This window comes from Erwinia sp. OLFS4, from assembly GCF_002752165.1.
Lineage (GTDB): Bacteria > Pseudomonadota > Gammaproteobacteria > Enterobacterales > Enterobacteriaceae > Izhakiella.
This window is the reverse complement of record NZ_MOMB01000047.1, coordinates 115,343-203,772: the sequence shown is the minus strand read 5'-3', so window position 1 is coordinate 203,772 and position 88,430 is coordinate 115,343. Positions and strand designations below refer to the sequence as shown.

At 52.2% G+C, this 88,430-nt stretch carries 104 protein-coding genes, 1 tRNA gene and 4 pseudogenes (1 of these 109 cut by a window edge); 73 read left to right on the top strand and 36 right to left on the bottom strand.

Annotated features, from left to right (window positions below):
- From BL249_RS09675 to BL249_RS09645, 7 genes are all read left to right on the top strand, one after another.
- A partial coding sequence (locus tag BL249_RS09675) for a PglL family O-oligosaccharyltransferase (protein WP_206746963.1) occupies window positions 1-1,824 on the top strand: 1,824 nt, incomplete at its 5' end.
- A gap of 337 nt (window positions 1,825-2,161) precedes the next feature.
- Window positions 2,162-2,872, top strand: a complete 711-nt coding sequence (locus BL249_RS09670; protein WP_158233109.1) for an FKBP-type peptidyl-prolyl cis-trans isomerase — start codon at window positions 2,162-2,164, stop codon at window positions 2,870-2,872.
- A gap of 36 nt (window positions 2,873-2,908) precedes the next feature.
- Complete coding sequence (locus BL249_RS09665) at window positions 2,909-3,154, top strand: hypothetical protein (RefSeq protein ID WP_099707136.1); 246 nt, start codon at window positions 2,909-2,911, stop codon at window positions 3,152-3,154.
- 226 nt (window positions 3,155-3,380) lie between these two features.
- On the top strand, window positions 3,381-4,154 hold the full coding sequence (locus BL249_RS09660; protein WP_143354810.1) for a fimbria/pilus periplasmic chaperone: 774 nt from the start codon (window positions 3,381-3,383) through the stop codon (window positions 4,152-4,154).
- A 44-nt stretch (window positions 4,155-4,198) separates the two neighbouring features.
- Window positions 4,199-6,718 carry a fimbria/pilus outer membrane usher protein gene (locus BL249_RS09655; protein WP_143354811.1) on the top strand — a complete coding sequence of 840 codons (2,520 nt, stop codon included), beginning with the start codon at window positions 4,199-4,201 and terminating at the stop codon, window positions 6,716-6,718.
- 156 nt (window positions 6,719-6,874) lie between these two features.
- Window positions 6,875-7,651, top strand: coding sequence for an AfaD family invasin (afaD, locus tag BL249_RS09650; RefSeq protein ID WP_158233110.1), 777 nt, complete (start codon window positions 6,875-6,877; stop codon window positions 7,649-7,651).
- A 242-nt stretch (window positions 7,652-7,893) separates the two neighbouring features.
- Window positions 7,894-8,412: a hypothetical protein gene (locus BL249_RS09645; RefSeq protein ID WP_143354812.1), complete on the top strand. Its 519-nt coding sequence runs from the start codon at window positions 7,894-7,896 to the stop codon at window positions 8,410-8,412.
- Window positions 8,413-8,963: 551 nt separating this feature from the next.
- Here the strand turns inward: BL249_RS09645 and BL249_RS09640 are convergent.
- Window positions 8,964-9,039: transfer RNA gene (locus BL249_RS09640), tRNA-Phe, on the bottom strand.
- 279 nt (window positions 9,040-9,318) lie between these two features.
- Here BL249_RS09640 and BL249_RS09635 point away from each other — a divergent pair.
- The 5 genes from BL249_RS09635 to BL249_RS09610 all read left to right on the top strand — a co-directional run bounded on the left by BL249_RS09635 (window position 9,319) and on the right by BL249_RS09610 (window position 14,908).
- The gene (locus BL249_RS09635) at window positions 9,319-10,551 is read left to right on the top strand and encodes a SpoIIE family protein phosphatase (RefSeq protein ID WP_099707139.1); all 1,233 of its coding nucleotides are present in this window, start codon (window positions 9,319-9,321) and stop codon (window positions 10,549-10,551) included.
- 14 nt (window positions 10,552-10,565) lie between these two features.
- Window positions 10,566-11,120: a SiaB family protein kinase gene (locus BL249_RS09630; RefSeq protein ID WP_206746964.1), complete on the top strand. Its 555-nt coding sequence runs from the start codon at window positions 10,566-10,568 to the stop codon at window positions 11,118-11,120.
- A 1-nt stretch (window position 11,121) separates the two neighbouring features.
- Window positions 11,122-11,532 carry a DUF1987 domain-containing protein gene (locus tag BL249_RS09625; RefSeq protein ID WP_099707140.1) on the top strand — a complete coding sequence of 137 codons (411 nt, stop codon included), beginning with the start codon at window positions 11,122-11,124 and terminating at the stop codon, window positions 11,530-11,532.
- A 1-nt stretch (window position 11,533) separates the two neighbouring features.
- Entirely contained in the window at window positions 11,534-12,241 is a 708-nt protein-coding gene (locus BL249_RS09620; RefSeq protein ID WP_099707141.1) for a GGDEF domain-containing protein, read from the top strand.
- A 522-nt stretch (window positions 12,242-12,763) separates the two neighbouring features.
- The gene (locus tag BL249_RS09610; RefSeq protein WP_099707143.1) at window positions 12,764-14,908 is read left to right on the top strand and encodes an ornithine decarboxylase; all 2,145 of its coding nucleotides are present in this window, start codon (window positions 12,764-12,766) and stop codon (window positions 14,906-14,908) included.
- 26 nt (window positions 14,909-14,934) lie between these two features.
- Here BL249_RS09610 and BL249_RS09605 read toward each other — a convergent pair whose 3' ends face one another.
- Window positions 14,935-15,624: a TetR/AcrR family transcriptional regulator gene (locus tag BL249_RS09605; RefSeq protein ID WP_099707144.1), complete on the bottom strand. Its 690-nt coding sequence runs from the start codon at window positions 15,622-15,624 to the stop codon at window positions 14,935-14,937.
- Between the two features lie 174 nt (window positions 15,625-15,798).
- Between BL249_RS09605 and BL249_RS09600 the strand changes: the two genes are divergently transcribed.
- Window positions 15,799-17,019, top strand: a complete 1,221-nt coding sequence (locus tag BL249_RS09600) for a Tm-1-like ATP-binding domain-containing protein (protein ID WP_099707145.1) — start codon at window positions 15,799-15,801, stop codon at window positions 17,017-17,019.
- Between the two features lie 3 nt (window positions 17,020-17,022).
- A complete protein-coding gene (locus tag BL249_RS09595) occupies window positions 17,023-17,853 on the top strand; it encodes a phosphoenolpyruvate hydrolase family protein (protein ID WP_099707146.1) in 831 nt (276 codons plus the stop codon).
- 47 nt (window positions 17,854-17,900) lie between these two features.
- On the opposite strand, the gene mltC is transcribed toward BL249_RS09595, so the two are convergent.
- The 3 genes from mltC to mutY are packed head-to-tail and all read right to left on the bottom strand — an operon-like array spanning window position 17,901 to window position 20,393.
- On the bottom strand, window positions 17,901-18,983 hold the full coding sequence (gene mltC, locus BL249_RS09590) for a membrane-bound lytic murein transglycosylase MltC (protein WP_099707147.1): 1,083 nt from the start codon (window positions 18,981-18,983) through the stop codon (window positions 17,901-17,903).
- Between the two features lie 49 nt (window positions 18,984-19,032).
- Window positions 19,033-19,305 carry an oxidative damage protection protein gene (locus tag BL249_RS09585; protein WP_099707148.1) on the bottom strand — a complete coding sequence of 91 codons (273 nt, stop codon included), beginning with the start codon at window positions 19,303-19,305 and terminating at the stop codon, window positions 19,033-19,035.
- Window positions 19,302-20,393 carry an A/G-specific adenine glycosylase gene (gene mutY / locus BL249_RS09580; RefSeq protein ID WP_099707149.1) on the bottom strand — a complete coding sequence of 364 codons (1,092 nt, stop codon included), beginning with the start codon at window positions 20,391-20,393 and terminating at the stop codon, window positions 19,302-19,304. The genes BL249_RS09585 and mutY overlap by 4 nt, the downstream gene beginning before the upstream one ends.
- Window positions 20,394-20,634: 241 nt before the next feature.
- On the opposite strand from mutY, the gene trmB reads away from it, so the two are divergent.
- From trmB to BL249_RS09565, 3 genes are all read left to right on the top strand, one after another.
- The gene (gene trmB, locus BL249_RS09575; protein WP_099707150.1) at window positions 20,635-21,354 is read left to right on the top strand and encodes a tRNA (guanosine(46)-N7)-methyltransferase TrmB; all 720 of its coding nucleotides are present in this window, start codon (window positions 20,635-20,637) and stop codon (window positions 21,352-21,354) included.
- Window positions 21,354-21,680, top strand: coding sequence for a YggL family protein (locus BL249_RS09570; RefSeq protein ID WP_099707151.1), 327 nt, complete (start codon window positions 21,354-21,356; stop codon window positions 21,678-21,680). The genes trmB and BL249_RS09570 overlap by 1 nt, the downstream gene beginning before the upstream one ends.
- A 62-nt stretch (window positions 21,681-21,742) precedes the next feature.
- Window positions 21,743-22,459 (top strand): DUF2884 domain-containing protein, encoded by a 717-nt coding sequence (locus BL249_RS09565; RefSeq protein ID WP_099707152.1) that lies wholly within the window; start codon window positions 21,743-21,745, stop codon window positions 22,457-22,459.
- Window positions 22,460-22,499: 40 nt separating this feature from the next.
- Here BL249_RS09565 and hemW read toward each other — a convergent pair whose 3' ends face one another.
- The 4 genes from hemW to BL249_RS09545 are packed head-to-tail and all read right to left on the bottom strand — an operon-like array spanning window position 22,500 to window position 25,519.
- Window positions 22,500-23,639 carry a radical SAM family heme chaperone HemW gene (gene hemW, locus BL249_RS09560; RefSeq protein WP_099707153.1) on the bottom strand — a complete coding sequence of 380 codons (1,140 nt, stop codon included), beginning with the start codon at window positions 23,637-23,639 and terminating at the stop codon, window positions 22,500-22,502.
- Complete coding sequence (gene rdgB / locus BL249_RS09555) at window positions 23,632-24,225, bottom strand: RdgB/HAM1 family non-canonical purine NTP pyrophosphatase (protein WP_099707154.1); 594 nt, start codon at window positions 24,223-24,225, stop codon at window positions 23,632-23,634. The genes hemW and rdgB overlap by 8 nt, the downstream gene beginning before the upstream one ends.
- 27 nt (window positions 24,226-24,252) lie before the next feature.
- The gene (locus BL249_RS09550) at window positions 24,253-24,801 is read right to left on the bottom strand and encodes a YggT family protein (protein ID WP_099707155.1); all 549 of its coding nucleotides are present in this window, start codon (window positions 24,799-24,801) and stop codon (window positions 24,253-24,255) included.
- A 28-nt stretch (window positions 24,802-24,829) separates the two neighbouring features.
- Window positions 24,830-25,519, bottom strand: coding sequence for a YggS family pyridoxal phosphate-dependent enzyme (locus tag BL249_RS09545; RefSeq protein ID WP_099707156.1), 690 nt, complete (start codon window positions 25,517-25,519; stop codon window positions 24,830-24,832).
- Between the two features lie 14 nt (window positions 25,520-25,533).
- Here BL249_RS09545 and BL249_RS09540 point away from each other — a divergent pair, with 14 nt between their 5' ends.
- Window positions 25,534-26,574: a type IV pilus twitching motility protein PilT gene (locus tag BL249_RS09540; protein WP_099707157.1), complete on the top strand. Its 1,041-nt coding sequence runs from the start codon at window positions 25,534-25,536 to the stop codon at window positions 26,572-26,574.
- On the opposite strand, the gene ruvX is transcribed toward BL249_RS09540, so the two are convergent.
- From ruvX to metK, 7 genes are all read right to left on the bottom strand, one after another.
- Complete coding sequence (ruvX, locus tag BL249_RS09535; protein WP_099707158.1) at window positions 26,526-26,939, bottom strand: Holliday junction resolvase RuvX; 414 nt, start codon at window positions 26,937-26,939, stop codon at window positions 26,526-26,528. The genes BL249_RS09540 and ruvX overlap by 49 nt on opposite strands.
- Window positions 26,939-27,502: a YqgE/AlgH family protein gene (locus BL249_RS09530; RefSeq protein ID WP_099707159.1), complete on the bottom strand. Its 564-nt coding sequence runs from the start codon at window positions 27,500-27,502 to the stop codon at window positions 26,939-26,941. The genes ruvX and BL249_RS09530 overlap by 1 nt, the downstream gene beginning before the upstream one ends.
- Window positions 27,503-27,576: 74 nt before the next feature.
- The gene (gene gshB / locus BL249_RS09525; protein ID WP_099707160.1) at window positions 27,577-28,524 is read right to left on the bottom strand and encodes a glutathione synthase; all 948 of its coding nucleotides are present in this window, start codon (window positions 28,522-28,524) and stop codon (window positions 27,577-27,579) included.
- Window positions 28,525-28,579: 55 nt separating this feature from the next.
- Window positions 28,580-29,311 (bottom strand): 16S rRNA (uracil(1498)-N(3))-methyltransferase, encoded by a 732-nt coding sequence (gene rsmE, locus BL249_RS09520; RefSeq protein ID WP_099707161.1) that lies wholly within the window; start codon window positions 29,309-29,311, stop codon window positions 28,580-28,582.
- A gap of 303 nt (window positions 29,312-29,614) precedes the next feature.
- Window positions 29,615-30,127: a SprT family zinc-dependent metalloprotease gene (locus BL249_RS09515; protein WP_099707311.1), complete on the bottom strand. Its 513-nt coding sequence runs from the start codon at window positions 30,125-30,127 to the stop codon at window positions 29,615-29,617.
- Window positions 30,128-30,203: 76 nt separating this feature from the next.
- The gene (locus tag BL249_RS09510) at window positions 30,204-31,598 is read right to left on the bottom strand and encodes a sugar porter family MFS transporter (RefSeq protein WP_099707162.1); all 1,395 of its coding nucleotides are present in this window, start codon (window positions 31,596-31,598) and stop codon (window positions 30,204-30,206) included.
- Window positions 31,599-32,029: 431 nt separating this feature from the next.
- Window positions 32,030-33,181 carry a methionine adenosyltransferase gene (gene metK, locus BL249_RS09505; protein WP_099707163.1) on the bottom strand — a complete coding sequence of 384 codons (1,152 nt, stop codon included), beginning with the start codon at window positions 33,179-33,181 and terminating at the stop codon, window positions 32,030-32,032.
- Window positions 33,182-33,847: 666 nt separating this feature from the next.
- Between metK and BL249_RS09495 the strand changes: the two are divergent.
- Window positions 33,848-34,666, top strand: a pseudogene (locus tag BL249_RS09495) (arginine decarboxylase); the annotation flags it as partial.
- Window positions 34,661-34,816, top strand: a pseudogene (locus BL249_RS19485) (NADP-dependent isocitrate dehydrogenase); the annotation flags it as partial. The pseudogenes BL249_RS09495 and BL249_RS19485, both read left to right, overlap by 6 nt.
- Before the next feature lie 122 nt (window positions 34,817-34,938).
- Here the strand turns inward: BL249_RS19485 and BL249_RS09490 are convergent.
- From BL249_RS09490 to BL249_RS09415, 18 genes are all read right to left on the bottom strand, one after another.
- Entirely contained in the window at window positions 34,939-36,072 is a 1,134-nt protein-coding gene (locus tag BL249_RS09490) for a site-specific integrase (RefSeq protein WP_099707165.1), read from the bottom strand.
- Complete coding sequence (locus tag BL249_RS09485; RefSeq protein ID WP_099707166.1) at window positions 36,047-36,298, bottom strand: excisionase; 252 nt, start codon at window positions 36,296-36,298, stop codon at window positions 36,047-36,049. Before BL249_RS09485 ends, BL249_RS09490 begins: the two co-directional genes overlap by 26 nt.
- Before the next feature lie 66 nt (window positions 36,299-36,364).
- Complete coding sequence (locus tag BL249_RS09480) at window positions 36,365-38,005, bottom strand: DUF4942 domain-containing protein (RefSeq protein ID WP_099707167.1); 1,641 nt, start codon at window positions 38,003-38,005, stop codon at window positions 36,365-36,367.
- Complete coding sequence (locus BL249_RS09475) at window positions 38,002-38,424, bottom strand: hypothetical protein (RefSeq protein ID WP_099707168.1); 423 nt, start codon at window positions 38,422-38,424, stop codon at window positions 38,002-38,004. Before BL249_RS09475 ends, BL249_RS09480 begins: the two co-directional genes overlap by 4 nt.
- A complete protein-coding gene (locus BL249_RS09470; RefSeq protein WP_099707169.1) occupies window positions 38,421-38,666 on the bottom strand; it encodes a hypothetical protein in 246 nt (81 codons plus the stop codon). The genes BL249_RS09475 and BL249_RS09470 overlap by 4 nt, the downstream gene beginning before the upstream one ends.
- Entirely contained in the window at window positions 38,663-38,971 is a 309-nt protein-coding gene (locus BL249_RS09465) for a DNA-binding protein (protein ID WP_168174300.1), read from the bottom strand. The genes BL249_RS09470 and BL249_RS09465 overlap by 4 nt, the downstream gene beginning before the upstream one ends.
- Complete coding sequence (locus BL249_RS09460) at window positions 38,968-39,300, bottom strand: hypothetical protein (RefSeq protein WP_099707170.1); 333 nt, start codon at window positions 39,298-39,300, stop codon at window positions 38,968-38,970. Before BL249_RS09460 ends, BL249_RS09465 begins: the two co-directional genes overlap by 4 nt.
- Window positions 39,297-39,545: a DUF7446 family protein gene (locus BL249_RS09455; protein ID WP_006118873.1), complete on the bottom strand. Its 249-nt coding sequence runs from the start codon at window positions 39,543-39,545 to the stop codon at window positions 39,297-39,299. The genes BL249_RS09460 and BL249_RS09455 overlap by 4 nt, the downstream gene beginning before the upstream one ends.
- Window positions 39,542-39,754: a hypothetical protein gene (locus BL249_RS09450; RefSeq protein WP_099707171.1), complete on the bottom strand. Its 213-nt coding sequence runs from the start codon at window positions 39,752-39,754 to the stop codon at window positions 39,542-39,544. The genes BL249_RS09455 and BL249_RS09450 overlap by 4 nt, the downstream gene beginning before the upstream one ends.
- Window positions 39,751-40,263 (bottom strand): hypothetical protein, encoded by a 513-nt coding sequence (locus tag BL249_RS09445; protein ID WP_099707172.1) that lies wholly within the window; start codon window positions 40,261-40,263, stop codon window positions 39,751-39,753. Before BL249_RS09445 ends, BL249_RS09450 begins: the two co-directional genes overlap by 4 nt.
- Window positions 40,260-40,433, bottom strand: coding sequence for a hypothetical protein (locus tag BL249_RS18970; RefSeq protein ID WP_158233111.1), 174 nt, complete (start codon window positions 40,431-40,433; stop codon window positions 40,260-40,262). The genes BL249_RS09445 and BL249_RS18970 overlap by 4 nt, the downstream gene beginning before the upstream one ends.
- Before the next feature lie 41 nt (window positions 40,434-40,474).
- Window positions 40,475-40,978 carry a siphovirus Gp157 family protein gene (locus tag BL249_RS09440; RefSeq protein ID WP_099707173.1) on the bottom strand — a complete coding sequence of 168 codons (504 nt, stop codon included), beginning with the start codon at window positions 40,976-40,978 and terminating at the stop codon, window positions 40,475-40,477.
- Window positions 40,975-43,242, bottom strand: coding sequence for an exodeoxyribonuclease VIII (locus tag BL249_RS09435; RefSeq protein WP_099707174.1), 2,268 nt, complete (start codon window positions 43,240-43,242; stop codon window positions 40,975-40,977). Before BL249_RS09435 ends, BL249_RS09440 begins: the two co-directional genes overlap by 4 nt.
- Complete coding sequence (locus tag BL249_RS09430) at window positions 43,235-43,498, bottom strand: hypothetical protein (RefSeq protein ID WP_006118878.1); 264 nt, start codon at window positions 43,496-43,498, stop codon at window positions 43,235-43,237. Before BL249_RS09430 ends, BL249_RS09435 begins: the two co-directional genes overlap by 8 nt.
- An 81-nt stretch (window positions 43,499-43,579) precedes the next feature.
- A complete protein-coding gene (locus tag BL249_RS09425) occupies window positions 43,580-43,867 on the bottom strand; it encodes a DNA breaking-rejoining protein (protein ID WP_099707175.1) in 288 nt (95 codons plus the stop codon).
- A 199-nt stretch (window positions 43,868-44,066) separates the two neighbouring features.
- Window positions 44,067-44,258 (bottom strand): DUF1482 family protein, encoded by a 192-nt coding sequence (locus BL249_RS09420; protein WP_168174301.1) that lies wholly within the window; start codon window positions 44,256-44,258, stop codon window positions 44,067-44,069.
- Complete coding sequence (locus BL249_RS19135; protein WP_006118880.1) at window positions 44,255-44,419, bottom strand: hypothetical protein; 165 nt, start codon at window positions 44,417-44,419, stop codon at window positions 44,255-44,257. The genes BL249_RS09420 and BL249_RS19135 overlap by 4 nt, the downstream gene beginning before the upstream one ends.
- 242 nt (window positions 44,420-44,661) lie before the next feature.
- Window positions 44,662-45,066: a helix-turn-helix domain-containing protein gene (locus BL249_RS09415; protein ID WP_016192095.1), complete on the bottom strand. Its 405-nt coding sequence runs from the start codon at window positions 45,064-45,066 to the stop codon at window positions 44,662-44,664.
- Window positions 45,067-45,145: 79 nt separating this feature from the next.
- Between BL249_RS09415 and BL249_RS09410 the strand changes: the two genes are divergently transcribed.
- The 17 genes and pseudogenes from BL249_RS09410 to BL249_RS09330 all read left to right on the top strand — a co-directional run bounded on the left by BL249_RS09410 (window position 45,146) and on the right by BL249_RS09330 (window position 55,335).
- Window positions 45,146-45,376, top strand: coding sequence for a Cro/CI family transcriptional regulator (locus BL249_RS09410; protein WP_044243761.1), 231 nt, complete (start codon window positions 45,146-45,148; stop codon window positions 45,374-45,376).
- A complete protein-coding gene (locus tag BL249_RS09405) occupies window positions 45,354-45,827 on the top strand; it encodes a toxin YdaT family protein (protein ID WP_099707176.1) in 474 nt (157 codons plus the stop codon). Before BL249_RS09410 ends, BL249_RS09405 begins: the two co-directional genes overlap by 23 nt.
- A 41-nt stretch (window positions 45,828-45,868) precedes the next feature.
- Complete coding sequence (locus BL249_RS09400; RefSeq protein WP_099707177.1) at window positions 45,869-46,723, top strand: hypothetical protein; 855 nt, start codon at window positions 45,869-45,871, stop codon at window positions 46,721-46,723.
- Between the two features lie 2 nt (window positions 46,724-46,725).
- Window positions 46,726-47,466 (top strand): ATP-binding protein, encoded by a 741-nt coding sequence (locus tag BL249_RS09395; protein ID WP_099707178.1) that lies wholly within the window; start codon window positions 46,726-46,728, stop codon window positions 47,464-47,466.
- Window positions 47,467-47,485: 19 nt separating this feature from the next.
- Window positions 47,486-48,310, top strand: a complete 825-nt coding sequence (locus BL249_RS09390) for a ParB/RepB/Spo0J family partition protein (RefSeq protein WP_099707179.1) — start codon at window positions 47,486-47,488, stop codon at window positions 48,308-48,310.
- 240 nt (window positions 48,311-48,550) lie between these two features.
- The gene (locus tag BL249_RS09385) at window positions 48,551-48,706 is read left to right on the top strand and encodes a type I toxin-antitoxin system Hok family toxin (RefSeq protein WP_099707180.1); all 156 of its coding nucleotides are present in this window, start codon (window positions 48,551-48,553) and stop codon (window positions 48,704-48,706) included.
- Between the two features lie 342 nt (window positions 48,707-49,048).
- Window positions 49,049-49,246 carry a hypothetical protein gene (locus BL249_RS09380; protein ID WP_016192912.1) on the top strand — a complete coding sequence of 66 codons (198 nt, stop codon included), beginning with the start codon at window positions 49,049-49,051 and terminating at the stop codon, window positions 49,244-49,246.
- A 57-nt stretch (window positions 49,247-49,303) separates the two neighbouring features.
- Entirely contained in the window at window positions 49,304-49,903 is a 600-nt protein-coding gene (locus BL249_RS09375; protein WP_099707181.1) for a DUF1367 family protein, read from the top strand.
- Window positions 49,900-50,553 carry a phage N-6-adenine-methyltransferase gene (locus tag BL249_RS09370; RefSeq protein ID WP_099707182.1) on the top strand — a complete coding sequence of 218 codons (654 nt, stop codon included), beginning with the start codon at window positions 49,900-49,902 and terminating at the stop codon, window positions 50,551-50,553. Before BL249_RS09375 ends, BL249_RS09370 begins: the two co-directional genes overlap by 4 nt.
- A pseudogene (locus tag BL249_RS09365) lies at window positions 50,550-52,010 on the top strand (DNA cytosine methyltransferase); the annotation flags it as partial. The gene BL249_RS09370 and the pseudogene BL249_RS09365, both read left to right, overlap by 4 nt.
- A 2-nt stretch (window positions 52,011-52,012) precedes the next feature.
- The gene (locus BL249_RS09360) at window positions 52,013-52,306 is read left to right on the top strand and encodes a DUF1364 domain-containing protein (RefSeq protein WP_099707184.1); all 294 of its coding nucleotides are present in this window, start codon (window positions 52,013-52,015) and stop codon (window positions 52,304-52,306) included.
- Window positions 52,303-52,686, top strand: coding sequence for a hypothetical protein (locus tag BL249_RS09355; RefSeq protein WP_099707185.1), 384 nt, complete (start codon window positions 52,303-52,305; stop codon window positions 52,684-52,686). The genes BL249_RS09360 and BL249_RS09355 overlap by 4 nt, the downstream gene beginning before the upstream one ends.
- Entirely contained in the window at window positions 52,683-53,381 is a 699-nt protein-coding gene (locus BL249_RS09350; RefSeq protein WP_099707186.1) for a bacteriophage antitermination protein Q, read from the top strand. Before BL249_RS09355 ends, BL249_RS09350 begins: the two co-directional genes overlap by 4 nt.
- Before the next feature lie 134 nt (window positions 53,382-53,515).
- Complete coding sequence (locus BL249_RS09345; protein WP_099707187.1) at window positions 53,516-53,719, top strand: DUF2767 family protein; 204 nt, start codon at window positions 53,516-53,518, stop codon at window positions 53,717-53,719.
- Window positions 53,720-53,876: 157 nt separating this feature from the next.
- Window positions 53,877-54,203 (top strand): phage holin, lambda family, encoded by a 327-nt coding sequence (locus BL249_RS09340; protein ID WP_099707188.1) that lies wholly within the window; start codon window positions 53,877-53,879, stop codon window positions 54,201-54,203.
- The gene (locus tag BL249_RS09335; protein ID WP_099707189.1) at window positions 54,200-54,811 is read left to right on the top strand and encodes a glycoside hydrolase family 19 protein; all 612 of its coding nucleotides are present in this window, start codon (window positions 54,200-54,202) and stop codon (window positions 54,809-54,811) included. Before BL249_RS09340 ends, BL249_RS09335 begins: the two co-directional genes overlap by 4 nt.
- Window positions 54,808-55,335, top strand: coding sequence for a DUF2514 family protein (locus BL249_RS09330; RefSeq protein WP_099707190.1), 528 nt, complete (start codon window positions 54,808-54,810; stop codon window positions 55,333-55,335). The genes BL249_RS09335 and BL249_RS09330 overlap by 4 nt, the downstream gene beginning before the upstream one ends.
- Window positions 55,336-55,373: 38 nt before the next feature.
- Here the strand turns inward: BL249_RS09330 and BL249_RS09325 are convergent, their stop codons facing one another.
- Entirely contained in the window at window positions 55,374-55,667 is a 294-nt protein-coding gene (locus BL249_RS09325; protein WP_099707191.1) for a hypothetical protein, read from the bottom strand.
- Window positions 55,668-55,729: 62 nt separating this feature from the next.
- Between BL249_RS09325 and BL249_RS09320 the strand changes: the two genes are divergently transcribed.
- From BL249_RS09320 to BL249_RS09195, 26 genes are all read left to right on the top strand, one after another.
- On the top strand, window positions 55,730-56,275 hold the full coding sequence (locus BL249_RS09320) for a hypothetical protein (protein WP_099707192.1): 546 nt from the start codon (window positions 55,730-55,732) through the stop codon (window positions 56,273-56,275).
- A complete protein-coding gene (locus BL249_RS09315; RefSeq protein ID WP_099707193.1) occupies window positions 56,268-57,176 on the top strand; it encodes a glycosyltransferase family 9 protein in 909 nt (302 codons plus the stop codon). Before BL249_RS09320 ends, BL249_RS09315 begins: the two co-directional genes overlap by 8 nt.
- The gene (locus tag BL249_RS09310) at window positions 57,173-57,790 is read left to right on the top strand and encodes a methyltransferase domain-containing protein (protein ID WP_099707194.1); all 618 of its coding nucleotides are present in this window, start codon (window positions 57,173-57,175) and stop codon (window positions 57,788-57,790) included. Before BL249_RS09315 ends, BL249_RS09310 begins: the two co-directional genes overlap by 4 nt.
- A 122-nt stretch (window positions 57,791-57,912) precedes the next feature.
- Window positions 57,913-58,545: a ParB/Srx family N-terminal domain-containing protein gene (locus BL249_RS09305; protein WP_099707195.1), complete on the top strand. Its 633-nt coding sequence runs from the start codon at window positions 57,913-57,915 to the stop codon at window positions 58,543-58,545.
- The gene (locus BL249_RS09300; protein ID WP_099707196.1) at window positions 58,535-59,401 is read left to right on the top strand and encodes a GREB1-related protein; all 867 of its coding nucleotides are present in this window, start codon (window positions 58,535-58,537) and stop codon (window positions 59,399-59,401) included. The genes BL249_RS09305 and BL249_RS09300 overlap by 11 nt, the downstream gene beginning before the upstream one ends.
- A gap of 8 nt (window positions 59,402-59,409) precedes the next feature.
- Entirely contained in the window at window positions 59,410-59,667 is a 258-nt protein-coding gene (locus BL249_RS09295) for a hypothetical protein (protein ID WP_006119763.1), read from the top strand.
- A complete protein-coding gene (locus tag BL249_RS09290; protein WP_099707197.1) occupies window positions 59,667-60,692 on the top strand; it encodes a terminase small subunit in 1,026 nt (341 codons plus the stop codon). Before BL249_RS09295 ends, BL249_RS09290 begins: the two co-directional genes overlap by 1 nt.
- Window positions 60,693-60,708: 16 nt before the next feature.
- Window positions 60,709-62,034, top strand: a complete 1,326-nt coding sequence (locus tag BL249_RS09285) for a terminase large subunit domain-containing protein (protein WP_099707198.1) — start codon at window positions 60,709-60,711, stop codon at window positions 62,032-62,034.
- A gap of 15 nt (window positions 62,035-62,049) precedes the next feature.
- The gene (locus BL249_RS09280; RefSeq protein ID WP_099707199.1) at window positions 62,050-63,480 is read left to right on the top strand and encodes an anti-CBASS protein Acb1 family protein; all 1,431 of its coding nucleotides are present in this window, start codon (window positions 62,050-62,052) and stop codon (window positions 63,478-63,480) included.
- Window positions 63,434-64,270 (top strand): hypothetical protein, encoded by an 837-nt coding sequence (locus BL249_RS09275; RefSeq protein WP_006119758.1) that lies wholly within the window; start codon window positions 63,434-63,436, stop codon window positions 64,268-64,270. The genes BL249_RS09280 and BL249_RS09275 overlap by 47 nt, the downstream gene beginning before the upstream one ends.
- A complete protein-coding gene (locus BL249_RS09270) occupies window positions 64,251-65,588 on the top strand; it encodes an NUDIX hydrolase (RefSeq protein ID WP_168174302.1) in 1,338 nt (445 codons plus the stop codon). The genes BL249_RS09275 and BL249_RS09270 overlap by 20 nt, the downstream gene beginning before the upstream one ends.
- The gene (locus BL249_RS09265) at window positions 65,581-66,198 is read left to right on the top strand and encodes a hypothetical protein (RefSeq protein WP_099707200.1); all 618 of its coding nucleotides are present in this window, start codon (window positions 65,581-65,583) and stop codon (window positions 66,196-66,198) included. The genes BL249_RS09270 and BL249_RS09265 overlap by 8 nt, the downstream gene beginning before the upstream one ends.
- A gap of 10 nt (window positions 66,199-66,208) precedes the next feature.
- Complete coding sequence (locus tag BL249_RS09260) at window positions 66,209-67,237, top strand: major capsid family protein (protein WP_006119754.1); 1,029 nt, start codon at window positions 66,209-66,211, stop codon at window positions 67,235-67,237.
- 65 nt (window positions 67,238-67,302) lie between these two features.
- Window positions 67,303-67,773, top strand: a complete 471-nt coding sequence (locus BL249_RS09255; RefSeq protein WP_006119752.1) for a hypothetical protein — start codon at window positions 67,303-67,305, stop codon at window positions 67,771-67,773.
- Window positions 67,773-68,213, top strand: a complete 441-nt coding sequence (locus BL249_RS09250; protein ID WP_006119750.1) for a hypothetical protein — start codon at window positions 67,773-67,775, stop codon at window positions 68,211-68,213. Before BL249_RS09255 ends, BL249_RS09250 begins: the two co-directional genes overlap by 1 nt.
- Window positions 68,210-68,638 (top strand): hypothetical protein, encoded by a 429-nt coding sequence (locus BL249_RS09245; RefSeq protein WP_006119748.1) that lies wholly within the window; start codon window positions 68,210-68,212, stop codon window positions 68,636-68,638. The genes BL249_RS09250 and BL249_RS09245 overlap by 4 nt, the downstream gene beginning before the upstream one ends.
- Entirely contained in the window at window positions 68,625-69,572 is a 948-nt protein-coding gene (locus BL249_RS09240) for a hypothetical protein (protein ID WP_099707201.1), read from the top strand. The genes BL249_RS09245 and BL249_RS09240 overlap by 14 nt, the downstream gene beginning before the upstream one ends.
- Window positions 69,572-70,900, top strand: coding sequence for a hypothetical protein (locus BL249_RS09235; RefSeq protein WP_099707202.1), 1,329 nt, complete (start codon window positions 69,572-69,574; stop codon window positions 70,898-70,900). The genes BL249_RS09240 and BL249_RS09235 overlap by 1 nt, the downstream gene beginning before the upstream one ends.
- A gap of 23 nt (window positions 70,901-70,923) precedes the next feature.
- Window positions 70,924-71,352, top strand: a complete 429-nt coding sequence (locus tag BL249_RS09230; protein WP_099707203.1) for a hypothetical protein — start codon at window positions 70,924-70,926, stop codon at window positions 71,350-71,352.
- Complete coding sequence (locus tag BL249_RS09225) at window positions 71,352-71,969, top strand: hypothetical protein (RefSeq protein ID WP_099707204.1); 618 nt, start codon at window positions 71,352-71,354, stop codon at window positions 71,967-71,969. Before BL249_RS09230 ends, BL249_RS09225 begins: the two co-directional genes overlap by 1 nt.
- A 64-nt stretch (window positions 71,970-72,033) precedes the next feature.
- Window positions 72,034-73,893, top strand: a complete 1,860-nt coding sequence (locus BL249_RS09220; protein WP_099707205.1) for a lytic transglycosylase domain-containing protein — start codon at window positions 72,034-72,036, stop codon at window positions 73,891-73,893.
- Window positions 73,894-73,896: 3 nt separating this feature from the next.
- A complete protein-coding gene (locus BL249_RS09215) occupies window positions 73,897-74,565 on the top strand; it encodes a hypothetical protein (protein WP_099707206.1) in 669 nt (222 codons plus the stop codon).
- Window positions 74,566-74,573: 8 nt separating this feature from the next.
- Complete coding sequence (locus BL249_RS09210) at window positions 74,574-74,840, top strand: hypothetical protein (RefSeq protein WP_099707207.1); 267 nt, start codon at window positions 74,574-74,576, stop codon at window positions 74,838-74,840.
- Window positions 74,840-75,844, top strand: a complete 1,005-nt coding sequence (locus BL249_RS09205) for a hypothetical protein (RefSeq protein WP_099707208.1) — start codon at window positions 74,840-74,842, stop codon at window positions 75,842-75,844. The genes BL249_RS09210 and BL249_RS09205 overlap by 1 nt, the downstream gene beginning before the upstream one ends.
- On the top strand, window positions 75,841-76,557 hold the full coding sequence (locus BL249_RS09200) for a phage baseplate protein (protein ID WP_099707209.1): 717 nt from the start codon (window positions 75,841-75,843) through the stop codon (window positions 76,555-76,557). The genes BL249_RS09205 and BL249_RS09200 overlap by 4 nt, the downstream gene beginning before the upstream one ends.
- Window positions 76,558-76,568: 11 nt before the next feature.
- A complete protein-coding gene (locus BL249_RS09195; RefSeq protein WP_099707210.1) occupies window positions 76,569-76,916 on the top strand; it encodes a hypothetical protein in 348 nt (115 codons plus the stop codon).
- Between the two features lie 21 nt (window positions 76,917-76,937).
- On the opposite strand, the gene BL249_RS09190 is transcribed toward BL249_RS09195, so the two are convergent.
- Window positions 76,938-77,681, bottom strand: coding sequence for a hypothetical protein (locus tag BL249_RS09190; RefSeq protein WP_099707211.1), 744 nt, complete (start codon window positions 77,679-77,681; stop codon window positions 76,938-76,940).
- A 21-nt stretch (window positions 77,682-77,702) separates the two neighbouring features.
- On the opposite strand from BL249_RS09190, the gene BL249_RS18740 reads away from it, so the two are divergent.
- The 10 genes and pseudogenes from BL249_RS18740 to pgk all read left to right on the top strand — a co-directional run.
- The gene (locus tag BL249_RS18740; protein ID WP_143354813.1) at window positions 77,703-78,929 is read left to right on the top strand and encodes a baseplate J/gp47 family protein; all 1,227 of its coding nucleotides are present in this window, start codon (window positions 77,703-77,705) and stop codon (window positions 78,927-78,929) included.
- A complete protein-coding gene (locus BL249_RS09180) occupies window positions 78,913-79,539 on the top strand; it encodes a hypothetical protein (RefSeq protein ID WP_099707212.1) in 627 nt (208 codons plus the stop codon). The genes BL249_RS18740 and BL249_RS09180 overlap by 17 nt, the downstream gene beginning before the upstream one ends.
- On the top strand, window positions 79,536-80,834 hold the full coding sequence (locus BL249_RS09175) for a phage tail protein (protein ID WP_099707213.1): 1,299 nt from the start codon (window positions 79,536-79,538) through the stop codon (window positions 80,832-80,834). The genes BL249_RS09180 and BL249_RS09175 overlap by 4 nt, the downstream gene beginning before the upstream one ends.
- Window positions 80,831-81,694 (top strand): macro domain-containing protein, encoded by an 864-nt coding sequence (locus tag BL249_RS09170; RefSeq protein WP_099707214.1) that lies wholly within the window; start codon window positions 80,831-80,833, stop codon window positions 81,692-81,694. The genes BL249_RS09175 and BL249_RS09170 overlap by 4 nt, the downstream gene beginning before the upstream one ends.
- Window positions 81,691-82,272, top strand: coding sequence for a tail fiber assembly protein (locus BL249_RS09165; protein WP_099707215.1), 582 nt, complete (start codon window positions 81,691-81,693; stop codon window positions 82,270-82,272). The genes BL249_RS09170 and BL249_RS09165 overlap by 4 nt, the downstream gene beginning before the upstream one ends.
- Before the next feature lie 146 nt (window positions 82,273-82,418).
- A pseudogene (gene speA, locus BL249_RS09160) lies at window positions 82,419-83,594 on the top strand (biosynthetic arginine decarboxylase); the annotation flags it as partial.
- 74 nt (window positions 83,595-83,668) lie between these two features.
- The gene (locus BL249_RS09155) at window positions 83,669-84,073 is read left to right on the top strand and encodes a YidB family protein (protein WP_099707216.1); all 405 of its coding nucleotides are present in this window, start codon (window positions 83,669-83,671) and stop codon (window positions 84,071-84,073) included.
- A gap of 419 nt (window positions 84,074-84,492) precedes the next feature.
- Window positions 84,493-86,484, top strand: coding sequence for a transketolase (tkt, locus tag BL249_RS09145; RefSeq protein ID WP_099707218.1), 1,992 nt, complete (start codon window positions 84,493-84,495; stop codon window positions 86,482-86,484).
- A 309-nt stretch (window positions 86,485-86,793) separates the two neighbouring features.
- Window positions 86,794-87,813 carry an erythrose-4-phosphate dehydrogenase gene (gene epd / locus BL249_RS09140; RefSeq protein ID WP_099707219.1) on the top strand — a complete coding sequence of 340 codons (1,020 nt, stop codon included), beginning with the start codon at window positions 86,794-86,796 and terminating at the stop codon, window positions 87,811-87,813.
- Between the two features lie 50 nt (window positions 87,814-87,863).
- Window positions 87,864-88,430, top strand: the beginning of a protein-coding gene (gene pgk, locus BL249_RS09135) for a phosphoglycerate kinase (protein WP_099707220.1). It continues 594 nt past the right edge of the window; the window shows 567 of its 1,161 coding nt (coding positions 1-567); the start codon lies at window positions 87,864-87,866; the stop codon falls past the right edge of the window.

The following is an 88,430-nucleotide window of genomic DNA, read 5'->3' as shown; positions in this document are numbered from 1 at the left end:
ATACGTCACCTCGCGCCCCCTGGCATGTCTCCTGCGGCGGACGGCTCGTCGTCGGCTATGCGGCGGAAGCGGCGGGGCTTGGCACGGGGCATGGGCGGGCTGGGGGCCCTCCTTGCGGCCGCCCTGCTGGTGCCGCCGCTGGGCCTGTGGCCCGGCGAGGGGCGGTTTATCGCCAGCGGCCTCTATTGGGTGCTGGCGGCAGCCTGGCTCGCGGTGGTGTGCCTACGTGCGACATCTCTGCGCCTCAGATGGTATGCGGCCCCTCTCGCTGGGATGGCGCTGTTGAGTCTACCCGCCGTGTGGGGCGACACGCTTAGTCTGCCGGTGGTGTCCCGGGTTACGGCATTGTGGCTGGCCGGCCTGGTGTTGGCGGGCGTGTCAGCCTGTCGCCTGAGTCGGGGCGGGGCTGCCCGCCTCGGAGATGCACTGGTGGCCGCCGGGGTCGCCGCGGCAGTCACGGTCTATGTACAGGTGCTGGCGCCGGACCCCCAGGCAGTGTGGATGCCGGCTGCCGGGGACGGGCGCCCGTCCGGCCTCTTCATGCAGGTCAACTGTATGGCCAGCTTCCTGGCGACTGTCATCGGCGTGGCGACCCTACAGGTCCTCCGGGGGCATCATCGCGGCCCGATGGGTCTTGCCCTGGGGGTGATGGGGCCCGCCCTGGTGTGTTGCCAATCCACCGTCGGTGTGTTGGGCGCCGCCCTGGTTGTGGTTGCGCTGCTCCTTCTGGCGCGCTATTACCGTGTCCTCGTGGTGCTGGTCGCCGTGGCAGGTATCGCCCTCGGCGGCCTGGCCGGCTGGCAGTCAATCAGCCAGCCCGCGCCCACAACTGCGGCCGTCGTGGCGGCACCCGTGGGGGCATCACCTACCTCTAGTCACGCGCCCCCCGTCCCCTATCCCGACCTCGTCACCGGACTGGACCATAGTGATGGCCGGGCCGCCCGTGTCATCCTCTGGCGGGCTGCCTGGCGGCAGTGGCTGACCCACCCGTTCTTCGGCACCAGCATGGGGAGCTTCACGCGGGTGTTTACCGAGGTCTTGCGGGACCCGGAGCTGGGCTATCGCTGGGAGACCACCACCAGGCATCCCCATAATGAACTGCTGTTCCAGGCCGTAGAGGGTGGCCTGGTGGCCGTGAGCGGCCTGCTGCTTATCGTCGGCTGGGGGCTGTGGCGGACCTACCTGGCCTGGCGAGCCATGGCGCCGGTCGGCGGGTTCTGCGCCCCACGGGGGGATGCCGCGGGGTGGCTGGTGTGTTGCCTGCCGATAGCCCTGCACGCGATGGTGGAGCTTCCCCTGTACCAGTCCCCCCTGCACGTACTGGTGCCCGTGCTGCTGGCCGGCATCGGGGTGGCACGGTCAGGGACTGTTGCGGGCGGTCGCGTGTGGACTGCGCCACCGCGGCTTGCGCCGTGGCTGCGGGCCCTCGGCGTGGTCGTGGCCCTGGCTGCGACCGTCCAGTGCATCAACAACGCCCGGGTGGCGGGTGCGGTGTCCGTTGCCGTGCGCTCCGCGGGGGCGGACATTCAGCCGCTGCGTGATGCCCTGCGCTGGAACCCCTGGGTTGACCCCGACGAGGTCGGGCTGGGCGGCCTGGCCCGGTCGGTGTGGCTCTATAACCACCACCATGACGAGGCCTTGCGCGCGTCGGCGCAAGCCTGGTTATCAGACTACCTGACCCGGTACCCCAGCCCGGAGATGTACCGCACCCTGCTGCAACTGGAGCGGGCCGGCGGGGATATGACGGCCTACCGCCAGACCCTGGCGCGGGCGCAGTATCTGTTTCCCTGGTCGTCGCTGATACCGGCGACGCCTGAACCCTAACGTATTGACTGAGGCATACGACATGATGTTACGACAACTTTCTATGCATAGGCCTGTGTGGCGACTCCGCCCCCTTGGCTGTCTACTGGGGGCGTTACTGGGTGGTACCGGTGTATTGCCGGCGCAGACGCCGTCCGCAGGGGTGGAAACTTCGCCAGCGCCCACGTCCGGCTCGCCGGCATCAACCCGTACCGCGCCGCCCACCGCGTCGTTCGGCGGGCAGGTTGTTGCCCAGGCGGCCACCGGTACATCGGGGGCGCCTTCCTCTGTGCCGCCTGCCGCTACGCCGTCTGCCAGCGTGCCGGGGCACCCTGGCGCCGAACCGTCCGCGGAGGGCGTGAGCGGCGCGGCAGCGGCAAACCCGACGCCGGTGCCCGAGCGGGAGGCGTCGCCGCCGGCCCCGGGTGACGAGAACCCCTTGCCGTTGGCTACCGAGGCGCAGCGTCAGGCGTACGCCAGCGGGGTCAACGTCTGGCGCGATATTGAGAACTCGCTGGCCACACAGCGCGGCCTGGGTATCGAGCTGGACCGTCGTTATCTGATGGCGGGTCTGCAGGACATGTATGCCCATCGGTCGCTGCGGATGGGGGCTGCGGATATGGAGGCGGCGATGACCGCCTTGAACGCCCAGTACAGCGGTCAGGCGCAGGCCGTCCGGGAGCATCAGGAGACCGAGGGGCGGGCCTACCGCGTGGCTTTTGGGAAGCGCAAGGGGGCGTTCATCGATGCGGGTGCCTGGTACCTGGTGGTGGAGCAAGGTAAGGGACGTCACCTGCGTACGACGGATAGGGCGATCCTGAGCGTGACCGGCACGTTACCGGACGGCACGGTCTTTGATGCCTCAGGCCAGAACGGGCAAAACAAAACGGTGAAGGTCGGGGCGTTGTTGCCGGCGGTCGCCATCGGGCTGCAGAAGGTCGGCGTAGGCGGGCATGTCATTGTGGTGGTCCCGCCCCAAAAGGGCTATGGCGATGCGGGGTTGCCCCCTGCCATACCCGGCGGTGCCACGTTGATTTTTGACGTCACCGTAAAAGGCGTGGGCGCGTGAGGCGCAGCAATAGGGAGGAGAGGGATGCAGAGAAGGATGGAATGCTGGCTACGCGCCTGGCGACGTGGCGTGGCGGTTTGCCAGCGGCACTGGCGCCTGCTGCGGCGCTATTGGCGTGCGCTGGACAGGGCGCTGCTCAGGGGGGATATCCACGGGGCCACGCGCCGGTCCGTCGCCCGCGATGGCGACAGCGTGGGTTTCATCGTGCTGGTGTGCCTGGGTTTATTGGTGGCGTGGATGTTCTTCTTCCAGCATTACGTGGCCGGCAGTGGTGGTCACTGACTAACAAGCCGGCGGGGTGTCCTCTCGGGGGCTCCCTGCCAGGAGAGATGAGTAATCAACCGGATCTGTTACCCCAGCCGGTGCCGCGCGGCGCGTTTCCCGCAAGGCGCGCCTACGGGACCAGCAGTCGCTGAGGCGCTGGTTTTTGCAAGGGCTTAATGAAGTGGTGTGCCTGTGACACGGCGACATAGACCAAAGCTTATCTGAGATAAAAGGGAAATATACGATGTTTTACCTACAGTCGCCTTTGCCTGGCGTCCTCCTGGCCTTAATGCTTGCTGCTGTTTCTCAAGCTGCAGATGCCACTGAGCAGGCACATAATCGTATTGCAACGAAAGAGCAGCCTTTCACGCTGAAACTGGGGCAGTCCCGGGTCATTTATGATCCCGAATCCGAGGGGGCCACCCTGACCATCATGAACGTGCAGGATTACCCAATGCTGGTGAAATCAGAGGTGCTCAACGAAGACCGAAAGAGCGCGGCCCCTTTCGTTGTGTCACCGCCGCTGTTCCGCCTGGACGGGCAACAACAGAGTCGGGTGCGCATTGTTCGCACCGGCGGTGACTTCGCGAAGGACCGGGAGACGCTGCAATGGCTCTGTGTGTCAGGCATCCCCCCGCAGGCGGATGATGAGTGGGCGAAAAAAAATGGAAAGGCGGTCAAACCGTCACAGGCTACCATCAATGTTCAGGTTAGCGTGAGTTCTTGCATCAAGCTCTTGGTGCGTCCGTCATCAATTAAAGGCTCTCCAACTGATATGGCGTCGTCATTGAAGTGGCAGCGTCAGGGCATCTGGCTGAAGGTGACTAACCCTACGCCGTTTTATATGAACCTGCAGTCAATATCCGTTGGTGGTCAATCTGTCAACGGTCTGGATTATATCCCGCCGCAAGGCGAACGGAAATTCACGTTGCCCAAAGGCGCCTCGGGGAAAGTTGAATGGCACCTGATCACCGACTTCGGGGGGAGCAGTCGGCCTTACACCGGTACATTGCAGTAATCTGACCAGGCCCAATAGCAGGCCCACCATGAGGATCCTTGAGTTTGAATCTAAAGCTGCTTGCCTTGGCTGTTAGCATCGGGGGCATACCCTGTGCGGGCCTGGCGCGAGAATATACCTTTGACCCTTCAATGCTAGGCCTATCGGGAAAAGGCATTTATATGACCTTGATTAATCAGGGGGGGCAGCTGCCCGGGACCTATCCCGTTGATATTTTTCTCAACGGGGAGCGGGTCGATTACCGCGACGTTGTCTTTAAGCGCAGCAATGAGGCAGACGGTTCATCCTTTCTTGCGCCGTGTCTGAGTGTGGACAGCTTGTCGCGTTACGGTGTCCTGGTCGATCACTATTACGATGCGAAAGCCCGAGAGGAACAATGTGCGTTACTGTCGGCCATTCCGGGCGCGAAAGTGAACTATCAGTTTTACAGCCAGCAACTCTTGTTGAGCATTCCGCAGGTTTCTCTCCGGGCACAACTGCGCGGCATTGCGCCGCAGGAATTATGGAGTGACGGTATTCCGGCTTTTTTGCTGGACTACAATGCGAACACAACGCGTACGGAATACCGGGGCGGGTATACAACAAACACCAACTCTTCCTATGTGCAATTAAACCCGGGGGCCAACCTGGGGCCCTGGCGATTGCGCAATCAGACAAACTGGCAGAAACAAGGCGTCGTGAAAGGAAAATGGCAGAGTGTCTACACCTATGCTGACCGTGGCTTGTATGACATGAAGAGCCGGCTCACGTTGGGTGAGCGGTCGACGTCTGGTGATGTGTTTGACAGCGTTCCATTTCGTGGGGTGATGCTGAGCACGGATGACAATATGGTGCCCTGGAACCAGCGCGGGTTCGCTCCGACAGTCCGGGGCATTGCCAGGACACAGGCGCGCGTCGAAGTCAGGCAAAACGGGTATACGATTTACAGCCAGACGGTTGCCCCGGGACCGTTTGCCCTAACAGACTTGAGTTTATCCGGTAGCGGGGGGGATTTGCAGGTGACCGTATGGGAAACAGATGGCAACCCTCAGGTGTTTACCGTGCCGTATCAGACGCCTGCAGTATCGCTGCGAGAAGGTTACGTTAAGTACAACGTCATGGCGGGGCGTTATCGTCCGGCGAGTTCAGGGGCGACAGGCTCAGTGGCCCAGGGCACCGTGATGGTCGGTTTACCCTGGAACCTCACGGTATACGGCGGGGGGCAAACGGCAGCGAACTATCAGGCGGTGTCGCTGGGGCTGGGCCTCTCAATGGGAGCATGGGGAGCGCTATCGTTGGATGGCACAAACAGCCATGCCCGTCGAAGAGGAAGAGATACGGAGAATGGCACTGCTTGGCGTGCGCGTTTCAGCAAAGAGATTGTTGCAACGCAGACAACGCTGGTGATGACCCATCAGTATGTTTCAGAGGGTTATAACACGCTGTCAGACGTGCTGAATATCTGGCAAAAAAGTGGTGAACGGGCGGATTGGGATTATCTGAACAGTCCGTATGACCGCAGAAAGTCGACTACTTCGCTTGTGTTGAGCCAGGCCATGGGGCTGTGGGGATACCTGAACCTCAATGGCAGTCGGAGCAATTACTGGAACCGTGGTGGCCATGATGATTCATACGGGGCGAGTTATGGCTTCGGGGTCGGGGGGGTATCTGTCTCGCTGGGTCTGAACAAAACCAGGCAGTTTGACAACCGCGGTGAGCGGCGAACCGATACGGTGACAAGTTTGTATGTGAGCGTGCCATTAGATCGCTGGTTGAGCTCACACGGTTCATCAGTGAGTGTAACGTACCAACTGACCTCGTCGAGAGATTCTGATACCAACCAGATGGGCCTGAACGGCTATGCCTTCGACCGTCAACTGAACTGGGATGTGCAGCAGCGCCATCAGAGTGGGAATAGTGTTTCTGATCGCGATAACAGTGCATTGCGCATGACATGGACTGGTCGCTACGGGCAACTGTCGGGTAACTACAGTTACAGCCCTCACCAGCGTCAGATGGGGGGGAGTGTGGCGGGAGGCATGATTGTGCATCACAACGGTGTCACGTTTGGTCAATCGCTCGGCGGCACGGTTGCGCTTGTCGAAGCGCCGGGTGCATCTGGCGTATTGGTCAGTGGTTTCCCCGGGGTTAGCACGGACTTCAGGGGGTACACGAGCAAAGCATATCTGACGCCTTATCAGGAGAATACCATCAGTCTGGATCCGACGGCGTTACCGCCGAATGCGGAAATCATGCAGACCGATGTGAAAGTTGTCCCTACGCAGGGCGCAGTGGTGCCAGCGGCGTTCTCTGTCCGTGTGGGGGAGCGTGCACTGATGACCCTAACGCGAACCGGGGGCCAGGTTGTCCCGTTTGGCTCTGTCGTGACACAGGTGTCAGTACAAGGCGCGGGGATTGTCGGCGACAAAGGGGAGGTGTATCTGACAGGTCTTTCTCCTCAAGGTACGTTGGTAGCCAAATGGGGGGGGAACAAGCAATGTCGGGTAAATTATACGCTGCCTGATGAAGGGAGTCATACATTACCAGGCGGTATCGTCAGGACGACAAAGGAAATCTGTCAATAAAGCGTAATCATAATCGGGCGAACGGTATTTTGCTGAACGGTAACTATAAGGGCATTAATGGTGGGCAGAATAAACGCGCGAGCCTATGCGATGGCTGGAATACTGACGTATTACTTGGCGGGTCCGGTTTATGCCCAGGCGAGTGAAGCTCCTCGCTTGAGCATTCAGACCAGCGAGGGGCTGAGCGCGCACTTACGTGATGGTGACATTATCGCCAGGGGGAGTGTCGAAACCCATGATACGCATGCGGGGTTTCAGGTATGGAGCGATGTATCAACGCCCGGCAGTACGCCAGACCGTTATGTTATAACCAGCACTCGAAATGAACGGAACAGATTACACGTCAGGATTGAGAGAGCTGGCGGTCGTCCAGACAGGGGCAGTGGGAAGGGGCTGATTATTGATACAGGTGATGACGTTGCGCCGTTCAGTGTCGTATCGGATGGTGAACAAACGGTTGTTGCCGACAGTTATCAGTTTGTGGTCAGAGCCGCTGTTGTGGATCGCAATGGCCTGGGGACGTCCGTGCAACAACTTGCCACCCTTGATTTTGCTGCCGGGAGAGTGCTTCGGCATGAGCTGAGGGCTGCACAGCCTGTCTTCTTAACCGACCTGGCAGACAACACGCTGCTGGCTATTGGTGTGGTGAGTACACAGGACGCGTCTGAGCAACGCATAGCGGTCCGCTTTGCCCAAGGGGATGGCGAACGAAACGGTGACGTCCGCCATATTATCCTCTCGGGCGAAAATAACGATGGCCATAAACTCAGGGTTAAATTGCAATTCCCTGAGGCGGTGGCTGAGCGGGATAGTTGGGTTGTCAAGGCCATCGCGCATCCCGTTTTTGATTATACCGTCAATGCGGATGGTGCACAGGAGGTGCCAGCGGACACTTATGTCGTGAGGGTTGAAAGTGCTGTTTGGAGTGATTGAAGTCACCCTGACCGGTTGCTTATTCGAGTGTTAAAAGTCCATTACTGTGGTTGGTGTTACCGCCGTCTCTGCCCAGACTGAGAGCATCTTACCATCGGTTTATTTTTTACTAATCATCTTAGGTCAAATTAGCGGCATTCTTTTCGTATACCTGCCGCGTTTGTGGGTGGCGCGGGGTCCCTTTAGGGAAGGGGCGGGGTTCATGCATCCACGGTCTTGATATGTTATTAACAGAGGTCATTATGAAATCTACAATAAATACACTCGCCATGCAGGTGATGTTACTGATGGGTTCGGTCGGTGTGGCGCATGCTACCGGAGTCGATACGGCCACGGCCAAAGAAAAGACGGCCACGCTTAGTTTCGCAGCTCCGATGGTGATTAACAACGATTTAACCGCTGTAGACGGTCTTGAGGCCGGCGACCTGTCGGACGGCGACCCGGTCGCGACAGGAAGTATCACGGCAGCTAATGCGGCGTTGTTTGCGATAAAGTGGACGGCCACGGTAGTGTCGGTGGAGACAGGAGGTTTACAGGCGATGGCAAAAGGCAAGTCCGACCCGAAGCATGAGTTGGAGTTGGTTCTTGACACCTTGAATGCGACCGGGGACTCCACCCACGATAGCCTCGGCGGGGGATGGTACCAGGTGTCCGGACCGGCGTCAAAACAGGCTGCGTACGCGGTTAAATTGATGGGCGATCAGACAGTCGAAGCCGATGATTACACCATCGGCGTCACCGCTGCGGTATACGTCCCATGACTCCCCGTTGCTAGTTCGACCGGAAAAGGGGGGGGTTGCGCCCCATGGGAGTGCACGGGTGTTCAGACGTCTGGGCTTGAGTAAAAACACTGTTGCCGTGTATACCATCCAGGTCCTGACGTGACTGCCTCAGGTCGCGGATTTGCTCGTAAAGCCGGCATTATGGCTGACGGTGATCGTTATAACCCCAGAGTGCAAGGTTCTTGCACTCTGTTTTAAACCACAATCCATCATCCGGTCAATCCCTGGTTGCTTTACCATCGCGGATGCCGGGATAACAACCCGGCGTTAAAGATAGCCGATGACAACCTCAGCGCATGAAAGTTTTTCTCCTGAGTACGGACCGTAGTTACCCGGCCGAATGTTTTCGGTATTGGGATTAATCATCGTTGAGTATAAAGCGGTTTGTTGCTGATTTTTAATGCGTTGCTGTCTCAAATTTAAGGTAGCATTGAGTTGAAGTCAGTGAGTTCGGCGTGTCAGAAAATGACGTATGGCAGTGATTATTCTTGAGTTTTGTGGAGTTTGGGAGATGTACATAGAAGTGAAACTGGTGCCCGGACGCGGAATCGAACCAAGGACACGGGGATTTTCAATCCCCTGCTCTACCGACTGAGCTATCCGGGCAACGCGCCGCATTAAACCTTAATGACCGTAGGGCGTCAAATGCTTTATCGCGGAATGCTGGCCGATTGCGCGCTTTTCCACCATCCCGGCAGGGTTAATGCTCAGCGCTGGTCTTCCTTATTTTTATCGCAAACCGGCCTGCAGATTGTGGCTTCCTGCTGCGGGTTTATCTTACTTTGGTGGAAAATTGTCTTTTTAGGATTATTCCTTACTGCGACATGAGACTATCATATTGTGTCATTACACTGTCATCATTGCTCCAGACCGGTGACCGGGACTATGGAAACTCCTCCTTTTACGCTACATACGCGTGCGTTTTCTTCCCGGCCGGTTACCGCCCGGTCGCTATGTAATGACGTTCCTTATGTCTCACCGGATGCCGATAACGCTGAGGTGATGGCATTGTTCACCAGCCATAAGCTGTTAATCAGCCTGCCGGTGGTGGAGCAACGCCGCCCGTTTGGCATGATCAACCGCCATATCTTTTTGTCCCAGATGTCACGTCCTTTTTTTCGCGAGCTTTATGATCGTAAAAGCTGTATTGCCTTTATGGATAAAAACCCGCTGCTGATTGAGGCTGACAGTCAGCTGGAAAGCGTTGCCCGGCAGATGGTGGCCTCCGGTGATAAATCGGTAACCGATGGTTTTATGATTACTGATAATGGCGAATATCTGGGGATGGGACTGGGGATTGATGTTATCCGTACCGTTTCCGATTTGCAGGCGCGTCAGCATCAGCAGATTATGCAGAGTATCGAGTATGCCAGAGTTATTCAGGAAGCCATGCTTGATAAATCGCAACAAACCATGGCAAATCAGCTGCGTGACTGGTGTCTGATGTGGCAGCCGCGTGACTGTGTTGGCGGTGATTTTTATGCCTTTCACCATTATGGTCATGGCTGGCTGATGGTGATGGCTGATTGCACCGGGCACGGCGTGCCCGGTGCATTTATGACAGTGATTCTCTCCTCTGCGCTGGAAAAAGCGCTGGCGAACTGTGAGCCGGATAGACCGGAACGGTTACTGCAGCATATCAATCTGGCGATTAAGCAAACGTTGGGACAGTTTAATCAGTCGCAACAAACGTCATTATCTAACGATGGCTGTGATGCCATGGCGTTGTTTGTTGATACGCAGCAGCATCGTCTGGTATGGGCTGGCGGGCGTCTCAGCGGCTTTTTGCTCTCTGCTGACAGTGAAAATGCGCTGTTACTGGACAGCGAGCGGGTAGGAATTGGTTATACCGATACGCCGGTGGATTACTGCTGGACGCGTCATGAACTGGCACTGAAAGCTGAGGATATCTTCTTTATCTGGACCGACGGATTAACCGATCAGATTGGTGGCGAGCGGCGGATTATGTTTGGCCGGCGTCGTATCCGCATGTTGCTGGAAGCGCAACGTCATCAACCGATGAAGCAATTGTGTCAGTCTTTACAGGAAACGTGGCTGGCCTGGCAAGGGGATGAGGCTCGCCGTGATGACATGTCGTGGTTTGGCTTCCGTTACTGATGTGGCAGAACATGATGACTAGCGGGACGTTATTAACCAATCTGCTGGCTAACAATGAATGCGATTTGATTGCGCTGCATTACACCGGTTTTTTTTCGCAGCACAACATTACCGCGATGGGGGAAGTGATCCGTTGTTATCTTGAAAACAACGAAGCATCGTTTACTACCCGGCGTAAACTGTTTTCGACCTTTATTGAGATGGTACAGAATATCCTGCGTTACTCTTCAGACACCCGGGCGCTACTAAAGCAGGATGATGAAATGCGCTTTGGGTCGGTCAGTTTTGGTGTGCATGCCGGCAAATATGTTTTTGAAAGCGCGAATCTTGTCGCTGCCCAGGAAATGGCGCGCCTGCGTCACAGCCTGGAGTCGATCCGCCGGATGAGTGCCGAAGAAATTAAGCAGACTTATAAAGCATCACTGCGTGCCGAAACGCCGGTCTGGAGCAAAGGTGCTAATATGGGATTCCTGACGCTGGCGCGCGATGCCAGTGAGCCGCTGCAGTTTGCCATTCATCCGGTTGAGTCCAGCGATCTTTCCGCTTTTTATCTTAAGGCTGTTATTTAATATGGCTGAAACCATCACCGTGAATAATATCGTTTTGCCCGCCACGGCTTGTACGCCGGAAGTGGCTTTTGACTTTACCCATCATCTGCTGCGGCTGACCGGCGAATCTTATCCGGAAAATGCGGCGGCATTTTACCGGCCGTTGATTGGCGCTGTCGAAGCCTATGCCAGGCTGGTGCGATCGCGGCCTGATGTGCAGGTGGCGGTGCATGTCGCCCTGAGCTATTTCAATAGCTCCAGCACCAAAATGTTATTTACGTTGTTTGAGGTGCTGAACAATATGGCGGGTAACGGGACGGCAGTGGTATTGCACTGGTACTACGATCGTGAAGATGATATCTCCGAAGAGTTTGGCCAGGAACTGAATATCGACTTCCCGGCGATGACGTTCTATCTGAAACCGGAAAACTGACATGAATCTCGACGAGTTGTTTACCGAAGAGAATTTCATCCTTGACACCTCCCGCGATATTGCTGAACAGACGCGACTGGATGCAGAAGTTTATCGCCAGGCACTGCTCACCCTTAACGGTCATTACCAGCGTTTAATTCGTGAATCGTACCGCCTGATTGCCCGCAGCGATCGTGCTGAGCGCGAGCTGACCCTGCTGAATGCGCAGTTACAACGATTAGCTGAAAAGCTGGAATATGAAGCCACACACGACGCCCTGACCGGGGTATATAACCGTAATGCCATTATCAGCCGGATCAGCACCACTTTGCAGCAGAGTGATGCCGCGTTAATTCTGCTGGATATTGATCATTTTAAAAATATTAACGATCGTTTTGGTCACCCGCGTGGCGACGCGGTATTGCAGGAATTGATCAAACGGATTGAGTGCACGCTGCCGGGCCTGGCCAGTATTGGCCGTGTTGGCGGTGAAGAATTTACTATTTTGCTGCCGGCAACTTCGCTGGAAGCGGCAGTGATTATTGCCAGCACGATTCACGCGGCGCTGAATGTCGCACCACTGGTTGCGCTACCCGGACAGCTGGTTACCGCCAGTTTTGGCCTTAGCTGGGGGGCTCGTCATAGCTGTTTTGAAGAACTCTATGCACAGGCAGATCGGGCGTTGTACCAGGCCAAACGCGACGGGCGCAATCGCCTTCGCTGGGGATAAGCTTTCCAGCGGAAAGACCGGGCGCGGCTGCTTTGCTGACGGCGCTAAAACTGTGCAAGAAAATGTTAACTGCTGGTGCCGCGGGTCCGCTGATGAGGCAGGTTAACAGACAGAAATCAAACCGCTTTTTCTGTGGCGGTGCGCGGTCGCCTGCCGGCTGACCTGTATCAGAGAATCCGGACCGTTACGCTGTCGGTTCAGTGGGTTGAAGCCTGGGGGAAAAAGTGCCATCATTGCGCAAATTTTGACGTCCTGTCTGATCTTTCCCGCCAACACTGAGGACACATTCATGCAAGCCAGGCTAGCGGCGCTCAGTCTCTTCTCTTCTGTATCTTTGGGATCACCGGCGGTGATAACCGGGCGCAAAGATTATCCTGTATTGTCTGCCTGCGTTATGCGGTGAAGCCAGGCGGGCTGCCGGCGCCGCGCATTATGCTGCCAGGTCAGGTGCTTTTTCGCGGGAATATTTCCCATCTTTGTGGTTCTGCCACTCACTCATCCTTGAGGCCAGGGGATTTGTGTATGACTCCTTTGAAAATTGCTGCCAGCGCTTCTGTGGCCTGGCGACTTCAGACCGCGCGTCAGGTTGTTACCCTCGACGCAACCGATTTTACGGATATTGCCGCAGTAGTGATTTCTGCTGCCGATTGCCACAGCGGCATTCTGGCACTGCTGAACTATACCGGTTTTAATTTACCGGTGTTTATTGCGCTGCAGGCTGGAGAGACGCCGGAAAATCTGCCGCCAGTGACCGGCGTTTTATCCGGCAGCGAAGACGATATTGCCGGGTTGGAGCGTGCGGCGGCGGAATATGAACTGGGATTGTTACCGCCGTTTTTTGACACGCTGACCACCTATGTTTCCATGCGCAACAGTACCTTTGCCTGCCCGGGACATCAGGGGGGCGCTTTTTTCCGTAAGCATCCAGCTGGCCGCCAGTTTTATGATTTTTATGGTGAAAATATTTTTCGTTCAGACATGTGTAATGCGGACGTCAAGCTTGGCGATCTGCTGATCCATGAAGGATCGGCGAAAGATGCGCAAAAGTTTGCTGCGAAGGTTTTCAATGCCGATAAAACCTATTTTGTACTGAACGGCACTTCCAGCGCGAATAAGGTTGTGACCAACGCATTGCTAACCCGCGGTGACCTGGTGTTGTTTGATCGTAACAACCATAAATCTAATCATCACGGTGCGTTAATTCAGGCCGGGGCGACGCCGGTTTATCTTGAAGCGGCGCGCAATCCGTTCGGCTTTATTGGTGGCATTGATGCGCATTGCTTTGATGAAAAGTATCTGCGTCAGTGCATTGCTGAAGTGGCCCCTGAGCGGGCGCGGGATGCCCGTCCTTTCCGGCTGGCAATCATTCAGCTTGGGACTTATGATGGTACGGTTTACAACGCGCGCAAGGTGGTTGATACCCTTGGTCCTCTTTGTGACTATATCCTGTTTGATTCGGCCTGGGTGGGCTATGAGCAGTTTATCCCGGTGCTGGCAGCCGGCTCGCCACTGATGCTTGATCTCACACCCGACGACCCCGGCATTTTTGTTACCCAGTCCGTGCATAAGCAGCTGGCAGGGTTTTCCCAGACGTCGCAAATCCATAAGAAAGATAACCATATTCGTGGTCAGCAGCGTTTTTGTCCGCATAAGCGGCTGAACAATGCTTTTATGCTGCATGCCTCAACCAGCCCGTTTTATCCGCTATTTGCGGCGCTGGATGTGAATGCCCGGATGCATCAGGGGCCGGCCGGGCGTCGGCTGTGGCAGGAGTGTGTACTGCTGGGAATTGAGACCCGCAAAGCAATCCTGAATCAGTGCGACATGATCCGTCCCTTTGTTCCCGACCGGGTGCGGGGCAGGCCGTGGCATGAGGCACCCACGGAGGCGATTGCCGCCGACGTGAGTTATTTCAGTTTTGAACCCGATGCCCGCTGGCATGGTTTTGCCGGTTATGCCAGCGATCAATATCTGGTGGATCCCTGTAAACTGCTGCTGACGACACCCGGTATTGATGCGGCCAGCGGCGCTTATACCTCGTTTGGTATTCCGGCTACTATTCTGGCAAATTACCTGCGTGAAAACGGTATTGTGCCGGAAAAATGCGATCTGAACTCTATCCTGTTCTTGCTGACACCCGCTGAAAGCGAAGAAAAAATGGTGCAGCTGGTCGCCATGTTACGCCAGTTTGAGCAGCATGTCAGAGACGATGCCCCGCTCAGTGAGGTGTTGCCGACGGTGTATCGTAAAAATCAGCGACGTTATGCAGGCTACACGTTGCGCCAGCTATGCCAGGAAATGCATAACCTTTACGTCAGTTACAACGTGAAAGATTTGCAAAAAGCGATGTTCCGTAAAGCCAGTCTGCCCGCAGTGCGGATGAATCCGCAGGATGCGCACACCGCCTATATTCGTGGCCAGGTTGAGCTGGTGCCCCTTGCCAGTGCCGCCGGGCGTATCGCCGCCGAAGGCGCGTTGCCTTATCCTCCTGGTGTGCTCTGCGTGGTACCGGGTGAAGAGTGGGATGGGGCGGTGTTACGATATTTTCTGGCGCTGGAGCAGGGTATTAACCAGCTGCCTGGTTTCTCGCCGGAACTTCAGGGGGTTTATATTGAAAATGACGGCCAGGGAAGCCGCCGGCTGGTTGCCAATATGCTGATTGAATAGGCCAGATTTTTCTGGCCTGTCCGGCGTCAGGATGCCGCAGCCGCGGCATCTTCACGCGCCTGGCGTACAATCGCTTTGGCAATCCATTTGCCAAGCGCCTCTACCCCGGCATTATCACAATGCCAGATATCTTTCATTACCAGGAATATTTCGGAACCGTACACCAGAGACAAAGCCTGAATCACTTTGAGAACTTGCGGCTGCGGCATTTCTTCCAGCAGTGGCCGGGTGACCAGTTGCAGCATTGCTTTACGGTTACCGCGTACCAGTTTATCTTTGCTGCCCACAGTATGCTGTGAGCGGGCGTGCTCCCACTGGGTCAGCGACAGATGGAGTGCCGCACGTAAAGATCCTTCATGTTTTAGCATTAGCGGAAATGCGTAGCTCAGCAGTTCATCAATACGCGCTTCCACTTCAGGCTGCGCCGGTTGCCACTGCTGTATCGGATAAAGCGTTTCGCCCACCACGGCATCCACTAATGCGCTTTGTGACGGGAAATAACGGTAAGCTGTCGCGCGTGACAGCTGTGCGGCCTGGGCTACATCGGTAACAGAGGGAAACGCTCCTTCATCAAACAGCCGGATTGCGGTGTCAACGAGTAATTTGCGTGTGCGCGCGCGGGTATTTGTCAGAGCGGCGCTTCCTGCGGGTTCCTTATGTTCCACGATAACCTCATTGGTATAGGTTTGCTTAGGGGTCACTGATATTGTCAGCATAAGCTTAGTTGATTGTAAATGAGACACACGTATCATTGAATTAATTTATTAATTGCTAAGATGTTATTACCAACGGGATCGCATTTTTTCCGTTGCTTGTTACTGAGATTTATCTTTTTATTTAAATTAAATCAGTTTGTTATTTTTTGTGATAAATCAAAGGAGCGATAGAAAATGAAGGGAAATACCGCATATATCTATGCCGTGGCGACGGCAGATACTAAAGGAAAGGAACTGCTTTATTTGCGTGATTGCATTGCTGCCACCGGGGTCCCGGTGGTAACGGTTGATCTGTCTACCCAGTCAGCGGATGCGTCGTCGGTTGCTGACTTTACGCCGGCAGCAATTGCAGCCTGCCATCCGCAGGGGGCACAGCAGGTATTCTGCGGTGACCGCGGTCGGGCGATTGATGCGATGGCGGTTGCTTTTACCCATTTTCTTGCCGGACGTGACGACCTTGCCGGTATTATTGGTCTTGGCGGCTCCGGTGGCACTGCGCTTATCACGCCGGCGATGCAGAGTCTGGCGGTGGGTATTCCCAAACTGATGGTTTCCACCATGGCTTCCGGCGATATCTCGTCTTATATCGGTGCCAGCGATATTGCGATGCTTTATTCGGTCACCGATGTCGCCGGATTAAATCGCATTTCGCGGCGGGTTCTGGCCAATGCCGCCCATCAGATTGCCGGTGCCGTAAAGTTTTCAATGCCGTCGCAGACTCAGCTTAAACCCGCGCTGGGACTGACCATGTTCGGTGTTACCACACCCTGTATTCAGGCGGTCAGTGCCGCGCTGGAAGCGGAGTACGATTGCCTGGTGTTTCACGCCACCGGCAGCGGGGGCAGGGCGATGGAAAAGCTGGTGGACAGTGGCATGCTCAGCGGTCTGCTGGATCTGACCACCACCGAAGTCTGTGATCTGTTGTTTGATGGCGTGCTGGCCTGCCGGGAGGATCGTTTTGACGCGCTGGCGCGCAGCGGTATTCCCGCCGTTATCTCCTGCGGTGCGCTGGACATGGTTAACTTTGCTCAACCTGACTCAGTGCCGGCACGCTATGCCGGACGGCAGTTTTATCATCACAATGCGCAGGTAACCTTGATGCGCACTACCGCCGCAGAAAATGCAGAACTGGCTCGCTGGATTGCCGGTAAGCTCAATCAGTGTCCGGGGCGGTTAACGTTTTTACTTCCCGAAGGGGGATTTTCCGCGCTGGACGCGCCTGGTCAGCCCTTCTGGTCACCACCGGCATTAGAGGCATTCAGCCGCACATTTGCGGCGGAATTCAGGCAAACCAGCCGTCGCCGGCTGGTCCGGTTACCATATAATATCAACGATCCGGCATTTGCAGCAGCGGCAGTCGCGGCATTGCGTGACGGATTCAGCAGGGAGAACTAAGCAATGTCAGCGATCAGTCGTCAACAGATACTGGAAAAATTTCATGCCATGATAGCCCGTGGCGAGCCCATCATCGGCGGTGGCGCCGGAACCGGTCTTTCGGCTAAGTGTGAAGAAGCCGGCGGAATTGACCTGATTGTGATTTATAATTCAGGGCGCTACCGCATGGCCGGACGCGGTTCGCTGGCTGGCCTGCTGGCCTATGGTAACGCTAACCAGATTGTGCTGGAGATGGCCCTGGAAGTGTTGCCGGTTGTCAGCCATACGCCGGTGCTGGCGGGGGTGAATGGAACCGACCCGTTTTGTTTATTTGATAAGTTTCTTGACGATCTTAAGGCGCTGGGTTTTTCCGGCGTGCAGAACTTTCCCACGGTCGGCCTGATTGACGGTAACTTCCGCGCTAATCTGGAAGAAACCGGCATGGGTTATCAGCTGGAAGTGGATATGATTCAACTGGCGCATCAGAAAGGTATGCTCACCACGCCTTATGTCTTCAGCGCGGCTGACGCAGAAGCCATGACCCGCGCCGGCGCGGATATTATTGTCGCGCACATGGGACTGACTACCGGCGGTAACATTGGTGCCCACACCGCGTTGCAGCTCGCCGACTGTGTGCCGCTGATTAATCAATGGGCGGCGGCGGCGAAGCGGCTGCGTGAGGATGTTATTGTGTTGTGTCACGGTGGACCTATCTCCACTCCGGAGGATGCACGCTATATTATGGCGCAGTGCCCGCAGTGTGATGGTTTTTACGGCGCCAGTTCCATGGAGCGTTTGCCCACTGAGCAGGCGCTGACTGCCACCACCAGCGCGTTCAGGAAGATCGGGCGCTGAACCGCCAGTATCCCCGGCATTCGCTGCTATGCCGGGGGTGAGGGCGGTTAATAACGGTGGTAGCTGCGCTGTGCGGCATCCACTTTGTACAGATAGCGGCGGGATTCCGCTGACGGGTGGTTAGCCAGCAGCGTCTGATATACCTGACCGGGTGACATTCTGTTAATCAGGGTGAAGGCCCGGTTTTTATCGCTGGAGAACACCCGCAGCACGCTGCCGGCCCCACCGTTATAGGCGGTAATCACCGCGTAGCGTCGCGCCGTTGGGTTGGCAATACCCGACAGGTAATTGTCCTGCAGAATCGCCAGGTAGGCGGTACCGGTATCAATATTGTTTTCTGGATCAAACAGGTAACTGCGGCTGGGTTTCCCCCATTTCCCTTTCTGACGGAATACATCAACACCGGCGGTGTGCTGTACAACCTGCATCAGCCCCAGCGCGTCGGCGTTGCTGACCGCATAAGGGTTGAAGCTCGATTCAATTTGCATAATTGCCAGAATTAATGACTGATCAACACCGTATTTTTCTGCGGCTTTACGCACCATCGGCAGATACCGGTGCGCGCGTTTGTCGAGGTGGTTTGGCACCATCGGAATGGTAATCGACCAGATCACATGCAGCCCGGACAAACGTTTTTGCAGTTTATTCTGGATAAGATAATCAGCGAAAGCCCCGGCCCGTCCCTGCCAGCGAATCGGCTGGCCGGTATTATCCAGTACCTGGCCGTACAGCATCGGTTCTTTGCTGATCTGAATGTCATTGGCATCAGAGTAGAGGTCGACGTTACCTGGATTATCACCGATCAGCAGGGTCTGAATGATCGCCTGGCGCAGGCTGGCCATTGGATCAGTCCCTGAAATAGTCTCGATGCTAATGGTACCGGCATCAAAGTTAATATGGCTGCGCGTGTAATACTGATCGCTGTATTTTACGTAGTCCTTCGGGCCGGCGATCAGGACTTCATTAAGTCCCCAGATATTTTCAATATTGTGGGCGAACTGGCCCATCAGAATATCGAAACCATTGGTGTCTTTGACCCATTCCGGATGATAACGATCTTTTTTGTGCGAACCGGAACAGGAGATTAATAACGGTATAATCACAAGCAAACTGAGTAATTTTTTCATCATTCGGTACGTCGCCTGACTGAATGGCCCCAATCTCAGGGCCCAAAAAGAGTTACTTTTCTGGCGGAGTGTAGCCTTCAATATGCACGTCTTTTCCTTCAAACAAAAAATCGACCATTTCGCGTTCCAGCACTTTGCGATCGTCGGGGTTCATCATATTGAGTTTTTTTTCATTAATCAGCATGGTCTGCTTGCTCATCCATTGCTGCCAGGCTTCTTTTGAAATCTCGTTATAGATTCGTTTGCCCAGATCGCCCGGGTAGAGCTGAAAATCCTGTCCTTCGGCTTCGCGTTGCAGAAATGTACAAAAAATAGTCCGGCTCATTGTTGTTCCTCATAGGTTGCACGCGTTGTCAACGCCAGTTGCTGCGGCTGGCGCAGCTGTTGCAGCAGGCGTTCCACCGGCGCGGCTAATCCCACCGCGGGTGGCTGGGCTAAGTTATACCAGAGACCGTTCCCATCATCCATGACAACCGGGCAAACTGACACGCGTAGCCACACTGGAATAATATCAAGATGAAAGTGGCTGAAGGTGTGGCGAAACGACACCAGCTGCTGCGTCTGTTCGACAGACAAACCACGCTGATGCAACCATTCTGCCAGCGCATCGCGGCTGGTGAACTGCGGAAAGCAAAACAGTCCGCCCCACAGGCCAACCGGCGGACGCTGCTCCAGCCAGACGTTATCGTCGTGCTGCATCAGCAGCATCCAGCCATTGCGCTGCGGGAGTGTTTGCTTCGGCTTCTTGCCTGGGTAATCGCCAGGATTGCCCGCGGCGTAGGCCACGCAGCCGTCGTTGAGCGGACAAAGTGTGCATTTCGGACGGGAACGGGTACATACCATGGCACCGAGATCCATCATGGCCTGGTTAAACTGACTGACGCCGTCGGCTGGCGTTAGCGTTTCGCTAAGCTGCCATAATCTTTTTTCAACCTCTTTTTTGCCCGGCCAGCCAGAGACAGCATAACAGCGCGCCAGCACGCGCTTGACGTTACCGTCGAGAATCGGGTAATGCTGCCCCAGTGCCAGCGAAAGAATCGCTCCGGCGGTGGATCGCCCTACGCCGCTCAGTGCGGCGACCTGCTCAAAGCGTTGTGGAAACTGACCGCTATACTGTTCCGCTACGGTTCTGGCCGCCTTGTGCAGATTACGTGCGCGAGCGTAATAGCCAAGACCAGTCCACAAATGCAATACCTCGTCCAGCGGTGCTGCTGCAAGATCGTTGACCGTCGGAAAGCGCTGGATAAAGCGTTCAAAATAGGGAATGACGGTGGCTACCTGCGTTTGTTGCAGCATCACCTCTGACAGCCAGACCTTATAGGGTGTCTTTTCTATCTGCCAGGGCAGCGTTTTACGTCCGCATCGCTGATACCATGCCAGTACCTGCTGCGCGAACTGAGAGGCAACCATCATCAATACTATCCTGTGTAACCGGAAAAGGAGTGAGGGATTCCAGCACAGGCGGATAACGCTGTAAACCGGAACTTGCGCTGACAAAGTATCCGCGCGATTTTTCGAGGGACGTCGCGCAAATGGCAGCCTGATGTTTATTACTCTGGAAGCGCGGCCGCACGGTTTGCAGGGTAGCCTTTATGTTTTGCATTGCGACGGGCATAATGCCCGTTTTTCTTGATCGCTCATCACAGGCCAAACCATGATTGATAATGTCATTTCGCCGGAATTTGACGAAAACGGTCGCCCGCTGCGTAAAGTCCGCAGTTTTGTTCGTCGTCAGGGGCGTCTGACCAAAGGACAGCAACAGGCGCTGGAAACATACTGGCCAGCAATGGGAATTGAATTTACCCCACAGCCGCTGAATCTGGAGCAGGCATTTGGCAATACGCATCCGGTCGTACTGGAAATCGGCTTTGGGATGGGGGCCTCGCTGGTGGCGATGGCACAGAATCATCCACATCAAAATTTCCTTGGTATTGAAGTACACTCGCCCGGCGTCGGTGCCTGCCTCGCTTCGGCGCATGAGGCTGGCGTGAGCAATCTGCGGGTGATGTGTCATGACGCGGTGGAGGTGCTGGAAAAAATGATCCCCGATAACAGCCTGCGTCTGGTTCAGCTGTTTTTCCCCGATCCCTGGCATAAAGCACGTCATAACAAACGGCGTATTGTGCAGATACCATTTGTGGAACTGGTCCTGACTAAGCTTAAGCTGGGGGGGGTATTTCATATGGCTACCGACTGGCAGGCTTATGCAGAACATATGCTGGCCGTGATGAATACGGTTGCCGGCTATCACAATCAGTCTGCTACGCAGACATACGTGCCGCGGCCCGATTCGCGTCCGCTGACAAAGTTTGAACAGCGGGGTCAGCGTCTCGGTCACGGCGTTTGGGATTTGATGTTTGAGAGGATTAAATAATGGCTAGACAGCGCAGTCGTCGGTTACGTAAAAAAATGCACATTGATGAATTTCAGGAACTGGGCTTTTCCGTGGCCTGGACATTTCCTGACACCATTGCAGAAGACGATATCGATGCAATGGTTGATGCGTTGATTATTGAAGTTATTGAGCCAAATGGCCTGGCATTTGATGGTAGCGGTTACCGCCAGTGGGAAGGTCTGGTCTGCATGCAGCAGATTGGAAAGTGTACTGACGCTCATCGTGAACGGGTAGTGAACTGGCTGAAAGAGCACAAACTGGAGTCGGTGCAGGTCAGCGAACTTTTTGACGTGTGGTGGGACTAACTAATCAGCCATTCCCTTGATGTGGTAAAAGGGAATACTACAATGCGCATTAAGGAGCAATTATGTGGGGTAAAGCGGCAATATTTGGCGCGCTGACGCTGATAGCCAGCCAGGCACAGGCGGATTATCAGTGCAGTGTCAATCCGCAGGATGACGTGGTGATTTCGCCACAAAGCGTGCAGGTGGTTGGTGCTAATGGCAATCTGCTGATTTCCCCACAGGGCGATGTACAGCGCAATGGTCAGCCGCAGAAAATCGATGCGGCGACGCGCCAGAAGGCGATTGATTATCAGGCGGCATTACGCCGCGATCTTCCGTGGATTGACAATGGCGCCCGTTACCGGCTTGAGCAAGGGCGCCAGGCGCTGGATCGGGTGATTGTTGACAAACTGGGTGCCGACAGTAATGTCCGTTCGCGGCTGACCTCACTGGACCAGCAGCTCAGGCAGCAGATGAACCGCATTATCGAACACCGCAGTGACGGGCTGACTTTTCATCATCAGGCCATAGAGCAGGTCAGACAGGATGGCGAAGGGCTGGTACAGCGTGCCATGGGCGGCGTGCTGCAGGACAGCCTGAATGAAATGGGCACCCGGCAGACGGGTAACAACAGTAATCCCTTACAGGCAGTATTGGGCAATCTTGGTGGGTTGCAGCAGGCGATTCAGGCGGAATGGAGTAATCAGGAACAGGATTTCCAGAATTTTGGCCATGAAGTCTGTGACCGCGTGACGGCGCTGGAAAACCAGCGTAAGGGGTTAGTCGCCGCGCTTAAATAAGCCTTTGCGGGCGCCAGAGCGCCCGCCTGATTTCCAGGGTTTACGCCGCTTCGAGGAACAATTCCAGCAGCGAATTAAGAAACAGTTTACCCCGTTCGGTAATCTGCCAGTGGCTGGCGTTTTCGCTGAGATATCCGAGGCGAATAGCTTCATCCAGCTGGGGTCTGACGCTGGCCTCATCAAGGCCGGTAAAACGCGAAAAGTCGCGGCGCGGTGCGGCTTCCAGCAGGCGAAAACGATTCATGAAAAATTCAAAAGGTTTATCCGCCGCCGCCACCTCATAGATGCGCTCACGATATCTGCCCTGCATAAATCCCCGCGGATGACGGGTTTTCACCGTACGCAGAATAGTGCCATCCGGCTGGGTCAGTTTGCCGTGGGCGCCGCATCCGATGCCCAGGTAATCACCGAAACGCCAGTAGTTAAGATTGTGCTCACAGCGTAACCCCGGCTTAGCATAGGCTGAGGTTTCATACTGTATATAGCCTGCCGCAGTCAGCAGCTGGTGACCCTGTTCAAAAATATTCCACAGTGCATCGTCGTCTGGCAGCGGTGGCGGCCGTGAGGCAAACAGCGTATTAGGCTCAATGGTAAGCTGATACCAGGAGAGATGTGGTGGCGCCAGGGCAATCGCCTGACGCAAATCGTCCAGTGCATCTTCCAGAGACTGTTCAGGTAGCCCGTGCATCAGGTCGAGATTAAAGCTGCGTAATCCGAGATCTGCAGCCAGTCTGGCAGCGCGCTTCGCTTCTTCGGGACCATGGATCCGTCCCAGCCGCTGCAGACTGGCCGGGCTGAAGCTTTGTACCCCGATGGAAATGCGGTTAATGCCGGCTCGCTGATAGGCGCTGAAACGCGCGGCTTCGACGGTGCCAGGATTGGCCTCCATGGTAATTTCAGCATCTGCGGCCAGCGGCATGCGCTGGCGTACGCCATCCAGCAGTGCCTGCATGGCGCCAGCACTGAGCAGACTGGGGGTTCCTCCCCCGATGAAAATCGTGCTCAGCATACGTCCGCCGCTAAGACTGAGGTCCTGTTCCAGATCCTGCAGCAGATGGCGAACGTACTCGTCGTGCGGAACCTCCCCTTTCAGTGCGTGTGAGTTGAAATCGCAATAAGGGCATTTTTGCACGCACCAGGGAATATGGATATACAGGCTGAGTGGCGGTAAATCAGCCATGACGCATCGCTTCCAGTAACTGCGCCAGCGCCTTGCCGCGGTGGGAAATCGCCTGTTTTTCCGCTTTGCTCATGGCCGCCGCCGTTTTGCCCTGTGACGGGACATAGAAAACCGGATCGTAGCCAAAGCCGCCGCTGCCAGCGGCGGCACGGGTGATTTCGCCATGCCAGCGGCCGTGAAAAACCAGCGGCGTCGGATCTGCTGCGTGGCGCAGGTAAACCAGCACGCAGTGAAACTGCGCCTGGCGCTGGCCATCGGCGACATGCTCCATGGCCGCTAACAGCTTCAGCAGATTCTGTTCATCGCTGGCTTCACCGCCGGCATAGCGGGCGGAGTATATGCCGGGCGCGCCGCCGAGGGCGTCGACGGCCAGACCGGAATCATCGGCAATGGCCGGGAGTCCGGTGATGGCTGATGCGTGGCGTGCTTTAAGCAGCGCATTTTCAATAAAGGTCAGGCCGGTTTCTTCAGCAGGCAGCACGCCGAGTTCAGTTTGTGCCACGATTTGTAAACCCGAATCGGCCAGTATCGTGGCCAGTTCATGTACCTTACCAGGGTTGCCGGTGGCAAGAACAACTTTTTGCATAGTATATCCAGAACGTAATTCAGGTAATCAGATGCGAAACCAGATCAGCGGAAACAGGTTCATACCAAGATAGTTCAGCATGTACAGAACCAGAATCACCACCATGCCAGAGAAATCAAGACCGCCCATTGCCGGTAAAATGCGGCGAATGGGTGCCATTAACGGCTCGGTTAGCTGTATCAGTACATATTCAACAGGGCTGCGACCCTGACTTACCCAGCTCATCAGTGAGCGGGCAATCACCAGCCAGAATACCAGGGTTCCCGCCGTTTTCAGCAACGACAGTATCCCTGCCAGCAGGAAGAGTTTGTCAAAAAACAGTACGTGCTCCTGCAGTGCCAGCAGCAGTGGAAATTTAACGATACTGATGACCAGCGCCAGCAGTAAAGACGCGGTGTCGATTGGACCGACGGCCGGCACAATGCGGCGAAGAGGTTTTACCAGCGGCTGGGTCAGTCTGACCACCGACTGGGAAAAGGGATTGTAAAAATCGCAGCGTGCCCATTGCATCCAGACGCGCAGCAGTAACACCATGACATACAAACCAATAATGGTGTCTAACAATGTCAGCAGCATGAGGTTCCTCAGTTATTGTTGTGTTGATTCAGGCGTAATGTCGCGAACCAAAGATTGCGGTGCCAATACGCACCATCGTACTGCCCGCAGCAATGGCGGCTTCCATATCATCGCTCATTCCAAGAGAAAGCGTATCGACAGATGGACAACCGGCTTTCAATTGTTCAAAGGCTCTGGCCATACGCTGACAAACCGCCAGCTGGCGCTGATAGCTATTTTCCGGTGCCGGTATTGCCATCAGGCCACGTAGCCGTAAGCGCGGCAATTTAACCACTTCCCGGGCCAGTTCTGCGACATCGTCTAACATGATGCCGGATTTGCTGTTTTCGTCACTGATATTTACCTGAATAAGCACATTTAGCGCCTCAAGCTGCTCAGGTCGCTGTGCATTGAGACGTTGCGCCAGCTTCAGCCGGTCCAGGGTATGTAGCCAGGCAAAATTTTCGGCCACCAGGCGGCTTTTGTTGGATTGCAGCGGACCGATAAAGTGCCAGATCAGCGCACAATTTTCCATCGCACTGATTTTATCCAGCGCTTCCTGCACGTAATTTTCGCCAAAACTGCGCTGACCAGCCAGCATGGCTTGTTCGATGGCGTTCACAGATTGGGTTTTACTGACGGCAATCAGCATGATTTCTGTTGGATCGCGGCCGCAACGCAGGGCGGCATGGGTGATTCGTTGCCGCACCTGGTCCAGATTGTGTGAAATTACTGTCATAGTCAGGAGGTTATATGGACATTGAAGAAATCATTGCGCTTAGTGTAAAGCATAATGCCTCCGATCTGCACCTTTGTAGCATGCAGCGACCAAGATGGCGGCATCAGGGCAGGCTGACAGAGCGCGACGGGTTGCCGGTGCTCAGCATGCAGCAACTGGAGTCTTTTGCTGGACGCTGGCTGAATGCCGCCCAGGTCAGTCAGCTTGAGCAGCACGGCCAGGTGGATCTGGCTATTCATCTGCACGGGGTGCGATTGCGGGCTAATTTTTTTCGCCAGCAGACTGGTGTATCGTTGGCGCTGCGGCGGATTGCCAGTGAGCTGCCTACCCTGCAGCAGTTACAGGCTCCGGATATACTGACGGCACTAACGGCGTGCCAGCAAGGGCTGATTCTGGTCACCGGCGCTACCGGTAGCGGTAAGTCGACCACGCTGGCGGCGATGATTAATTTGCTTAACAGACAGCAGCAAAAGCATATTCTGACGCTGGAGGATCCGATTGAATTCATCCATCACAGTGCCCATTCACTGATACAACAGCGTGAAATTGGTACCCATTGTCGTTCATTTGCTGCAGGGCTGCGCGCGGCTTTGCGTGAAGATCCGGACGTTATTTTGCTAGGGGAGCTGCGTGATGAACAGACAATTCGTCTGGCACTGACGGCAGCGGAAACCGGCCATCTGGTGCTGGCGACGCTACATGCTCGTGGCGCGGTGGCGGCGCTGGAGCGGCTGACGGACGTGTTTTCAGCGGCAGAAAAAGTGCCTGTCAGAGCTCAGCTGGCGGCCAGCTTACAGGCAGTAATTGCCCAGCATCTGATTCCTGCTGCCGGCGCTGGTCGGGTGGCGCTGTTTGAAGTACTGATTACCACGCCGGCGATTGCCAGCCTGATGCGTGAAGGGAAAAACCATCAGATAGCAAGCCAGCTGCAAACCGGAAAAGCATGGGGAATGCAGACCTTTGCACAAAGTCTTAGTCAGCGCCAGCAGGCCGGGCTGATTGACGGTCAGGAATGGGAATTGAACCAGTCTTGCAGAATAATGACCGCTGACTGAGAATCGACCTTGTTTTTACTCAGGGCGCGGTAACCGCCGCGTTCAAACAGGTCTGCTCTGGCTTCCACGGTACTCAGGCGCTCATCCTGTAGTGAAACCTGAACACCAAAGCGGCCATGTAGCCGGTTGGCAAATTTTCGCGCTCTGGCCGTCAAAGGCTGCTCTGTGCCATCCATGTTCAGCGGCAGCCCGACTACCACGGCGTCCGGCTGCCACTCTTCCAGCAGGGCGGCGATTTTATCCCAGTTGGGAATACCATCCAGTGCTTTAAGTGCAGTAAGCGGGCGCGCGCTACCCGTCAGCGCCTGACCGATAGCCACGCCGATGCTTTTAGTGCCAAAGTCGAAGGCCAGTACTGTGCTCATCAGGCGTGGCCCGCCTCGTTGATAATATTGTGAATATCAACGCCGATGCTGCGTGCTGCCTCGCGCCAGCGTTCAGCAATGGGCGTCTGAAACAGAATCTGACTGTTAGCCGGCGTGGTGAGCCAGGCGTTGTCCAGCAGCTCGCTTTCCAGCTGATCTTTTTCCCAGGCACAGTAACCAAGGGCAACCAGCACCTGTTTCGGATGTTCCGCGGTTCCCAGGGTTTCCAGCACGTCACGGGACGTGGTGATCATGGTATTGTCTGACACCCGGATGCTGGAGGCAAAGGTGCGTTCTGCTGAATGCAGAATAAAACCGCGATCTTCTGCCAGCGGGCCGCCGGTAAATACCGGTTTATCGAGGCTGATAGACTCATCGCGCGGATCGGCGACGATTTTCAACTTTTTCAGGATGCCTTCAATCGTCAGATTGTCCATTGGCTTATTGACAACCAGCCCCATCGCGCCTTCGTCATTATGCTCGCAGATATACACTACCGAGCGCTTAAACATCGGGTCCTGGAGTGCCGGCATCGCGATTAAAAAGTGATGCTGTAAATTCATTCTCAAAATCATGTCTTCACAAGTTAAGTGTGCCAGCAGGACGGGCCTGCCGGCACAGTGGCCGGTTGCGTGTGTCAGCCGGCCAGATGGTTCTCAATGGCATCCATCAGCATGCCGGTGATGGAGACAGGAAACGCGGCTTCAATTTCTCTGATACAGGTGGGACTGGTGACGTTAATTTCCGTTAGCTTGTCACCAATAATATCCAGTCCGACAAAAAAGAGCCCTTTAGCTTTTAGCGTTGGCCCGATGATTCGGGCAATTTTCCAGTCGCTTTCGCTCAGCGGTCTGGCTTCACCACGGCCACCGGCGGCCAGATTACCGCGGGTTTCCCCACTTTTTGGAATCCGTGCCAGGCAGTAGGGGACCGGCTCGCCGTTCACCATCAGAATACGCTTATCGCCGTCTGTGATTGCCGGCAGATAATTTTGCGCCATGCAGTAAAATTTACCGTGGTTAGTCAGGGTTTCAATGATAACAGACAGATTAGGATCATCCTGTTTGACGCGAAAAATTGATGAGCCTCCCATACCATCCAGCGGTTTCATTATGATGTCACCATGCTGTTGCCAGAACTCGCGGATACGCGCCGCGTCGCGGGTGACCAGGGTGTCAGGGGTTAAACTGGCGAACCACGCGGTAAACAGTTTTTCGTTACAGTCGCGCAGGCTTTGTGGTTTGTTGACAATCAGCGTTCCCTGTTCTTCTGCCCGTTCAAGAATATAGGTGGCGTAGATAAATTCAGTGTCAAACGGTGGGTCTTTACGCATCAGAACTACGTTCAGGTCGGCCAGCGGTATATCCTGTTGTTCGCCAAAGGTAAACCACTTGTCATCGTTGTGCTCCACCTGTAGCAGACGACTGCGACAACGGGCGATACCACCACGCAGATAGAGATCATTCATCTCCATATAGTGAATTTCATAACCGCGCCGCTGCGCTTCCAGCAGCATCGCAAAGCTGGAATCTTTTTTAATATTAATGGAGGTGATGGGGTCCATCACGATGCCAAGTTTAATCATTGTGATTCTCCTTGTTGCTGCGCGTTCGCTGCGGGGCAACGAAAAAGTGTCGTTATCAGCCTAAATCCCCAAAACGTACCTGTAAGGCGGTGATGGCGGTTAATGCCGTGGTTTCAGTACGCAGTACCCGTGGTCCTAACAAAATGTCCGCAAAGCCATCTTCTCTGGTCAGATTAATTTCTGCTTCGCTCAGGCCACCTTCCGGACCGATCAACAGACGCAGGCGGTTGACCGGTAGTGGTAGCATATTAATACGCTGTTTTGCCCGCGGATGCAGATTAAGCTTTAACCCTGTCTCCGGCTCCGCGCACCAGTCTTGCAACGTCATCACTTCGCGAATTTCCGGCAGCTGATTACGGCCGCATTGCTCGCAGGCACTAATGGCAATTTTACGCCATTGCTGCACTTTTTTGGCCTGACGTTCCGCGTCCAGCTTTACGCCACAGCGTTCTGACAACAGCGGAGTGATAATGTTTACACCAAGCTCTACCGCTTTTTGAATGGTAAATTCCATTTTCTCACCGCGTGACATCACCTGACCAAGATGTAAATGAAGCGGTGACTCGCGATTGTCTTCCTCGGCACTCTGTAACTGTACTTTGACATGCTTTTTATCGGCATGGGTAATGAACGCATTAAAAGTCAGATTACTGCCATCAAACAAGGTTAAGGCCTCGCCGGGCTGCATGCGCAGTACCCGGGCAACATGACTGGCGGCGTCTTCGCTTAAGGTCACACTGCTGCCTGCTGTCAGCGCCTGTGGGTGATAAATACGCGGTATTCGCATGGTCATCCTGAAGTGTTATACCACGCATGGCGCGGTGATGAATGAGCAGTGATGCATAGTGTAGGGGAGGGGTTTTACTGCTGGCAAGCCCACAGCGCCCAGACTGGATGCTGATTTGGCTCACACCCCGAGGCTGACAGCGGACCAGGCCGGAATTTACTGAATCTGATGGCCGGATCATGACAGAGAACAATGGGTGTGTCTGTAGAAATATGTGCGGCGAACCCTGGGTCAGGCTAGCGGATGCCAGGTTGTGGTACGGATTCTGATTTCATGGCCATCACGATGATCTTTCGCGTGCGGTTAACCTACGTTGAACTGGCCTGGTTGCAGGACGCCGCCGCAGTGTACACAGTGATAGCGGGCGTCTCCCCGTATTACCCGGTTGTGGCGACGTAAAGTCAGTTGATGCTGCTGACAAAGGCAAAAGTAAGGAAAGCTGTGGCTGCGTACCGAAGTGACGGCAAACTGATGGGTACGTCGGGCGCGGACCCTGAGCACGCTCTCCATCATCCATTTCCATTCTGCACCATGGGGGGCAACCCGACCAAAATGTTTCCACACCAGTAAGTGGGCAAGTTCATGAGGCACGACCTCCTCGATGAAGGCCTGCTGATTTTCCATTAATAGCACTGGATTCAGACGGATTTGCCATTTTTCCAGCCAGGCGGTGCCGGCGGCCATACCGCGCTGGTTATAGCTAAGATGAGGCAATGGATAGTGTTTTTCCAGCTGCTGGTTTGCCCGCAACAGATTTTCACGCAGTGCATGCAGCAGGGTCTGCTGAAGGGCCAGTGGTGGGGCGGGTGATTTCATGGTGCTCAGCATACGCGGACAAAAGTCCGGCTGCAATTGCCAGAGGCTGCAGCTGCAGCCTCTGGTCGGGAGCGATTTATTGCTGACCGATATCGCGCAGTTTTTTACCGCTCATCAGGTTACGTTCAATATGCTCCAGCGTCACGTTTTTGGTTTCCGGGATCAGTGCAATGGTGATCAGGATAAACAGGACGTTAAGGCCGGCATAGACCCAGAAAGTCGGGGCATTGCCCAGGGTATTCAGCATGGTCAGGAAGGTGGCACCGACAATCATATTGGCGATCCAGTTGGTTGCCGTAGAAACGGTAATACCAAAGTCACGTCCTTTCAGCGGCTGGATTTCAGAACACAGTACCCAGATTAGCGGTCCGGCACTCATGGCGAAACCAACAATAAACATCAGCAGCATGGCAATGGCAAAGTACTGCGCACCTGGCGAATGAATGCCTAAGTGCAGCATGGTGCCAAGAATGCCCATGCCGGCTGCCATCACCAGAAAGCCGAGGATAAGGGTTGGTTTGCGTCCCCAGCGGTCCACCAGGCCAATGGCAATAAAGGTTGCCAGCACGTTGACCAGGCCAACAATAACCGTTCCCCACATCTGTTCAGTGGTATTGGCAAAACCGGCAATTTCGAAAATTTTTGGCGCATAGTACATGATAACGTTCATGCCGGTGAACTGCTGCATAACCTGCAGCAGCACGCCAAGAAATACCGCACGCCTGAAGTGGCTGTTGCTCTGGAACAGCTGCAGGCCGGACTGTTTGACTTTCAGACTTTCACGAATTTCATCCAGTTCACGTTTGGCCTGTTCGCTGGTGTCACGCAGGCGGTCCAGTACCCGTTGTGCATCGCGAAAATTGCCTTTTGCCGCCAGCCAGCGTGGACTATTAGGCAGAAAGAAGACGCCAATCAGCAGCAGTATTGCCGGAATAATAATGATACCCAGCATCCAGCGCCAGGCGCCGGCGGCGCTGAAAGCGGTATCAGACAGATAAGCCGCCAGAATGCCGATGGTGATCATCAGCTGATAAAGGGAAATCATACTGCCGCGAATTTTTTCCGGTGCAATTTCGGAAAGATACAGCGGGGCGGTATAGGAAGCGACACCAACGGCCAGACCCAGTACGACGCGGGCGGCAATCAGCATTTCCGGATTAGGGGCCATTGCTGACCATAGCGAACCAATGACGAATAATATTGCGCCTGCCATCAGGCTTTTCTTCCGTCCAAGGTGTGACGACATCCAGCCGCTGCCGATAGCGCCGACCGCTGCGCCAAACATCATGGAGCTGACTATCCACTCCTGTTGATGGGCGTTAACCGTAAAGTCTTTTGCAATGAAGGGTAATGCCCCGGCGATCACGCCAATATCTAAACCAAACAACAGTCCGGCTAATGCGGCAAGGAAACAAACAAAAAAAGTCATCGCTTTGTTCGATGTTTTGCTTGTTTTTTTATAATCAGGCATAACGCCTCCATGTAAGTAAACGGCATTTTGTTTTTATCAATGTTAGGAAAAACCAGCGCGGAAGAAAGTGCGATAGATCACACTAATGTAATCGGTTACACTCGCTAACGTACTGCTTCACAGTACTTTTTCCAGCTCTGGCATGAATAACCAGTATGGGATAATCCCCCTCGTGATTTTGCCATTATGCCGTCCGGTTACTATCAGATGACACTGAAAATAACGCAATTTTACAATATAATAAATTAAGAAATTAAGATAAATTCCTTATAAATCATATAGCTATTAATTGTAGTCGTTATCATTATCACCATACAGGATTAATACAGTGTAGAGTCTGCTGGCGAACTTGACAGTAATTGACACAGGAAATGTTGTTGCAATAAAAAGGGCGCTTATGCGCCCTCAGGAGATGCGTTCACTAACAGGATTTAGCGGCCGGCGGCCTCACGTAGCTGCTCAGCTTTGTCGGTTTTTTCCCACGGAAACGCTTCGCGGCCAAAATGACCGTAAGCGGCGGTAGCGCGGTAAATCGGATGCAGCAGATCCAGCATCTTGATCAGTCCGTATGGCCGCAGGTCAAAGAATTCACGTACCAGCAGGGTCAGCTGCTCATTGGCAATTTTACCGGTACCGAAGGTTTCAACCATGATAGACGTCGGCTCGGCAACGCCAATGGCATAAGAAACCTGAATTTCACAGCGATCTGCCAGGCCGGCAGCGACGATGTTTTTTGCTACGTAACGCGCGGCATAAGCCGCTGAACGGTCAACTTTAGACGGATCTTTGCCGGAAAAGGCGCCGCCGCCGTGGCGCGCCATGCCGCCGTAGGTGTCAACGATGATTTTACGGCCGGTCAGGCCACAGTCACCCATCGGGCCACCAATAACAAAGCGTCCGGTAGGGTTGATGTGATATTTGGTGGCGCTGTTAATCCATTCAGCAGGCAGAACCGGCTTGATGATCTCTTCCATGACGGCTTCCTGTAGCGCTTTCTGACTGATGTCTTCAGCATGCTGGGTGGAAAGCACCACGGCATCAATTCCGACGATTTTGCCTTCGTCATACTGGAAGGTGATCTGGCTTTTCGCATCCGGACGAAGCCACGGCAGGGTGCCGTTTTTACGCACTTCCGCCTGGCGCTGTACCAGACGATGGGCATAGGTAATGGGGGCAGGCATCAGTTCGCGGGTTTCGTTAGTGGCATAGCCAAACATCAACCCCTGGTCACCCGCACCCTGTTCAAGAGGATCGGCACGATCCACACCCTGATTGATATCGGGTGACTGTTTACCGATAGCGTTCAGTACCGCGCAGGAATTGGCGTCAAAGCCCATATCAGAATGGACATAGCCGATTTCACGCACGGTATTCCGGGCGATTTCTTCAATGTCGACCCAGGCGGTGGTAGTGATTTCACCCCCCACCAGTACCATGCCGGTCTTGACATAGGTTTCACAGGCAACGCGGGCTTTAGGGTCCTGTTGCAAAATGGCGTCGAGAACAGCATCAGAAATTTGATCGGCGATTTTGTCAGGATGACCCTCTGATACGGACTCGGAGGTGAAAAGATGTTTGGCCATTAATTCTTTACCTTACTTTGACGAGTGAGAAACAGACTGCATGGCAAGTGGCAAGTGGCAAAGGCCAGAGCCTCCTAAGGCGAAACCCGTAGCAGTACCAGTTCAAAACGCGTAGAAGTTAATCAGTATAGATGGATTAACTTCTGGATGGCTATTTTAAATGACCGGCTCAGGCCATTACCAGCGTTTTTTGTTGTAATGACGTAACCCTATACCTTTGAAGGAATAATTTTTTCCCGCCGGTGCGCCAGACCTATTTTACTTTTGCAATTTAGCGCGACCCGCGGTATAAATCGCCGCTGTCTTGCGGCGCGCTGCTGTTCCACCGCAGGCTTATGCTGGCATTCCCCCGCCAGTTTTCACCCGCTCATAAACCGCATGCCACGCTGTGTGTGGAGGTGATAAATCTGATGAAGCAGGCGCTTTCTCTTAGCCGCTGTGCCAGCAAACCGGCGCGCATTGCTCTTCTTCTGTTGACCCCTGACCGTGCTCTATGCCATTTCCGCGTTGCGGTCATGCGGCGGACACGCGTGTCGGCTAAGCTCAGCCTGAGTCTAAGCGCTGATACGCCTGAGGGCATCTGAACCTGAGTGTGTTCCTGATGCGTTATTGCGACCGTTTCACGCAGTCTGATGACGTGATTTACAATGATATTAGAGGTGAATGATGTCTGACGACATAAAAAAGATTAAGCGTTCGTCAGCAGGCGAACAGGGTGAACTGCGCTCCATGCAGGAGGTAGCGATGAATGATAAAGACGCCAGCAAGATGCTCAGGACCTATAATATCGCCTGGTGGGGTAACAACTATTATGACGTCAACGAGCTGGGGCATATTAGCGTTTGTCCCGATCCGGATGTGCCAGAAGCCCGGGTTGATCTTGCGAAACTGGTGAAAGAACGTGAAGCCGACGGGCAACGCCTGCCCGCGTTGTTTTGCTTTCCGCAGATTTTGCAGCACCGCCTGCGTTCAATTAATGCCGCTTTTAAACGCGCCCGTGAGTCTTACGGCTATCAAGGCGATTACTTTCTGGTGTATCCGATTAAAGTTAACCAGCATAAGCGCGTCATTGAGTCATTGATCAATTCCGGTGAACCCCTGGGGCTGGAAGCCGGTTCCAAGGCCGAGCTTATGGCGGTACTGGCGCATGCGGGTATGACCCGTTCGGTGATTGTGTGTAATGGCTACAAGGATCGTGAATATATCCGGCTGGCGCTGATCGGCGAAAAAATTGGTCACAAAGTGTACCTGGTGCTGGAAAAAATGACCGAGGTCAAGCTGGTACTGGAAGAGGCTGAGCGACTCAATGTGATACCCCGGTTGGGGATTCGCGCGCGTCTTGCTTCTCAGGGCTCGGGTAAATGGCAATCCAGCGGCGGCGAAAAGTCCAAATTTGGTTTGTCCGCCACTCAGGTGCTGCAGCTGGTGGATATTATGCGTCAGGCCGGACGGCTGGAAAGTCTGCAGCTGTTGCATTTTCATATGGAATGGTTCGAAGCCGCCGACTTAATTGTTAAAGGAATGGAAGGAGCGATTAACGCGAAAACCGTAACCTATGACTTCGAACGCCTGATGGAAGGCGCTAAGTTGCTGAAATGCAGTGAATTTGGCGACGCGATTATCGCGAATATGTAACACATCCAGCGCAACAAAAAACCAACATAGATGTTAAATTTATGTTGGTTTTCTTCTTCTCAAATCCTTTCCCCAAAACTTCCCCAAAACTCTTCCCCAAAACTGGCTATAAAATATGCTGTTCAGACGGCTACAACCGTCCAGTCTTTTCCACGGTCATCATGGTATTTTGCCGTCTGTTGAGGTGACTTGTGACCGAGTAATTTTTGCGTATCGATCCCCTGAGCCTCATACAGTCTTTCTGACAGTGAGCGCTGTTCGTGAAATGTGGGTGCTTTTCGGTCAGGCCATGAAATACCGGTACGATTTCTGGCTTTTTTAAATGTGGTGGTGATGGAGTTAGCCGAAACCCGATCACCCCTCGTGGCCTGCGATGTACTGTGCCGGAAATGTACCAGGTATTTACTGACTACGGCATCGCGGCATTTAGCCACAACCTCACGCAGGGTAATATTCAGCGCTTCACAACGCAGTGACAGTGGTAACGCCACTTTGGCGCCAGTCTTTTCATGCTCGACGTGAAGCATATCATCCCAGATGTCGGAGAACTTCATCCGAGAAATATCCCCAATGCGTTGTCCGGTGACGACGGCCAGCAGCATCGCACACTGAAGGTAGGGCGGGTGGTGCTCAGCCGCGGCGTAAATTTCTTTCCACTCTTCGAGGGAAAGGCGCTCGCGTATTACCCGGTTACGCGGCTGACGTGTGGCCTGTGCCGGATTGTAGCCAGGGGGAACATGCCCGGCGTGCTGGGCTTCCTTGAACACGTCGATCAGCGTAGTCCGGACAACCTGCGCCATACGATTGTAGCCCTGGGCTTTTACCGCATCCACAACCTCCGCGATTTCCAGCGTGGTAATATCTTTCAGATACATCATCCCGGAGTGCTGGCGTAGCAGTTCAACGGGCTTTTTCTTCTGTTTTACTGAGTTCAATTTAATATCTCCTGTTTCAAGTCGTTCCTGCTGGATAGCAAGGTAGCGATCCAGCCAGGTTGTCACGGTGATAAATTCTCTGGACTCACGCATACGGGCGATTTTTTCGTTAACGCTGAGGATCTGCCGGGTGCGCTGTTCCGCGATAATGTCGTTGGCCTCACTGGCGACCTGTCTGGCTTCTTCAGCATCAGTACCGAGGCTGTGAAATTTACCCGTTACAGGGTGTTTGTATTGCCAGTACACGCGTCCGGTACGCTTATCCAGCTTTGAGTACAGATTAGGGATGGTTATTTTATGGGTTCGTGGTCTGGCAGCCATCTTCAATAATCCTTCTCAGCTTGGGGTTTGCGGTCGGTGCGATTTTGGGCTCAGCTAAAATGCCGATAAACCGGGCTTCACGATCAATCATCCACTCTCTGCCAACCCTTCTGGCTGGTGGTGCCATCATGTGGCCCTTGGCATATTTTTTTAATGTGCGAAGGCTGGGGGCTAAACTTCCAAATTCTTCCGCCGCCCATTCTTCCAAGCTCACCATTCTGGCCATACTCGTACCTCATACAGCCGGTCAGTAATTTAGCTCTGACCGGGCTTTAAAACTGATTATCAAAAATCACTTGCGATCGGCTTTCAGCATGACGACTGAAACGCCGGTACCGTCAAACTCGTTATCAATTAATCCAGACCAGCTAGATGACCAGCCGGGCAAAATATCTTTTTTCCACATACTTCCGGGCAGGATGGCCACAAGACGGCCGCCGGGTTTAACGAGGCTGGCAGCAGATTCCACATGCGCTTTGGCTCGTCCTTCGCTGAACGGTGGGTTCATTACCACTTTGTCAAAGCGGCTGCTGGTGGCTTCGGCCCACTGGATGAAATCAGCCTGTTCGACGGCGTAACCTTTCGCCTCCAGTACCCGACAGTGAAGCGCTGATATTTCAACACATTGGGTCTGGTCTCCCGGCATCAGTACGGCAAGGTTTCCGGTGCCGGCACTCGGCTCCAGGCAGGAATCGCCATGCTGAATATCGGCTTCGGAAACGGCCCACTCAGCCAGCGATTCAGGGGTAGGGTAAAACTGGTGCGACTGATGATCAGGAATACACCCGGACGCTATAATTTCACCCAGCACCCGGGCGGGGTCATAGTCGAACTCCCAGATGTTGATATTTTTATTTGGACCCGCTTTAATCAACACGCCGCCGATGGTTTCCAGTATTTTCCCCGCCTGACCCCGGATCGCTTTGTCTTCGTCGCGCCAGTCAAATCGGCGGTTGTACGGATTGGTAGTCAGAGGCTGTGTCGGTTCATCCCAGCGGTTACGATGAATCGGGGTGTGACGTTCTGCCTTTAATCCCGCCAGCACTTCCAGAACGGCGAAGGGGAGTGGCTTGCTCATTAGCGCGAAATCTTTCAGCTTTCTCTTTGGCTTCTGGCGGAATTGTGGAGGGATTGCCAGCGGGTACAGGTGCGCCAGAATGCAGTTAAGCCGCCAGGCCATATCCGGGTGCACTTCGAGGTGTGCTGTACCTTTCAGATATGCACGGACACGCAACGCGCCACCGTCCAGCACCAGCCATTCACCGTGCCGGCAACGGGCTTCCTGTAGTGCGTCGTCGGTTACACGCCAGCGGGGTTCATCGCGTCCCATGAATTTCGCGATAACCTGCCGTAGATCCTGGATATAGCCGCTCATATCATGATTGGTTGTTCCGTAGTCGTTGAACACTCGCGAGAGGATCATGCGTTTGCCGAAACCTTCCGGCCTGTTGGTAACGTGGTCGCCGGAAAGAGCGCGAAAAATGCCATCTACTCGCTCGGAGAAGAATTTCTGGCGTGAGTTAAGCAGTTCCATGATTGTTGGTCGCACGGTTTCTTCTTCGAAGTCGGGCGTTTTCATTTCCCGGATCTGCTCGTTCCACTCTGTGCGCCGATTGTTCGGCATATATTCGTACACGTCGGTCATGTTCAGGGCTTTTTGCCAGAATGTTGCATTCAGGCTGGCGATAGCGCCTTCGAGTTTAAATAGATTACTGACACCGCCGAAATAATGGCGGCGATTATGGTCCTGATTACCGTCCAGAAAATGGTGTACTGATGCATGGTGCGTGTTAATTAACCCGGACATCATTTCTATATCGGCCCGGAGTTGTTTGTACTGGCCGATTAGTGAATCAACAAGGTCGGAAGAAGCTGGGGCGAAAAACGCCCCATCCGACAGTTCTCCGTACAGGATTTCTGTCACTTCACTCATAATCCACCAACATTTTTTAGCTCTGGCAACAACACGTAATCGCAAATTTCCTCAATGTGGGATTCGCACTTATCCTCGTCAGTCCGTGGTCTTATATCGGTTTGCTTTGCCTGTTGCAGGATAACGCCCCAGCAAACACTATCGACCTCATCACTCCAACCATCGCAGGCCGTCTCGCGGAAATACTCGATAGCGTCCTGTGCTTCTTTCTGTGCTCGCTCTGCTGTGTTGTGGTTAGTGAAACCGCCGTCTGTGTCATAAGCGAAATAACCAACGGGTTGAGAGGCGACTTCCCGATGTGAGTGTGCAGCGCAAGGTGTTATCGTATGAACGTCTGAATATTCACCACCGCCGTCGCTATATTCCATCACGCAGCCACATTTTGATTTGCCGTTCACGAATACGATTTGGGTAGTCATGCTTTATGTTCCTGCTTCAATGCTTCGGTTAGAAAATCCACCCCTTTTTGATATTCCGCGAGAAGCTCCAAATCCGTAGCGGAAGTTTCTTTCCATGACTGCATTTCGTTCAGCCTGCCTATCCAACATGGAAGAAGGTAATTTTCGAGATAAATTCGACGTTCTTTGATCAGCTCTGGAGAGGCATCATTGACGTAGAAATGTATTTGTTTAACCGCCGGGTAGAGGGATATCATGCTCATGCTGAAACCCTCCGCTCGAAATAGACGTACTGGTTAACAGCGCCGATTGGCATTTCCAGTTTTTCGGCAATATCCCGGCGGCTTACACCTTCGCAATGCAGCTCCCGCGCCAGCTCGATATCTGCTTGGCGGTATTTTGCTGACTGGTGGTAATCCCCGCGAAGGTACAGCCTGATACCTCGCTCACGGGCTTTTGCTCTAACTGCTGCGCCCGTTCTGCCAATCAGCCGACCGATGCTCTCTACAGTCATAGTTCCGGCACACTGGCGGATGATCATGATTTCTGCTCGAACCCATCTGCTCATACCGCACCGCCTTCGATGTGGCGAAACCAGATACACACCGGGCCATCTTCAGTGTCGTGGATTGATCCGATAAACCAGCCTTCGCCGGCAGGTGGTTCTGGTTGCCATTGGGTGAACGAACCGTTAATTTCGTATTCAGCCTGAGCCAGCTCATAGCCACAAAAACACAGCTCGTCCATTGAGTATTCCAGCCCGTTAATGGCCAGCCACTCGTTAAATTCAGCAGCAGGAACACCCTCACGGTCTCCGCATAGCGCATCGAAAGCCGGGTGAGTCCAAAATCCGTATTCGTCGTCACGCTCTACAGGAACAGCGGTAATTGGAATCATGCTGTACGCTCCTGCTTTTCGGCTTTGAGTACCATGCGAGAACCATCGTCCAACTCCCAGGTGATTTCACCGCCTTCCGCCATAACCAGTTGCCAGACCAATTGTGCGGCCTCATTCGTTACGTCGCGTCCACGGTCACTACCGACACGCAGGCGCCCTCCTCCTTCCAAATCGCGCATTTTTGCCAGCATGATGGTCTTTGTTAACGGAGAGAATCCGAGTTGAAGTTTTGCCGTGTTGCTCATTGGGCGGCTCCTTTTCTCTCGACTGCGAGACCAAGAAGAAACGCACTGTCATTTTTGTGTTCGCTGCATGCCCAAAACACTTCATCATCACCACGAAAAATATCTACCTGTACCGTAGTTTTGAATTTCGCTACCGCACCACATCGACACTTAGCGGAGGTATTCTTTTTCTTGGACAATACATCACCAATTCTCGGATATTTGCTCATGCTGCACCGCCTTGTGCATCCAGCCATTCAAATACATTCCAGTATTTCGACCAATCCGGCTGGCCGTAATCGTCGGCATCGTCATCCCATTCGCCGAGAAATGGGTTTTCGCATACAGAGGTGAGCCATAAACCGATAGCTGGAGACTCAGGGTTGCTCTCGAAGATTTCTGCAATTCGGGGCCAGTGATTGACGTAATCCTCGTTAATGGGGAAATCTGCGAGATATTGGCGAATGCACTGTGCAGCGCGGGCATAGTCGTCCCGAACGACAATCATGTTGTCGTATGTCATCGCCAGCACGGCGCGGTTGTATTCGGGTATATCCATACGCTTTGGCAGAGGCCAAATTTTGTCGATCTGCCATGTGTAGGTGTTTCTGGCTATACCCAGGTAACGCATTGCCATATCGTTCCAGACGGCCGGGCCGCTTCCCCAGCCGTTGCTCAATTCTTCCATTTCTTCGGTTTTCTCACCCGGCCATACTGAAATTACGGTTGTGACGCTCATTTTTTCATTTCCTTTAATTTTGTGGGTTTCACTTCCGGAGGCTGCTCGGTAATGCCGTGGTGCCGCCGGTACCCGTTCCGCATATGCCAGATGATTTCTTCGGTGTGGTCTTTGAAGTCATCGGGTTCTGTTCTTCTGGGGAACAAAAGACTGCTGAATTCGTCGCTCATATCTCTGTCTCAGTGGGCGGCCATTGCTGGCCGCATCCCGGTTAGCGCACTTGCAAAGATTCGGAGCCGACTTCGAGGTGAGCGCCTTTAATGTTTTCACCTGCCTCGATGGCCTCTTTAATTTTTTTCTTATCTGGTGCGACGACGGTGGCGACATCAACCAGTTCGTCGGGAAGCTGATCCACGTTGTCGATCACTACAGAAATTGAACCCTTGCGCACGGTGAGAGTGTTGCGTTCAGTTTTGAACGTTTTGAGTTCAGCGGCCTGTAAGCATTTCAGAATGTAGGTTTTGAGGTTTTTGGCCTGGCCCTCAAACGATTTCTTACGGTCGCTGAGGCGCTTCACTTCTTCGTCTACAGTCTTGGCCTGGCCTTCAAGGTTGCGGACCAGTGTCATAATCCCGTCAAATTTGTCACCCAGCGCCAGTTCTTCACCTTCGATGGTGTCGGCAATGTCCTCCGGGGAAAATTCCCCAGCTTCAACGAGAGCCATCAGTTTGGTCATGTTGGCGGCGATGGCGATTGCGGTAGTGTTCTGGCTCATGCTGATTGCTCCTGATTTTCTGTAAGGGTTTTGATACGTTGATCTTTAATCTGTGAGAGGCGGCGTAAGCGGCCTGACAGGTACTTGGCGTGTTCACTGTCACCTTTGGCTTCAGCCGCTTTCCGGTGTACTTCCACTTCACGCGCCAGGGTGTCGAATACCTTCTTGGCTTCGTTGGGGCTTACGGCGCTTTCGATGGTGTTTGCTACCCGGGTCAGTTTCTCGTCCAGTTCATTGCGCAGACGGCTAACGTCCTCTGCTTTTTCGCTGGCATTTTTAATAGCGAACTCGGTTGCGTTTTCCTGCTTGTATTCGGCCTGGTCATACAGCCCCAGCCACACATCAGCAGAGAAGCCCAGAAGGGAGAGAGCCTTTTTGATTGCATCGGTGAGAGATTTTTTCTGTGCTTCCCCGTCACAGGTAATTCCGTGTTTGGTTTTGTACAGATATTTAGTTGCGCCGTAGGCTTCAAAGCGTTCCGCTACGCCATCGTCTCTCAGGTACCAGAAAGCGATTTTGATGCTGTGGTTTTGCTCGGTGATAAGCGTGCCGTCACCGTCCCGCAGCAGGCGGTTTCCGATAAATTTCTTATCTTCGTAGATGGCTTCGCTCATTGGTGCGCCGGGGAGCATACGATCTTCCAGAACTTCGAAACCCCAGCCAGTGCCGATAGGCCCGAAAATTTCGGTAGCTCGCATGATCATGTACTCAGCATTGATGCTTGTACCTTCGAATCCAGCGCCAGCAAGGTCTTTGGTATAACGGGGATCCGTGCGCATTACGCTGCGCCAGATTTTCATGTTGTCGCCTTTTTCAGCGAGATCATGCTCCAGTGCTGCACCAATGGACTGGAAAGTAGTGGTGGAAGGCTGTACCGCCGCTACTTCCGTTTTTTCGACTTCATTTGAGGCGCTTTTTTCATCGGTTTGCGGCTGCTCTGGGGCGAGCCCTTCAATGCTGAAACGTCCGTTCCCGAGGTTATTGATACCAGGTTGATCACTGTTGGTTTGCTGCTTAACTGGTGGCGCATCCTTCAGTGCCTGGTATTCTTCTTTGGTGATCTCGATGCAGCCCTGTTCAATAACGGCTTCGAGTTTAGCCAGCTTGTTGGCACGGCCGGGCTGGCCATCGGCGGTGCGATAGTAGAATGGTCCAGTACGCTCTACAGGTGGCGCAGTTTCCACCGTCCCTGTTGCTGACACATCATCAGAGTGTTGCGTCGCCACTGTAGAAGTTTCTGGCGATTCAGATTCCAGTGGGCCAGTTGATGCCGCCGTGTTCTGTTCGGTCTCATCGTCTTCGTTCTCCATCTTGCCGTTGGCTTTGAGGTATTCGGTGATGTAGCGTTTATGTGATTCCGGGAAGCGGTATGTATCGACTGCCGGCACATTGCGAACTACGCCGAAAATAGTAGGGCGGTCGTATTTGAGAATATTGGGCTGGGTGCGGAGTTGGATAGACCAGCGTTTAAAGTCTTCGCGATCCTCTTTGATGATGCCGTTAGCCCAACGGGTAATCGATGGCTGCGGGGTGTTCGGGTCAACATCGCCAGCCCAGAGAGCAGAAGCGATCTCAACGTCCAGCGTTTCGTGTGTGTGTTTATAGGGGCGTGGTACCACGACAGCAGATGGTTCAGCAGCGTCAGTATCAATGGCATTGATTGCACCTTCTTTTCGTTCTTCTTCGTGACTTTTCAGCCATCCTGCAAGTGCCGCTTTTATTTCCGGCCATTTCTTATTAGGGGCGCAGTTAACACGGATATACTTGATTGCTTCCAGAACGCGTTCCGGGTACATGGACACGATTGCCGGCATCTTGGAAATAGCGTCGGTAATATGGCTGTCAAACGTTGATGAGTCGCCCTGCTGTAATTCAATAGCTGCACCAAGTTGATCACTGGTGATTTCAGTCGTGTTGTATTTCACCAGTACGGCGACACGCACTGATGGCTGTAGCTTGTCAAAATCAACGGGGCTGGCCTGGACGTTCGCTACCGGGTGGCCCAGATCGTCGTCCCATTCGTGTTCGAATAAAAAGGTTTCATCCCATTCTTCGGTAGGGCAGGGAATACCGTCCGCTTCGGCATACATGCGAAATTCAAATTGAGAATCGTCACCATCCGGAAAGGCTTCCATGAATAGCAGCGCTGCTTTCGCTTTTGCCTGTTTATCATTTACGGCCTCAAAAGCATGGGCGATTCGCATTTCGCCATTTTCTTCAGCAGCTTCTTCAAGGCCAAACCAACAGCCAATATATTTAGACATTTTCACCCCCGTTATTTACGGTTTGATAAGTTTCATTTAATTTTTTCAGTACGTTTTCAGGTAATACGTACGGAAGGTTTTGTTTATCGCAAATTTTTAATTGGCTTATTACGTAAGTCGCCATTTCCTCTGTAGTGAGATAACCCTGAGCGATTAACTCGATAATCATTTTTTGCATTGCACTTGGCGCAATGCTTAATGTGATTTCATCACCGTTTGTCAGTGATAGTTTTTTGAATGCGAGAGTAATATCCAATTTATGGCTCCTCATTTATCAGATTAAGCACTGAATAAATGCTTATGCTGATAAATGCCCCGCGCTAACGGGGCGTATAAATTAGTGTGTCCGTGAAGATGCAAACCCGGCACTAAAGGCATTTTTATAAGCAGCATATGTACCGCTTTCTTTTTCAGCTTCGTGAAGCTGGATATGTACACTTGTCAGTTCATCAACTGCCTTGTGAACACAACCGTATTGACCGAGAACGTAGCCGCCATCGAGAACAACGGTTGTGTTTGATGGGGCAGTGTGAATTACTCCGGTGATAGAATCTTCACAATTGAATAACGCCAGTTCGTTATTAATGGCGGATAAGCTGAGATTAATAATGCTGATGGTTTTCATATTTGCTCCTGAAAAAAGATTGTGGAATTACCTGCCGGATAAACGGCATATTAAAAAAGTGCAACTAACAACTATAAATCGCGGCTGGAATCAGACCCGCATACGTCAATCTGAAACATAAAAAAAGAAACTAAACTAATTATTGCAAATGCCAGAATAATAAATATGAATCCAGTTATGATTAAAATGGTCTCCATTATTAATACTCCGCTGGTGTTTCTTCTCCCTGATGAATGATTTTTTCAACAGGGTAGCAACTGCCTTCAATTTTTTGCTGATCCGCAGCTTTCAAGCATTCGGTGTAAGTCGGGAACACTTCAACCACACTGTCCTGAACTTCCCCGGTCGTAAGATAAGTGGTCAGCACCAGAGCGAAGAGAGTTCCTGTCATAGGTTAAATCCGTATTTGACGTTATCTCCAAGGATCCATTCATATGTGAATGACTCAATAGTCGCCTGCTGCTTGTCTGCATCACAGACGGTTTCATCACCCTGAATTTCGTAGATACATTGCAGATCGCTAACTTTCACATCCTGATATTGCTTAACCATTGCCTATCTCCTGTGTTGTGCCCTTGTCGCCAGGCTGGCGGAACGTGTTATCTGAGAAATCACTGTGTGGTTTCGATGGACTAAATTTAGAATAACCTAAGATTTAGATCAATAGAAAAAATGTAGAAAAACCTAAATTATTGAGCGTAGAAAGTTAACTGTATGATTTGGAAGGTGTTTATTTTTTTTGCGGGCACAACAAAACTCTCATAGGAAACGAGATTGAGTAGAGGAATTGGCAGTTATTTTTTCTGGGAGCGTTTGCGAGCTTGTAGTAACTCGTCAAAAAGACGGCTGAAATTCTCTACTCTGGCTCGTAACTCGCTTAACTGTGCCTCTTGCTCAGATGCGGGGAGCGCATCGAACAGTTCGATTAGCTCTTTATGTTGAGGGGATAACTCTTGGATTTGGGGCTGCACTGGGTCTGTGGGGGCTTTGTCGTCGTCACCAAACATCAGCCATGTTGGATTGCACTGAAGGGCCTTGCTGAGCCCGAAAAGCCGCTTTCCCGCAGGCTGCGTCTCATCGCGCTCCCATTGAGAAATAGTTACGTGAGCCACCTGGACCAATTTCCCTAAGGCAGCTTGAGATAGCTTTAATTCTTTACGCCTGCGCAGCAGACGGGAGCCAAAAGTTTCGTTTTGCATATTAGGTTATTCTAAATTTTCTTTACTTAGGTTTCTCTACGATCTAATCTTCTTAAGAAAACCTAAGGGAGAGAGTGAAGTGCTCAAAAGTGACGCAGTAAAATTTTTTGGTAATAAGACGAAATTAGCTATGGCCGCTGGGGTTAAACCTTCATCCGTGTCTGTTTGGGGGGATTTGGTTCCAGAAGGTAAAGCTATGCGCCTTCAGATCGCTTCCGGCGGCGTTCTGAAATATGACCCGATTGCATACGACCAATATAAGGCAAAGCGCAAAGGTAAAGTGAATCATGAAAATCAGTCCTCCGATTGATGCCGTCGCCGCCGAGCTGGAACGATGGGCACAGGTGGACGGCTGGAAAACTGTTGGCCTGGCAGTTGCCGAGCAGTATCACGCGGCTGGCGGGGGTGACATTTTACCAACTGCTGATTCCGAAAATGGACTCAGCAACGCGACGCAGCGTGTAAAGCGTATTTTCCGTGGGTTCGATGGGCCGAGATATGCACCTCAGGCTGAGGGGTTGAAGTCAGCAGCATTGGCAGCCTTACCAACTGAACGACGCGCACGCGTCTTGCGTCCACACAGTCCTGCTTATCTGGTCGCTGTGGCAACCAAAGAATTTGTTGATGCGATTAATGCAATAAACCTTGGTGCCGCACCGACGGAAATATTACGGGAAGCAGACGAAGCTATTTCAGCAATACGAATTGCAGCTATGACTGCTGCTCGCGTAACAGTAACGCCAAATATTGGCATTCAGTAACGATGAAGTAACGCATAGTGCGTTACAGGTGGGTTTCATATATGGCTTCAAACTGGATCAAGGTCGAAGTAATTACACCTGATAAGCCAGAGATTTTCCTCATCTCTGAAAAACTTAATATTGATCCCGATATGGTACTCGGAAAATTAATCCGTTTGTGGGTATGGGCAGATCAACAAATAGCAATCTGTAACGATGATAGCGTTACAGATATGGAACACGAGGAAAGAAAGGGTAACGCATCTGTACTGAGTAAGATCGCAATAGATCGCATCGCTTTTATGCCTGGCTTTGCAGATGCTCTTATTTTTGTAGGTTGGCTTGTACAGGATGGTGATTCTCTTTATTTCAAAAATTTCGAGAAACATAACGGGAAAAGCTCTAAAAATCGGGCGCTTACAAATGACAGGGTGAATAAAGCTCGTAATTTGAAACGCAAGAGAAACGAAAACGGTAACGCATCGAGCGTTACAGGGTCAGTTCAAAAAGCGGTACCAGAGGAAGAGGAAGAGGAAGAGGAAGAAAAAGATAAAGAACATGAAAACATATTGCCTGATGCTAATGAAAATCAGCATCAGGCATCGGAGGTTGTTTTTATTTCACTCCCGTTATCTGACGGCAAAAGTTTTTTTGATGTAACCGAAAGCTACTTTCTTGAGCAGGTTGCGTTGTATCCAGGAGTCAACATCGAACAGGAATTTCGCAATATGTTGGGTTGGTTAAACAGTAACCCGGCAAAAAGGAAAACTCCGCGTGGAATTAAGCGATTTATCACTACGTGGCTGCAAAACAGCCAGGATAAACCGAGAAGCTGGCAGTCTGGTAGACCTGCGCAAAGAGACGTTAACCAGATTTCTCAGCCAAATAACACCATCCCACCAGGCTTCAGGGGGTAGGCATGAAAAATACATCCGACTTGTTGAAACGACTCCAGCGACTTATGCCTGCTGGTGTTCAACCGCGATTCACAACTGCTGAAGAATTATTGGCCTGGCAGCAGGAAGAGGGGCGTAAACGCTCTGTCGAAGTGGACAAGCTAAACAACAAGGCTCGGACAGAAAAAATATTCGGTCGATCGGGGATTCAGGATTTGCACCGGAATTGCACATTCAAAAATTATCGTGTCGAGAATGATGGCCAGCGCCATGCGCTGACGATGGCGAAAAGCTATGCGCAAAACTTTGGCAGCGGGTTCGCCAGTTTTATATTCAGCGGCAGCCCCGGTACAGGGAAAAATCATCTGGCGGCCGCGATAGGTAATTTTCTGCTGAAACAGGAGCGATCAGTGCTTGTGGTCACTATTCCAGACCTGATGTTGCGCGTGAGGGCGTGTTACGACGGCGGAGGCTCTGAGGCTGCGCTGATTGATGATTTATGCAAGGTTGATCTGCTGGTGCTGGATGAGGTCGGTATACAGCGTGAGAGCCGTGGGGAAATGATAATTCTCAACCAGGTTATCGATCGCCGCCTTTCCGCTATGAAGCCGGTTGGTGTGCTTACTAACCTGATTCCCGATGAACTTGAACGCGTATTGGGAGCCCGGATTATGGACCGTCTGACAATGGACGGTGGCATGTGGGTGAATTTCGCGTGGGAGAGCTACCGCAACAAAGTAACTCACCTGCGCTTAGTAAAATAAATTGAGGAAATATAGATAGATGGCTAATTCTTTTAAAAAAATGACCACCTCCGGTGTAATCAAGCGCCTGCATTCCGGCATGTTTATTCGTCTGGAAGATATTCACGTCAAAGACGGCTTCAACAAGCGTGAGAACGACGAACGGACGCAGCAGGCCGATGATGAGCTGTTTGAGTTTCTCGCCGCTGGTGGCCGCGTACCTGCGCTGGAGGTGATTCCGCGTGATGAGGGCGGTGTATGGATTGTTGAGGGCCATCGCCGCAGCAGGTGCTACCAGCGGTGCCGTGATGCGGGGAAACCGGTTGAGTTTATCAGCATCGTACCGTTCGAGGGGAACGACGTTGACCGCGTAGCGCGGATCATGACATCGAATAACCAATTGCCGCTGACTGCAATTGAACAGGCCGCTGTTGTGAAAGAATTGGCTGCGTTCAACCTGACGAAACAGGAAATAGCCCAGAAGGTGCATAAATCAGTAGCAACCATCGAGAAGCTATTAACGCTGGCGATGGCTAATCACGACGTTCAGCAGAGCGTGAAAGCCGGAGCAGTATCTGTGGATGTTGCCGTTGACCGTGTGAAAGAGCACGGAGAAAAAGCGGGTGAAGTACTGGAACAGGATAAAGCCATTGCCGCCGCAGCCGGAAAGAAAAAAGTTACCCGCAGCATCATCGCGCCCGAAATCAGTGTCAAGAAGGCTCGCCGGGCTGTTGAGTTATTGGCGCTGGCTCTGATCAGTGACGATGGTGTGATCAAACTCGATGGGTTAGCGCTTGCCGAAGTCCTGGAAATAATCGACGAACAGAAAAAAATTGCGGCCGACCGAAGCAGGCTTGCAGCTTGAAAAAAAACAGAATTATCGCCAACTGTTGCGTTGAGGGAATGACAAGGTATGATTGCGCCGGGTGCTTGAGACTTTCTGTTTCAGGCATACACGAAGCAGAAAGAGAAAAGCCCCGAGCTGATAAATCAACCCGAGGCCCCTCGTATGCTAGACACGTACAGGTTAGCCTCTTACAACGTCGAAATCAATATCCGGCTATGTCAAAAGCCTGATGTTGTTGGAAGACAAGGAGATGCAACCATGAAGCCGCAAAACTCTGTTATCTGGTGCCTGGCCATCGTCTGCCTGACGATACTGGCATTCACTTTGTTGACCCGTCATTCGCTTTACGAACTGCGAATACGGGACGGTAGCAGGGAGGTTGCGGCAGTCATGTCTTGTGAGTCCAACCAGTAAGGGCAACCGGCGGGGAGAAATCCCCGCCACCGCCGTGTTTAGCTGAGGCGTTCCCAGGCACCCATTCCCTCCCGTTCAATCCTGATCCTGTCACATAACTCGTTTTCCGCTGTTTCGCTAATACATTGCTCGAAAAACACACAACCAATTGATTTTTATCGACATGATCAAAAATAAAGCTATAGGCACTGGAGAATAACACTGGTTTTATATACAGTATATTAATGCCACTTATCTCAAACAGCTCTGACATGTTGATTGAGATAAGCGTATGCATCGGCTTAACTATCGGGACGCGCGAAGGAAAGTAAAGGATTCCCAAAAACATGCTGGAGCAAAGTGATGATCATACCTGACCACTTAATTCGTGGCCTGAACAACAGCACAAGACCCGTTGTGCTTTACAGGAACGAATACGGCGATGTTGTTTATGGCTTTGTGCTGCGTCCTGATGAATTTGTAACCAGTGTGCAGCAGATGGCTGAAGCGCGAAAAACTGCCGGAATATCGGCTGTTGATGATGCTGATAATCCACTATAATCTATACACAGGTCTGAACAACCTGCTGAGAAACCACTGTGTCACCGGAGAAAACCGATGGCACAGATTCAACTTCAAAAAATTGGCCTAGAAACCCTGACCCCGGCAACGCCCGAGGCCAGCGAATTTTTGCAACGTATCAAAATCGGTGAGTGGATTCACGCCGACTTTAAGCGTGTCCGCAACTACCAGTTTCACAAACGCTTTTTCAAACTCCTTCAGCTTGGCTTTGATTACTGGACGCCCACCGGCGGCGCTATTCTTCCGGAAGAGCAAAAGCTGGTTAACGGCTTCGTCGATTTTCTGTGCCGGCAGGTGGGGCAGCAACATAGCGTTGCGCTTTCCGACGCCGCAGAGCAGTACCTTGCCGATGCCGCACATACGCGAACGCGTGACATAGCCCTGCTTAAATCCTTCGAAGCTTACCGCGAATGGGTGACCATTCAGGCCGGTTATTACACCGAGCATATTTATCCTGATGGCAGTCGCAACCGTCGGGCGAAGTCGATCTCCTTTGCCAAAATGGACGAGATTGAATTCCAGCAATTCTATAAATCAACGCTGAATGTGCTCTGGAACTGGATCCTGTTCCGCAAATTCTCATCGCCAGCCGAAGTCGAAAACGTCGCTGCTCAGTTGCTGGAGTATGCCGCGTGAACCAGAATCCATACTGCAAAGCACTTGAAGCACTGCGTAACCGCCAATCGCACAAACTTAAAGAAGTCGGTGACCAATGGCGCACACCCGACGCAATCTGGTGGGGCATAAACGCCAAGTTTGGCCCGTTCTCACTCGATCTCTTTGCTGACGACCACAACGCCAAATGTGATAGCTACTACACCGCAGAAGATAACGCGCTGTCGCAGGACTGGTCCGGCCGCCTGAGAACCCTCGGCGGCGCAGCGTACGCTAACCCTCCATATAGCCGTGCCCAGCAATTCGAGGGCGAATACATCACCGGCATGGTGCCGATCATGCAGCACGCTGCCGCTATGCGCGAGCTGGGTGGGCGATATGTTTTCTTCATCAAATCAGCGACGAGTGAAAGCTGGTGGCCGGAAAATGCCGACCACATCGCTTTTGTTCGTGGGCGCATCAGCTTTGATCTCCCTGACTGGTATATCCCCGCAGAGGGTGAGCCGTCAGAATCATCTTCAGGATTTGGTGTGGCGATCGCGATATTCGATAAAACATGGGCTGGCCCGGCGACGAGCTACATCAGCCGCGAAGAACTTGAAACCACAGGCCGCATGATCCTGACTCAAATACAGCGAGCAGCGATGAAGTTAGTCGGGGTAGCTGGATGAAAAGCATCACTTACGGATCTGTGTGCAGTGGTATTGAAGCGGCTTCGGTAGCATGGGGATATTTGGGCTGGCGGCCATCGTGGTTTGCTGAAATTGAACCTTTCCCATGCGCTGTGCTGGCAGAACGCTGGCCCAATGTACCGAATTTGGGCGATATGACGAAAATAGCCAGCCTTGTGCGTGTTGGTGTTGTTGCTCCTGAAATAGTAGTCGGGGGCACACCTTGTCAGGCTTTCAGTATTGCCGGTTTACGAAATGGTCTTGCTGATAAGCGTGGGCAGTTAACACTTTCTTATGTGGAATTAGCGAATGGAATTGATGCAAAACGAATCGAGCGTGGAGAAGATGAAGCGATTTATGTATGGGAAAACGTGCCGGGAGTCCTTACCTCAAAAGATAATGCCTTTGGATGTTTTCTGGCAGGACTTGCCGGAGAAAGCCGTGAGCTACAACCAGCAGGGCGAAAATGGTCGAACGCTGGTTGTGTGTATGGACCCCAAAGGACTATCGCATGGCGAGTCCTTGACGCTCAATTTTTCGGAGTGGCCCAACGCCGCCGACGTGTGTTCGTTGTCGCAAGTGCTCGAAAAGGATTCGATCCCGCCGCGGTACTTTTTGAGTTCGAAAGCGTGCGCCGGGATACTCCGCCGCGCAGAGAACCGCAAACGACAGTTGCCGCCCTTACTGCAAACGGCGTTGGAACGTGTGGTGCAGACGACAACCAGGGACAAGCTGGACACTTAGTAGCTGAAACCCAATATGGCGAGGGAGTGGCCGGTACCCTTACTGCTCGCCACGACTCATCACCATGCGCCGACAGAGGGATGAACGTACTGGCTTATGGCGGCGGCAATACCAGCGGAAACATTGATGTTGCTGCATGTCTGACGGCCAAAGGTCAGCGCATTGATTTTGATGTTGAAACGTTCGCCGTTCACGGTACACAGGATCCGGATATAAATCGCGAACTGGCGCACACGCTGGGACGTAACAACGGTCAGGAAAATGCCTGCATAGCTTTCAGTTACAAAGACAACGGTGCTGATGCAACGGTAGACATGGCACCAACCTTGCATGCCGGAAACCATGACACCAGTCATGCCAATAGCGGGCAGCCTCCAGCCATTGCGTATGAGCCGTACACACTTGCAATTCGTGGACGTGCTGAAGGTTCATCTGTTGAGGTGCGTAACGACGGAACAGCAAATGCTTTGTTGACTCCGAACGGCGGTCGGGCCGGGATGGGTGTAGGGGCCATAAGTTGGGGGCCTCAAGTTCGTCGCTTAACTCCAGTTGAATGTGAACGCTTACAGGGCTTTCCCGATAACCATACTCTGATTAATTGGCGTGGAAAGGAGGCAACGGATTGTCCCGACGGACCTCGCTATAAAGCAATCGGTAATAGCATGGCAGTACCGGTAATGCGCTGGATTGGTGAACGCATTGCGGAGGCCATTCGATGAAAAAGGTTGATCTCAGAAAGCAAGCGCGTGGACGAGACTGCCAAATGAGAATTCCCGGTATCTGTAATTTCAACCCGGAAACTACGGTACTGGCTCATTACCGGCTTGCCGGAACGTGTGGCACAGGATGTAAACCTGATGATGCACAGGGCGCGTGGGGCTGCGATGCCTGTCATTCCGCTGTTGATGGACGCATAAAAACACCTTATTCCCGCGATGAGCTTCGCTTATTTCACGCCGAAGCTGTTTTCCGCACGCAATCAATTCTCAGAAGTGAAGGTAAGTTATGAGCACAGAAACAGAAACCGAACTACTGAACGTCGTGGCATTCCCGGCGAAAGAAGGGATGGAAAAAAGCGATCTGCAATTTTTGCCGGAGGGTGAAAAAGTTCGGTGCTTTCACCCAGGCGTCTTTGTTAATGAGTTTGAGCGACAGGTTCGTTGCCGCCGATGCGATGCCGTTCTGGACCCGTTTGATTATCTACTGTCGATAGCTCGGCGAGAGGTACAACTGGCAGACACAGTTGGTTATCTCCGACGTGAAGAAAAGCAGCGCCGCCAGAATATCGAAAGGCTTATTCAGATTGAGCGTAACGCGAAGTCGCGAATCCGTCGGGCAGGATGTAAAGCGCCTTTACCCCTCTGGCAAAATGAGGTGATCTCGAAATGACTCCTCAATTACTCGAGTACGCCCGTATAGAATTAACCCGCGCATTGATGGATAACTCAGGTAAAACGAAAGGGCAGTTGCAGGCGTTTTGTGAGCATCCACCAGCGGAGAAAGACCGCTGCCCACGCAAACACATCCACATGGTTGAGTTTGAGGATGGTCGAAGGGTAAAGGCACAGAACACTTCTCTGTATGTACTGGAGACGCGCAGCCGCCGCAGGCCATTACCACCGATTAACGATTATGAGTTTGCCGGAGCACCGTGGCGCCGCGCAGTTAATTTCCTGCCAGAGCATGAGCAGGCGTGGCTAAAGTATTGTTACGGCTTCGATCTGACGTTTAGGTATCAGACCATCATCTGTGAGGTAATCTGGAACGGACATCAAAAATATCTGCCGCCAGGCCTACTGAATAAAACTAAGAAGCGTTTAATTTCGTTGATCTGGCTTGCTGCGCAAGACATCGCAGCCACTCGAAACAATGACACATACAAAGAGTACGCAGGGGCGGCGTTGGCCAGATTAATGAGCGTGAATCCTTCAACATGGCTTCGCGTTTACGCGCCTCATTGGGCCCACTTCAAACGTGCGTTCAACGAGTTGGACATAGAGGCGTTGCAGCACACGCTTGACCACCATTGTGAAGCACCTCCTGAAGAGATTGAATGGACGCTATTGCAAAATGCAACGAAATAAGCCATATTTAGCGCAATTCTGATATGTTGCCAAAGTTGTACAAACCCGCTTAATTGCGGGTTTTTTTGCTTTGGATCCACATTCGCGCTAATTTCTGAAGGTACTATCGCCAAAATAGCTAAAAAGGTGAAATTATGCACGGTGAAGAGTCAGAGGCGCTTTATAACGAGATGTGCCGGATAGTGGGGGATGCGGTGTTTATTCTTTGTGATACCGACGTAGAAACGAAGAAATACAATATCGCAAATGCACTCAGGACGGCTTTATCTGGTGATCACGGTCGTACTGAATACATGCGTAAAGCGATGGAAGCTGCGATAACTGTTCTGGAACGATGAATACCCCATCAAAAAATTCTAGCCCTGGCAATTGCCGGGGCTTTTTCATATCAAAGGCCGCTGACAGGTCAAATTAGTGCAACGCCTTTCCCCGTTGCCGCTCCTGGATTTTCGGGGATTTTTTATTCTCACACGGCGCCCCGTTCCGGAGGTGACTATGGAAAAACACGGAATAATTGAGCAAACAATGAAATGGTTGGCTGTATACCTGCCGTCGGTTTATGCCGGGCTGACGGCTTTAGGGATTTCGGCATTAATGGATATAAGGGCCGGAAAGCCCAAAATCTATACAGCTACCGGGGCGCTGGTTTGCGGAATTGCAGCATTAGCAGTATCAGCGATTCTGGAATATTTGGGCCTTCCTGCAAATTCCGGCGCATTCGTTGGCGGCATGATTGGTTTTATTGGCGCTGACCGATTGCGTGATATTGCCGTGGCGTTATTTACCAAGCGAACCGGTATCAGTACAGAGAAAAGCGAATGAATAAATCACAGTTTCAGAAGGCGGCTAATATCAGCGCCGAGTTAGCTGCGCGTTGGTTTCAGCCAATTGATACGGCGATGGCTGAATTTGGCATAACCTCCGCCGATGACCAGGCGATGTTTATCGCTCAGGTGGGGCATGAGTCTGGTGGTTTCACGCGTATTGTGGAAAACCTGAATTATTCTGCCGACGGCTTGAAAGCAACTTTCGGGAAGTATTTCCCCGGCGATACCGCTCAGCGATACGGACGTACCCCTGATCATCCTGCGGATCAAAAAGCAATTGCTAATATCGTTTACGCCCACCGTATGGGGAATATCGCAGAAAATGACGGTTGGAATTATCGCGGACGTGGACTGATTCAGATTACCGGTCACGACAATTACCGGGATTGCGGCGCTGGCTTGGGTACTGATTTGCTGTTGGTTCCGCAACTGCTGGAACAGGATGGTTATGCTGCGCGTTCGGCAGCGTGGTTTTATGCGTCAAAAGGTTGCTTGAAACATACTGGTGACATTACGGCCGTAACGAAAATTATCAATGGTGGTACCAACGGCCTTGATGACCGTAAAGCTCGCTACGAAAAAGCGAAATCGGTGCTGGTATGACGGCGCTACTTGCGTTGTTAGAAAAATACTGGAAGCCACTGGCGATCACATTGCTGGTGGCTTTTTTGATATGGCGTTCATACAGCGCTGGATATGACTCAGCAGATGCAGCATGGAAGCTGCAATGGGCGCAACGTGACCTGTCTGATTCAACCGCTGCATTGCACCGAGATGTTTCAGAACGGGCCGAAGAACAGCGGCGCCAGAATGCCGTTAACGAGGAGCAAAACCGTGCAGACGAAGAACTGGCAAAAGTTCAGGCCGATGCTGATGCTGCTCGGCGTGTTGGTAACGGCTTGCAGCAACAACTCGCCAGCATACAGGCCAAATATGGCCGGAGTGAAACCAGCCGCCTTTCCGCTCTTGCCGAAGCAAGCGCGGCAAAAGCCGAGACCGCCAGAGTGCTTGCCGAGCTGCTTGGTCAATCTGACAAAAGAGCGGGAATCTATGCAAAAGAAGCTGATGAACGTTATGCGGCAGGATCAAGTTGCGAACAAATCTACGACAGAGTGACCAAAAAATAAGGACTCAGCAGACATTAAATGAGTGTCTGCTGTTTTGTTCATTCATTATCAACAGCAAACACGGCTTCTTTGATAAATAAAACCGTGTCTAACTGAAAAGGGGTTTTGTATTGCTGACTTTTATCAGCAAACCGATCCCTTAGCTGACGCTCTACAAACTCACACTCAAGTACGTGCTCGTCACGGTTTTTAACTCTCATGATGATGGTCTCATTAAATTTATCGCTAATACCATCAGTGATCTGAATTTTTACGAGAGAACCAGGGTGGATTGACGCAAGCGTAACTTCATCAAGAATTGGCTCAGGTTGGGCAAGTTGACTTAGTTCCATTATTCATCCTCGAAATGTGAAAACAACAATGTGCCATAAATAACAAACTAAACCCATTTGATATGAATAAAACCTTTATATGCGTTGCCAGCGGCCCATCGCTGACGGCTGAAGACTGCACATTGGTTTCTGGTTCCGGTTATCCGATCATCGCGGTTAATTCGAGCTGGAGGGCCGTACCAGACTGTCAGCATATCTACGCTGCCGACTTTACCTGGTGGGATCATTACTACGACTCGCTGGAGACCAGCGCCGAACTTTGGAGCCAAAGCAAAAGGGCTCACGCTCGGTTCGGCGTGAAGCTGTTCAGTCCGTCGGACAACGGCCCGTTTAACTCCGGCCAGCGTGCCATTCAACTCTCCGCACACCTCGGTGCTGATAGGGTGATCCTTCTCGGCTACGACTGCAACCTGGCGAACGGAGCACACTGGCATGGTCGCCACCCGGCAACAATGCACAATCCGGTACCGCGCGAAGTAGGACGCTGGCACACCGACTTTTCTTCTCTCGCTGATGCTCTGCCGGGCGTGGAGATTATCAACGCGTCACGCGAGACATCGCTGACTTGTTTTAAACGCTTACCACTTGAGGCGGCACTTAATGCCTGAAAAACTGTATTTCGACGGGATGCATGGCATCGGCGACAATATCAATCAGCGCTGCTTTATTAAGGCGCTGGTCAAACAGGGAAAAGAGGTCTGGCTGAGAACGCCACTTCCGGAAATTTACGCCGGGATCCCCAACCTGCATTTCGTGAAAACCAATACGCCATTGCGTACGCAGCGCAAGAATGAGCAAAGTACATCGGTAAGATTTGAACCCGAGCCGCCAGGCATTTCCCGCCAGCGCATTTTTTACGGTAATGGTCATCTTCAGGCCGGGAGCATTTTCGACGCTATGCAGCAGCAATTTGGCACGCTGCCGGCAGCGATGGATTTGCCGCATTATCCTGCGCCGGATATCCCGGTACCGGATGGTAAGCCATTAGCGGTTATACGTCCCACCACCGAGCGTACCGAGTGGCACAATGCCAGCCGCGGCCCGCTGAACAAATATGTGGATGAAGTTTCCCGGTTGCTGGCGTTACGCGGTTTCCATGTTATCAGCATTGCAGATAACGAACCGGGACAGGAGTGGATACCGGATCTTGAACCGTTCGCGCACAGGAAATTGCATGATGGCCAGCTTTCTATCACGCAAATGCTGGCGCTGGTGGAGCGGGCCGATATTGTGCTTACGGGCGCATGTGTCGTCATGCACGCTGCGCTTGCTTACGGTAAACCGATGATCTGCTTACAGGGTGGCAATGGCGGTAATAATCACCACTCTAAAGTTACCGATCCCCGCTGTATGGATTTATCCCGCGCGTTGTTTGTATACCCGGACAACTATTGCCGGTGTCAGGAGATGAAACACTCCTGCGACAAAACAATCAGCGGGCTTTCTTCACGGGTGCAGTCATTTATCGAAAACGTCTATCAGGCATCACGTAAGCGAGTGGCCGCATGAAGTATTTCTCTGAGCAAATCAAGAACGGTCTGGCCTGGCTGCCTGAACTGGGTATGGGGCGTTATCCGGTACCGAAGGGTGCCAGACCATACGACGAAGAATACTTTTCACGGTACCAGACATTGGCCGACACCGAACTTGGTAGAGAGTTGACGGCGGCGCGGATCCAGTTAGTTGCGCGGCACTACAGCGGTGTGGTTCTGGATGTGGGCATCGGTGCAGGACAGTTTGTTGAAGCGCGACCGGATACGAGGGGATTCGATGTAAACCCTGCTGGCGTTGAATGGTTGAAAAAGCGGGGCCAGTGGTCGAGCTTATACCATGACCGATATCCGGCGCTGACGTTCTGGGATTCACTGGAACATATCGATCGGCCTGAGGTCGCTATCGCCCGGGCGGAAAAATGGGTATTCGTTTCGGTACCCATCTTTGAGGGGGCAGAGCATGTTCTCCGGTCCCGTCATTTCCGCCGTGATGAGCATATCTGGTACTGGACCCATGATGGCCTCATAAAGTGGTTTGCGGCCAACGGGTTTAAGCTGGTGGAGCACAACACCCGCGAAAGTGAGCTTGGTCGTGATGGCATTGGTAGCTATGCCTTTTGCCGAATTTAGAACAGCAGCCACTACAGGGTGTCATTACGATGGCGCCCGATAGTGATTGTTAAAGCAGTAGTGGTACCCGCCGCGCACCCTGCGCATTGATCGTTACTGCTTTTTTATCAGAGAGCGGAGATATGACCGAGAAACTTAAAATCGTCTATCGACCGTTAAAGGATTTAACCCCATATGCTCGTAACGCCCGAACGCATGACGATCGGCAAGTGTTGCAGCTTGTGGCGAGCATTGAGGAATTTGGCTGGACGAACCCGATACTTATTGATGAACACGGCGAAGTTATTGCCGGGCATGGCCGGGTGCTGGCCGCCGATCAGATGGGAATTGCTTCCGTCCCCACGATTACACTTTCGGGGCTCACCGACGCACAAAAGGCGGCATACCGGATAGCTGATAACCGGCTTCCGTTGAATGCTGGCTGGAATGGTGATCTGCTTAAGCTGGAAATCGAGGCATTGCAGGACGTTGAGTTTGATGTCGGGCTGCTGGGATTCAGCGATCTGGAGTTAGGCGATATCCTGGGCGTTGAGCCAGACGACCCGAGGGATCATTGGGTGGGAATGCCGGCATTTGACCAGGAGAACACCAACGGAGTTAGACAGCTTATCGTGCATTTCGAGACGGATGCTGACGTTGCGCTGTTCGCCCAGCTTGTGCAGCAGCAGATCACGGCAAAAACGAAATATATCTGGTACCCGGAACATAAACGGGAATCCACGGTGAATAAGGCATACATCAGCGATGAATCCTAATTACCCGATTTATATCGTCAGTAAAGGCCGGGCTGATACGCGCATGACGGCGAAAGCACTGGAACACATCGGTGTCCCGTACCACATCGTTATCGAGGAGCAGGAGTACGACCAGTACGCTGCGGTCATAGATGCGAAGAACATTCTGGTGCTCGATAAGCAATACCAGCGTGACTATGACACCTTTGACGATCTGGGGCTGACAAAAAGTGTCGGCCCGGGTGCTGCGCGAAATTTTGCGTGGGACCACTCGATAGCTAACGGGTTCGCCTGGCACTGGGTTATGGATGACAACATCCGGCATTTTTTCCGCCTGCATAAAAACAAGCGGATCCGCGTGGGTGACGGAACCATTTTCCGCTGTATGGAGGATTTTGTGCAGCGGTACGAAAACGTGGGGATGGCTGGCCCGAATTACGCCATGTTTGCCCCGGAGAGGGATAAGCAACCGCCATTCGTTACCAACACCCGAATTTACTCCTGCAATCTTATTCGTAATGACCTCCCGTTTCGGTGGCGAGGGCGTTACAACGAGGATACGGATTTATCGCTGAGAATGCTGAAGGCGGGATGGTGCACGGTTCAGTTCAATGCGTTCCTGCAACAAAAAATCCAGACGCAAAAAACAAAGGGTGGAAACACTGCTGAGTTTTACGCGAAAGAGGGTACGTATAACAAAAGCAAAATGCAGGTTGAGATGCACCCTGATATTTCCCGTATGACGTACCGCTTTGGGCGTGTCCATCATTACGTTGATTATCGGGGATTCAAAAAACTGCGTCTTCGCCTGAAAGAGGATATTGAACTGCCTGCCGGCACTAATGACTACGGAATGGTACTGCATATCAAATCGTAGAGGTGCTTATGTTCGTTCGTGAAAAAGTAGAGGCGTTGGCCGCCCGTCGTCTGACGGAACAGCAGATTGCAGACGTGCTCGATATTGATATGGACGAACTGAGACAGGACAGGGAGAGGTTAGCGCTATTTCGTGAGGCCATCCGTATCGGGACGGCAAAAGGCGAGGCCGAATTGCGAGGGGCGTTATACAAACGCGCCCGTAACGGTGACGTATACGCCTATAACGAGCTGATGAGACTTTCGCGCAGTAAGGACAGTGATTGATGAGCAAACCCGACTGGAAGGCGCTGCAATCTCAGTTTGCTGCCGCTCACGCCAGTACGGGTATAAAGCTGAAAGACTGGTGTGAACAGCAGGGATTGGTTTACGACACAGCCCGCCGCTACATAAAAAAGTCTGCGCAGAATAATGCGCAAAAAAAAACTGCGCAGATAGTTGCGCAGAATCCAGATAAAGCCGCTCCAGAGCAAGGGGAGGGAAAAGGGAAGGCAGTAAAAAACTGCGCAAAACCTGATCCCGAAAGATCCCCTTTTTGTGCAGATCTATCGGATAAAGAAAAACTGTTCGTTTCCTACTATCTGGAGTGCCGCAATAAGTATGAGGCATACAGGAAGGCAGGTTATACCGGAGGCGACAGAAACGCCCGGATGCTGTATCGCAAGCCAGCGGTGGCGAGAGCCATTAACCAGGGCATTGAGCAGTTAACCGAGCAGGCCATATTAAACGCCCAGGATATTCTCAGGCACTGGCATGAAATCGCGATTGCCGATCCCGGCGAGATTTCTCAGATGCGCCGTGTGTGCTGCCGTTACTGCTGGGGATTCGATAACCGTTATCAGTGGATTGATGAAACTGAGTATGACAAGGCCGCCGCCAAAGCAGCGAATGACAGCAAGCCGCCGCCGGATCAGTCAGGTGGATTTGGTTTTGTGGCTAACGACGACCCCAACCCTGATTGCCCTAAATGCGCAGGTGAGGGCATCGAAGATGTTTTCCTTGCTGATACACGGGATTTAGTAGGCCCGGCTCGTCGTCTTATTGCCGGGGTGAAGAAAACTAAATTCGGTATCGAGGTCATGACGCGTGACCAGGACGCTGCACTGAAAAACCTCGCAGCTTTCCACAATCTGGCCTCCAGCGAACAGGATAGAGAACTTCGGTTACTCGAAATCGAACGTGCCCGCCTGAGCAATGAAAAAATAAAAGCTGAAATCGAAAACCTCCGTAACGGTGATTCTAACGACACAATCGTGGTTCATGGGGCGCTTGATACTCCTGACGGAGAATGAACACAGGTATAAATACATGGCAAAGGAAATTTTTATTCCAAAGCTCCATGCGGGGCAATTTCGCATATGGAGAGAAGGGCGTCAGCATCAATATAATGTCGTGCGCTGTGGTCGTCGTTATGGGAAAACCGTCATGCTGGTGAGTTTGGCGTGTTCATATGTAACGCATAAATTTCACAAACCGGGGACGGATCGAAAGGAAGGGGGAAAGGTTGGCATTTTTACCGCTGAATATCGACAGTATCAGGAAATATTCGATGCTCTGATTGAGATACTTGGCCCCCTTATAAAAAATCAGTCGCGTAGTGAAAAGCGAATCCTGCTTAAGAATGGTGGGAAAATAGATTTCTGGGTGACTAACGATAATAAGCTGGCAGGTCGTGGGCGTGAATATGATATTGCGCTTATAGATGAAGCTGCATTCACCAAATCACCGGAAATGCTTGAAGAAGTTTGGCCGAAATCAATTAAACCAACATTACTTACCCGACGCGGTAAAACGTGGGTGTTTTCGACGCCAGACGGGATTGACGATAATAATTTTTTTTACGCTCTTTGCCACGATAAAGAATTGGGTTTTTACGAGCATCATGCACCCACTTCAGGAAATCCATTTGTTCCACCTGACGAACTGGAAAAAGAGCGTCAGACAAATGATCCGCGAGTTTTTCAGCAAGAATTTGAGGCAGAGTTTATCGACTGGTCGAAAGATGCGTTGCTGGACGTCAATAAGCTGCTGGTGAATGACCTGCCTGTTGAGATGCCTACCACCTGCGACATGATTTTCGCAGTGGCCGATACCGCGCTGAAAGGTGGTACTGATAACGATGGCACCGGATTCGTTTATTTCGCCTATGAAGAAACCTACTCAGAGCCGCGGCTGACCATTATTGACTGGGATGTAACGCAGATTAAAGCGTCGTTACTCCCGGAATATATGCCGGGTGTTTACGACAACCTCGAACGGCTGGCGAAGATTTGCCGCCCCCGTCATGGGAGCCAGGGCGTTTTCATGGAAGACGCTGCAATGGGGGCCATCCTCAACCAGAAAGCCGAAACCGAAGAATGGGATATGAAGCCCATAAAATCGGTATTGACCTCTAAGGGGAAAGACGAAAGGGCAGTTTTGGCGTCCGGTCATCACTGGCAGGAAAAAGCAAAAATCGCCAAACCTGCTTTCGATAAAACGGTCGAGTTTAAGAAAAAGACCGCTAACCACCTCTGGCGCCAGATTGCCGGTTTCCACCTGGCCGACCCGAAAGCGCATAAACGCGCTGATGACCTTTTCGACTGCTACACGTACGGCCTGATCATCGCGTTCGGGAACTACGAGGCACTGTAAACAGGGACTTCTGTAATGGCAGAAATTCAGATCAATACCAACCTTAGCTCTGAGCTAATGCAGATACTCGATAGCGACGCTATCAAGCCAGGTACCGATGTTGGCTATAACACCTGCAAGCTGCTCTGGCAGTTCCATCCCCTCGGCGGGAAGCTGGTGGAAAAGCCGATCAACATGGCGATGTGCAAACCGCGCTCCTATAACGTCGAAACGGACCCGGATGAACGTGTTGTTCGCCAGTTTCGTGAAGTGTGGGAGCGTATGGGTCTCAATGAGAAGATAAAGAATCTTTTTTACGTTTCCCGTTGTTATGGTGCTGCCGCGATCGGTGTGGGGACGGATGGCGTGACGTGCAAAGACCCGCTGCCGACTTTTGGGCTGAGAGAAGAGGACGTTTATATCAACGTCTGGGATCCGCTTAATGCTGCCAGCAGCATGGTCACCGACCAGAACCCGAATAGCCGGTTCTTTCAGCAGGCGAATGCAACGCTGAAAATAGCGTCAAAAAGCTGGCATCCATCGCGCACGCTGAAAATATTCAACGGCACACCGATTTACCTCGAATACCAGAACTCAACGTTCGGCTTTACTGGCCGCAGCGTGTTTCAGCGTGTTCTGTACCCGATGAAGTCTTATATCGGAACGATGGTGGCAAACAACCTTGTGGCTAAAAAGGCGGGCGTGCTTGTCGCCAAAACCGAACAGAACGGCTCGGTTGCCAGCGGCATCATGGCGGCAGCCACAGGTAAGAAAAGGGAAAACGTCAAAATCTCGGAAAATGAAGGGGTGCTCAGTATTGGCACGAAAGACGATATCGAATCGTTGAACCTTCAGAACATCGATAAAGCTCTCTCTACAGCCCGCGACAACATTATCAGCGACATTTCGGCTGGTAGTGATGTTCCCGCCATCCTTATCAAAGAGGAAGCATTTTCCAATGGGTTCGGGGAGGGGAAAGAGGATTCCAAAGCCATCAGCCAGTATGTCGATGGTGTTCGTCAGGTTATCGAGCCGGTTATGGACTACTTCGAACGCCTGGTACGTTACATCGCCTGGAATGAGGATTTCTACATCTCTTTGAAGAACGATTATCCGGACATTATCACCGAGGATTATCAGACAACTTTCAGGATGTGGGAGCGTGAGTTTGATGCGGGCTGGCAGGAACTGGTGGAAGAGTCGCCGGATAAGCGCAGGGAGAGCGACAGCAAGGTTGTACAGCAAGCCGGTGCATTGTTCTCAATCATGGCGCAACAGCTTGATCCCGAAAACAGGGCGATGGCGGCAGAGTGGTTGGCCAGCGTGACCAACGCCACCGAAACCTACGGTGATTCGCCAATGATCATCGACAAAGAAGCCCTTTCGAAATACCAGCCACCACCACCGCAGGATCCGAATAATGGCGGACAAACGAACCAGCCGTACGAAACTGAAGAGGAAACCTAAAACCCTCTACGAAGTGCTGACCGATGCGATTAATTATTACGTTGATAACGGATGGGATAGCCAGAAATCATTGCTTTCCTGGTGCCAGAAACTACGGGTGGCAGCCAGCCGGGAATCACCCAGCGATGATGTAACACGTAAGCACCTCACCTCTATTTACAGCCGCCTCGTTGTTCACGGTGGCGCTTTACGGGACCAGCCTCCAGACGGACCCAAACAAATCACCCTCGACAAGATTAAGCCAGAACTCCGTAAGGAGCTTGATCGGAGAATCTTTGCCAGCGCCAACCTTATCAAACTGAACCGTGAGCAGGCTATTGAACGTACTGTGCAGCGTTTTCAGGGGTGGGTGACGTCTATCCCTCCGGACGGTGTGAGCGAGATTGATAAAAACGCGCAGAAATCGACTATTCGGAAATCAGTCACCGATCTGGATTTCATCAGTCGCCGGGTGGCAATCGACCAGGGGCATAAACTCGCGAGCAACGTGAAATACCTGCTTTCCGTTCAGGGTGGCGCTATCGCGTTTCGCTGGCATTCCAACTGGCGTCGGCCTGGCTACGACTATCGCGTCGATCACAAGCACCGCGACACGCTTATTTACCTGATCCGCGACTCCTGGGCGGTACAGCAGGGATTGATTAAGCCCGAATACGGTTATTACGACGAAATTACCGCTGCCGGCGAAGAGCCATTTTGCAGTTGTCAGGTGTTTCCGATTTATGCCCCGCAGAAATTACCTGTCGAGTTTTTAACGGAGAAAGGAAAACGTGAATTTAACCGAGCTTGAATTAGCACAGCGAATACGGGACGGCACAGCGCCTTCTCCGATGAAGTTTTCGAACATGTGGCTGGTCAACCTGCGCATTACTGGAACCGGGCTGGCGTACCGGACAGGGCTGAAAGAACACGTATGGCGCGACCCGAATCTCTACCTTAACGATGCATTTCTTCAACGCTGTAACGGGTTGCCCGTTATCACTAATCACCCTGATAAAGCTGTCCTGACGGAGCAGGATTTTACCGAGCGAATCGTCGGTTCGGTGATGTTGCCGTACATCCGAGGGGATGAAGTCTGGGCAGTTTGTCGCATCTACATACGGGACATCGTTGAACAGATCGTGAAGGAAACGGTTTCGACCAGTCCTTCAGTCGTATTTAACAACGCATCAGGCAATGTGGAAGTAATGGATGGTGAAACGAACTTCCTTATCGAAGGCGTGCCCTTCCTGCTCGATCACATCGCTCTGGTAACAGAGGACCACGGCTCTTTGGGAGTGTGGGACAAAGACAAGATCCCCACAGGGGTCGAGGTTTCTAACAAAGGTGACATTGATATGGACGAGAAAATGCTCGAAAGCATCGTCGCGAAAGTAGTTGGCGATGCATTAGGCGGCGTGAATAAGGGATTTGAAACGATCTCTGCACGCATGGATTCGCTGGAATCCGGCATTAAAGCCCGCGCTGATGCGGAAGAAGCGGAAAAGAAAGAGGCAAAGGAAAAAGCCGATCAGGAAGAGCAGAAAAAAGCAGATGCCGCTGCTGAAGAGCAGAAAAAGGCTGATGAAGCGGAAGCCCAGAAAAAGGCAGAGGAAAAAGCCAAAGCGGATGAAGCCGAAGAAGAGCAGCGAAAAGCTGATCAGGCCAAGGCTGATGAAGAAAAGGCCAAAGCTGAGGAGGAGGAAAAAGCTAAATCTGACTCTGACATGACTGAGGCCAGGGTTAAAGCTGACTCCGCTTACGTTGCGTGTGGCAAACAGGCACCTACTCCATTCTCCGGGGAAAAAGCGCTGGATTACCGCAAGCGCGTACTGATGGGAATGCAAAAACACTCGGAAAAGCATAAAGACGTGAACATTCGCGCAATTGCGGATTCTGCGACCCTTTCTGTTCTCGAAGAGGCTATTTACGGCGAAGCGCGGAAATCCATCGAGAATGAAATGAACAACACTCTGGGCCAGTTACACCAGCGTGTTCGCATGGATGAAGCAGGTCGTCGCATTACTGAATACCAGGGCGATCCCAACGTCTGGTTAGCAGCATTCAAAACTCCGGGGCGTCGCCTCGTCAAAATCAACACTCCAGGGAGCATGAACAACCATGGCTGATATTAATTTCGACCCGTTCAAAACACAGGGTTCATTTGCCGGCAGCTTTAACGTCGAATCGCGTGGCCTGACTCAGGGTGACGCGCAGGACGACCCTGCGATCCGCCTGCAACTTTGCTCCGGTACGCTGGATAAAAACCTCGATGCGCCCGTATGGGGCGGTATTGGCGTGGTTGAGTGCGTTTCCACTGTCGCGGAAAACGTAAGCGGTTCAACCATCAAAAAAGCAACAGCTTCGGTCTGCAATGCTTTTACCGTGTTCAACCAGGCGTACCACGGCATCACGACTGCCAGTAACCCGGTACCGCTTTATCTGGCTGGTGGTTCGGTTCACTACTATCGCGTCGGTTCAGGTGCGCGTATTCCATTGCCGATCAGCGCAGCAGTCGCGGCGCTTGCCACCGGTGATGATCCAGTCGGGGCTGATGGTTTTGTCTGGGATATGACGGAAAACTGCGTGGATGTGTATTCCAGTGGTTCTTCCTCTAACCCGAAAGTGAACATCAGCCTGTTGATGGTTTCCCAGCAGGGCAACCTGACAGTGAAAAAAGAAACCAGCGGCAACGTGGTCTGGGAAAACGGCAAGCCTTGTGGCCTGTTCTTGATTTAAGGAGTTATTAATGAGCGCATTCGCACCAGCGATTACCACGGTATCGCCTTCCATGATGCAGCCGGATATTGTCATGCAGTACAGCATGGCTTCCGGCGCATTCGAAATCCTCCCGGGCGGCGCACCTTCTGCTCGTATCGGTTCAAGCGATCTGGTTGTGTACCAGAAATATCTTCGTGCAACGACTCAGGCTCATGTCGGCCAGTCACTGCCGGGCCAGTTACCGTCTGCGAGCATCGTTCCGAGCTATGACCAGATGATGACTTACCGCATTTCGACCCGTTCTCAGTACAGCTATCTCGATACTGATGCGGCGAGCCGTTGGGGTTATTCACTTAACAGCGGTCTGCAACTGGCTAATCGTCAGGGCCACGCGCAGCAGCTTCGCAACATGCTTATTTATGGCGTGAAGGCATCCAACAACGAAGGGATCGCCAACTCACCAAATGCGACCACGGTAAACCTCGGTAGCGACAGCCAGGGCAACGATTCGTACACCACCTGGGACTCCGGTGAAATGGCGAAGTTTGTACTCGGTCTGATTGCCGATCAGAAAACCCGCATGATGTTGCTGGGGCAGGCCCTGACCACCGTTGTTCTGTGTCCTCAGCGGTTCATGAAGGCGCTGGAATGGACTGGCGTTGTTGAACTGACCAGCTATCAACGCCCGGGTGGCGGTACTGAAACTGTCGGTACCATGATTAAAAATATCGCTAACGGTGCCAGCGGTGACGATGTGATCTTCTGTCAGGACGACACGCTGATTGGTAAAGGTGCCGGAGGTACCGATCTTATTATCGTGACCAACCCGGAACTGGTTGTGCCTGAGGCACGTCAGGAACTCAACACCAACATTTTCGCGACTCTGATGCCGAACCAGAAGGCTGTGAACGTGATGTTCTGCGACGTTGCTGCGCCGACTGAAATCCCGTCACCGATGCCGGATGGAGGCATTACCACGCTGTACACCATGCGCTCAACGCCTGGCTGGAACTTCCGTTCTGAAGGCGTGACGCTGCTTTCTGCGAAATACGCGTAATACCCTCGTTGTTTTAACTGGTGGATTTGGGGAGATAACACTCCCCATTTTTTTGAGGAAAATTCATGAAACTTTTTATCGCTAACTGCTCCCGTCAGGCTCATACGTTCAACTACAAACTGCCGGAAAAATCACAGTCCTTTGGTGTGACGATCCCCGCTGGCGGCCAGCACATGATCGATAACCAGTCTGACGTTATTCACCACATCATCAAACAGCATGAGCCGTATGGTTTCCAGCGCTGCGACAAAGTGGACAAAACATTTTCTGGCATCTGCTATTCCATTGATAAGCCGCTGACCGTTGGGCGCATCGAAGAGAATGCGGAGCAAAAAACCGAAAATCTCGACGATATGTCTCAGGCTATTCTTGAGGCTAACGCCGTGTCGATGAGTAATGCTGTTGATAAAGCTGTCATGCAGAGTGGCGAAACGCCTAAACCGGGTGAAGTTGTCGTTGAAATAACCGGTGAGGCCGTCAACGTTGAACAGGATAACCCACCGAAACTGAATAAAACGGTAAAGGTACAAAAATAATGACCATTCGCCCGACGTTTGAGGGATACCTCGCATTCGTTCGTGGCGTGATGGGCGTACCTGAAACAGCTATTTCCGATGATGATCCCACGCTGAAATGCTGTTACTGCTCGGCACTTGAGCTTATCCCGAAAAATCTGGGGCTGGAGTGCCTGCCCATTATCTACACGAACACCGTTTATAACGCTGGTGGCTCGCTTTTGCTGCGTTATGGCCCCGGTGATTTCTTCATTGAACAGCGAAAAAAGCTGGGTCTGAATACGCCAGTGTACGGGCTGGTTAATTCCGCTGCCGATCAGGGAACATCGGGTTCAATGGCTATCAGCGATGCGCTCAATAATCTGACACTGGCCGACCTGATGATGATGCAGGATCCGTATGGTCGTCAGGTTATTGCGGTACTGATGGAAATGGGTCCGCTTTGGGGGTACACGCCGTGAAAGTCTGTCTGGGTGTCATTGATATGCCGTATGACTACGGCGACACGTCGGCTACCACGTTTGAAGTCGCTGAAGAACTTCAGGACAGGTACCAACTCTTCACCCATTTTTTTGAAACGCACTCTGACGAGATTTGCGCCGAGGTGGGCGAAGCTGTTGCTTATTCGCTTATCAATCACATCCAGCATGGTGCGCCGTTAACTCAGGGAGAATTGCTCGGGGAAACTATGCAGCAGTTCAACATTTTTCTCGAACGCGAGGAAATGGCAGGGTTAGCTGTAGATGGTGTGCCGACACAGGCCGCGCTGGAAGGTAAAAACTCGCGCCTGAAGCAGGAGAAGGGGCCGCGTCGTCCGTCCTTCATTGATGGCGGTCTATTCAAATCATCTTTTGTTGCATGGATAGGTGACGATGCCGAGTCTTGACGAATTAGCCGAGCAGACCGGGAGCCAGTTATCAGGTGTATTGCAGTCAGCAGTCGAAACAATATCGTCAGGTCAGGAAATTAATTTCACTCTTTATGTGAAACAGGTTTTGCCGCTTGATGGTTTTGTTTATTGGGTCAACGCCTCGATTGTGAGCCCTGACGAGCTGGCCCGGTTGGGTCTGTCAGATGTTCCATTGAACCGCCCGGTCAAAGGCAGCCTACACAGGCAGGTTGTGACCGAGCAGAACGATACAACCTCACGCGATGTAAACAGCATCATCTTCACGCCTGTAGAACCTGCCGACGATTTCAACGTTGAGGATCCAAACGCTATCTACCTCGGTGAATATGACGGGACGCAGTTTGCTTTCTCCCGGATGGAAAGCCGATACACGCAGTCCGGCATTTTCCATTACCGCGGCATGGCGATACTTCCGACCATGCGGTCGCAGATTATCGACAGTCCGGACGACATCAGCGACGAACAAATCATCTCGAACAGCACGCCTATCTGGCTAGCGCTGAAGCAGTTCGCCACCGTTTACCCGTCCTACCTTGTGCCCTCAAACCTGAAACCTCCGTACATCGCCGCTGACGTACGCAGCACCACGCCGCTTCAGGTGGCCCCGCTGACGTACAACGGCGTGCGCTATCAGCTGGCGCAGGACTCAGTGCGCGTGACGCTTTACGGATTCAGTAACCAGAAGGCGCTCGATTTTGTCGACTTTGTTGTGGAGTCGGCGCTCGCCGGCGATGAATTCGGTGTGACCAACATTCCGATCATCAGTGACGCTAAATCCAACCAGGTGGAAATCAACGCACTGGCGAAGAAAAAAACGGTGGATTTCGACGTGAATTATTACCAGGCCACCACGCGGGACATCTCCCGGCAGCTCATCAAAGAAGTCATTTTTAATTACGAGGTTAAATAATGGGATACGAAATTGTCACCGTTAACGTCTCGCAGACGATCGGGGCCACGCCCTCAAATCTTCAGCAGATGTCGGCTGTTTTGTCGTTTGGTGCTACTACACAAGAGCCGGGTAAGCCTGTTCTTCTCACTCAGTCTTCGGACATCACCGATCTGGTTAATATTCCGATTGTGTCACTGAATGCGGAAAATTCTTCCTACGGTTCTGACTTCACTCTGACAGTGCCGGATGATGTGAAAATCGACCGCGATCCGGGCAGTGAAATCGAAATCACTATTGTTGGCTGCTCTCCCACTACCTGGAACGGCACGTTCACGGCGACGCTGGGACTGGCAGGTTCATTGACCTGGACAGACAGCACCTCAACGCTCGATGGCTCACCGACTACGTTGGGACAGTTCACTCTGGCTAACAGTGATCTGCTTGTTACTGCGGTTGATACGTTTTTCGCTCAGGGTCAAAAAGTGGGGACTTATCTCCTTGAACTCGGGTACCAGAAGGATGTTACAAAGAACGAAGTCGCTGCATTGAAGCTGTATATGCAGGAGCCGCTTAAGCGTTTCTACGCTTATCTGGTACCGGAAACGTGGAAGGGCGACACAGACTTTATCACGCTGGCCAAACTCTACACCGCCAGTGACGCGAAACAGTATTTCTACGTGTTGGAGGATACACCGAAGGATAGCAACTACATCTCTCCGTATGCCAGTATTAAGTCGATTGTCGCAATGGCTGACGATACCTACCCGACGACCAACGCGGCGGTTGCCGATATGTGGAATTTCGTTTCCGCATCTCCATCCGAAGTGAACAAAGTCCCGCCGATGGCATTCCGCTATCTGCAAGCGGTCAACGCCAACAAGGCGAAAAATAGCATTCTTAGCACGATGGATGCGCAGAACATCAACTACGTCGACACCGGGGCCGAGGGGGGCATTTCTAACACCATCCTGGTGAAAGGGGTGACCAGCGATGGCAATGATGCGACGTACTGGTACAGCGTTGACTGGGTACAGATTAACGTCGACATGGCCCTGGCGAACGAAGTGATCAACGGCAGCAACAATCCGATTAACCCGCTTTACTACGACCAGGATGGAATTGACCGACTCCAGCAGCGTGCGCAAAGCGTGTTTAACACGGGCATTGCCTATGGGCTGGTAAATGGCCCGGTTACGGTGAACGCTATTCCGTTCAAACAATACGTCAAAGACAACCCCAACGATTACCAGATTGGTCGTTATGCTGGGCTGTCAGCAACGTACACGCCGATGCGCGGCTTCACAAAAATCATTTTCAACATCAACGTGACAATGCAGCTTTCCTAAGGAGTTGAACCGTGCCGAATCCAATGATTCCTGTTGGCACGCTTAACCGCGTACGTGCCAGTATCAAATTTACCGACCATGCCGAACTCAACGTTTCGGCTTCATATCTTGCTAAGGAGGGTATTGAGTTGACCTTCCAGGGGAATATGACCGATTTCCTCCCGGCCATGACCGGAGCCGTTCAGTCACCTCAGCCGTACATGATTATGCAGGCTAAGGTACACCTGTTGCGCAGCCAGTCCCTTGGATCGCAGTACAAAACGCAGTGGGAAGCGAACTCTGCAATTGGCGATGCTCAGGTGTATTCGGACAGCAAAGTTTTTGGCGATTTTCAGCTTTTGAATACTGCCATCACGAGTGTGGCTGACATGAGCTTCGCAGGCGGTGAGCCGGGCGTTGCCCTTACTATCACTGGAACCTATTACATCAACTCGGAAATGTGGGATCTCTGATGAAAATTTCTCGAAACCTGAACCTGATCGTTCCTGTCGAAACTGAACTGGGTACGGCTTACGTTCATTCTGCGCCAATCTCGAAAGAGGTTTACCGCGAGCACTTCCTGATTTTGGCTAAAACTTTCGCGGCAATTTTCACTGAAGGGCTGGGAATTGTTGCCGGACCTCGGGTGGCATATCTCTTCCTCGAAAAAATCGCGAAAAGCAATGATGCCTGGGATGGTTCAAACGGCGTTCACAACACTCTGGTCAACGAGATCATTCGCCTCTCAAGTCTGGTCTATCCAGTTGAGGGAAAGGGGTGGGATACCAAACCGCTGGATGTGGCGCTGGAGCGTGAAATTGTCGATATGGATGATGTGATCGGCGAACTCGTTTTTTTTACATGCGTCTCGTCAGTGAACAAACCAAATCAGGCGAAGGAAGTTATGGACCAGGTCAATGGAGTATGGGGCAGTCAAACCACGTCCTTGAGTCTTATGGACTGGACTGCTTCATTGCAGACGTTGAAGCCTGCCGCCAATACTGGCGAGACGGTGAACACGTCATCTCAGAAATTCTCGACTTCTCCGCCGGAGTCGGATTCCCCGAACTCTGGACAGATAGCGGAATAAACCTGAAAACAGCGGCTCAGTTACGTGAGCTGCTGAAACTTAAACCGCCGCGGGGGTTGTTCTGATGGCAGGGAATCAGCTTCCAGTTTTGACGCTGGATTTCGACGACGAAAAAATCAAGGCGCTCCACGAGATCGCCGACAAATTTAAGGCAGCTATCGCCGTCGGGCCGGGTGGTTTTCCGGTCCCGGCTCTCACGGCTCGGCCACCAGCCAAAAAACCTGAAGAGCAGACAGGGAAAAAGCCGGATGCGTCCGGTTTCGACAAGTTCATGAAGGGGCTGAACAAGGAAGCCCAGGGCACACTGAAAACCTTCACGCTCATCAATAAAACTCTCGGGGCTACCACCAGTACGCTGAAGGGGCTGTTTGCCACCACCATCAGTTGGGGGACTAAAATTGCGGCGCTGAGTGTTGCGGGGCCGTTTGGCTATGGGCTGGTGGCCCGCCACGTTGCCGATCAGTATCGCACCGCGCAGGGTTTGAATGTCACCTCCGGACAGATGCAGGCGGCCAACAACGTTTACGGTACTCGTATCAGCAACACCAGCAATATCATGCAGGCGCTGGCGGGAGTACAGAACGATCCTAATAACCCGCAATATGCCGGGATTATGTCGTTGGGCATTAATCCGCAGGCTGGCGCAGCTGAGAACATGCCTAAGCTGCTGACGGGCGTTTCGCGCCTTTTACAGCAGTACAAAGGCACAGGTGTGTCGCAATCCGTCCTGAAAGGCTACGGTCTCGATGGCGTGATCGATGTGGCGACCGCTAACCAAATTCTGGCGAACAGTGATCGTCTGCCGCAGTTGAATAAGCAGTTCGCTGAACAGTCACAGGTTCTTGACCGGGATATGGGTAGCGGCACTCAGCAGAAATACCAGGATGTAACTGCAAAGTTTGAGTACAACGCCGACCGGATTGGTAACTCTTTCCTGAAGGCGCTGGCGAAGCTGAGCGGCCCTATCGGTAAAATCTCCGATAATCTGACCGCCAGCATTGAAAAATTCCTCAACGGTAAAAACGGGAAAGCTGTATTCGACACGCTGGCAAGCGGCCTGCAAAAACTGGGTGACTGGCTGGGTGGAGATAGCTTCCAGACCGACCTTAAAACCTTCGCAGATTGTGTAAAGGCCATCGTTACAGCGCTGGGCCAGGCCATTAAGTGGATAGCCGGTAATGTTCCGGGAGTGGATCTGTCAGGGGCAGGGAAAGGGCCGGATCAGGTAAACCCAATCCTTAAAATGTATGGGGATGAATACCTGAATGGGAAACTACCAGGTTCAAATCCAGCAACAGGAAAGTACACCGGAATTTGGTCCGATAAAAACATTTTTGATAAGAATGGCCTTGGTTATCACATGCCAGGTAGTCAACTGGCTTCTTTGAAAACTAGATTTGATAAGGTTGCCCAGGATAACCAACTACCAGCTGGGCTACTTGGCGCTGTAGCAATGAAAGAGTCCAGTGGTAACCCGTTGGCTTACAACAAAAAGTCAGGGGCTGCCGGACTCTTCCAGTTTACTACCCCGACAGCGGCTGGCTATGGATTGTCGACAATGGAACGCTTTGATCCAGAGAAGTCTGTCGATGCTGCTGGCAAATATTTCCGCGACAATCTGAACAGATACGGTGGGGATATTGCAAAAGCGCTGGCCCAATACAACGGCGGGAATATTGCAGTATCGAAGGACGGTAATCTCAATCTCAAAAAAGAGACTGTCGATTATCTCCTGAATATTCTGCCGAAAGTGCAGGGGGCAGTTGAGCAGCATCCGGGCATTCTCCAACAGTTGAGTGACGCGAGCAGCACCCTTGGCAAGGGGAGTGTTAGCGATCGGGCCACAATCAACCTCCAGGTAAACGAAAAGCCAGGCTCCGATATTCAGGCTCAGGTTCAGGGGATCTACATAACGCCGAGGTAACGCATGGCATTGAACTACTTTGGTCAGGCTTTCCGTCTGGCCTTCGAGGTTTCGCCGATAATTCTTGTTGAGGGCATTGCCTCCGAAATACCCGGGGGCATGATGCCGATCGCGGTTCTGACCGAAGGTGTGAGTATTGTTGATGGTCTGCTTCACGGTGAACTCTCCGGACCAACAGCCCACTTCACTCCAATGGCCGGAACTTCACTAATCAGGCAAGAAATCGGAACGCTCAATTTTTACAACATGGCGACGGCGGCTAACTCGGTTATCAACCGTCCGAACCAGGTGCGAATGCAGATGCTACGCCCTGCATCCACGAAGGATGGAGGGTACGCAACCAAGGGGATCACCTTCACCGCCCTGAAGCTGGCACTGGATAAGCACAATCAGAGCGGTGGGTATTACGTCGTGATGACGCCCTCGTATATTTACACTGGTTGCCTGATGCGTTCGATGATCGATGTGTCGGGATTCTCTGAGCAGAACAAGCAAGTTCAGCACACATGGGAAATTGAATTTGAGCAGCCACTTCTCGCAATATCACAGGTGGAAGCGGCGCTAGGCGGTCTGATGAGTAAATTTGAATCGGGAATGCCAACAACCTTTTCAGCAGATACAAAATCCTGGTGGAGTAATGGTGATCTGATTCCTGCCATTCCGAAATTATAGGCTACTCAATGACAACAACGATTGCTTTTGCTCCTGACGGGAAAACACCTTTTTCGTTCCAGGCAACAGTAGGTGGCGCGAAGTTATTCGCGACCGTGCCTTATAACATCTACGCCAATCGGTATTACCTTAGGCTAACAGATGGTCAAGGCCAGGTCGTGGCGTACGTACCACTGGTTGGATCTCCTGACGATTATGACATCAACTTGGCGCTCCCCTATGCGCCGGGATCTCTCGTCTATCGGGTCAGTTCTAACCAGTTCGAGGCGACCTGATGAAATACTACAGACTTGAGCTAACCGACAAAAATGGCAAAACGCCACTGGATGATACTGGTAACCTAATCGGACCGTTTGACAGCTCGCGGACTCCCGGGTCAGCGCTGCAAATACAGTTCGATGCGCTAATCACTGGATATGACGTTGTTTCCAGCGGTACCAGAATCTCCCTGTTTGGCGTGCCAATTTCAATGCTGCGGGAGAGCACGCAACTGGCAGGTTGTCAGGTGGATTTGATCGCCGGCTTTTCTGCTGGCCTGCCACTGGCAAATCCTAATCAAGCTGGGCTTATTCTCAGTGGGCAGATTTATAACCCTTTCCCGGTATGGCAGGGTACTAACCAGTCTCTTAATTTCGTGATAAACCCAAGTCCATTGTTGAATGACAAAGGGCAGGAGAACAGCATCACCCTAGACGGGAAAAAGGGGGAAAAATTAAGTGATGTGCTTAACCGCGCACTGACCGCTGCGTACCCAGGCTTTGCGATTGAAATCGCGATCAGCGATCAACTGGTTCTTCCGGAAGATGCTGTCGGCGTCTATTCCCGTTTAACTCAACTTGCTGCCGTAATTCGAAGTCACTCTTTCTCTTATGTAAATCGCGATGATTACACCGGGGTGCAGATGGTGATGCAAAACAAAATCATCCGGGTCTTTGACAATGAGGTTGGTGACGCTGGCGGCATCCAGATTCTTCCTCAGGAACTCGTGGACCAGCCGAACTGGATTGGAATGTTCAGTGTTTCGTTCAAATGTCCCATGCGTGCAGATCTGCGCTGTGGTGATGTGGTGGAGTTGCCGCAAAATATCATTTCTGGCCCTGGCTCACTGCTTTCGGTTAACACAGAACGCTCGTACTCATCGCTACGTGACCGGGTGAATTTCTCAGGTAAATTCCTCGTCACATCCGTGCGCCATGTCGGTGATTTTCTTAACCCTGATAACACCAACTCCTGGGTCACAATCTACGAGGCCGTCGTGCTGGCGAAGAATACAACATGAGCAATGGACAAACTTTTCCTTTCCTGAAGGCTCTCAATAACGCGATTCATACGGCAAATGAAGACCTGGCCGCTATATCCGGCCGATCTCTACCTTGTCATGTTGTTGCGGTTGACGGGCAGATTGTCACAGTGCAGTTCGATATGCTTCCTGATGGCACTCAGTACCCGCAGACAACCCTTCCTGTCGCTACTTTTGAATACATCAGATACCCGATACAGAAAGGTGATAAAGGGGTGACCGTGGCTGCTGATGTTTCGCTGCGAGGGGTATCAGGCTTGGGGGCCGGGATTGCTAGCAGGTCGTTAACGCTATCACTGGTTCCACTGTTCTTTGTACCTTTATCCAATGCGGGTTGGACGAAGGAGGAACCGAACAAAATAGTGCTATATGGTCCTGATGGTGCCATTCTGAAAACGGCGGACGGAGCCAGTTCTGTAACTGTTGAGCCGGGAAAAATCACCGAAAAGGCAGATGAGATACATCTGGAGGCGACCAATATTTTCCTCAAAGGCGTTATCCACCTGAACGGCTCGATTGTGCAGGATGCCAGCGAGATGAGCGATACGACAGCAACGTTAATTGGTCCGCTGAATGTTACCAATGATGTAATCGCAGATGGGGTTAGTCTGACCAAACACCCACACGCTGTTGAAGGAGTGCAGAGCGGAGGAGACACCGTCGATTCTAAACCACCTACACCAACTGAATAAGGGCTACCAATATGAGGACGTGGGGGCGCGTTACTGACGCGAACGGGAAAAAAACGTGGGTACTGGTCGAGCCTGATGCAAACGGGGATTTCTCATACGGCTGGCTGACTACTCTTATCCAGACGCTAAAGCTCGGCTTGGGGGAGTCGCCGTTCTATGCTCAGTACGGTATTCCGGCGCAGCAGTCGATAGTTCAGCAGGTTTACCCTGACTATTACGTCAACATGGTACAGCAGCAGTTTGCTGGATACTTCGCATCACTGACAATATCAAAAGTAGATGGGGCTGCTAACCCCACCTATAAAATTGATGTTATTTTTCTAAGCGGAGTTAGCTATCAAAAAACGGTGGCTGTTTGATTCGATGTATGATCGGGATAGTCAGTTGCTAATAAAAACAGTATCAGTGTAACTGCCAGTGCGGGTGTTCACTACTTCATTTGTTTTACGAGAACGAATATCAACCTTAATGCCCATAAACAAGTTTGGCTCAGCCATGGACGCCTTAAGAGTGAATGAGGATGGAAGAAGAATATCAAAAGTTAGCGCTTGTTTATCATAAATATTTGTTGGTCCTAATTTTCCAGAAGTGCTAATGCCACAGTCCGCTGGTTTGTACATGTTAAAATTTTTTTTGTTATAGCAATAGATCTCTGCCTTGAATGGATATGCGGTTATAGATGCAGACTGAAAATCATGTTTTGATTCTGTGTCGCGTGCTCTAGCTTGTGATTCTATTTGTTCAGTACGTATTTTATTTGCTGCATTATTTTCTTCAACTTGTTGTTGCGCATCCCATTTTGAAAGAAATTTGTACTCTATTTTTTTCTGCTGAGACCATCGGCCTCTAGATATAAGAAATCCTTGTTCAGATGTTCCATTTTCATGAGTGACGGTGACTGGGCATTCAGTTGAGTCTCCATCGCCAAATTTTACATTACCTGTAGGAGTTATTTTCTGAATTTTATTGATCTCTGTACTATTTAATTCATTGATTATTTTTTCATTAGTTATTTTGTTTGTGTAATTACCAATGCTTAGACAATCAGAAAGATCTGTCTGGTGTGCATATGGTACGCATCCGGATGTGATCATTGTTATTAATAGCAGTAATTTTTTCTTCATAAATTATCCTTAGGGGAGAATATGTCTGATCTGCCCATAATCATGACCGAGGCGGGGGCACAGCCCACGCCGCCGAAGACCATTTTAGCCAGTCTGATTTCTCGTGTCGCTGCAAAAGTACCTGGCTACACCGCAAACCTGCCACCGGGACTGATAACCGATATGGCTGGTACAGGCACAGGAGCGATTGCACTGATTGATCAGCTACGTGTCGATCTTATCAATTCATGTAGCCCATACGGCGCTAATATCCCGCTGCTGATGCAGTTAGGTAACATTTACGGCGTGCAGCAAGGGGAGGGAACAAACACATCCGTGTATGTGGTGTTCTCTGGCCTTCCGGGATTCCCTATACCGAAGGGCTTTACTGTTGGCGATGGAAATAACCAGTACGCGGTGGTGCGTGATGCGGTAATCCCCTCAAGCGGACAAACTGAGCCTTTGTACTGCCTGGCAACGTCTGAGGGTTCCTGGGCGGTACCAGAAGGTTCAGTTACGCAGATCATCACTTCGGTACCGAAATCTCAGCCAGTAACCTGTACTAACCTTGTTGCTGGCCTTCCAGGCGAAGGAGAACAAAGCTATTCATCTTATCGTGCACAGGTGATGCAGGCGGGGATGATGGCAGTACAAGGTACACCCGACTGTTTTCGTTCATTATTGCAACTGGTAGATGGAGTGCAGAAAAACCTCATCTCGTACCGGCAGGCGGCGCTTGGAAAATGGGTTGCTGTTGTAGGAGGTGGAGATCCGTATGAAGTTGCTTATGCTATTTACAAATCCGTACCGGATATATCCATCCTGACAAACGATGTGAGTAATCCATCAGGTGATGAGGTGGAGAAAAAAACAATTGAGATCGATGTTTACCCCGATGTGTATCGTATTCCTTTTGTAGTGCCGTCATCCCAGAATGCGATGATTTTTATTACCTGGAATACGGCATCAACAAGTTATATCGACCCTGATGGGATGGCTAAGGCAGTTCAGCAAAATATTGTCGATTATGTGAACTCTGTTGCTGTAGGTCAGCCAATAAATATCTTTGAGATACAGGAAATATTTCTTAACTCCGTAAAAGATTTAGTGCCTTTATCTTTAGTTTCAATGATTCAGGTTCAGGTCGGTATTAACGGTAAAATCAAACCACCTGTTGACAACTCCAGTCTGGTATATGGCGATACTTACGCCTATTTTTCTACGTCTACCTCCCAAGTTCAGGTTAAACAATATGAAGGATCTAACTAAGAAAATAATCCCCGCATATCCCTTCGTTCAATACAGAGATGACAAAAACATAGTGGCTTTTTTTGAGTCATACAACGAGATTGCACAGGAATATTTAGATTATCTTAATAATCTTAAGTTGCCATGCTGGACGTCATCGCTAATTATTGGCGAACTTCTGGACTGGATCGCTATGGGTATATATGGAGAGGAGAGGCCATTATTACAGGTGTCAGAAGATGCAATTGCTCGAGGAGCGTATAATACCATTGAGTACAATGTTATAGCTTACGCCAGGATGAAAAATTATATACCTGGCTCAGCATCCTATGTCCCTGATGATTACTTCAAAAGGATTTTAACATGGAATTTTTATAAGGGCGATGGGACTCATTTTTGTATTGACTGGCTTAAGCGTCGGGTTGCGCGTTTCATTCATGGTGTAAATGGCGTAGACCCATGCTTGCAAAGTACGTATGACGTTAGTGTAACAGTAGATGCAGGAATGTTTTCAATTGCCATACCGGATTATGGAGATGGTGTTGGGCATTTTCTCAAGGATGCCATTGATCAGTCTTTGGTTAAACTGCCATTTATTTATGAGTATTCGACAACGGTGGTTGTGAAATGATTACAGGATTCGGTAACAACGTAATTTCGTCACTGGCGGCAGATATTACCGCCAGCCAGACCACCCTTCAGGTGATGCCAGGTAACGGAAAGGTTTTTGCTAAATTGCTCACCAGTGATTATACGAATGCTTCGAATAATCTTCGCGTGTACGCAAAAATAACGCTGACAGATGCCAAAGAAACCGTTTTTGAGGTATGCCACCTTACCGCAGTGAGTAACGATATGCTGACCGTAGTACGCGGGCAGGAGGGAACCACGGCGAAAGGGTGGGCACTGAACGATGTGGTGGGTAATTTTGCGACCCGCGGCTCTGAAAATCAGTTTGTACAAATAGAGCAATTGCAGAGCGGACATTATACGGCGGGTGTTGCTGGCGGTACGGCGAATGCGCTGACGCTGGAACTGCCGGCCACGTATTTCCTGCACGGAAATACAGACTGGACGTTGAGGACTCCTCTGGTTGTTATCCCGCAACTGAATAATACCGGGGAAGCCACGCTTCAGCTTACTCTTGGGGGTAAAGTTTCGGGGAATTATCCGCTGCTAAAAAAGGGCGGTCAGAAGCTTGGTGCCGGTGATTTACTTAAAGATGTTCCTTTCCTCTGCATTCCCGACAGGATGAAAACTTTTTTTTCGGTTCTGAATCCCTCCGGCGTCAGTTTCGACACTTACCCTGTCGGGGCACCCATCCCCTGGCCGTCAGACGTAACCCCGGCAGGATATACGCTGATGTCAGGTCAGGAGTTTAACAGACAGCAGTACCCGCTTTTAGCGGCAGCATACCCTTCAGGCCGGCTGCCGGATATGCGTGGCTGGATTATAAAGGGTAAACCGGAGAGCGGTCGCGCTGTGCTCTCGGTGGAGCAGGACGGTATTAAAAGCCATACGCACACGGCCTCCGTCAGCAGTGTCGACCTGGGAAGGAAGATGACCAGCTGGTTTGATTACGGCTCAAAACAGACGACAACGTTTGACTACGGCGGCAAGGGGACTGACGCGCAGGGGGCGCACAGTCATGCCTTTCCCTATAACCCGTGGACAGGCGAACAGAGCGGCGGTCTGGCTGCCGGACAAAGAACAAGCGGTGCATGGACGGCGGACCGGTCGTCGACTGACGGTCAGCACGGCCATACGGTTTACATTGGCCCTCATGACCACTGGGTCGGTATCGGTGGTCATAATCATTATATCGATATGGGGGCGCACGGTCACAGCGCCACCATTGACGCGACAGGCAATGCGGAAAACACCGTTAAAAATATTGCGTTTAACTACATTGTGAGGCTTGCATGATTAAGCTGATTCTTTCCGCGCCGGTTCCGGCGATGGCACAGGCGTTCGACAGCGCCTTTTCCGCTATACCGGACGTCACCGTGCATCGCGGTCCGTTTGAAACACTGGAGGCGTTTGACTGCATGGTCAGCGCCGCCAACAGCTTCGGCCTGATGGACGGCGGCGTTGATGCGGCCATTACGGCGTTTTTCGGGACGCAGCTTCAGACACGGGTGCAGAACCGTATTATCAGGGAGTATCTGGGGGAGCAGCCGGTGGGTACCGCGTTCGTTATTGAAAGCGGGAACAGCAATCATCCCTGGCTGGTGCATGCCCCGACCATGCGCGTGCCACAGGCAGTCGACGGCACTGATGCGGTGTACAACGCCACCCGCGCGGCGCTGCTGGCTATCCACCAACATAACCTGAATGCCACGGATGATAAGAAAATCCGTACCGTTGTGTTCCCGGCGATGGGTGCCGGATGCGGGCGGGTGCCACCGGAGAGTGTGGCCCGGCAGATGCTGCTTGCCTGGCAGAGCGTCATCTTACCGACACGGAATATCAGCTGGCAGTATGCGACAGAGCGGCAGCGGGCAGTATTTAACACAACGGCATATTGCCCGTCGGCAACCTGCTGCCCGAACGCCGGCACAGGATACATCGGGCTCGGGGATTACAGAACCACCTGTTCCCGTACGGGCCAGCCCTGCATCAGTCTGAAACATCAGGCTGATGATGTTCTGAGCGGGGCGTATCAGCAGTCTACGCATGTGACACCTGGTTCTCATTCTCACGGTGTCCCTTCATCCACATGGGGGCGCCATGACCATAATCCTTCCATCAGCATCGGTGCACACAGCCACGGAGTAAAAAAATGACCTTTAAGATGAGCGAAAAAGCACAGACACTGAAAGTCTATAACCTGCGGGCCGACACGCAGGAGTTTATTGGTGCGGGGGATGCTTTCATTCCGCCCCATACCGGACTGCCTGCGAACTGCACGGACATTGCGCCGCCTGATATCCCTGCCGCTCATGTGGCGGTATTTGACCCGGATAAGGCAAAATGGTCACTGGCAGAGGACCACCGGGGCAGGACGATTTTTGATACCGGAACGGGGAGAGAGATTTATGTTACCGTGCCGGGACCTCTGCCCGACAACACGACCTCACTTGCGCCTGACGGTCAGTATCAGAAATGGGACGGCAGAAAGTGGGTGAAGGATGATGAGGCTGAAAAAGCGGCACGGCTGCGTGATGCAGAAAACCAGAAGAGCCGCTTGATGCAGACAGCGAATGTGAATATCGCCCCACTGCAAGATGCGGTTGATCTCGATATTGCTACGGATCAAGAAAAGCGACTATTAACGGACTGGAAAAAATATCGCGTATCACTGAACCGGGTGGATACGTCAATCCCACTTGATATTGAGTGGCCCCAAACGCCATCAAACTAAGGTTTGGTACTTTATTGGGCTTCCCCAAAACAATAGCTAACTATGTGTAATAAGTGTAGTTATCTGATGTGGTTTCGGGCTGTTTATTCATGCTCACAAATCAAAAAAGTTAATATTATTCATGCGATTAACATAAAATTGCATGAATACTGCATTTTCATTTGGGTTCGCAAATGGCTAACATTCGCGATATTGCCACCGGTGTCCGCGAGTCAGCGCGCTTTTACGTTGAGCTGGCGAGGCTGGGGGTGCAAATTCAGTGCTTTGACGTTGGTGGCGGTCTTGGCGTCGATTATGAAGGTACGCGTTCGCAGTCTGATTGCTCGGTTAACTACGGACTGAATGAATATGCTAATAATGTTATCTGGGCCATCGGCGATGCCTGTAAAGAGCACGGATTACCGCATCCAACGGTAATTACCGAGTCCGGTCGGGCGGTGACGGCCCATCACACCGTACTGGTATCCAATATTATTGGCGTTGAGCGCAATGAATTCAGCACCCCGCAAGCGCCGGGTAGCGATGCGCCTCGTCCGATGCTTAGTATGTGGGATACCTGGCAGGAGATGCAGGAAACCAGCAATCATCGGTCGCTGCGTGAGTGGTTACACGACAGCCAGATGGACCTTTTTGACATTCACACCGGTTATTCGCAAGGGCATTATGACCTGATCCAGCGGGCATGGGCTGAACAGCTGTATCTTAGTATCTGTCACTATATTCAGCATCATCTGGACCCCAGTAACCGCGCTCATCGGCCAATTATTGACGAGTTACAGGAACGTATGGCGGACAAAATGTACGTCAATTTTTCTCTGTTTCAGTCAATGCCGGACGCCTGGGGAATTGACCAGCTATTCCCGGTTTTGCCGCTGGAAGGGCTGGACAAGCCGCCGGAACGGCGGGCGGTTTTGCTTGATATCACCTGTGATTCTGATGGGGCAATTGATCATTACGTTGATGGCGATGGCATTACCACAACCATGCCGATGCCGGAATATGATCCACAGAATCCGCCGATGGTTGGCTTTTTCATGGTCGGTGCTTATCAGGAAATTCTTGGCAACATGCATAACCTGTTTGGTGATACCGAAGCCGTGGACGTGTTTGCTTTTCCTGATGGCACTCTGGAAGTACAGATCTCCGATGAAGGCGATACCGTTGCTGATATGCTGGAATATGTCCAGCTGAAGCCGGATGAGTTGCTGACCCTGTTCCGTAATCAGGTCAGACAGACCGATCTTGACGAGGCGCTGCGTGCGCAATTCCTGCAAGAGTTTGAAAATGGACTATACGGCTATACTTATCTCGAAGATGAATAATTATCTTCAGGCGGGGCCATGTAATGGCCCTACAAGTATGGCGACACAATCGTGATCATCTCCGGGAGATAGCGATGGGTTTTTTTGATCAGATAATTAAAAATATTGCAGGTGGTCAGGGTAAAAGTGACGTTCAAGGCCCGGAGTCTCAGGTTTTGAATGTCGTTTTACAGTGGGTCCAGGAGCAGGGTGGTTTTCAGGCCGTGCTGGGCAAACTGCAACAGGGCGGTCTTGGTGCCATTCTCAGCAGCTGGCTGGGGCAGGGCGCAAATGCCTCCGTTGAAGCCAGCCAGCTTCAGTCAGCGTTTGGCAACGGTGAACTCCAGTCTCTGGCCGATAAGCTGGGTACCAATACAGAAGGGGCCGTCAGCCAGCTGCAACAGGTGCTGCCTGAACTGATCGACAAAGCCAGCCCGCAAGGCTCGCTGAACACCGAGCAGTTAGGCTCGCTGGTAGATAATATTTTTGGCCGAAAATAACCTAAAGCCCTGCCGATCGCCATCCGGTCGGCGGGCTTTTTCAGCGCCCGGTCGTTTTGTTGTTAGCCAGTAATTTGTTGCCCGGGGCACCCTGTGCCTGAACAGGCAGCCTCCTGCTGCTCAGAGATAAACCCCGTGTTTCCCTCCGGTGATCCCCTTCGCCAGTCGCCTGCATCAAACTGGCAATATGGCGCCAAAGCTGCGAGATAAAAACAGCCTGACCATTGCGCTTGTGACGCTGGCCTGGCAAACGCAGTGTCAATGCGTATTCAGCATTACAGATTTAGCGCCGTGCTCCATGTACATCCGGACCTCATTTCATGTACATTGTTGAACGACCTTCTGTAGCTTTGCCTGATAATTACCTGATATCAATAAGTTAAGGACGGCGAAGCGTTAAATCTGACCGGGAGTATAAAATGTCATCTCGTAGAGAGCTTGCCAACGCTATTCGTGCATTAAGTATGGACGCTGTTCAGAAAGCCAAATCTGGTCATCCTGGTGCCCCGATGGGCATGGCGGATATTGCGGAAGTATTATGGCGCGAGTTTCTGAATCATAATCCTGCTAATCCGCTGTGGGCCGATCGCGACCGTTTCGTGCTGTCTAACGGCCACGGTTCCATGCTGATTTACAGCTTGCTGCATCTTACCGGCTACGATTTGCCGATGAAAGAGCTGGAAAATTTTCGTCAGCTCCATTCCAGAACCCCTGGCCATCCGGAATATGGTTACACCCCGGGGGTTGAAACCACCACCGGCCCGCTGGGGCAGGGCGTGGCAAATGCTGTCGGCATGGCGATTGCCGAACGTACTCTTGCCGCGCAGTTTAACCGGCCTCAGCATGAAATTGTTAACCATCATACCTGGGTATTTATGGGTGATGGCTGCCTGATGGAAGGCATTTCTCACGAAGTATGCTCTCTGGCTGGTACGCTGAAGCTGGGCAAACTGATTGCATTTTATGATGACAACGGCATCTCGATTGATGGACATACGGACGGCTGGTTTACCGACGATACCGCGCAGCGTTTTGAGGCGTATCACTGGCATGTGATTCGTGGCGTCGATGGCCATGATGCCAGCGCTATCAAACAAGCGATTGAAGAGGCGAAAGCGGTAACCGATAAACCGTCGCTCATCATCTGCAAAACGATTATTGGTTTTGGCTCGCCGAACAAAGCCGGCTCACATGATGCCCACGGAGCGCCGCTAGGGGATGAAGAGATTGCGCTGACCCGCAAGCAGCTGGGCTGGAACTATGCGCCTTTTGAAATCCCGTCAGAAATTTATGCCCAGTGGGATGCGCGGGAAGCCGGTAAAACGAAAGAGTCTGACTGGAACCAGCGCTTTGCCGCTTATGCCAGCGCTTATCCTGAGCTGGCGGCTGAATTTAAACGTCGCATGGCCCATCAGCTGCCGGATAACTGGCAGGCAGAATCGCAGAAATTTATTGCGCAGTTGCAGGCTAACCCGGCAAAAATTGCCAGTCGTAAAGCCTCACAAAACACCATCGAAGCCTTTGGTAAAATCCTGCCGGAATATTTAGGGGGCTCTGCCGATCTGGCACCCAGTAACCTCACCATGTGGTCAGGTTCAAAACCGATCAATGACGATGCCGCTGGAAACTATATTCATTATGGCGTGCGTGAATTTGGTATGACCGCCATTGCTAACGGTATTGCTTTGCACGGCGGTTTCCTGCCGTACACCGCGACCTTCCTGATGTTTGTTGAGTATGCCCGTAACGCAGCGCGTATGGCCGCTTTAATGAAGATTCGTCAGGTAATGGTGTATACCCATGACTCGATTGGTCTTGGGGAAGACGGTCCGACCCATCAGCCGGTGGAACAACTGGCCAGCCTGCGGGTAACGCCAAATATGAGCACCTGGCGTCCGTGTGACCAGGTGGAATCCGCGGTAGCCTGGAAATATGCCATTGAACGTCAGGATGGTCCCACCGCGCTGATTTTTTCACGCCAGAATCTGGCCCAGCAGCCGCGGAGCGCGGACCAGCTGGCCAGCGTGGCTCGTGGGGGTTATGTACTTAAAGACTGTGATGGCCAGCCACAGCTGATTATCATTGCCACCGGTTCTGAAGTTGAACTGGCGGTGGCGGCGGCAGAAAAACTGAGCGCGCAAGGGGTAAAAGTTCGCGTGGTTTCTATGCCATCAACCGATACCTTTGATAAACAGGATGCCGCCTATCGTGAAGCGGTTCTGCCAAAAGCGGTCGGTGCCCGGCTGGCCATTGAAGCCGGTATTGCCGATTACTGGTACAAATATACCGGTCTGCACGGTGCGGTAGTCGGCATGACCACTTTTGGTGAGTCTGCCCCGGCGGAGAAACTGTTTGAGCAGTTTGGTTTTACCGTCGACAATGTGGTTGCTCAGGCAAAAGCGATTTTATAACGCTGTGCTTGCGTTGTCCTGGCTGGGTGTTGCTCAGCCCGTGGTGGTACAGGGAAACCGGCCGGTTTCCCCTGTTTTCTCACCCCGTTACCTTTTGTGATGTGGATCTAATTATTGCAGCTTATTTGACCGCAATCATTTCAGTTATTCCTCAATTCCTTTATTCTTGCTGAACCGTTTCAGGTTCAGGTATGCCTGACAACTCTGAAGTCCGGGCTGTCGGTTAAAGACGAAAAATTACTGTACAAATAGCAAAAGCGGCCTCAGTCTTAGGCAGCAACATGACTGAATGAGGTTAGCAGGAGTGGTATGACAGTTCGGATTGCCATCAATGGTTTTGGTCGTATTGGCCGCAACGTTTTGCGGGCGCTATATGAAACCGGCCGGCGGGCTGAAATCAGCGTGGTGGCCGTTAATGAACTGGCGGATGCCGCCGGGATGGCGCATCTGCTCAAATATGATACCAGTCATGGCCGCTTTGCCTTTGAGGTCCGCCAGGAGCGTGATCTTTTGCAGGTAGGGGACGATACCCTGCGTATTCTTCATCAGCCGGCGATAGACCAGCTGCCGTGGAAAGCGCTGTCAGTGGATGTGGTTCTGGATTGCACCGGGGTATTTGGCAGCCGCGCTGACGGTGAAGCACATCTGCAGGCGGGGGCCGGAAAGGTGTTGTTTGCGCACCCAGGTGCTGCCGATCTTGATGCGACGGTGGTGTATAGCGTTAATCATCAGCAGCTGCAAGCTACGCACCGCATTGTGTCAAATGCATCCTGCACGACGAACTGTATTATTCCGATCATCAAATTGCTGGATGATGCGTTTAGCATTGAATCCGGAACGGTGACCACCATCCATTCGGCGATGCATGACCAGCAGGTGATTGATGCCTATCACCACGATTTGCGGCGGACGCGCGCGGCGAGCCAGTCTATTATTCCGGTTGATACGCGTCTGGCCGCGGGGATTGCCCGGATATTTCCGCAATTTAGTGACCGGTTTGAAGCCATTGCCGTACGGGTACCGACGATCAATGTCACGGCCATTGACCTGAGCGTGAGCGTGAAAAAAGCGGTGCAGGCCAGCGAGGTCAACCAGTTATTGCGCAGCGCAGCGCAGGGGGCATTTAGTGGTATAGTTGACTATACGGAATTACCGTTAGTCTCCATTGATTTTAATCATGACCCGCACAGTGCCATTGTTGACGGCACACAAACCCGGGTCAGCGGACAGCATCTGATTAAAACCCTGGTCTGGTGTGACAACGAGTGGGGTTTTGCTAACCGGATGCTGGATACCACCTTAGCAATGGCAGCCAGTGGTTTCAGGTAGGGCGCGGATTGCGCCTGCAAAATTTAAGAGAATCAACGAGAGGATTCACTATGTCTGTAATTAAGATGACCGATCTGGATTTAGCGGGTAAACGTGTGCTAATCCGTGCCGATCTTAACGTGCCGGTTAAAGAAGGAAAAGTAACGTCTGATGCACGCATTCGTGCTTCCCTGCCAACCATTGAAGCTGCGCTGAAGCAGGGTGCAAAAGTGATGGTTACCTCACACCTTGGTCGTCCGACCGAAGGTGAATACAATGAAGAATTCTCCCTGCTGCCGGTTGTTAACTATCTTAAAAATAAACTTTCAGCGCCGGTGCGGCTGGCAAAAGAGTATCTGAACGGTGTTGACGTGGCCGCGGGTGAGCTGGTGGTGCTGGAAAACGTCCGTTTTAATAAAGGTGAAAAGAAAGACGATGAAGCGCTGGCGAAACAGTATGCGGCGCTGTGTGATATTTTCGTCATGGATGCTTTCGGTACCGCGCACCGTGCGCAGGCTTCCACCCATGGGGTGGGTAAATTTGCGCCGGTGGCCTGTGCCGGACCATTGCTGGCCGCTGAGCTGGATGCATTAGGTAAAGCCTTATCCCATCCGGCACGTCCGATGGTGGCAGTGGTT

Excerpts from the sequence above, each read along its gene's own strand:
- BL249_RS09665 (WP_099707136.1), top strand. The coding sequence starts at position 2,909 with ATGGAATGCTGGCTACGCGCCTGGCGACGTGGCGTGGCGGTTTGCCAG.
- BL249_RS09660 (WP_143354810.1), top strand. The coding sequence starts at position 3,381 with ATGTTTTACCTACAGTCGCCTTTGCCTGGCGTCCTCCTGGCCTTAATG.
- BL249_RS09645 (WP_143354812.1), top strand. The coding sequence starts at position 7,894 with ATGAAATCTACAATAAATACACTCGCCATGCAGGTGATGTTACTGATG.
- BL249_RS09635 (WP_099707139.1), top strand. The coding sequence starts at position 9,319 with ATGGAAACTCCTCCTTTTACGCTACATACGCGTGCGTTTTCTTCCCGG.
- BL249_RS09630 (WP_206746964.1), top strand. The coding sequence starts at position 10,566 with ATGACTAGCGGGACGTTATTAACCAATCTGCTGGCTAACAATGAATGC.
- BL249_RS09625 (WP_099707140.1), top strand. The coding sequence starts at position 11,122 with ATGGCTGAAACCATCACCGTGAATAATATCGTTTTGCCCGCCACGGCT.
- BL249_RS09620 (WP_099707141.1), top strand. The coding sequence starts at position 11,534 with ATGAATCTCGACGAGTTGTTTACCGAAGAGAATTTCATCCTTGACACC.
- BL249_RS09610 (WP_099707143.1), top strand. The coding sequence starts at position 12,764 with ATGACTCCTTTGAAAATTGCTGCCAGCGCTTCTGTGGCCTGGCGACTT.
- BL249_RS09605 (WP_099707144.1), bottom strand. The coding sequence starts at position 15,624 with ATGCTGACAATATCAGTGACCCCTAAGCAAACCTATACCAATGAGGTT.
- BL249_RS09600 (WP_099707145.1), top strand. The coding sequence starts at position 15,799 with ATGAAGGGAAATACCGCATATATCTATGCCGTGGCGACGGCAGATACT.
- BL249_RS09595 (WP_099707146.1), top strand. The coding sequence starts at position 17,023 with ATGTCAGCGATCAGTCGTCAACAGATACTGGAAAAATTTCATGCCATG.
- mltC (WP_099707147.1), bottom strand. The coding sequence starts at position 18,983 with ATGATGAAAAAATTACTCAGTTTGCTTGTGATTATACCGTTATTAATC.
- BL249_RS09585 (WP_099707148.1), bottom strand. The coding sequence starts at position 19,305 with ATGAGCCGGACTATTTTTTGTACATTTCTGCAACGCGAAGCCGAAGGA.
- mutY (WP_099707149.1), bottom strand. The coding sequence starts at position 20,393 with ATGATGGTTGCCTCTCAGTTCGCGCAGCAGGTACTGGCATGGTATCAG.
- trmB (WP_099707150.1), top strand. The coding sequence starts at position 20,635 with ATGATTGATAATGTCATTTCGCCGGAATTTGACGAAAACGGTCGCCCG.
- BL249_RS09570 (WP_099707151.1), top strand. The coding sequence starts at position 21,354 with ATGGCTAGACAGCGCAGTCGTCGGTTACGTAAAAAAATGCACATTGAT.
- BL249_RS09565 (WP_099707152.1), top strand. The coding sequence starts at position 21,743 with ATGTGGGGTAAAGCGGCAATATTTGGCGCGCTGACGCTGATAGCCAGC.
- hemW (WP_099707153.1), bottom strand. The coding sequence starts at position 23,639 with ATGGCTGATTTACCGCCACTCAGCCTGTATATCCATATTCCCTGGTGC.
- rdgB (WP_099707154.1), bottom strand. The coding sequence starts at position 24,225 with ATGCAAAAAGTTGTTCTTGCCACCGGCAACCCTGGTAAGGTACATGAA.
- BL249_RS09550 (WP_099707155.1), bottom strand. The coding sequence starts at position 24,801 with ATGCTGCTGACATTGTTAGACACCATTATTGGTTTGTATGTCATGGTG.
- BL249_RS09545 (WP_099707156.1), bottom strand. The coding sequence starts at position 25,519 with ATGACAGTAATTTCACACAATCTGGACCAGGTGCGGCAACGAATCACC.
- BL249_RS09540 (WP_099707157.1), top strand. The coding sequence starts at position 25,534 with ATGGACATTGAAGAAATCATTGCGCTTAGTGTAAAGCATAATGCCTCC.
- ruvX (WP_099707158.1), bottom strand. The coding sequence starts at position 26,939 with ATGAGCACAGTACTGGCCTTCGACTTTGGCACTAAAAGCATCGGCGTG.
- BL249_RS09530 (WP_099707159.1), bottom strand. The coding sequence starts at position 27,502 with ATGAATTTACAGCATCACTTTTTAATCGCGATGCCGGCACTCCAGGAC.
- gshB (WP_099707160.1), bottom strand. The coding sequence starts at position 28,524 with ATGATTAAACTTGGCATCGTGATGGACCCCATCACCTCCATTAATATT.
- rsmE (WP_099707161.1), bottom strand. The coding sequence starts at position 29,311 with ATGCGAATACCGCGTATTTATCACCCACAGGCGCTGACAGCAGGCAGC.
- BL249_RS09515 (WP_099707311.1), bottom strand. The coding sequence starts at position 30,127 with ATGAAATCACCCGCCCCACCACTGGCCCTTCAGCAGACCCTGCTGCAT.
- BL249_RS09510 (WP_099707162.1), bottom strand. The coding sequence starts at position 31,598 with ATGCCTGATTATAAAAAAACAAGCAAAACATCGAACAAAGCGATGACT.
- metK (WP_099707163.1), bottom strand. The coding sequence starts at position 33,181 with ATGGCCAAACATCTTTTCACCTCCGAGTCCGTATCAGAGGGTCATCCT.
- BL249_RS09490 (WP_099707165.1), bottom strand. The coding sequence starts at position 36,072 with ATGGCTGCCAGACCACGAACCCATAAAATAACCATCCCTAATCTGTAC.
- BL249_RS09485 (WP_099707166.1), bottom strand. The coding sequence starts at position 36,298 with ATGGCCAGAATGGTGAGCTTGGAAGAATGGGCGGCGGAAGAATTTGGA.
- BL249_RS09480 (WP_099707167.1), bottom strand. The coding sequence starts at position 38,005 with ATGAGTGAAGTGACAGAAATCCTGTACGGAGAACTGTCGGATGGGGCG.
- BL249_RS09475 (WP_099707168.1), bottom strand. The coding sequence starts at position 38,424 with ATGACTACCCAAATCGTATTCGTGAACGGCAAATCAAAATGTGGCTGC.
- BL249_RS09470 (WP_099707169.1), bottom strand. The coding sequence starts at position 38,666 with ATGAGCATGATATCCCTCTACCCGGCGGTTAAACAAATACATTTCTAC.
- BL249_RS09465 (WP_168174300.1), bottom strand. The coding sequence starts at position 38,971 with ATGAGCAGATGGGTTCGAGCAGAAATCATGATCATCCGCCAGTGTGCC.
- BL249_RS09460 (WP_099707170.1), bottom strand. The coding sequence starts at position 39,300 with ATGATTCCAATTACCGCTGTTCCTGTAGAGCGTGACGACGAATACGGA.
- BL249_RS09455 (WP_006118873.1), bottom strand. The coding sequence starts at position 39,545 with ATGAGCAACACGGCAAAACTTCAACTCGGATTCTCTCCGTTAACAAAG.
- BL249_RS09450 (WP_099707171.1), bottom strand. The coding sequence starts at position 39,754 with ATGAGCAAATATCCGAGAATTGGTGATGTATTGTCCAAGAAAAAGAAT.
- BL249_RS09445 (WP_099707172.1), bottom strand. The coding sequence starts at position 40,263 with ATGAGCGTCACAACCGTAATTTCAGTATGGCCGGGTGAGAAAACCGAA.
- BL249_RS18970 (WP_158233111.1), bottom strand. The coding sequence starts at position 40,433 with ATGAGCGACGAATTCAGCAGTCTTTTGTTCCCCAGAAGAACAGAACCC.
- BL249_RS09440 (WP_099707173.1), bottom strand. The coding sequence starts at position 40,978 with ATGAGCCAGAACACTACCGCAATCGCCATCGCCGCCAACATGACCAAA.
- BL249_RS09435 (WP_099707174.1), bottom strand. The coding sequence starts at position 43,242 with ATGTCTAAATATATTGGCTGTTGGTTTGGCCTTGAAGAAGCTGCTGAA.
- BL249_RS09425 (WP_099707175.1), bottom strand. The coding sequence starts at position 43,867 with ATGAAAACCATCAGCATTATTAATCTCAGCTTATCCGCCATTAATAAC.
- BL249_RS09420 (WP_168174301.1), bottom strand. The coding sequence starts at position 44,258 with ATGACAGGAACTCTCTTCGCTCTGGTGCTGACCACTTATCTTACGACC.
- BL249_RS19135 (WP_006118880.1), bottom strand. The coding sequence starts at position 44,419 with ATGGTTAAGCAATATCAGGATGTGAAAGTTAGCGATCTGCAATGTATC.
- BL249_RS09415 (WP_016192095.1), bottom strand. The coding sequence starts at position 45,066 with ATGCAAAACGAAACTTTTGGCTCCCGTCTGCTGCGCAGGCGTAAAGAA.
- BL249_RS09405 (WP_099707176.1), top strand. The coding sequence starts at position 45,354 with ATGAAAATCAGTCCTCCGATTGATGCCGTCGCCGCCGAGCTGGAACGA.
- BL249_RS09400 (WP_099707177.1), top strand. The coding sequence starts at position 45,869 with ATGGCTTCAAACTGGATCAAGGTCGAAGTAATTACACCTGATAAGCCA.
- BL249_RS09395 (WP_099707178.1), top strand. The coding sequence starts at position 46,726 with ATGAAAAATACATCCGACTTGTTGAAACGACTCCAGCGACTTATGCCT.
- BL249_RS09390 (WP_099707179.1), top strand. The coding sequence starts at position 47,486 with ATGGCTAATTCTTTTAAAAAAATGACCACCTCCGGTGTAATCAAGCGC.
- BL249_RS09385 (WP_099707180.1), top strand. The coding sequence starts at position 48,551 with ATGAAGCCGCAAAACTCTGTTATCTGGTGCCTGGCCATCGTCTGCCTG.
- BL249_RS09380 (WP_016192912.1), top strand. The coding sequence starts at position 49,049 with ATGATCATACCTGACCACTTAATTCGTGGCCTGAACAACAGCACAAGA.
- BL249_RS09375 (WP_099707181.1), top strand. The coding sequence starts at position 49,304 with ATGGCACAGATTCAACTTCAAAAAATTGGCCTAGAAACCCTGACCCCG.
- BL249_RS09360 (WP_099707184.1), top strand. The coding sequence starts at position 52,013 with ATGAAAAAGGTTGATCTCAGAAAGCAAGCGCGTGGACGAGACTGCCAA.
- BL249_RS09355 (WP_099707185.1), top strand. The coding sequence starts at position 52,303 with ATGAGCACAGAAACAGAAACCGAACTACTGAACGTCGTGGCATTCCCG.
- BL249_RS09350 (WP_099707186.1), top strand. The coding sequence starts at position 52,683 with ATGACTCCTCAATTACTCGAGTACGCCCGTATAGAATTAACCCGCGCA.
- BL249_RS09345 (WP_099707187.1), top strand. The coding sequence starts at position 53,516 with ATGCACGGTGAAGAGTCAGAGGCGCTTTATAACGAGATGTGCCGGATA.
- BL249_RS09340 (WP_099707188.1), top strand. The coding sequence starts at position 53,877 with ATGGAAAAACACGGAATAATTGAGCAAACAATGAAATGGTTGGCTGTA.
- BL249_RS09335 (WP_099707189.1), top strand. The coding sequence starts at position 54,200 with ATGAATAAATCACAGTTTCAGAAGGCGGCTAATATCAGCGCCGAGTTA.
- BL249_RS09330 (WP_099707190.1), top strand. The coding sequence starts at position 54,808 with ATGACGGCGCTACTTGCGTTGTTAGAAAAATACTGGAAGCCACTGGCG.
- BL249_RS09325 (WP_099707191.1), bottom strand. The coding sequence starts at position 55,667 with ATGGAACTAAGTCAACTTGCCCAACCTGAGCCAATTCTTGATGAAGTT.
- BL249_RS09320 (WP_099707192.1), top strand. The coding sequence starts at position 55,730 with ATGAATAAAACCTTTATATGCGTTGCCAGCGGCCCATCGCTGACGGCT.
- BL249_RS09315 (WP_099707193.1), top strand. The coding sequence starts at position 56,268 with ATGCCTGAAAAACTGTATTTCGACGGGATGCATGGCATCGGCGACAAT.
- BL249_RS09310 (WP_099707194.1), top strand. The coding sequence starts at position 57,173 with ATGAAGTATTTCTCTGAGCAAATCAAGAACGGTCTGGCCTGGCTGCCT.
- BL249_RS09305 (WP_099707195.1), top strand. The coding sequence starts at position 57,913 with ATGACCGAGAAACTTAAAATCGTCTATCGACCGTTAAAGGATTTAACC.
- BL249_RS09300 (WP_099707196.1), top strand. The coding sequence starts at position 58,535 with ATGAATCCTAATTACCCGATTTATATCGTCAGTAAAGGCCGGGCTGAT.
- BL249_RS09295 (WP_006119763.1), top strand. The coding sequence starts at position 59,410 with ATGTTCGTTCGTGAAAAAGTAGAGGCGTTGGCCGCCCGTCGTCTGACG.
- BL249_RS09290 (WP_099707197.1), top strand. The coding sequence starts at position 59,667 with ATGAGCAAACCCGACTGGAAGGCGCTGCAATCTCAGTTTGCTGCCGCT.
- BL249_RS09285 (WP_099707198.1), top strand. The coding sequence starts at position 60,709 with ATGGCAAAGGAAATTTTTATTCCAAAGCTCCATGCGGGGCAATTTCGC.
- BL249_RS09280 (WP_099707199.1), top strand. The coding sequence starts at position 62,050 with ATGGCAGAAATTCAGATCAATACCAACCTTAGCTCTGAGCTAATGCAG.
- BL249_RS09275 (WP_006119758.1), top strand. The coding sequence starts at position 63,434 with ATGGCGGACAAACGAACCAGCCGTACGAAACTGAAGAGGAAACCTAAA.
- BL249_RS09265 (WP_099707200.1), top strand. The coding sequence starts at position 65,581 with ATGGCTGATATTAATTTCGACCCGTTCAAAACACAGGGTTCATTTGCC.
- BL249_RS09260 (WP_006119754.1), top strand. The coding sequence starts at position 66,209 with ATGAGCGCATTCGCACCAGCGATTACCACGGTATCGCCTTCCATGATG.
- BL249_RS09255 (WP_006119752.1), top strand. The coding sequence starts at position 67,303 with ATGAAACTTTTTATCGCTAACTGCTCCCGTCAGGCTCATACGTTCAAC.
- BL249_RS09250 (WP_006119750.1), top strand. The coding sequence starts at position 67,773 with ATGACCATTCGCCCGACGTTTGAGGGATACCTCGCATTCGTTCGTGGC.
- BL249_RS09240 (WP_099707201.1), top strand. The coding sequence starts at position 68,625 with ATGCCGAGTCTTGACGAATTAGCCGAGCAGACCGGGAGCCAGTTATCA.
- BL249_RS09235 (WP_099707202.1), top strand. The coding sequence starts at position 69,572 with ATGGGATACGAAATTGTCACCGTTAACGTCTCGCAGACGATCGGGGCC.
- BL249_RS09230 (WP_099707203.1), top strand. The coding sequence starts at position 70,924 with ATGATTCCTGTTGGCACGCTTAACCGCGTACGTGCCAGTATCAAATTT.
- BL249_RS09225 (WP_099707204.1), top strand. The coding sequence starts at position 71,352 with ATGAAAATTTCTCGAAACCTGAACCTGATCGTTCCTGTCGAAACTGAA.
- BL249_RS09220 (WP_099707205.1), top strand. The coding sequence starts at position 72,034 with ATGGCAGGGAATCAGCTTCCAGTTTTGACGCTGGATTTCGACGACGAA.
- BL249_RS09215 (WP_099707206.1), top strand. The coding sequence starts at position 73,897 with ATGGCATTGAACTACTTTGGTCAGGCTTTCCGTCTGGCCTTCGAGGTT.
- BL249_RS09210 (WP_099707207.1), top strand. The coding sequence starts at position 74,574 with ATGACAACAACGATTGCTTTTGCTCCTGACGGGAAAACACCTTTTTCG.
- BL249_RS09205 (WP_099707208.1), top strand. The coding sequence starts at position 74,840 with ATGAAATACTACAGACTTGAGCTAACCGACAAAAATGGCAAAACGCCA.
- BL249_RS09200 (WP_099707209.1), top strand. The coding sequence starts at position 75,841 with ATGAGCAATGGACAAACTTTTCCTTTCCTGAAGGCTCTCAATAACGCG.
- BL249_RS09195 (WP_099707210.1), top strand. The coding sequence starts at position 76,569 with ATGAGGACGTGGGGGCGCGTTACTGACGCGAACGGGAAAAAAACGTGG.
- BL249_RS09190 (WP_099707211.1), bottom strand. The coding sequence starts at position 77,681 with ATGAAGAAAAAATTACTGCTATTAATAACAATGATCACATCCGGATGC.
- BL249_RS18740 (WP_143354813.1), top strand. The coding sequence starts at position 77,703 with ATGTCTGATCTGCCCATAATCATGACCGAGGCGGGGGCACAGCCCACG.
- BL249_RS09180 (WP_099707212.1), top strand. The coding sequence starts at position 78,913 with ATGAAGGATCTAACTAAGAAAATAATCCCCGCATATCCCTTCGTTCAA.
- BL249_RS09175 (WP_099707213.1), top strand. The coding sequence starts at position 79,536 with ATGATTACAGGATTCGGTAACAACGTAATTTCGTCACTGGCGGCAGAT.
- BL249_RS09170 (WP_099707214.1), top strand. The coding sequence starts at position 80,831 with ATGATTAAGCTGATTCTTTCCGCGCCGGTTCCGGCGATGGCACAGGCG.
- BL249_RS09165 (WP_099707215.1), top strand. The coding sequence starts at position 81,691 with ATGACCTTTAAGATGAGCGAAAAAGCACAGACACTGAAAGTCTATAAC.
- BL249_RS09155 (WP_099707216.1), top strand. The coding sequence starts at position 83,669 with ATGGGTTTTTTTGATCAGATAATTAAAAATATTGCAGGTGGTCAGGGT.
- tkt (WP_099707218.1), top strand. The coding sequence starts at position 84,493 with ATGTCATCTCGTAGAGAGCTTGCCAACGCTATTCGTGCATTAAGTATG.
- epd (WP_099707219.1), top strand. The coding sequence starts at position 86,794 with ATGACAGTTCGGATTGCCATCAATGGTTTTGGTCGTATTGGCCGCAAC.